77 protein-coding genes and 3 pseudogenes are annotated in these 83,249 nt (G+C 42.9%); 46 read left to right on the top strand and 34 right to left on the bottom strand.

The window, feature by feature from the left end; genetic code table 11:
* Positions 1–330, top strand: a pseudogene (locus ACROAE_RS06255) (ISAs1 family transposase); the annotation flags it as partial.
* A gap of 130 nt (positions 331–460) precedes the next feature.
* Positions 461–694 carry a hypothetical protein gene (locus ACROAE_RS06250; RefSeq protein ID WP_432400129.1) on the top strand — a complete coding sequence of 78 codons (234 nt, stop codon included), beginning with the start codon at positions 461–463 and terminating at the stop codon, positions 692–694.
* A gap of 416 nt (positions 695–1,110) precedes the next feature.
* On the opposite strand, the pseudogene ACROAE_RS06245 reads toward ACROAE_RS06250, so the two are convergent.
* Positions 1,111–1,503 (bottom strand): annotated as a pseudogene (locus tag ACROAE_RS06245) (transposase); the annotation flags it as partial.
* Between the two features lie 107 nt (positions 1,504–1,610).
* On the opposite strand from ACROAE_RS06245, the gene ACROAE_RS06240 reads away from it, so the two are divergent.
* Positions 1,611–1,877, top strand: coding sequence for a hypothetical protein (locus ACROAE_RS06240; protein WP_432400128.1), 267 nt, complete (start codon positions 1,611–1,613; stop codon positions 1,875–1,877).
* 180 nt (positions 1,878–2,057) lie between these two features.
* On the opposite strand, the gene deoC is transcribed toward ACROAE_RS06240, so the two are convergent.
* Together deoC and ACROAE_RS06230 are read right to left on the bottom strand one after the other, a co-directional pair.
* Positions 2,058–2,816 carry a deoxyribose-phosphate aldolase gene (gene deoC / locus ACROAE_RS06235; protein WP_432400127.1) on the bottom strand — a complete coding sequence of 253 codons (759 nt, stop codon included), beginning with the start codon at positions 2,814–2,816 and terminating at the stop codon, positions 2,058–2,060.
* Positions 2,817–3,003: 187 nt separating this feature from the next.
* Entirely contained in the window at positions 3,004–4,431 is a 1,428-nt protein-coding gene (locus ACROAE_RS06230; RefSeq protein WP_432400126.1) for a PLP-dependent aminotransferase family protein, read from the bottom strand.
* A 146-nt stretch (positions 4,432–4,577) separates the two neighbouring features.
* Here ACROAE_RS06230 and ACROAE_RS06225 point away from each other — a divergent pair, with 146 nt between their 5' ends.
* From ACROAE_RS06225 to ACROAE_RS06210, 4 genes are all read left to right on the top strand, one after another.
* Positions 4,578–5,951, top strand: coding sequence for a cytochrome ubiquinol oxidase subunit I (locus ACROAE_RS06225; protein WP_432400125.1), 1,374 nt, complete (start codon positions 4,578–4,580; stop codon positions 5,949–5,951).
* A 28-nt stretch (positions 5,952–5,979) separates the two neighbouring features.
* Positions 5,980–6,987 carry a cytochrome d ubiquinol oxidase subunit II gene (cydB, locus tag ACROAE_RS06220; protein ID WP_350431833.1) on the top strand — a complete coding sequence of 336 codons (1,008 nt, stop codon included), beginning with the start codon at positions 5,980–5,982 and terminating at the stop codon, positions 6,985–6,987.
* Positions 6,988–7,008: 21 nt separating this feature from the next.
* Positions 7,009–7,137 (top strand): DUF2474 domain-containing protein, encoded by a 129-nt coding sequence (locus ACROAE_RS06215; RefSeq protein WP_350431831.1) that lies wholly within the window; start codon positions 7,009–7,011, stop codon positions 7,135–7,137.
* A gap of 537 nt (positions 7,138–7,674) precedes the next feature.
* Positions 7,675–8,025 (top strand): DUF1971 domain-containing protein, encoded by a 351-nt coding sequence (locus ACROAE_RS06210; protein ID WP_350431830.1) that lies wholly within the window; start codon positions 7,675–7,677, stop codon positions 8,023–8,025.
* A 144-nt stretch (positions 8,026–8,169) separates the two neighbouring features.
* Here ACROAE_RS06210 and ACROAE_RS06205 read toward each other — a convergent pair whose 3' ends face one another.
* Positions 8,170–8,604 carry a dCMP deaminase family protein gene (locus tag ACROAE_RS06205; protein ID WP_432400124.1) on the bottom strand — a complete coding sequence of 145 codons (435 nt, stop codon included), beginning with the start codon at positions 8,602–8,604 and terminating at the stop codon, positions 8,170–8,172.
* Positions 8,605–9,019: 415 nt separating this feature from the next.
* On the opposite strand from ACROAE_RS06205, the gene ACROAE_RS06200 reads away from it, so the two are divergent.
* From ACROAE_RS06200 to ACROAE_RS06180, 5 genes are all read left to right on the top strand, one after another.
* A complete protein-coding gene (locus ACROAE_RS06200; RefSeq protein ID WP_432400123.1) occupies positions 9,020–9,586 on the top strand; it encodes a sugar O-acetyltransferase in 567 nt (188 codons plus the stop codon).
* Positions 9,587–11,062: 1,476 nt separating this feature from the next.
* A complete protein-coding gene (locus ACROAE_RS06195; protein WP_432400122.1) occupies positions 11,063–11,809 on the top strand; it encodes a hypothetical protein in 747 nt (248 codons plus the stop codon).
* Positions 11,810–11,934: 125 nt separating this feature from the next.
* Positions 11,935–12,345 carry a hypothetical protein gene (locus ACROAE_RS06190; protein ID WP_432400121.1) on the top strand — a complete coding sequence of 137 codons (411 nt, stop codon included), beginning with the start codon at positions 11,935–11,937 and terminating at the stop codon, positions 12,343–12,345.
* Positions 12,346–12,494: 149 nt separating this feature from the next.
* A complete protein-coding gene (locus ACROAE_RS06185) occupies positions 12,495–12,929 on the top strand; it encodes a hypothetical protein (RefSeq protein ID WP_432400120.1) in 435 nt (144 codons plus the stop codon).
* A gap of 368 nt (positions 12,930–13,297) precedes the next feature.
* A complete protein-coding gene (locus ACROAE_RS06180) occupies positions 13,298–13,543 on the top strand; it encodes a hypothetical protein (protein WP_432400119.1) in 246 nt (81 codons plus the stop codon).
* Between the two features lie 59 nt (positions 13,544–13,602).
* Here ACROAE_RS06180 and ACROAE_RS06175 read toward each other — a convergent pair.
* The 4 genes and pseudogenes from ACROAE_RS06175 to ACROAE_RS06160 all read right to left on the bottom strand — a co-directional run.
* Positions 13,603–13,719: pseudogene (locus ACROAE_RS06175) on the bottom strand (ISAs1 family transposase); the annotation flags it as partial.
* 301 nt (positions 13,720–14,020) lie between these two features.
* Entirely contained in the window at positions 14,021–15,955 is a 1,935-nt protein-coding gene (locus ACROAE_RS06170; RefSeq protein ID WP_432400118.1) for a B12-binding domain-containing radical SAM protein, read from the bottom strand.
* 242 nt (positions 15,956–16,197) lie between these two features.
* Positions 16,198–16,875 (bottom strand): monofunctional biosynthetic peptidoglycan transglycosylase, encoded by a 678-nt coding sequence (gene mtgA / locus ACROAE_RS06165; protein ID WP_432400117.1) that lies wholly within the window; start codon positions 16,873–16,875, stop codon positions 16,198–16,200.
* Between the two features lie 130 nt (positions 16,876–17,005).
* Complete coding sequence (locus ACROAE_RS06160) at positions 17,006–17,638, bottom strand: DsbA family protein (protein ID WP_432400140.1); 633 nt, start codon at positions 17,636–17,638, stop codon at positions 17,006–17,008.
* Between the two features lie 164 nt (positions 17,639–17,802).
* Here ACROAE_RS06160 and ACROAE_RS06155 point away from each other — a divergent pair, with 164 nt between their 5' ends.
* The 4 genes from ACROAE_RS06155 to ACROAE_RS06140 all read left to right on the top strand — a co-directional run bounded on the left by ACROAE_RS06155 (position 17,803) and on the right by ACROAE_RS06140 (position 22,991).
* On the top strand, positions 17,803–19,080 hold the full coding sequence (locus ACROAE_RS06155) for a glycerophosphodiester phosphodiesterase family protein (RefSeq protein ID WP_432400116.1): 1,278 nt from the start codon (positions 17,803–17,805) through the stop codon (positions 19,078–19,080).
* A 388-nt stretch (positions 19,081–19,468) separates the two neighbouring features.
* Positions 19,469–20,422 carry a TAXI family TRAP transporter solute-binding subunit gene (locus ACROAE_RS06150; protein WP_432400115.1) on the top strand — a complete coding sequence of 318 codons (954 nt, stop codon included), beginning with the start codon at positions 19,469–19,471 and terminating at the stop codon, positions 20,420–20,422.
* Positions 20,423–20,532: 110 nt separating this feature from the next.
* Positions 20,533–22,590: a TRAP transporter permease gene (locus ACROAE_RS06145; RefSeq protein WP_432400114.1), complete on the top strand. Its 2,058-nt coding sequence runs from the start codon at positions 20,533–20,535 to the stop codon at positions 22,588–22,590.
* Positions 22,590–22,991: a DUF1850 domain-containing protein gene (locus ACROAE_RS06140; protein WP_432400113.1), complete on the top strand. Its 402-nt coding sequence runs from the start codon at positions 22,590–22,592 to the stop codon at positions 22,989–22,991. Before ACROAE_RS06145 ends, ACROAE_RS06140 begins: the two co-directional genes overlap by 1 nt.
* A 120-nt stretch (positions 22,992–23,111) precedes the next feature.
* Here ACROAE_RS06140 and ACROAE_RS06135 read toward each other — a convergent pair whose 3' ends face one another.
* Positions 23,112–24,035: a manganese-dependent inorganic pyrophosphatase gene (locus ACROAE_RS06135; RefSeq protein ID WP_432400112.1), complete on the bottom strand. Its 924-nt coding sequence runs from the start codon at positions 24,033–24,035 to the stop codon at positions 23,112–23,114.
* Between the two features lie 407 nt (positions 24,036–24,442).
* The gene (locus tag ACROAE_RS06130) at positions 24,443–24,904 is read right to left on the bottom strand and encodes a YhcH/YjgK/YiaL family protein (protein WP_432400111.1); all 462 of its coding nucleotides are present in this window, start codon (positions 24,902–24,904) and stop codon (positions 24,443–24,445) included.
* 99 nt (positions 24,905–25,003) lie between these two features.
* On the opposite strand from ACROAE_RS06130, the gene ACROAE_RS06125 reads away from it, so the two are divergent.
* From ACROAE_RS06125 to ACROAE_RS06115, 3 genes are all read left to right on the top strand, one after another.
* A complete protein-coding gene (locus tag ACROAE_RS06125) occupies positions 25,004–26,062 on the top strand; it encodes an alpha/beta hydrolase (RefSeq protein WP_432400110.1) in 1,059 nt (352 codons plus the stop codon).
* A 255-nt stretch (positions 26,063–26,317) separates the two neighbouring features.
* A complete protein-coding gene (locus tag ACROAE_RS06120) occupies positions 26,318–26,896 on the top strand; it encodes an LON peptidase substrate-binding domain-containing protein (protein ID WP_432400109.1) in 579 nt (192 codons plus the stop codon).
* Positions 26,897–26,970: 74 nt separating this feature from the next.
* Complete coding sequence (locus ACROAE_RS06115) at positions 26,971–27,972, top strand: pseudouridine synthase (RefSeq protein WP_432400108.1); 1,002 nt, start codon at positions 26,971–26,973, stop codon at positions 27,970–27,972.
* A 63-nt stretch (positions 27,973–28,035) separates the two neighbouring features.
* On the opposite strand, the gene ACROAE_RS06110 is transcribed toward ACROAE_RS06115, so the two are convergent.
* The 5 genes from ACROAE_RS06110 to metJ all read right to left on the bottom strand — a co-directional run bounded on the left by ACROAE_RS06110 (position 28,036) and on the right by metJ (position 33,059).
* The gene (locus ACROAE_RS06110; protein ID WP_432400107.1) at positions 28,036–29,430 is read right to left on the bottom strand and encodes a tetrathionate reductase family octaheme c-type cytochrome; all 1,395 of its coding nucleotides are present in this window, start codon (positions 29,428–29,430) and stop codon (positions 28,036–28,038) included.
* Positions 29,431–29,485: 55 nt separating this feature from the next.
* The gene (locus ACROAE_RS06105; protein WP_432400106.1) at positions 29,486–31,198 is read right to left on the bottom strand and encodes a DUF3373 domain-containing protein; all 1,713 of its coding nucleotides are present in this window, start codon (positions 31,196–31,198) and stop codon (positions 29,486–29,488) included.
* 151 nt (positions 31,199–31,349) lie between these two features.
* Positions 31,350–31,679 carry a c-type cytochrome gene (locus ACROAE_RS06100; RefSeq protein ID WP_160056919.1) on the bottom strand — a complete coding sequence of 110 codons (330 nt, stop codon included), beginning with the start codon at positions 31,677–31,679 and terminating at the stop codon, positions 31,350–31,352.
* Positions 31,680–31,934: 255 nt separating this feature from the next.
* Positions 31,935–32,675: a sulfite exporter TauE/SafE family protein gene (locus tag ACROAE_RS06095; protein WP_432400105.1), complete on the bottom strand. Its 741-nt coding sequence runs from the start codon at positions 32,673–32,675 to the stop codon at positions 31,935–31,937.
* A gap of 69 nt (positions 32,676–32,744) precedes the next feature.
* Positions 32,745–33,059: a met regulon transcriptional regulator MetJ gene (gene metJ, locus ACROAE_RS06090; protein WP_160056923.1), complete on the bottom strand. Its 315-nt coding sequence runs from the start codon at positions 33,057–33,059 to the stop codon at positions 32,745–32,747.
* Positions 33,060–33,269: 210 nt separating this feature from the next.
* Between metJ and metB the strand changes: the two genes are divergently transcribed.
* The 9 genes from metB (at position 33,270) to ACROAE_RS06045 (ending at position 42,618) form a co-directional block, all read left to right on the top strand.
* On the top strand, positions 33,270–34,433 hold the full coding sequence (metB, locus tag ACROAE_RS06085; RefSeq protein ID WP_432400104.1) for a cystathionine gamma-synthase: 1,164 nt from the start codon (positions 33,270–33,272) through the stop codon (positions 34,431–34,433).
* A 114-nt stretch (positions 34,434–34,547) separates the two neighbouring features.
* A complete protein-coding gene (locus ACROAE_RS06080; RefSeq protein ID WP_432400103.1) occupies positions 34,548–36,941 on the top strand; it encodes a bifunctional aspartate kinase/homoserine dehydrogenase II in 2,394 nt (797 codons plus the stop codon).
* Positions 36,942–37,041: 100 nt separating this feature from the next.
* A complete protein-coding gene (locus ACROAE_RS06075) occupies positions 37,042–37,632 on the top strand; it encodes a 3'-5' exonuclease (protein WP_432400102.1) in 591 nt (196 codons plus the stop codon).
* A gap of 216 nt (positions 37,633–37,848) precedes the next feature.
* Positions 37,849–38,334 (top strand): VOC family protein, encoded by a 486-nt coding sequence (locus ACROAE_RS06070; RefSeq protein WP_432400101.1) that lies wholly within the window; start codon positions 37,849–37,851, stop codon positions 38,332–38,334.
* Positions 38,335–38,672: 338 nt separating this feature from the next.
* On the top strand, positions 38,673–39,557 hold the full coding sequence (gene metF / locus ACROAE_RS06065) for a methylenetetrahydrofolate reductase (RefSeq protein ID WP_432400100.1): 885 nt from the start codon (positions 38,673–38,675) through the stop codon (positions 39,555–39,557).
* 77 nt (positions 39,558–39,634) lie between these two features.
* On the top strand, positions 39,635–39,886 hold the full coding sequence (locus ACROAE_RS06060) for a cysteine-rich CWC family protein (protein ID WP_432400099.1): 252 nt from the start codon (positions 39,635–39,637) through the stop codon (positions 39,884–39,886).
* Positions 39,887–39,990: 104 nt separating this feature from the next.
* Positions 39,991–40,527: an SRPBCC family protein gene (locus ACROAE_RS06055; RefSeq protein WP_432400098.1), complete on the top strand. Its 537-nt coding sequence runs from the start codon at positions 39,991–39,993 to the stop codon at positions 40,525–40,527.
* A 191-nt stretch (positions 40,528–40,718) separates the two neighbouring features.
* Positions 40,719–42,083 carry an alanine/glycine:cation symporter family protein gene (locus tag ACROAE_RS06050; protein WP_432400097.1) on the top strand — a complete coding sequence of 455 codons (1,365 nt, stop codon included), beginning with the start codon at positions 40,719–40,721 and terminating at the stop codon, positions 42,081–42,083.
* 136 nt (positions 42,084–42,219) lie between these two features.
* A complete protein-coding gene (locus ACROAE_RS06045) occupies positions 42,220–42,618 on the top strand; it encodes a hypothetical protein (protein ID WP_432400096.1) in 399 nt (132 codons plus the stop codon).
* A gap of 40 nt (positions 42,619–42,658) precedes the next feature.
* Here ACROAE_RS06045 and ACROAE_RS06040 read toward each other — a convergent pair whose 3' ends face one another.
* The 4 genes from ACROAE_RS06040 to ACROAE_RS06025 all read right to left on the bottom strand — a co-directional run bounded on the left by ACROAE_RS06040 (position 42,659) and on the right by ACROAE_RS06025 (position 47,226).
* The gene (locus ACROAE_RS06040; protein ID WP_432400095.1) at positions 42,659–43,777 is read right to left on the bottom strand and encodes an ABC transporter permease; all 1,119 of its coding nucleotides are present in this window, start codon (positions 43,775–43,777) and stop codon (positions 42,659–42,661) included.
* A 4-nt stretch (positions 43,778–43,781) separates the two neighbouring features.
* Positions 43,782–44,759, bottom strand: coding sequence for an ABC transporter ATP-binding protein (locus tag ACROAE_RS06035; RefSeq protein ID WP_432400094.1), 978 nt, complete (start codon positions 44,757–44,759; stop codon positions 43,782–43,784).
* The gene (locus tag ACROAE_RS06030) at positions 44,756–45,715 is read right to left on the bottom strand and encodes an HlyD family secretion protein (RefSeq protein ID WP_432400093.1); all 960 of its coding nucleotides are present in this window, start codon (positions 45,713–45,715) and stop codon (positions 44,756–44,758) included. Before ACROAE_RS06030 ends, ACROAE_RS06035 begins: the two co-directional genes overlap by 4 nt.
* A gap of 158 nt (positions 45,716–45,873) precedes the next feature.
* The gene (locus ACROAE_RS06025; protein ID WP_432400092.1) at positions 45,874–47,226 is read right to left on the bottom strand and encodes a flavohemoglobin expression-modulating QEGLA motif protein; all 1,353 of its coding nucleotides are present in this window, start codon (positions 47,224–47,226) and stop codon (positions 45,874–45,876) included.
* Positions 47,227–47,680: 454 nt separating this feature from the next.
* Between ACROAE_RS06025 and ACROAE_RS06020 the strand changes: the two genes are divergently transcribed.
* Positions 47,681–48,658: a PDC sensor domain-containing protein gene (locus tag ACROAE_RS06020; RefSeq protein ID WP_432400091.1), complete on the top strand. Its 978-nt coding sequence runs from the start codon at positions 47,681–47,683 to the stop codon at positions 48,656–48,658.
* Positions 48,659–48,709: 51 nt separating this feature from the next.
* Here ACROAE_RS06020 and ACROAE_RS06015 read toward each other — a convergent pair whose 3' ends face one another.
* The 5 genes from ACROAE_RS06015 to ACROAE_RS05995 form a co-directional block, all read right to left on the bottom strand.
* Positions 48,710–48,886 carry a PA3496 family putative envelope integrity protein gene (locus tag ACROAE_RS06015; RefSeq protein WP_170293502.1) on the bottom strand — a complete coding sequence of 59 codons (177 nt, stop codon included), beginning with the start codon at positions 48,884–48,886 and terminating at the stop codon, positions 48,710–48,712.
* A 312-nt stretch (positions 48,887–49,198) separates the two neighbouring features.
* The gene (locus ACROAE_RS06010) at positions 49,199–49,885 is read right to left on the bottom strand and encodes a TorF family putative porin (protein ID WP_432400090.1); all 687 of its coding nucleotides are present in this window, start codon (positions 49,883–49,885) and stop codon (positions 49,199–49,201) included.
* A 324-nt stretch (positions 49,886–50,209) separates the two neighbouring features.
* Complete coding sequence (locus tag ACROAE_RS06005) at positions 50,210–50,482, bottom strand: HU family DNA-binding protein (protein WP_011638950.1); 273 nt, start codon at positions 50,480–50,482, stop codon at positions 50,210–50,212.
* Between the two features lie 156 nt (positions 50,483–50,638).
* Positions 50,639–51,436, bottom strand: coding sequence for a response regulator (locus ACROAE_RS06000; protein WP_432400089.1), 798 nt, complete (start codon positions 51,434–51,436; stop codon positions 50,639–50,641).
* A gap of 116 nt (positions 51,437–51,552) precedes the next feature.
* Positions 51,553–51,966, bottom strand: coding sequence for a hypothetical protein (locus ACROAE_RS05995; RefSeq protein ID WP_432400088.1), 414 nt, complete (start codon positions 51,964–51,966; stop codon positions 51,553–51,555).
* A 66-nt stretch (positions 51,967–52,032) separates the two neighbouring features.
* Between ACROAE_RS05995 and ACROAE_RS05990 the strand changes: the two genes are divergently transcribed.
* Together ACROAE_RS05990 and ACROAE_RS05985 are read left to right on the top strand one after the other, a co-directional pair.
* On the top strand, positions 52,033–52,542 hold the full coding sequence (locus ACROAE_RS05990) for a DUF4240 domain-containing protein (RefSeq protein WP_432400087.1): 510 nt from the start codon (positions 52,033–52,035) through the stop codon (positions 52,540–52,542).
* Positions 52,543–52,702: 160 nt separating this feature from the next.
* Positions 52,703–53,227, top strand: coding sequence for a DUF3016 domain-containing protein (locus ACROAE_RS05985; RefSeq protein WP_432400086.1), 525 nt, complete (start codon positions 52,703–52,705; stop codon positions 53,225–53,227).
* A 128-nt stretch (positions 53,228–53,355) separates the two neighbouring features.
* On the opposite strand, the gene ACROAE_RS05980 is transcribed toward ACROAE_RS05985, so the two are convergent.
* Positions 53,356–53,664, bottom strand: coding sequence for a prephenate dehydrogenase (locus tag ACROAE_RS05980; RefSeq protein ID WP_188956114.1), 309 nt, complete (start codon positions 53,662–53,664; stop codon positions 53,356–53,358).
* A 52-nt stretch (positions 53,665–53,716) separates the two neighbouring features.
* Between ACROAE_RS05980 and ACROAE_RS05975 the strand changes: the two genes are divergently transcribed.
* The gene (locus tag ACROAE_RS05975) at positions 53,717–54,625 is read left to right on the top strand and encodes a TraB/GumN family protein (protein WP_432400085.1); all 909 of its coding nucleotides are present in this window, start codon (positions 53,717–53,719) and stop codon (positions 54,623–54,625) included.
* 28 nt (positions 54,626–54,653) lie between these two features.
* Here the strand turns inward: ACROAE_RS05975 and ACROAE_RS05970 are convergent, their stop codons facing one another.
* A complete protein-coding gene (locus ACROAE_RS05970) occupies positions 54,654–55,427 on the bottom strand; it encodes a methyltransferase domain-containing protein (protein ID WP_432400084.1) in 774 nt (257 codons plus the stop codon).
* A 286-nt stretch (positions 55,428–55,713) separates the two neighbouring features.
* Here ACROAE_RS05970 and ACROAE_RS05965 point away from each other — a divergent pair, with 286 nt between their 5' ends.
* Positions 55,714–56,547, top strand: coding sequence for a MaoC/PaaZ C-terminal domain-containing protein (locus ACROAE_RS05965; protein ID WP_432400139.1), 834 nt, complete (start codon positions 55,714–55,716; stop codon positions 56,545–56,547).
* Positions 56,548–56,619: 72 nt separating this feature from the next.
* Here ACROAE_RS05965 and ACROAE_RS05960 read toward each other — a convergent pair whose 3' ends face one another.
* The gene (locus ACROAE_RS05960) at positions 56,620–58,269 is read right to left on the bottom strand and encodes a mechanosensitive ion channel family protein (protein WP_432400083.1); all 1,650 of its coding nucleotides are present in this window, start codon (positions 58,267–58,269) and stop codon (positions 56,620–56,622) included.
* Positions 58,270–58,398: 129 nt separating this feature from the next.
* Here ACROAE_RS05960 and ACROAE_RS05955 point away from each other — a divergent pair, with 129 nt between their 5' ends.
* On the top strand, positions 58,399–58,722 hold the full coding sequence (locus ACROAE_RS05955) for a hypothetical protein (protein WP_432400082.1): 324 nt from the start codon (positions 58,399–58,401) through the stop codon (positions 58,720–58,722).
* Between the two features lie 16 nt (positions 58,723–58,738).
* Here ACROAE_RS05955 and ACROAE_RS05950 read toward each other — a convergent pair whose 3' ends face one another.
* Positions 58,739–58,864 carry a hypothetical protein gene (locus ACROAE_RS05950; protein WP_432400081.1) on the bottom strand — a complete coding sequence of 42 codons (126 nt, stop codon included), beginning with the start codon at positions 58,862–58,864 and terminating at the stop codon, positions 58,739–58,741.
* 213 nt (positions 58,865–59,077) lie between these two features.
* On the opposite strand from ACROAE_RS05950, the gene ACROAE_RS05945 reads away from it, so the two are divergent.
* The 6 genes from ACROAE_RS05945 (at position 59,078) to rraB (ending at position 63,944) form a co-directional block, all read left to right on the top strand.
* A complete protein-coding gene (locus ACROAE_RS05945; RefSeq protein ID WP_432400080.1) occupies positions 59,078–59,368 on the top strand; it encodes an ABC-type zinc uptake system zinc chaperone in 291 nt (96 codons plus the stop codon).
* 264 nt (positions 59,369–59,632) lie between these two features.
* Positions 59,633–60,832: a hypothetical protein gene (locus tag ACROAE_RS05940; protein ID WP_432400079.1), complete on the top strand. Its 1,200-nt coding sequence runs from the start codon at positions 59,633–59,635 to the stop codon at positions 60,830–60,832.
* A complete protein-coding gene (locus ACROAE_RS05935; protein ID WP_432400078.1) occupies positions 60,816–61,721 on the top strand; it encodes a metal ABC transporter solute-binding protein, Zn/Mn family in 906 nt (301 codons plus the stop codon). Before ACROAE_RS05940 ends, ACROAE_RS05935 begins: the two co-directional genes overlap by 17 nt.
* A gap of 4 nt (positions 61,722–61,725) precedes the next feature.
* Complete coding sequence (locus ACROAE_RS05930) at positions 61,726–62,493, top strand: metal ABC transporter permease (RefSeq protein WP_432400077.1); 768 nt, start codon at positions 61,726–61,728, stop codon at positions 62,491–62,493.
* Between the two features lie 197 nt (positions 62,494–62,690).
* Positions 62,691–63,425 carry a 1-acylglycerol-3-phosphate O-acyltransferase gene (locus ACROAE_RS05925; protein ID WP_432400076.1) on the top strand — a complete coding sequence of 245 codons (735 nt, stop codon included), beginning with the start codon at positions 62,691–62,693 and terminating at the stop codon, positions 63,423–63,425.
* 81 nt (positions 63,426–63,506) lie between these two features.
* Positions 63,507–63,944 (top strand): ribonuclease E inhibitor RraB, encoded by a 438-nt coding sequence (rraB, locus tag ACROAE_RS05920; RefSeq protein ID WP_432400075.1) that lies wholly within the window; start codon positions 63,507–63,509, stop codon positions 63,942–63,944.
* Positions 63,945–64,077: 133 nt separating this feature from the next.
* Here the strand turns inward: rraB and ACROAE_RS05915 are convergent, their stop codons facing one another.
* Together ACROAE_RS05915 and ACROAE_RS05910 are read right to left on the bottom strand one after the other, a co-directional pair.
* Complete coding sequence (locus tag ACROAE_RS05915; protein WP_432400074.1) at positions 64,078–65,034, bottom strand: diguanylate cyclase; 957 nt, start codon at positions 65,032–65,034, stop codon at positions 64,078–64,080.
* 17 nt (positions 65,035–65,051) lie between these two features.
* The gene (locus ACROAE_RS05910; RefSeq protein ID WP_432400073.1) at positions 65,052–66,047 is read right to left on the bottom strand and encodes a response regulator; all 996 of its coding nucleotides are present in this window, start codon (positions 66,045–66,047) and stop codon (positions 65,052–65,054) included.
* 392 nt (positions 66,048–66,439) lie between these two features.
* Here ACROAE_RS05910 and ACROAE_RS05905 point away from each other — a divergent pair, with 392 nt between their 5' ends.
* Positions 66,440–67,246, top strand: a complete 807-nt coding sequence (locus ACROAE_RS05905; RefSeq protein ID WP_432400072.1) for a crotonase/enoyl-CoA hydratase family protein — start codon at positions 66,440–66,442, stop codon at positions 67,244–67,246.
* 36 nt (positions 67,247–67,282) lie between these two features.
* Here ACROAE_RS05905 and ACROAE_RS05900 read toward each other — a convergent pair whose 3' ends face one another.
* Positions 67,283–68,155 carry a DUF3530 family protein gene (locus tag ACROAE_RS05900; protein ID WP_432400071.1) on the bottom strand — a complete coding sequence of 291 codons (873 nt, stop codon included), beginning with the start codon at positions 68,153–68,155 and terminating at the stop codon, positions 67,283–67,285.
* A gap of 96 nt (positions 68,156–68,251) precedes the next feature.
* Positions 68,252–71,158, bottom strand: a complete 2,907-nt coding sequence (gene rapA / locus ACROAE_RS05895; protein WP_432400070.1) for an RNA polymerase-associated protein RapA — start codon at positions 71,156–71,158, stop codon at positions 68,252–68,254.
* Between the two features lie 349 nt (positions 71,159–71,507).
* Between rapA and ACROAE_RS05890 the strand changes: the two genes are divergently transcribed.
* The 3 genes from ACROAE_RS05890 (at position 71,508) to ACROAE_RS05880 (ending at position 79,308) form a co-directional block, all read left to right on the top strand.
* Positions 71,508–72,902: a PhoH family protein gene (locus ACROAE_RS05890; RefSeq protein ID WP_432400069.1), complete on the top strand. Its 1,395-nt coding sequence runs from the start codon at positions 71,508–71,510 to the stop codon at positions 72,900–72,902.
* 244 nt (positions 72,903–73,146) lie between these two features.
* A complete protein-coding gene (locus ACROAE_RS05885; RefSeq protein ID WP_432400138.1) occupies positions 73,147–76,851 on the top strand; it encodes a response regulator in 3,705 nt (1,234 codons plus the stop codon).
* Between the two features lie 69 nt (positions 76,852–76,920).
* On the top strand, positions 76,921–79,308 hold the full coding sequence (locus ACROAE_RS05880; protein ID WP_432400068.1) for a zinc-dependent metalloprotease: 2,388 nt from the start codon (positions 76,921–76,923) through the stop codon (positions 79,306–79,308).
* 63 nt (positions 79,309–79,371) lie between these two features.
* Here the strand turns inward: ACROAE_RS05880 and ACROAE_RS05875 are convergent, their stop codons facing one another.
* Positions 79,372–81,186, bottom strand: coding sequence for a protein kinase domain-containing protein (locus ACROAE_RS05875; RefSeq protein WP_432400137.1), 1,815 nt, complete (start codon positions 81,184–81,186; stop codon positions 79,372–79,374).
* Positions 81,187–81,358: 172 nt separating this feature from the next.
* Here ACROAE_RS05875 and ACROAE_RS05870 point away from each other — a divergent pair, with 172 nt between their 5' ends.
* Both ACROAE_RS05870 and ACROAE_RS05865 read left to right on the top strand, forming a co-directional pair.
* The gene (locus tag ACROAE_RS05870; RefSeq protein WP_432400067.1) at positions 81,359–81,706 is read left to right on the top strand and encodes a hypothetical protein; all 348 of its coding nucleotides are present in this window, start codon (positions 81,359–81,361) and stop codon (positions 81,704–81,706) included.
* 80 nt (positions 81,707–81,786) lie between these two features.
* The gene (locus ACROAE_RS05865; protein ID WP_432400066.1) at positions 81,787–82,446 is read left to right on the top strand and encodes a thiopurine S-methyltransferase; all 660 of its coding nucleotides are present in this window, start codon (positions 81,787–81,789) and stop codon (positions 82,444–82,446) included.
* A gap of 70 nt (positions 82,447–82,516) precedes the next feature.
* Here the strand turns inward: ACROAE_RS05865 and ACROAE_RS05860 are convergent, their stop codons facing one another.
* Positions 82,517–82,774 carry a hypothetical protein gene (locus ACROAE_RS05860; protein WP_432400065.1) on the bottom strand — a complete coding sequence of 86 codons (258 nt, stop codon included), beginning with the start codon at positions 82,772–82,774 and terminating at the stop codon, positions 82,517–82,519.
* Positions 82,775–83,249 lie beyond the last annotated feature (475 nt).

Here is an 83,249-nt window from a genome sequence, read left to right as displayed (position 1 = left end):
TCGTTATGGTTGAAAGTTGTCGCCTTGAGAAAGGAAAGCCAATCGAGCTTGAGTATCGTTATTACATCAGTTCTAAAGGGTTAAGTGCCGAACAAGCAGCGATAGCCGTTCGAGAACATTGGGGCATGGGTGCTTGATGTCAGTATGAGTGAGGATGCATGTCAAATATACAACGCTCACGGGGCGGAAAATCTGTCATGTCTGCGTCATATGAGTTTGAATATGTTACGAGCAGAGCCGACGAAGATAAGCATTGTTGGAAAACAAAAGCGATGCATGATGAATCCATCGATGCTTGAAGCAGTATTAAAGGCTGGATTTAGTAGTTAGGTTAAAAATTAAACACTCATGCGGTGACCCTGGCTCCTAACCAAAATATGCCAATAGATAAATATAAAGGTCTATTGGAAGAAATGGCTTTAAAAGCATCTAGAGTATTTAAAAAAGAAGGTAAAGTAGTATGAGTCAATTTCAATTAAATCTAGCCGAATCAGAATTAAAAATAATTCTTGAATCACTAGTTGAAATGGAACTGAAAATGGCGCAAGTATGTGAGACGTCACAAGATGAAGATGAAATCGCTGATGTTGGTAATGATCTTATTGAGGTAAGACTGTTATTAAACTCTGTGCGAGAAAAGTCTATATTGCAATACGGTAATAACATAATGAATTTCTCTCGTGAAGCATTTTAAAGTTAATCGAAAATTAACATGGCCATATATGGACGCTCCCGGTGAGTCAAGATAATACTCTGCTTACCCAAAGCTTTTTGGCCTTAGTTTTCTGTACAACATTCTCACTCTTATCGTTGCTTTTAATGCGCTCATTTACCGCTAGAAGCGGTTGTACTGCCATATATACGGGCTTAACAGCCAAGCTGCGCCCCTAATGAAATCCGTACCACTGCGCCGGTCAATTGAAACACCCATGCGGATTAGGTTTTTCCTATCCTTGGCCTATTCGGGCTAGCACTGGTTGGACTGAGCCATTTCTTCATCGTTCACAACAACCCTGGTGAGTATTTAATGTGCTATCTTGCGGCTCTTATCACCCAGTCGGACTCGGAGTCCTTGGCCAGACCGAGCTCTGCAAGATAGCGACAACAGTGTTAACAAGTACCATGGTTTGCTCCTTGATTAGCAGCATATTGCGGAGCATAAGGCACTTGTTTTTGTAATAAAACCCATATCAGCCTGGCGAGTCTATGAGCCGTGGCAACCACCGTACTGCAGATGCTTTTTCGGCTTCTTAACTGTGTTATCCAGAGGTTTAAATCATCTTGTTTTTTACTTGCATGGCTGACGACGGTTCTGGCTCCATGAATAAGCTGTTTGCGTAAATATCCGTTACCTCGCTTGGTGATACTGCCATTGACACTTCGATGGCCAGAGGCAAATTGCTTTGGGGTTAACCCTAGCCACACACCCAGTTCTTTAGCAGTATTAAACGCCTGACCTCTGCCAATTGATGCGACGAACGCTGACGCGATAATGGGCCCGACCAAATAATGGGTGGCTAGGTTTTAGAAATGGGTGGCTAGAGTAATTAGATAAATAATAAAGACTTAACTAGGCTTTAGTTACCTTTATCTCTAAAAGGTAACCTAAGATGGCCAAATCTAGACAAACTATCGTTAGCCGAGACGATACGCCTTCTCCTGCAAATAGAAGTAGTCACTGTTGTACACGAGTAGTGCGTAAGGCATTTTTGTGTGGTATTGATCATTCAACCTGTGAGAACTTTGAGCATCGGCGTGAGTGGGTTGACTCACGTATTCTTGAGCTTACCACCATCTTTGCTATTGATATTTATGCTTACGCACTCTTTATAATGAACAGTAAAATGATGGCGGCATTGTTTTATTATTTTAACTGAATATTGTGAGCATTTAGACCGAAAACGACGACAAGGCGCTGCAAACTGCCAGCGCTGGCTGTGCGTTTAAGTATTGTTCAAAAGCTAGGTGGCATAGTTTACTGCAGCGTAGATTTATCGGTAACATCTTGTCGAATAGGAACGCTCATAAGTGCTCAATTTAATATTTAGCGTCAACGTCTATTTTGCTTCACCTAGCGTATTAAGTAGATTAGATAACAAGCTAGAAGCACCAAAACGATAGTGTTTAGCGTTATCGGCCCAACCTTCCCCAATAATATTATCAGCCATATCTAAATATAGTTTGGCTTCTTCTGCAGTCTGAACGCCGCCAGAGGCCTTAAAACCAACGTGACTTTCAACGCCCATCTGTTTGATGACTGATAACATAATTTCAGCCGCTTCTAGCGTTGCATTGACGGGCACTTTCCCCGTAGACGTTTTGATCATATCAGCACCCGCTTTAATGGATATTTCGGAGGCTCTTTTGATTAGTTCAGGCGTTTTTAGCTCACCAGACTCGATAATCACTTTGAAGAAAATGTCATTACCGCAAGCGGCTTTACATTGCTCAATAAGCTCAAAACAAACATCCTCATTACCCAATATTAACGCGCGATATGGAAACACAACATCGACATCATCTGCGCCATAGGCAATGGCCGCTTTTGTTTCAGCAACGGCTATTTCAACATCATCATTTCCATGAGGAAAATTAGTCACTGTGACCACTCGAATGTTGGGGGTACCTTGTGATCGCAATTGCTTTTTGGCAATAGGAATGAAACGCGGATAGATGCATATGCCGGCGGTATTACCTGCAAAGGTTTTAGCTAGCTTACACAACTCGATAATTTTATCATCGGTATCGTTATCGCTTAAGGTTGTTAGATCCATCAAATGAAGTGCACGTAGTGCAGCTATTTTTACATTACTCATTGGTTTTTCCGATACGTAGTAAAAATCTATTCCCAAGGACCTAATGTCCTTGGAAACAAATAAAGGAACGGCATTATAAAAGTGGAGGACTTTCGAAAATAGATACAGAAATGAAGGCTATATCTATATCAGATCTTGAGGATTAGAGTGTTCGGGTTAGAACTTGGGTTCGCTATTTCGAAGTTGCTCATTTTTTTGATGCATTCACCACCATACATTCACTGATTATTTGTCCTAATGTTATTATAGCTTGTACTGTTTTATCATTCAGTGGAAAGGACGCGTTCAATCTCATACAATGGTTGTAGTGTTCGGTTACGCTAAACATTTTTCCCGGCGCAATGCTGATGTTTTGCTTTATAGCAGCATGAAAAACATCCACAGAATCAATTCCAAGCGGAAGTTCTACCCAAATAAAATAACCTCCTTGCTGACTCGTTATATTCACTCCTGAAGGTAAGTACTTAGTAAGCAAACACTCCATCTGTCTCTTACGTTCATGCAGTTTTTTTCTCAACTGCTTTAAATGGGTTTCGTAATTACACTTACTTAAATAGTCCGTTAGCGCTAATTGAATGGGTGCGCTTGTTGCTAGCGTGCTCATTAATTGCAACTTTTGCATCTCCAACGCACGCTTCCCTGCTGCTACCCAACCAATTCTAAACCCCGAAACCAAAGATTTTGAAAAAGAAGAACAAAGCATTACGTTTCCAGTTTGATCAAACTGTTTGACTGGCATAACTGGAGAGCCTTCTTGATAAAGCTCTCCATAGACATCATCTTCAATCAAGGCCACGTTATAACGATTAAGCAGATCATTTAACGACTGCTTTTTCTCTAATGTTAGTGTAAAACCCAGTGGGTTCTGATGATTGCTCATCAACCAGCACGCCTTTACATCATGGGATTGAAGTGCCTTTTCCAAAGCATCGAGATCAATTCCTGCTATAGTATCGGTTCTTACCGACAAGGCTTTTAATCCCAGCCGCTCTAATGATTGAAGTGCACCATAAAACGTGGGAGATTCAACCACCACCCAATCACCCGGTTTGGTGCACACTTGCAAGCTGAGATTTAACGCTTCGAGTGCGCCGGCGGTAATCACAATCTCCTCAGGCGATATGTTAACTCCTTTTGTCGCATACCGTTTAGCAAGGATCGTTCTTAACTCTTCATTACCAGGCGGTAAATTATCGAATGTACTAGAAATTGGTAGATTTCGGGCGGCAGACATTAGCGAACGATTAACTTGTTGGCGTGGATACAAACTAGGATCTGGATACGCGAAACCAAAATTAACCATATACGGGTTACGACCTGCTTGCAGCACTTCAAACACAAAGTCGTTAATATCAACTTTTTCAGTTAACGACACCGCAATATGTCGATGAGGTTCGGTTTCTTTTAATTCAGGTGTCACACGATAGCCTGAACGCGCTTGAGAAACCACATAACCTTGAGACTCCAAGACTTGATAAGCATGTAAAACTGTCATCAAACTTAGACCACTATGTTCAGACTGTTTTCTAAGCGACGGTAATTTATCGCCCGCACGCCAGACTCCAGATTTTATCTGACGTTTGAGTTGATAAACCAGATCTTCATACTTTGCCAATTCGAATTCACCATAACAATTAATACCTTCTAAATCATAACACCGATAAAAACCATCTGTTATATATTTAGACTTAATTTCTGTGCCTACTTATACCCTTGGCCATCCATTAATATGCCATCTTCTAAAATGAATAAGGCTAGTTTATGTTTGAGCTCGATGCTTTGTTATTAGCACGGATACAGTTTGCTTTTACAATATCTTTCCACATTATTTTTCCAGCAATAACCATTGGGCTGGCTAGCTACCTTGCTGTATTAGAAGGGTTAAGCCTCAAAACACGTAATCCTGACTACAAAGTCCTCTACCTTTTTTGGTCAAAGATTTTTGCTGTAAACTTTGGTATGGGTGTTGTTTCAGGCCTTGTTATGGCCTATCAATTTGGAACCAATTGGAGTGGTTTTTCATCTTTTGCCGGTAGTATTACTGGGCCGCTACTCACTTATGAAGTGCTGACTGCTTTTTTCTTAGAAGCTGGTTTTCTTGGGGTTATGCTCTTTGGCTGGCAACGAGTAGGCGATAAGCTACACTTTTTTGCTACCTGTATGGTCGCTCTGGGAACCATACTCTCTACTTTTTGGATCCTCGCCTCTAACAGTTGGATGCAAACCCCAACCGGTTACGAGATTATCAATGGTCAAGTTGTCCCAACCGATTGGTTTGCAGTCATTTTTAACCCTTCATTTCCATACAGATTAGTTCATATGGGTGTTGCAGCATTTCTCAGCACTGCTTTATTTGTCGGTGCTTGCGCAGCCTGGCATCTGCTCAAGGGCAACAAAACTGGCCCAGTTAAGAAAATGTTTTCGATGGCAATGTGGATGTTAGTTCTAGTCGCACCGATCCAAGCCTATATAGGGGACATACATGGCCTTAATACGCTAGAACATCAACCTGCAAAAATTGCAGCGATAGAAGGACATTGGGATAACTCTGACGGCGGCCCAAGTCCATTGATTCTGTTTGGATTCCCGAATATGGAAAAAGAGCGTACAGACTTTGCGCTTGAAATACCCGTACTTGGCAGCTTAATACTCAAGCACAGTTTGGTAGAACCCATTCCAGCATTGAAAGACTTTCCAAAAGACGAAAGACCTAACTCACTAGTTATATTTTGGTCTTTTAGAATTATGGTATTACTTGGAATGCTTATGATTTTACAGGGTTTCTGCAGTATTGTTCTACGTAAAAAACAGCGACTTTATAATACAGGTTGGTATCTAAAGTTCTCTCTTTTAATGGGGCCCGCTGGGTTAATTGCTATACTCGCGGGTTGGTTTACTACCGAAGTAGGCCGTCAGCCTTGGGTTGTATACGGATTGATGAAAACTAAAGATGCAGTATCGGCCCATAGTGACTTACAAATGAGTATCAGCCTTCTATGTTTCTTCATTGTTTACAGCCTCGTCTTTGGGTTTGGTTACTTCTACATGATGCGCCAAATGAAACAGGGGCCTCAGCTAGATGATGATCACAACACTGGTTCCCATGAAATTTCGACAATTTCTGGTCGACTTTAAATTTACGGCATGACTTGAGGTAATCTTTATGGAATTAGATCTTTCGGTTGTTTGGTTTGGTATCATCATCTTTGCTACCTTGATGTACATTTTCATGGATGGTTTTGATTTAGGCATAGGAATTATGATGCCTTTTGTTAAAAGCAGTTCACAAAAAGATGTCATGGTTAATAGTGTTGCCCCGGTTTGGGATGGTAATGAAACGTGGATAGTACTTGGTGGCGCTGCGCTATTTGGCGCCTTCCCTCTGGCTTACTCGATAATTCTTGAAGCGTTAACCATTCCAATTACACTGATGTTAGTGGCACTAATTTTTCGGGGTGTTGCCTTTGAGTTTCGCTTTAAAGCACTACCTAGTCACCTTAAATTCTGGGATCGTGCATTTATGGTAGGCTCAATTATTACCACCTATTGTCAAGGTGTTGTCGTTGGTGCTGTGGTTCAGGGATTTACTGTTGAAGGTCGTATATTTACAGGTGGCCAGTTAGATTGGCTCGCTCCATTCCCACTATTTTGTGGCTTTGGTCTGTTGGCTGCATATGCATTACTTGGTAGCACTTGGTTGCTAACGAAAACTGAAGGTGATCTGCAACAGACCATATTTACTTTAGTGCCTAAAATTCTCAGCTTACTTATTGTTGCTATAATTGTCGTGAGTGTATGGACACCACTGACTAGCGTATCCATTGCCGAACGTTGGTTTACGCTACCCAATTTATTCCTATTAGCTCCGGTGCCCTTACTGACGGCTGTTTTGTGCTGGAAAACATTTGATTCAGTCAAAAAGCAAAAAGAAACATCCCCGTTTTTAATGGCATTAATGATTGTTTTTCTTGGTTTTGCAGGTCTTGGGATTAGCCTATGGCCTAACATCATTCCTCCTAACATCTCAATATGGCAAGCTGCAGCCCCCAAAGAAAGCCTCAGTTTCATGCTTTATGGTGCGTTGATCATTATTCCAATGATCCTTGCATATACATTTTGGAGTTATTACGTCTTCGCCGGAAAAGTAAAAGAAGGCGAGGCTTACCACTAATTAATCATTAGGGAGGTTAAAATGAAACTTAATAGCACACTCCAGAAATGGTTATGGCTTATAAGTATCTGGGTTATAAGTGTACTTTCGTTAGGCATAGTATCTATGGGATTTAAATTATTGATGACTGCGGCTGGATTTAAATCTTAAGTAATCCATAACAAAATCAGAATAATAGAAACTTTATTAGAAGTAAACTAAGCGTCTAGCGAAGCACACCTTGAATTAATATAGCTAGAATTAACATGGCCACCCATTCCAATTTGTTCAAGTGCTGGGTGGCTACTTTATTCACCCAGTACTTCAAACTCATCACGCGCCAGGTGGGCGCGTCCGTCAGCCTCTAAAACCAAAGTTCACTGTACACAACACCAAAGGCTTTATTCATCGTCCATTTTGACGTTAGAACATAACGATTATCACCTTCTGCTTTCCACAATTAGCATGGCCACCCATTCCAATTTTTTAGACATATCGATAGAAATCGATGCGTTGAATGCATTGCGCCGAAATCTCGCTAAAGCAATGAAAACGAGTTATGTTACTTGTTCAAAAGCGGGATGGCATAGTTTAGTCACTTTACTTATGATGTTATTTTGGTGGCTTCTTTAGTTTTTAAATCGGTTATTGAGGCTAGCCAAATGGTCACCTGTAATAAAAAAATCTATCATTAATTGAGGTAACAATATGAACAAAGAAAATAATGTTATTCCCGCTGATTTTGTAAACTACAAAACCACCTTTTTAATGAACAAGGATAATATCCCGAAGCTATTTCTTTTCGAGCATAATACCAAAGCCGGAGTTTATGGGAGAATCTGCGTGACCGTTGGGGAGTTAAGATTTTTTGGTTTTAAAGAACGTCGCGGTGCGATAGAGCAAGAGCTTATAGTCAAAGCCGGAAGTGTTGCCATTTCACCACCAGAATACTGGCATAAAGTTGAGTTGATGACTGAAGATACTGAATTTAAAGTAGAGTTCTTTGCACAACAAGATTCTCAGATCGTTAAAGAAAACTTATCAGAGCGAAATGAATAAAAACAATTAATATCAGACAATTAACATGGTCATCTATTTCAATTTGTTCAAAAGCTGGATGACATACTTCATCGGAAAGGTGAAGCATGGTGATTTGCGAGGCGACTGTCCGCCCCATTGCCGGAACGACGCTGAAAAATAGGGTTAATCTACTTGCATCCAATCGACTTCAACGCCAGCTTGTTCAAACATCTCTTCGCTGATTTTAATCTTGTCTCCCCAGCGTGACAGGAAATCGTCGTTGGGCTTTGGGCTATGTACGGCGCGCAATCCAGTTTGGATAATCTTGGCGGCGCAGTTAGGGCAGGGGAAGTGGGTCACCCAAATTTCACAGCTACTGAGATCGCGTTTGGCATGCAATATGGCGTTTTCTTCAGCATGAAGTGTCTTTAGTAGTTTCATTTCGCGGTTATCGGTTTCTGCACTATCAGATATTCCGTGAGGATAACCATTAAAGCCTAACGATACGATGCGATTGTTTTCAGTGATCACTGCACCAACTCGGGTGGAGGGATCTTTACTCCAAGATGCTACAAGTTCGGCCATCTGTAAAAAACGTGTCGCCCATTTTGTCATCATCTTATTGCCGTTCCTATGCGTTATTTATCATATTAACTATCACTGCGTCTGGGCGCTATTTTCTATGCAGAACAATCAGAAATCAACCTAGTATATTATAATCTTGATCCTACTTACCTTTTCTTATATTTAGTAGGGTTATAGTGCGCCTTAAAGGTTGGTTAAACCCAAAGCTCATCGGCTGATCAAAGCATTACTTACTGTTTCTCTTTAGGGCTCAGTTTGTTGATAACGCACATTAATGTATGCGTTTTAATCGTGCAGAAAGCTATTTCCATATATTTAACAAGGATTGAAAAGTTGAACTACGGCTACAAAAATGGATGGTATGATTAATTTTTGTTGCTCTGTAATAATATGGCTATATAGACTTAGTTTGTAGCCTTTTTTTAGCTTAGTTTGAATAGAGTGGAATATGACAGAAAAAGAGAAAATGCTCTCAGGAGAGTATTATGATCCCGGTGATGCGGAGTTGGTTGCGTTACGCCTAAAAGCCCGTTTATTGACCGAAACGTTAAATCAAACCAGTGTGAGTGATGCTGATAAACGAGTGAACATTGTTAAATCATTGTTTGGCTCGACAGGGAGTAACATTCATATTGAGTCGTCATTTAACTGTGATTATGGTGTAAATATTCATGTTGGTGAAAATTTTTATGCCAATTTTGGCTGCGTTATTTTAGACGTTGCAGAAGTTAGAATTGGTGATAATTGTTTAATCGCGCCTCAAGTAGGAATTTATACTGCTACGCATCCACTCGACCCTATTAAAAGAAACAGCGGTGTAGAGTACGGCAAACCAGTAACCATAGGCCATAATTGTTGGATTGGTGGCCACGCTACGATCAATCCCGGTGTGACGTTAGGCAATAATGTTGTTGTCGCGTCAGGCGCTGTGGTAACCAAGAGTTTTGGCGACAATGTTGTCATCGGCGGTAATCCCGCGAGAGTGCTTAAAGAAATAGAGTGCTCAGACTGTTGATAATTAAGGTCAATTAATAGATTTGAATTGTGGTTAACGCAATCGTAATCAAAGTGAAGAATGGTTTTGTTAAATTCATCACTAAAATGGATGGCTTAGTTTTATTCTCATACAAGAGCAAAGGCAGTAAGTTATCAACTTATTCAGGTTCGTGTCATCGTCTTCCCGGCAATGCTTATGAGCCGGGATCCAGGTGTTAGTTTCTTGTAGTTTTGTACTTATGGCCTGCGGCCACTAACGTCGTGGCGCTTCACCCACATCAGACCAAGAGGGAGTTAACGGCTATTCCCTCTTTACTCTTTATAAAAGAATTGGCCCAGCCGCCCCGCAACATTTTCGCTATTACAAAACAACAACTGCGAAAAGGTCACCATTTGGTTCGATCCAGCTTTGAACCTCGTTTGTAATCGACTTCGGCCCATCGTGCAATAAAGAGTGAAAATGCTACCGCTTCCGATGGTACATCCTGTACCGCGAAAGCTAAGCTCACATCTGATAGGCAGGATGCCTGAATGCCTTGTAGCACATGGTCAATGATGTTCCCTACAATCATTGTGACATTTCCCATATCCATATGGGTCAGATGTGCGTGAAAGGTCAAGTGAGCTTCACGCATTCACTTATAAAGAGTCTTCAACGTCCTCAAGTTCAGAGTTGAATTTGAACATTTTAAAATCAAGAAAACTAAATCGTTTTTGCCCCAAAGTGAGTTTAAAATATGGCCATCGGCCATTAACGTCGTGGCGCTTCGCCCACACCAGACCAAGAGGGAATTAACGGCTATTCCCTCTTGGGACTCCCAGCCGCCACATCAAAATCATCTGAAAAGCGATAATTTCGCGACGTGGTTAGATCCAGCTTTTAACTTCGTCTGTAGCATTCTTCGGCCTTATTCAAAAATGCTAACGCTTCAGATGGGGCGTCCCTTCCCCTCCAAAGCTAGCTGGCCGTCCATGGCCAGCTCACGTCATTTTCTTCAACGGCCTCAAGTTCAGAGTTGAATTTGTCCTTTTAAAGACAATATAACTAACTCATTTCTGCCCCAAAGTTACTTAGAACCAAAGCTCTATTTAACAATGCTTATCTTCGTTTTCCATACAACATTTAATTGATATTACTCTTTTACAGATGTCATTTTTACTGCCTAGATTGCATAATTTAATGAACTGGTTTTATATACAGATATAATGAGATCTGGCTTAATTTAAATCAAACAACTCATTAAGTAAGCCTAAAGTCGTAACGTAGGCTTAATTAGAAAACTATAATTAGTTGATAATATTGAAAATAAATTTCATCCTTTATTTTTTTAACGACATTAACGCGCAAGCTCGTTTTATTTAAGGATGTTGAGAGTATTTTATCGCTTTACATCAAAGACATAGAGAATGTAGGATGATATTAATCAATAACTTAAGAGGCCGACTTTAAATTTATTTGGCCGTTCAATAAGCTGTTAAATGCCCAAGGAGTATTATGAATCTCGAGGATAAAGTTAAGCAGTTTTTTACCGAATTCGGATTAACTGCAAGAAAAATTCCTGAATCACACGAAAAAAGCCCTGACTTTGAAATCAAGGATGATTTGTCAATTCTTGTAGAAGTAAAAGAAAAATTAGATGACGAAGAATTGAAGAAGAAAATTGACAGTAGTTTGTCACAATCTGGTTTATATGAAGGGAGTGAAACGTTTGAGGGGCAAAGGCGTTATAAGTCTATATTCAAACATGCAGTTAAACAGCTTCAAATACAAAAAGAAAAAACAAATAGTGACCTTTGCTTTATTTTTATTGTTATGTCTGGGCATAGCCAAAAGAGTCAAAGAGAACAAACATTTGCATCGTTATATGGTGCTCGCTCTATCGTACCAAATGGTGGCATTGCTAAACATTGTTTATATATGACATTTAGTGATTTTTTTAAGTACAAAGACACGCTTGATGGTGTGTTTATTATTTATAATGGCATAATTAATCTATTAATAAATGATAAGTCTCCAAATTATGCAACGGCAATCAACTCTGCATTTGTAAACAAATTTCAGAAGTTTTTGTTTGACCCTACAAAGCAAGAGCGAGAAGGCTACGTCTATTATTGTGACTCTGAAATACCAAGAGCAAATGAAAATGAGTTACAAGATTACGTGTTCAATAAATATGAAATACCTGAACGCTCATTTGTTCATTACTTTGAGAACCATATTGTGCATTCAGTTGTTGAATAGGGCATTTAACAAGGCATTTAAACGGAACTAAAACAGTGGGTTACGTTCCGCTTCGCTCCACAGTATAACCCACAATATTAGTCCGCTTAATGCGGCGTTAGGCAACTATGGGAGTTCACTCAAATATGAAGCGTAATTGCAAAAATTGTCACTTTCTATCCAAAGAATATGTCGAAGATAATACTGGAAGACGATTAAATTTTGCTGTTTCGGAAGGTGAAAGAAAGCAGATTGAGATCCAAAAAAATAACCCTATTAAAGAATATTATTCTACAGAGTGTCATATGGGTGTTTGGCGTGAAGGGGCAACGAAAAAAGATAACTTTTTTGAACTCGTAGTAAAGCAGAAACGCGATAATTGTTTTTTCTTCCCTTATCAGGCGGATATGCTATTTCAAGCTGCTGAAGTATTACAGAAAAGAGAACAAGATAATAAAGAGCTCAAACAATCAAATATGTATACACGTATTGGACTTTGGGTTGCTACAGGAGCATTACTTTTAAATGCATTAATAAACTGGCTCAGAATTGCCTAGTAATCGCTTTAAAATTAAACAAAAACAGTTGGTTAGGTTCCGCTTCGCTCCACATTATAACCAACAGTTTTTGTCCGCTTAAGCGGGCGTTAGAGCTCTGTTGCAATATACAATTGAGATTTTCACATTAATAATTAGAGTATAAACATATGATAGTTGAGAGTGAGTTTAATAAGGAATTATTATCAAAAAAAGCATGGGTTGCATATGTTTTTCCTGTCATAACATTAGGTTTTGTTGGTGAACTTATTGCTATAAATATCAGCTTATGGCTTATTCCCATCCCTATAATATTACTATTGTTGAATGTATTAAGTTTGAGAAGTATAGAGCTATATTTGGATAATGAAGGAATTTGGATAAGTTCAGGTATTTTTCCTTGGACCAAGGGGAGAAATGGCATTAGGTGGGAAGATACTGAGCAGGGGTATTATCATCAAGGCTTTTTTAGTTGGATGACGAGCTCATATAAAGTACTCGTTATGAATAGGTTTACTAGTGAAAAAGTTTTTGAAATATCACACATGAAAGGTGGCAAAGATGCTATGAGTACAATCAACAGAACGCTTGAGAGAACTAGATAAAATAAGCATAACAAACTTGGTAACAACCCAATGGCAATGCACTTAAAATGTAAAGCTCTAACAAGTGTATTAAATCGGAATAAAAAACAGTTAGTTAAGCTCTACTTCGCTACACATTATAACCAACTATTTTAGTCCGTTTATGCGGGCGTTGAGGCTGTAGAATTTCTCTAAAGTAGAAAATAGCAGGTGATTTTTGTGTTCATACAGCCCGTCAAACTCACTTTCTAATGGAATATTCCCTCAGATTTCACGTAGCAACGCAATTTGAGGCTTAATTTTTTAATAAATTTAGAGACTGTTTTTCTAAAATAGAAATTCTACAGTCTCGTTAGGTACCTACAAGGATAACAAGATGGAAGCATTCAATGACAGAAGTTAAGGATTACATCCCTCCTTTAGTAGCTCTCCTTATTCGTGCTGAAGAATTAAAAGAGAGTGAATTAACACAAGCTGAGGTTCTAAAAATAAAAGATTCTTCTTCATATGTAATGGTGCCAGAAGATGTTGCGATAGCAACTGCTGACAATAGAGGTTATTCCGATATTAATTCAGAAAATGTGTGGGAAGAGTGGCAAAAAATTAGAGTAGATATATTTGCAAACGATACCTAAGAAGGGTTTTCAAGTCGGACAGATTACAGTTGGCTTTTTCAGGGCCACCGCATGAGTGTTTAATTTTTAATCACACCGCTAAATCCAGCTTTTAATACTGCTTCAAGCATCGATGGATTCATCATGCATCGCTTTTGTTTTCCAACAATGCTTATCTTCGTCGGCTCAAATTTAATCGTGCCACCCGTCCGCCCCACGGACGGGGCGGTTGAGCTACAAGGACTTTTATTTCAAAAGAAGTGCTGTGTGTCGGTGAGTGAATGTCATGGTTTGCCAATATTACTAAATGTGACTGTTTCAGCTTTTTGACTAAGCGAAGCGCCATGACTTTTTTGGACTCAGGCCATTAAAAAAATACACCTAGATCCCCGATAAAAGCACTCGAGGATAACGGCGTAGAGCTGGATTCCGGCTTAAAAGCATTGCCGGAATAATGACATCAGGGAATGACTGTTGAGTTAACCCAAACCTTTCTATTTACTCTTCTTGGCTCAAAATAAAATTGCTAATGGCTTTTGAAATCATGTCTTTCTTCATCGTGGTGCGTGACACACGTTGGTCAAACCAAAAGCTCATGGGTTGGTCGAAGCCGATACCGTGCATGTAGTTGTAAAGTGCTTTACGTAAGCCTTCGCCGAGCATGTCGTGATCGGTGCCGGTTGGGTCGGTAAAGTCGACATCGTTTTCAGCAAAAAATACCTCAGGGCGTGGATCAAGGGTGATGCCAAACTGTTCTGGGTTCATGCCGATTGGGCTGTGGGCTGTGGCAACAAAACGGTGCCAGTAAGCCGACTGGAAACAACCTTGTTGCATCAACTGGCGGACCATTTCTAATGCATCAATGGTTTCTTGTTCAGTTTGAGTCGGGAAGCCATACATCAAATAAGCGTGTACCAAAATGCCAGCGTCACTAAACGCTTTGGTGACCTGGGCGACGCGCTCAACACTGACGCCTTTTTTCATCAGTTTTAATAATCTGTCTGATGCCACTTCAAGGCCGCCGCTGACTGCGATACAACCTGAGTCTGCCAATAGCTGACAACGTGCTGGGCTAAAGGTGCGCTCAAAACGAATATTGCCCCACCAGCTGATCACTACGTTACGTTCAATCAGGCGTTTGGCGAATGCGAATAAGGTTTTTGGCGGTAACGCTTCATCGACAAAGTGAAAACCAGTTTGCCCGGTTTCGGCGACAAGCGCTTCGATGCGGTCGACCAGAACATCTGCGCCTGCGGTATCGTAGCGGTCGATATAATCTAAGCTGACATCGCAAAAGCTGCATTTGCGCCAGTAGCACCCGTGGGCGATGGTTAATTTATTCCAGCGGCCATCACTCCAGATGCGGTGCATTGGATTAAGCATTTCGCATAACGACAGGTATTCGGTTAATGGCAGGCCATCGTAAATTGGTGCGCCGACCTCAGATTGGGGAATGTCGTGCAGCTCAGTATTTTGATTAAGATGAACGTAAGGTTCACCGTTTTCATCTTCTGCGAGAAAGTAAGTGCGTACTAACTCTTCAATGCTGCGCTTGCCTTCAAAATACTCTAGCAAGGTAATGAGCGGACGTTCACCGTCATCGAGACAGATATAGTCGACAAACTCAAATACCCGTGGGTCTTTTAATGCCCGCAGCTCGGTATTCACAAAGCCGCCGCCCATAACGATAGGTAAATCAGGGTTAATGGCTTTACAGGTTTGCGCAATGCGTAAGGCGCCAAGCATGTTACCGGGGAACGGCACGGTTAATGCGACCACGCTAGGCTGGGTTTCTTCTAAATATTGCTCAACGAGCTGCTCTAAAATATCTGAGCTGAAGCTTGGTTCGCCCATTAAGGTGTCGTATAGATTATCAAAGCTTGGGTTGGCCGCTGCTAAGCGTTCACCATAACGACTGACTTCAAAGTAAGGGTCAACGCCTTGGGTGATGACGTTCGACAGATCGTTAATGAATAAGGTGGCGAGAAATTTGGCTTTATCTTGCACGCCAAGGTTACCAAAGGCCGCTTGCAGTACATCGCCCGACACGGCTTCCATTTGCGCGATGGCTTCAAATGCTGGGCCTTCGGGTAAAAAACGACGGGTGTTAATTCGCATGGCTAGGCTGGGGTCTTTGCCTTGTAAAAAGCGAATAGCAGGCTCAACGGTGAGATGATAACGATCAAACTCAGCTAAAAAATCAAACACCGCATCGGGTAATTCATCATCTTCAAAGTGCTCGAAGTTCTCTTCTACATGTTGACGGATCACCTCCAGCGCCGGCGCGGTCATCATTTCAAGAAACAACTCTATTGCAGGATCTCGCTGTACCGCTTCATAGCCTCGTGAACGTAAAAAACCGGTTAAATATGCCGTTGCTGGATACGGCGTATTAAGTTGGGTCATTGGAGGAGTCATCAGAAGAACGGTCATAGCCTGCCTTTATCGTAAAGCCAATAGGAATAAGGCTGCATTCTACCAGTAAAAATGGCTCAAATCCTTTTAATTAAGGCTTTCATCTTGAACGTTCAGCAGTGCTAGAGAGTCGGCAGATGAGTGCCTTTTGCGCAAGATATTGCGCAGTTAATGGCGAAGAGCTGAATAATGAGCAATATATTGCTCATTTTATATTTTTTAAGAGGAGGTTCTTTAAGAGCAGGTTGCTTAAGTTCAGGCTATTTAAGAATAGGGCTTAAATAAGCACTGCCCAGTTGTTTCATTTGCCGTTCAACCCATACGACACGTTGGTTAAGGTAAGGCGTTAAATGGTTTGGATTACGATTACGCGGGCTTGGCAATAATACCGCCAGTTTTGCTGCTTCTTTGCTGCTAAGATATTTGGCGGGTTTATTAAAATAATGCTGGCTAGCGGCTTCTACGCCATAAATACCTTTGCCAAATTCGGCCACGTTTACGTAGACTTCTAAAATGCGTTTTTTGCCCCAAATGACCTCAAGCCCTACGGCTAACATGGCTTCTAATCCTTTACGAACAAAGCTTTGTCCTGGCCATAATAAAAGGTTTTTGGCGGTTTGTTGAGTAATGGTGCTGGCACCACGCAGGCCCTGACCGTCATCGTATTGCTGAAGGGCTTTAGTTATAGCGCTAAAATCGACGCCAAAGTGTTCGGGGAAAAGCTGATCTTCTGATGCCACCATGGCGAGCGGTATGTGGGTTGGTAGCTCATTAATGCTGACCCAATGTTGCGACACCGGATAGTCGCTTTGCAGCATAAATGACGTTGTCGGTGGCGGGACAAATCTGAGTAATAGCAACAATAGCGTCAGTAATGCTAAAAAACGCCATGTTACGTACCAGGTCCATCCGAAAAAACCGCGCTTACGATTTGCCATTCATTGCCTCATGTTAGATATCATGTCGTGTTCAACGCGCAAGAGTATAGGATATTGCTAATTAAAGCGAAACGCCCGCACAAGCTTAGGCCTAGAACCTAGAATCTAGAACCTAATACCCTAGCATCACTTAAATCTTAGCCAACACAGCTTGAATGTCAGCCAAACTGGTTTGCCATTGCTGATAATCAAGCGTGATAGGGTAAGCATGATTATTGGCTACGAGCACTAACGACGGAAATCCTTGAATTGGCAGTTTACGGGCAAAATGAATCTCTTTTTGCAGTTGCAGTTCAGTCTGTTCACTTAATAATTGCTGTTTAAATTGCTCAGTATTAATGCCTAATGTTGCGGCCAATGCGCATAACACCTCAGTATCAGATGGATTGCTGGCATGTAAATAATAAGCATGCTGAATGGCATTCACCATGGCTTGCTCCTGGCCATATTGGCGCGCGACCAAAGTAGCTCGACAAGCAGGGTAGGTAGAACGCCGTGGCTGACATACACGCCAAAAATCGTGATTAAACAGAGTGCCTAATTGCTGGTTAATTCTTTGCCATGTCTGCTCAAGCATCTGCTGCATCGCTTCTGGCATTGGCTCCGCTGAGTCAGGCGCTAAGCCGCCGACAAGGTAGGTGACATCAAGTTGCTCAGCAAACTCACGTTGCAGTTGTTGTTGCAGCATGTCCCAGGTAGGGCGGTAACCCCAGCACCAGCTACACATAGGGTCGTGAACATAATAAAGTGTTGCTTTAGCCATGGTGACCTCAAGAAGTGTCATATAACTTCATTATTTCTTTCATATTTAACCAATAGACTATGCCATCTACACAATCTATGCCATGCAAATAAGTGGTTAGATTTAAATGGTGCAACACACCGTCAGTAACGTTAGATTAATGATTACAGTTAAGGAGCAATGGAATGACAAGGAACAACAAGACGGCATTAGGCGCGTTGGCAATATTGAGCAGTTTAATCTGTTTATCAGCGTGTAATAGCAACGACAGCGATAGTGCAGCTGCAACGGGTGTTGATAAAAGTGTCAGCGCGCAAGTGGGGCCGAGACCACTTTTTTTAGTGGATCAAATGCAAGACAGTGAACTGAAAACCCAATTAGCGCAATGCGAGTCTGGCCCATTTTATCGTACCGACTTTTCTATTGGTCACCGTGGTGCCTCAATGCAATTTCCTGAGCACACTAAAGAAGCCTATCAAGCTGCTATTGATTCTGGTGCGGGTATTGTTGAGTGTGACGTTACCTTTACCAACGACAAAGCCTTGGTATGCCGTCATTCACAATGTGATTTAGCCACAACCACCAATATTTTAGCGATACCGGCATTAGCCAATAAGTGCTCTGTGCCATTTACACCTGCCGACGCTGCAAACGGTGTTAGCGCAACCGCGACCTGTTGTACTAGCGATATCAGCCTTGCAGAATTTAAAACCTTAAAAGGCAAGATGGACGGCTTTAATCCTAAAGCGACCACGGTAGCCGAGTTTATGGATGGCACGCCAAGCTGGCGCACAGACCTCTATGCAGGTACCGGCACGTTAATGACTCATGCTGAAAGTATCGAATTATTTAAATCGGCTGGCGTAAAAATGACCCCAGAGCTTAAGTCTGCCAGTGTAAGCATGCCGTTTGATGGCTTTAGCCAACAAGATTATGCGCAAAAAATGCTTGATGAGTATGGCGCCGCTGGAGTGGATGCTTCGCAGGTGTTCCCGCAATCATTCAATTTAGATGATGTGAAATACTGGATAGCCAACGCCCCAGAGTTTGCCGAACAAGCGGTATACCTTGATGGTCGTGATAGTGAAGCTGGATTTGATCCACAAAACAGTGCGACCTGGTCACCGAGTATGGACACTCTAGCTGCAGACGGGGTGAAGATTATTGCGCCGCCATTGTGGATGTTAGTCACCTTAGATGACAATAACGCCATTGTGCCGTCTGAATACGCCAATGCTGCTAATGCCGCAGGATTGAAAATGATTGCCTGGTCACTAGAGCGCTCAGGTTTACTCAGCCAGGGCGGTGGAGGTTGGTATTATCAAAGTATTGCAGATGCGATAGATAATGAAGGTGACACTTACGAGTTGGTTGATGTGTTAGCCAAAGATGTGGGGGTGATCGGTATCTTTTCTGATTGGCCTGCCACTGTGACTTATTATGCTAATTGCATGGGCATGTAACGAACTGGCCTGCGAATAACCAAGTTGTGATGGCGTTAATACAAAGTCACTGGGCACCAAGAGCGCTCATACCAAGACCTCTCACATCAATACCGCTCACACCAATACAAATGTCAAAGGTGCCCACATTGTTGGCACCTTTTTTATTAAGCGAACTATACTCGAGATGACGGCGTTATTGTTCCCATAAATGGACGATAAAACACGCTATTAGCACCTTCAATTTGATTGAGACTTTTTCATCGACAACCGAAGTGACTGAAATCGAAAACAAATAATATTTAGATTAGCGGTATTAGCCTTTAGTCTATATAGATCACACTGAATGTCGGTGTTAGGGTATCAGCACAATAAGACAGATAACCATATAAGAAATAAGGATATTGTAATGAAATTAACTAAACGCTTTTGCATGATAAGCGCCGCGGCTGCGTTATCAATCAGTACCGCAGTGATGGCCGCTCCTACTTTTATCAATATTCTCACCGGCGGTACCAGTGGTGTTTACTACCCTATCGGTGTTGCGCTTTCTCAGCTTTACAGTAACGGTATTGAAGGTTCTAAAACTTCAGTACAAGCCACTAAAGCCTCAGTCGAAAACCTTAACTTATTACAAGCTGGCCGTGGTGAATTAGCGCTTGCACTAGGTGACTCTGTGTCTGCTGCATGGGAAGGCGATACTGAAGCGGGTTTTAAAGCGCCATTGAAAAACCTGCGTATCATTGCATCTACGTACCCTAACTTTATTCAAATCGTTGCCAATAAAGATGCTGGCATCAAGACGTTGGCTGACTTAAAAGGTAAACGTATTTCTGTTGGTGCACCTAAATCGGGGACTGAACTTAATGCCCGCGCTATTTTTGCTGCTGCTGGCTTAAGCTATGACGACATGGGTAAAGTGGAGTATTTACCTTATGCCGAGTCTGTCGAGCTGATTAAAAACCGTCAACTTGATGCCACGTTACAATCATCTGGTTTAGGTATGGCGGCTATTCGCGACCTAGCCGCAACAATGGACATTAACTTTGTGGCGATTCCTGAAGATGTGGTTGCTAAAATCAATAACCCTGCTTACCAGGTTGGGGTGATTACTGCTAATACCTATGAAGGCCAAACTGAGGATGTCAGTACGGTTGCGATTCAAAACTTACTGGTAACTCACAGCAAAGTGTCTGATGAAGTGGCGTACCAAATGACTAAGCTGATGTTCGACAACCTAGAACGTTTAGGCACTGCACACTCAGCAGCGAAAGATATCAGTTTAGACAAAGCGACTAAAAACTTACCGATTCCATTGCACCCAGGTGCAGAGCGCTACTACAAAGAAGTGAATGCGCTGTAATTCAATGTTTTTTACTCTTGAAGCGCTTGTTTGGATAATACATACCAAACAAGCGCTTAGTTGTTTTTAGGCATATCGATTTTTAGCTGTAGTCAGTACAGAGGCATACCATGAGTGATCCATCCATTAACCAGAACACAATGTCAGAGCAAGGCTTAAGTGCCGACACTCGTGACTGGCCAAAAGCCTTATTTGTGGTGGCATTGGTTTTTTCTATTTTCCAAATCACTACCGCCGCGTTTCATCCGGTTTCAACCCAGGTTTTACGCGCTGTACACGTGGGCTTTTTATTATTAGTGGTGTTTATCAGTTACCCAGGATGGGGTAAAAGCAAACCCTGGCAACCTCTAGCCTGGGTACTTGGCTTAGCAGGCATGGCGACAGCAGCTTATCAGTGGGTGTTTGAGGCTGACTTAATTCAGCGCTCAGGCGACCTTACTCAAGGCGATATGATTATCGGTACCGTACTTGTGGTGCTGGTGTTTGAGGCGGCAAGACGAGTGATGGGAATTGCCTTGCCGATCATTTGTGGCTTGTTTCTCGCTTATGGATTATTCGGTGAATTTTTGCCTGGCGAGTTAATGCATCGTGGTTATGGCATTGACCAGATCATTAACCAATTAGCCTTTGGTACTGAAGGGCTATACGGTACGCCAACGTATGTGTCGGCCACTTATATCTTCTTATTTATTCTGTTTGGTGCGTTTTTAGAGCAAGCCGGAATGATCCGCTTATTTACCGACTTTGCGATGGGATTATTTGGCCATAAGGTTGGCGGCCCGGCAAAAGTGTCGGTGGTGTCATCGGCATTAATGGGTACCATTACCGGTTCTGGGGTGGCCAACGTGGTGACTACTGGGCAATTTACTATTCCATTAATGAAACGTTTTGGCTATAAGTCTGCATTTGCCGGAGGGGTAGAAGCCACGTCGAGTATGGGCAGTCAGATTATGCCGCCGATTATGGGCGCAGTGGCGTTTATTATGGCCGAAACCATTAACGTGCCGTTTATTGAAATTGCTAAAGCGGCAATGATCCCTGCGGTATTGTATTTCTGCTCAGTGTTTTGGATGGTGCATTTAGAAGCTAAGCGTGCCAACTTATCGGGCTTACCGAAAGACCAATGTCCTGATCCCTGGGCGGCTATTAAGTTGCGCTGGTACTTACTTATCCCGCTATTTATCCTAATTGGTTTACTGTTTTCTGGCCGTACGCCGCTGTTTTCTGGCATGGTCGGTTTAGCGTTAACTGCGATTGTTATTTTAGGTTCGGCGATTATTTTAAATGTGTCGTCAAAGATAATGCGTTTTGCTTTTTGGATTGCATTAGGCGTGTTATGTGCCGGCTTTTTCCAATTAGGCATAGGTGTCGTATTTGGGGTTATTGCTTTGCTGGTGGTCATTAGCTGGTTTGTAAAAGGCGGCAAAGAAACCCTAATGCTGTGTTTGCATGCTTTAGTTGAAGGTGCACGTCATGCGGTGCCTGTAGGTATCGCCTGTGCGCTGGTTGGGGTGATCATTGGTATTGTGTCGTTAACCGGTATTGCTTCTACCTTTGCGGGTTACATTTTGGCTGTGGGCCAAGACAATCTATTTTTGTCTTTGGTATTAACCATGGTGACGTGTTTAGTATTAGGCATGGGTATTCCAACAATCCCTAACTACATTATTACTAGCTCCATTGCCGCGCCGGCATTATTAGACCTAGGTGTACCGTTAATTGTGTCGCACATGTTTGTGTTTTATTTTGGCATTATGGCCGATTTAACACCGCCAGTGGCATTGGCCTGTTTTGCCGCAGCACCCATCGCCAAAGAGAAAGGCTTAAAAATCAGTTTATGGGCTATTCGTATTGCCATTGCCGGATTTATTATTCCGTTTATGGCGGTGTACGACCCAGCGTTAATGCTTCAAGGTGGCGGAGTGCTTGCCACAATATTTGTAGTGTTAAAGGCTACGGTTGCCATTGGTATTTGGGGTGTTATTTTTACCGGCTACTTATTACAAAAACTGTATATGTGGGAGCGTATTTTAGGCTTTATTGCGGGTGGCAGCTTAATTTTAGCCACGCCATTAAGTGATGAAATTGGTTTTGGCTTGGCACTGGCGTTTATTTTGCAACACGCATGGCGCGCTCGTAAGTTAAAACGTTTGGCTCAGGAAGGCTAATGCTAGGGTTGTGTTTAGGTTTAGCGGGCAGCATTTGGGCACAGGTGCCTGCTGAGCAGATGACCTTGTCGTGGACTCATACTATTGAGAAAGTGCGTTGGGCAGAAGATTATCGTCTTTTGCCTGACGGCTTTATCCTTGAGCAAGCTAGAGTCAAAGGCAGCGGCGCCGGAATGGAAATCCCTGCAGATGCGGTGTTAATTGATGGCAGCTGGCAATATAAGCCAACGTTGCCCGTGCTGCCTATGCTAAAGCTGGGGCGCACGCCTGAGGCTGGAGATTATCAGTTGTGTGTCTCGTCTGGCAATACCGAACAACAATGTCACCCCATGAGTTACTGGGTGGGCAAGCCAACTACTGCGCAGCCGTCGATAGAACTGTGGGGCTGCGATATTAAGTAATTTGAGTTGTTATTGAGTTCTCATTAAGCCTGTTTGAGTATAAAAAAAGCTGAATCAATGGATTCAGCTTTTTTGTTTTTCATCACGGATTAGATTAACACGCAGTTAATTTTGCACGTATTAGCTTGTAAACGCGTCTTGCAGTGATGGAACCACTTGTTTCTTACGGCTTAATACACCATCTAACCATACACGACCATTAACAGTTGGCTTACCATAGGCGCGCTCTGTTAAATCAGCAGAATCAGAAACGACTAACATTTCTGAGCCTTCTTTCATGATATCGGTAAGCAGTAGTAATACGCTGTGACGGTTGCCTTCGACTTTTAGTTTAGCGATGTCCGCTTCTAGGTCAGCTTTAATGTCGTCAAAAACCGATAAGTCGATCACTTCTAATTGGCCGATACCGACTAGGTTTCCGTTCATGTTGAAGTCTTTGAAATCACGCATTACAAGGTCGCGCGCTGGCGTGCCTTCAACGGCTGATTTGACTTTAAACATGTCCATGCCGACTTCTTTAAAGTCTTCAATGCCGGCGATTTCAGCTAAGGCTTCAACGCAACGAATATCAGCAGTGGTGCAAGTTGGTGATTTAAAAATAACGGTGTCACTTAAAATCGCGCACATCATGATGCCAGCGATGTTAGCTGGGATTTTTACCTGGTAAAAATCGTACATCATTTTAATGACGGTGTTACTACAACCTACTGGACGGATCCAACATTCTAACGGAGTAGAAGTGGTTAAATCGCCTAGTTTATGGTGATCAACAATCCCAACGATAGTCGCTTGGGCAATATCGTCTGGTGCTTGAGTGATTTCAGAGTGGTCGACAATATACACATCTTCGCCAGCGTAGCTGGTTTTGTATTCTGGCGCTTCAAAACCAAATTTTTCTAAAATAAAGGCGGTTTCTGGTGATAATTCACCTAAACGTGCCGCGATAGCTGGCTCGCCGATTTGGTTTTTTAAATATGCTAATGCGATAGCACCACAAATTGAATCTGAATCAGGGATCTTGTGACCCACTACATACATTGCCATTGAAAGACTCTCCTATAAAGTTGTGCTGATTTTAACAAGGATTAATCGTCATCGCATTAAAAAATGCAGCCGCTGAATTTCTACCATAAAAAAAGCCCCAAGCGGAGAGTCTCGGGGCCTTTTTTATACTACTCAGGGTATGTGTACTTGTGGCGTGCTGTTTTGCTTTTTAGTATTGCTCATCTGTATGTTAAGTCTGCTTTGACTCTGAATATATAGGCGCTTAATGTGCAAAACGTAGCCCTAATCGTTTCATTAGAACTTATGTCACTAAGAACTTATGTCACTAAAATCTTATGTCATTAAAAACTCATATCACTCAAATCAGTCTAGCAGAACTTGCGCCAATAAGGAGTCAGACCAGCTGCTGAGTTTTTAATCATAATGATGAGCCGTCAACGCGAATGTTACACCCGCACTTTTATCACGACTTTTCGCACCTGTTGCGGTAAGGCGCTGGTGCCTGGCATATGGATGTCACCTGGGAAAAACAAGGCAAACATCCCTGCTTTTAACGGAATAAAGGCAGCATCTTGTTTATTTGATTCATAGTCGTAATTAGCATAATCGTGGTCGGCAAAATACGCTTTAGACGGCGTTTGGTCTGCTAACGGTAAATAGCCAAACTCTTCCTCGCCGCTAACCACGTATTGCACATCAATGTACTTTTCGTGTGCTTCAAAGGGCTGCGTTTCTTTTGGTTTGGTTTGGTAGTCATTTACAATGACAAAAATATCTTTGCCATCTAATGGGTAATTACCGATTTCAAGTTGGCTAAAGTCAGTGTCAGCAAGGTGCGCTAGTGCCGTGGCTAAACGAGGGCTAAGCTGAGTATAAAGGTGACGGTTTGCTAGGGTATCGACAATCATAAAAATTCCGTAAGATGTAAACGATAGAAACATGATAACTTGTTAAAGCATACAGTTTTACTGAAAAATCAGCATTAGAAAAATAAGAAGGATTGTACATTGCCTGCATTACGTTTACTTGCTGGACCTACCGCTTACGCACAAATAGAAGCGAATGGCTTAGAACAATCATTATTTACTCAGTTGTTTGCTGCATCAGGCGGGCCGAAGTGGCTTGCCATCGCTGGATTAGATAAATATTTATTCAGTGAATTTTTTCAAGGGCGAGAAGATCCGCTCTATACCATGGGGGCTTCGTCTGGCGCATGGCGTTTAGCCTGTATGGCGCAGCAAAATCCATTGGCAGCTTATGAACGCTTTGAGCATTTTTATATTAACCAACGTTATGACGTGGCTAAGCCGACGCGTGAGCAAGTGAGCGCGCAAGTGCTTAAGATTGTTGACGGTATTTTGGGCGAGCAACAGGGCGCTGATATTTTAGCAAACCCATTAATTCGACATCATATGGTGGCGTGTCGTGCACGTCATTTAAACCGCATCCATGCAAAATTTGGCTTAATGGTCGGTTTGTCGATGGCAGCGGTAAGCAATATTGTTAATCGTAAAAGTTTAGGCTGGCACTTTGAGCGGGTGATTTTAAGTCATAAAGACGCGGCATCTCCGTTTAGACGCTTAAAAGACTTACCCACCAAGCAAGTGGAACTGACTCAAGAGAATATTCGTCATGGCTTATTGGCGACAGGATCGATCCCTTTGTTGCTTGATCCCGTGAAAGATCTGCAAGGATCGCCTAAAGGTCATTATTACGATGGGGGCATTACCGATTATCATTTTGATATGCCATTGCCTGCAGCGACAGGTTTGAGTTTGTATCCTCACTTTTACCCTTACATGAGTCCGGGTTGGTTTGATAAGTCGTTACTGTGGCGCAAAGCCAAAGCTAATTATCACAATGGACTGATTTTAGCGCCGAGTAAGCAATTTATTGCCAGCTTACCCTTTGGTAAAATTCCAGATCGCGAAGATTTTAAACACCTCGATAGCGACAGTCGCATCGCTTATTGGCAACAAAGCGTGCAGCAAAGCCAGGTGCTTGCTGACGAATTTGCTGAGATAGTGGCAAAGGGTAACATTATGGATAGGATTGAACGTCTGTAACCTTGAGTGAAAATGGGACTTTTTTGTTTGAATTTGTTTGAATTTGTTTGAATTTGTTTGAATTTGTTGTTTGTGTGAAATATAGCCTAATTAAACTAGGTCTAATTAACTAGTCGAGTGCGCGCAATTGCAGGTCAATGTCGTCAGTTAGCATTATTTACGGTGCTTATGTTGTTGAAATATTGACCACTGCTACACTTATTCTATTGATTTGATTTTGGTTCAGTAACTTCACCTTTGGTGTGGGAGGCTGCTATGCAAACACAAGAAATGGCGTTATTAATTCAAGATGGCGTGTTATTGCCCGGTGGACGACTCGAGATCCGTGTTGTGTCACCGTGCGATCTCAGCATGATTGCCCGAGTGTTAAAGGGCCATTATCAACTTGCCTTTGCAGCGCTAAAAGCCAATAGCGAACTCCCTTGTTACATCACCGCCACTCGTTGCAATATCATCGATTTTAATCAATTAGCAGACAACAGTTTAAGCATTGTGATTGAAGGATCGCAGCGAGTAAAAATCTTATCCGCAGCGCAGCAGCGCGATGGCAGCTGGATTGCCCGTGCCTTACCTTGTCAAAACTGGAGCCAGGAGCCGATAGCAGGTGAGTTTGAAATTATCAGTGCGGCGCTGGAGCAATTTTATCAAGTGAACCCTGATTTACTTGAGCTGTATTCGCAAGTGCATTTAGAAGATGCCACCTGGGTTAGCCAGCGTTGGCTTGAAGTGTTACCTATGTATAGTCGCGATAAGTTAGTATTAGTTGAGCAGCCAAACTGCCATAAAACCATGGATTTTGTATTACAGTTGCTTAAATCTCATGTCGATGTGTAAGCGGTGCATCAGGGGCGATACACTGATAACATAGGGTGATTACCCTTTGCCAATGTTTGTACATAGCCCATTTTATGCCAAATTCAGACTCAAACGATTCACTCTCAAACGATTTAGCCCCACATTCAACCTCAGCCATCGCGGCGCAACCTTCGTATATTGTGCTACCTCGTGAAAGCGAATTGGCGGGTAAATCATATGCCACTGTTTTTGAGTTTTTGGTTGATCATTTTAAACAAATTGATGCCAGCGTATGGCAACAGCGCATTAATGAAGGCAAGGTGCATTGGCAACATGGTGAGTTAATTGATGCGACGAGTGAGTATCAAGCGACGGCACGAGTGTATTACTATCGTGAGGTAAAGGCTGAAACCAAAGTGCCATTTTATGAACAAATACTTCATCAAGACAGCGATATCATTATTGTTTATAAACCGCATTTTTTACCGGTAACCCCTGGCGGTAATTTCGTTAACGAATGCCTGGTGCATCGATTACGTATTGCCACACAAATCGATACCGTAGCGCCTGCCCATCGGCTTGATAAAGATACTGCTGGGGTGATGTTAATGACACTAAACCCGCTAACGCGTCATGCCTACCACCAGCTTTTTTTAGACGACAAGATCACTAAAGACTATCAAGCTATCGCAAAGGTTACTCCAGATTTATTAGCGCAATTAGCCGACAAAACCTGTGAGTTACCGCTGCATTGGACGGTTAAAAATCGTATTGTTGCGGCCAATCCTAGCTTTACTATGCAGGTGGCTGAGGGCGAGGCTAACAGCCATTCTGAAATAAGCCTGGTGGCAGTTAAAGACGGTTTGGGTTTGTTTGAGCTCAGCCCTATTACCGGTAAAACTCATCAATTAAGAGTGCATATGTTGAGCTTGGGTATGCCGATACTCAATGATCGCTTTTACCCGGTGTTACAGCCTAAAGGGCCAGATAATTATGATAAACCATTGCAGTTATTGGCCAAACGCTTACGGTTTAGCGATCCGCTAAGTGGTATTGAACACGATGTTGAGTGTCAGGGATTAGATTTGTTAGCGATGATGTTGTCGATTAAATAAAACCGCCATCGATAAGTCGATGGCGGTTTGTTTTTTAGCATTGATGCATGCTCTTTTACTCAGCTATTTAGCCGTAGCGTGTTTAACCCCTTTGCGGTTTTTCATGGGGTCGCCATTGTAACCTAGGGCTTTCCAATCTAGGCGCTCGCCTTTGTTATGGCAGTCATTACACTGTAATGCTTTGTCTTTTGGGGTCACCATATGGTTGATACGCCACCACATTTCGGTTTCAACAAAACCGTGTTTACCACTGTATTTAAGACCTTTTTCTACCATGGTTGGGTTCGCTTCCATACCTAGTTTAGCGGCGAGATCCCAGTCAAATTTATCCCAATATCCACCTTCACCGTAAGTTTTTGGTGTGAGTAAAATATTCAGTTCTGTGTCGTAAATTTGCTTACCTGTATGCACTTTAAAAGGGTAAATCTTGGCTTTAGGGTCGTTAATATTACCTAATGGATAAGCGAGTTTTACCGTTTTAGTCGGGTCAATTTTATCGCCAGCCATGTAGGCGTCGGCGTTGCCATTAAACCAGGCGTATTGTGGTGGCACATCTTTTTGCCAAATAAAGCTGCCTTTCTTTTTGTTAAAGGTATGCTTGCCATTTTCATCAGTGGTGTCTTTAAGATCTTGCCCTGCTGCAGACCAGTCCCAACGCATTTTTGTTGGTTCTACTTTGGCAAAAGTGGGAATATGACAGGTTTGGCATGCCACGGTTGCGGTATGGGTGTTGAGCTTTTTGTTTTGATGCGGCGCGTCGTCATGACAATTGACACAACCAATTTTGGTTTCTCCTCCAGGTGAAACGCCCATGGCATTACCACTGATTTGATGTTTTTCAGTCACGTGGCATTCTTGGCATTGAAAGTCATTACCGTCGGTGTCCATGTGTACATCGGTTTCGCGATCTGGATAAGACATTGACGAGTCTAAGTCGCCATGCTTAACCGCATCACCACCGCCGCCGTAAAAATGGCAACTGCCGCAGTTATCGCGTACGGGCGCACCCACATTTTGTGCCACTCTGGCTAAGTCTACTTTACCAAATACTTCACCGGCACCCGCTGGGTCTTTCATGTAAGTCCCTGTGGTGTCGTGACACACTAAGCAGTCCACTTTGGTCATGTCTTTAAAGTCGAATGTTGAATCTTTCCAACCATAACCGGCATGGCAACTTGTGCAGCGTGGCTCGTTACCCGAAATCGACACACAAAAGTTGTTAATACTGTTCTTTTTACCACGCTTGACGGTACGTCCTGGTAACTCTTGCTCTAGCTCCCATGTCCAGTGAGAAGATTTCATAAAGTCTTCGGCATGTTCTTTATGGCAGGTTAAGCATTGTGTGGTGACTTCGGGGCCATTGGCAAAGGGCCCTTGCAGTGCATCTTTATGATTAAAGGCAGCCTGAGCACTACTGCTTAACATCAGTAATACTGCCAGTGCTGTGAATGTTTTCATGATATGTGTCCTTACCCCTGAGTTTGTGCTCAGGGGGACCATTGAGAAGTTCAAGTTAGAAGTTGATGGTCAGTGATGCATTGATGTCGTAGGCGGTGTCGACTACGGGCAACATTGAGTAAGCATTGCCAGCAATCACATCGTCTACTTTTTGTGGTGCACCCACTGGAGAACCACTGCCTGTGTATTCATAGTCGTAGTACAAACCGGCTAACTTGATAAACATTTTAGGATTAATATCAAAGATATAATAAGCTTCGGCAACATGACCGCGGGTGGCTAATTTACTGCCCATAGGGTCATCTTGTGCTTGGGTGAATGGGCTCCAGTATTTAGAACCATAGTTATATTCAAGGCCAAATTTGCCGTATGGTGCAGGAATTTGCATCCCGACATATACGCCATAACCGTCTTTAGTGTCAGAGTCGACGGTTGAGGTAGGCACCATAATGATTTCTGTGCCTGTGCTGTTTAATGCCGCTTCAAATACAGCATCACTTAACATGCCACCAAATAAACCTGCATTACCTGTCGGTTCAGCACGAGTCCAACCAAGTGAGGCAAACATTTTCATGTCTTCGTCTGATTCATAGGCATAGCCTAGGCCACCTAGGTACATGTCACCAATCACACTGCTAGGCTGCACTCGGGTAACAAAGTTAAAGTTTTCAAACTTTTGCATATCTTGATACATGGTAGGCGCAAAAATACTGGCTAATTGTGTTGGGAATGCCATGGTGCCGGTGAAGCCGTCGTTTACATCTTTAGCGCCGAATAAGGTGAACTGTAAAAAGTGGTTGCCGTCGTTGATGACGTCGATATTAAATCCACCTAGATGGGTATCTTTGGTGATGATATCGCCAAATAATTCACCGTTACCGTATTGTGATTCAAAGCCCTGGCCGTAGCAAAAACGGACCGTTTGGCCTTCAATGCCGGTAATATCGGTTAAGTCATACCCTAACGTTGCACCGTCGAAGTTAAAGTTAACGAGGTGGCCAGAGGGTGTACCACCGCGAAGCTCATTTTCACGATAGTGACTTGGAGGCCCGTAAGTTGAAGGACGACGACCAATAGACAGGTATGCGCCGCTGCCATTAATGTCTTTCCAGTTAAAGTAGGCGCGCTCGACTTTTAATTCATCGCCGCTGGTGCTACCGCTGCTAGTGCCGTCCATGGTGAAGGAATTCCATGAATCAAATACTTTAACGCCTGTTGAGTCGCCCCAACTTTTGTACATCGTAAGACGTCCAGCAAAACTGACGTTATCCCACACTTTGGCATTAAGGTTTAGGCGAAGGCGGGTGGTGTAAAAAATATCATTATCGATATCTTGTTGGGTCTTTTGCCCCAATACCATCGGCATTACGCCTTGCAGCATACCGCTTTGGAATGCGGCGGCTAAATCAGGATTGGCCATCATCATTTGGCCTAAAGGTGAGCTGGCACTGCTTGGATCGCCAAATTCCCCGGCCATTGCTTTAGCGGCAAAGTCAGAAAAGTTGACGTTCATGGCGGGGTTCCAAGTGACATTTTGATAGTGCAATGAATGCACTTTAGTCCTGAAGTCACCGGTAATTTCGATTCTGTCTAATGCGCTATGACGTTCTGTTTTGTCAACGCGTGAGTTTAAGTAATCTAAATCTTCAGATATTTCGGCCAACTGCTTTTCTAGTTCGGCAATTTTTTGTACATCGGTGTCAGTTGCTACGGCTGCACCACTCATAAAGAGCGCGTTAGCAACCAGTATTGAGATAAGTGTTCTCATGATGTTTCTCCCCGTATTTGCCTAATATTGAATCAATTAAGCAAATTTTGGTTGTCAGATTCCCTGAGGCTAAGCCTCATTATTTTTTAATTCGATTCGGTTACTGGCTGATGTTGGCGTTTACTCAGAAACGTTGATCAGCTGGGCTGACTTAGCCGCAGGTTGCTGGCTGGTCTGAGTCGGCAGCATGGTCATACAAAAACTGTTGAATATCTTTTAGTTCTTGTTCAGACAATGCCTCAAAAACGGCAGGTTTTGCTTTGTGTTTGTCGCGCGAGAAGAAGCGATCCCATTGGCTCATGGTTTTGCTCATCGGGGTGAGCTCTTGACCTTCGCTATTGGCACTGTGGCAGGCTTTACATTCTTTTTTGTACAGGTGTTTACCTTTTTTAGGGTTGCCGCCATCGGCTGCCATGACCTGGCTACCGAGAGATAATGCAATAGCGACTGCGATACCAACTTTCATATAAGTGTTCATCATGTTTATCCTCTATGGGCTTTTATAGGTTGTGCCTTAGCAATATTGCTGTATTGCTTTGCTGTAAATAATGTTACCTAAAAAGAGGTATTGTTAATTTGAAGTAGATCATATTCATGAGAAAAATCTAATTGAAAAAAAGTTAATTGAAAAAAATCTAATGAACTTGTGTGACGCAGATCTATTGCTAATTTGGCTGGATGCTTGATAGGCGGGTAAGGGTATATTTTGAGATGTAAAAAGAGATCGCTTTTAGGGTTAGCTGGCTAATGCCATCACTGATTTAACCACTAAAACCGTGGCGCTGATGCTGCAGAGCACGAGAGTGGCAAGACGGGTTTTGTTTTTATCGACGTGGTTGATTAACAAACCAGAGACAAGATAGCCGCTAATGACTGACGGTAGCAGCATCAGTGACAACCACAAATGCTTTATTTCTACTAAACCGACCACGGCTAAAATGGCTAACGCAATCAGCGAACTGAACACAAAAAAGGCTGACAATGCCGCTCTAAATTGGCTGGCATCTTGTCCGGCGAGTAAAATCGCCATCGGTGGGCCACCAATCGCGGCGATGTTGCCAAAAATACCGGAGAATACTCCAGCAATAAATAAGCTTACACGGTTGATGGGGGCGGTAATCTTGTAAACACTCAGAATCACAGCAATGTATACGATAGCCGCAATAATTAAGCCGAGTATGGCTTGCGGGGCAAACAGTAATAATCCTGCGCCCACAAATCCACCGGGGATCCGCCCGAGTAAGGCGTACTGCAAGCCATTAAATTGCAGGTGTCCGCGCTCTCGGTATAAGGTCATTGCCGAAATGGCAAATCCCATGACAATTATGGGGACAGGGACAAGTTGGGGATTCACAATATACAGCAGAGGGCTTGCGACAACGGCTAACCCAAAGCCAATTAAGCTTTGGGTTAGCGCGCCAAAAAAAACGATAACTGATGCCAGTATCAATGTAGATGGATCGATAAATGACATCATAAGTTCTCTATAAAAATATCACGACTTCTTATTAGGGTCGCTTCAAAGTCTGTTGATTAAGTCTGTGGGTTATTCCATTTCTTCCCACTCAATACCCATCTCATCCATTAACTTTTTCGCTTCACTTGGAATGCTATCCGGTTCATCTTTGGATAAATCACCGTCATGAGGTAATGGTTGGCCTGTGTATGCATGCAAAAATGCCTCGCATAACAGTTCACTGTTGGTCGCATGACGCAGATTGTTTATCTGGCGACGGGTACGCTCATCTGTCAGTACTTTTAATACTTTTAAAGGGATAGAAACTGTAATCTTTTTTACTTGTTCATTCTTTTTGCCGTGTTCGGCATATGGGCTGATATATTCGCCATTCCACTCAGTCATTAACTTACCCTTAACGATAAATACGGGGCAGATTTTAACCCCTTACAATCTCTAGTCAAATTATTGCTACTATTTAGTGACGATTGCAAATAGATTTCTTTATGTTTAGACGTCTAAACGTCTAATTTAGGTTGACGTACGCTAACCTCTTAGGTAAATTTGGACGTCTAGACATCTATTTTGTGTGTTTGTGAATTTTTAGGAGTCTTTATGACTAAGTATCAAAGCGCCACATTGGCCGTTCGCCAGGGTATAGAATCAGACACACAACATGGAGCCGTAGTACCACCGATTTATTTATCGACAAATTATTCGTTCGACGGCCATAAAAATCCGCGCGAATTTGACTACAGCCGATCAGGCAATCCTACTCGTTGCATATTAGGTGACGCGCTGGCAAAACTTGAGCAAGGTGCAACCGGAGTGGTGACATGCACAGGTATGGCGGCCATTACATTGGTGACCAGCTTACTCGGCCCTGATGATTTATTAGTGGTTCCGCACGACTGTTATGGTGGCAGTTATCGCTTGTTTACCAATTTGGCTAAAAAAGGCCAATTTAAATTAGTGGTTGTCGACCAAACCGATGCTCAAGCATTGAGCCAAGCGATAGCGCAAAAACCTAAAATAGTGTGGTTAGAAACCCCGTCAAATCCATTACTGCGCGTTGTTGATATTGAAGCGATTAGCCGTGCTTGTCGTGATGTAGGGGCATTAGTTGCGGTAGATAACACCTTTTTATCACCCATTTTACAGCAACCGTTATTGTTGGGGGCTGACATCGTTATTCACTCAACCACTAAATACATTAATGGCCACAGCGATGTGGTTGGCGGTGCGGTTGTAGCCAAAGATCCTGAAGTAGGCGAACTGTTACATTGGTGGTCAAATACCCTTGGGTTAACCGGTTCTGCGTTTGACAGTTACTTAACCTTACGCGGTTTACGCACACTAGCAGTGCGTATTCGAGAGCATCAACGTAACGCACAAAAGATTGTAGAACTACTTAATGCCAGCGACGTAGTTGCTAAAGTGTACTATCCCGGTTTAAAAGACCATCCAGGTCACGAAATTGCGGCAAAACAACAACAAGGCTTTGGTGCTATGTTAAGTTTTGAATTGCAAGGTGGCGAGGCCGAAGTGGTGGCATTTTTAAATGCGCTGACATTGTTCAGTGTTGCTGAAAGTTTAGGCGGAGTGGAAAGTTTAGTCGCCGTTCCGGCCACGATGACCCACAGAGCAATGGATGCAGAAGCACGCCAAGAGGCTGGTATTAAAGACACTTTATTGAGACTATCTGTCGGCATTGAAGATGCTGAAGATTTGGTTGCTGATATTAAAGCCGGTTTAGCCGCAGTTGCAGCAATTAAATAGCCTGAACTTGGGTAAAATTAGCTTAATTTACGTTTATGTTAGCTGTAGTTTTCGTTAAATAAAGTAAAATAGCGGTCGCAATAAAAAAAGTCGTAGTTGTTTAAGGAGTGCGTAATGGCGCGAGGTCATTTACATAAGTTTGGTGGTTCTAGTTTAGCGGATGCTGATTGCTATCGTCGTGTTGCCCATATTTTACTGACTCATGGTAACAGTGATGATCTTGTGGTGGTGTCTGCTGCCGGTAAAACCACTAACTTCTTATATAAATTACTCAGTTTGCGCGACAGCGGTCAACTTTGGCAAGAAGAGCTGCAAGTGCTCATTAGTTACCAACAAACCTTAATTGAGCAACTATTGTCAAACGAGCAGGCGCGTGATTTACGTGAGCGCTTGTCTACCGACAGAGCGCAATTAGTCAGCTTGTTGTCTTTAGAGCAGCACAACGATTATCAGTTAAACCAGGTTGTGAGTTTTGGTGAACGCTGGTCTGCACGCTTAATGGCGGCATTACTGCGCGAAACCGGCGTGGCTGCAACGCATGTTGATGCCTGTTCTATTTTGGTTGCCGACGAAGGTTCAGTGCCTAATATTTTAGTGCAAGAGTCGCGTGACAAGGTGCAAGCTTTGTTGGCTTTGCATCCGCAAGAGCGTTTAGTGATTACCGGTTTTATTTGTGCTAACCGCCATGGTGATACCTTATTGCTGGGCCGTAATGGATCTGACTTTAGCGCCACGCTAATTGCTAGCCTGGCTGATATTGAACGTGTCACCATTTGGACTGATGTGGAAGGGGTATTTAACGCTGACCCTAACAAAATTAATGATGCCAAATTGCTTAAAAGCTTGTCTTTAGCAGAAGCTGATCGCCTTGCGCGTTTAGGCTCGCCTGTTTTGCACTCACGTACTTTGCAGCCATTATTTAACACCGATGTGAGTTTAGCCGTACGTTCAAGCTACGCATCTCACACCGACTTTACCTTAATCGCTCCACTGAGTTCATCGGCTAGCGCACCTGTGGTGACTAACCTCAATGAAGTGGTGTTATTTAGCTTTAAACTCAACACCGAGATTGCACCACTGCTGGCTATTTTAGATCAAGCAGGCCTGACGCCATTAGCATATTGGGAACTCGCCCAACATAAATTTGAGCTGGCATTTACCCTAGAAAGCCAAAAACAGGTTCAAGCACTGTTGGTCAAACATGGCGAGCAATGGGCGATTGATGAATTAGCCATACAAACTGACCTTGGATTGGTGGCGTTAGTCAGTGCAGATGCACATCATTTTAGACGCAGCTTTGCCCGTTTATTAAGCCGCGATGCCAAACCTGTTTATCAAGACTCGTTAAGCTTAGTGACCTTAGTGCCACAAGCGCAGGTGAGTTTATTAACCCAAAAGGTGCATCGTCGCTGCGCCGGTCCCAGAATGCGCATCGGCGTGTTGCTGCTAGGTGTCGGTAATATTGGCGAAGCATGGGTCGATTTATTTAAGCGTGCCAGCCAAACATTAGATCGCGAACTTGAAGCGTCGGTAGAGCTTATCGGCGTGGTTGGGTCGCAAAAGGCATTAATTTCAAATGACGGTATACGCCTTAATCATTGGCAGCAAGATTATCAAGCCCATGCCAAAGATTGGGATTACGACTCATTGTTTGAGCAATTAGCACAATTGTCTTGTGATGAAATTGTCGCGTTAGACATCAGTGCCAGTGCCACATTAACCTTGCAGTATCCTGAGCTATTTGCACGTGGCATTCACGTGGTGAGCGCAAATAAACTGGCGGGTTCTGGGCCATTACCTTTTTACCGTGAATTAAAGCAACAGCTCAGTAATCGTCGGTTATTTTGGCGTTATAACGCCAGTTGTGGGGCGGGTTTACCGATACAACACGCCTTAAACGATTTGCGTAATAGTGGCGATACCATTGAAGCGGTCGGCGGAATTTTTTCGGGTACCTTATGTTGGTTATTTGAAAACTACGATGGCAGCAAACCGTTTTCTGAATTAGTTCTAGAAGCGCGCGGTTTAGGGATTACCGAACCCGATCCGCGAGACGATTTGTCTGGCCGTGATATGCAGCGTAAATTGCTGATTTTAGCCCGTGAGATTGGTTTAGCCGTTGAGCTCGATGATATTACGTTGAATTCATTAGTGCCTAAGGCATTAGCAGAGTTGTCATTAGACGATTTTTTACCGCGTATTAGCGAGTTAGATGATGACTTGTTACAACAATATGTTGCAGCCGCTGAGCAAAATAAAGTGCTGCGTTACGTGGCCTCGTTAGACAAAGTCGAGGGTAAACTGCAGGCCGAGGTCGGTTTGCAGTGGGTAGACAATAATCATCCTTATGCCAACTTAACCCCAGGCGATAATGTGTTTGTTATTCGCAGTGCGTTTTATCAAGGTAACCCATTGATTATCCGCGGGCCAGGTGCTGGGCGAGAGGTCACCGCAGCCGCAGTGCAGTCAGATTTAGTGCATATTTGTAAAGACTTACTGCAAGAGTAATATTGATTAAAAAGACCATGTTGAATGGTCTTTTTTTTCGTCCTCTATTAGTTTTTCGTCCTCTATTAGATAGTGCTGCTTACGATTAAAAGGATATTAAATGCAAAGGCCAACAAAGGAGCAAATTCGAGATTTACCACTTTATGAGGGTATTGGTCTTGATAATATCATCGTTGTCACAAACACCGCTGACGCGATTAGTGCAATAGCAGAGTTAAAAACACACTCTTGCTTAGGCTTTGATACCGAGAGCAAACCTTGTTTTATAAAAGGTGAGGTAAGCGATGGACCTCATTTAATTCAAATCGCCACACAGTCCAAAGTATTTTTATTTCCTACTCAGTTTTATGAGCACTTCACTGACATTGCTAAAATACTGTCGGATCCTACGATAAAAAAGGTGGGGTTTGGGTTAAAGGAAGACAGAAAAATACTCTTGAGAAAATTTGGCATTACGTTAACCAATACAGAAGAGCTTTCTTCAAAAGTGATGCGCTTTGCACGCGTTAAACAACGTGTTGGCGCTAGAGTTGCGGTTGCGATGTTTTTTAATCAACGACTATCTAAGAGTGCACAACAATCCAATTGGTCAATATTCCCTCTGCATAACCATCAGAAAAAATATGCGGCAAATGATGCCCATACTGCATTACTCATCGAGCTCGAAATTGAAAGACAGAGCCAGCAGTAATCTTAGAAATATGGCACCTTTCACCACTCCATAGGTTTTATTATTCTTAATATTTTCTCTTTTTTGCCGAACGTAGCTACAGAATAAACTCAAAAAAACATAAATATTTATTATCAAATTAATAAAATTTGATAATTTTTATTAATGTCGTGTTCGCCGTAAGATTACTCCATCGAAACAAATGACGAATCGATTAATCGTTTTTAGGAGTAAGTTATGAAAATGAATCACGTAGGTTTAATGGTTGGCGACATGGATAAAGCGGTTGAGTTTTATACTAAAGCGCTAGGGTTACGAGTGGTAATGGGTAACACTAAAGTGCAAGAAGAGCGCAAAACGGCGATTGGCAGAATGTGTGTCGCTGTATTTGGTGAAGGCTTTAAAGGTTTTAACATTGCGCACTTAGTCACCACCGACGGTATTGGTGTAGAGCTATTTGAAATGGTTGATCGCCAAGAGCGCCATGATGTTGATTTTACGCGTCTTGGTATTTTCCACTTCTGTTTGCAAACCGATGACTTTGAAGGTGCAATTGCACGTACCGAACAATATGGCGGCAAGGTGCGTATGGACATTATGCGTTACCACCCTGAAGACGATGGCAAACCCGCTAAAATGGTATATTTAGAAGATCCGTTTGGTAACCTATTTGAATTCTACTCGCATACTTATGAAGAAACGTACGCTACTGATTACGAGTAAGTTATACCGTTGAACCTCACCCCCAAAGCGACCTTAAAGGTCGCTTTCTTGTTTTATACCAATCCGCATTAATAAATGACCACTCAGAATACAACCAGCGACTTCAATCGAGCCTTTAAAATAGATTCATTTGAATCGGTTTTATTTATGGGAGAAGTGTTATGCCACTAAATCGTGTGATGGATGTTTTTTTAGCTTGACTTAGCATGCAGTTAAACTAGTATATGGACATATAGACGTCCAAACGGCTAAATGGTTAGGTTGAAATAAACTGAATTTAGTCCAGTTAGCCGCTTGGTATAGACTCCGAAGTGTTACAGAAGTTGAAGGAATACATTATGGCTTTTCATCATGCACAACATGCCCAGTCGTTAAATCAGAGCTTGTCTGAGCTGAGTGATATTAATGTATCATTTGAGTTTTTCCCGCCTTCAACACCTGAGATGGAAGAGATCCTGTGGAATTCTATTCGTCGTTTAGAGCCATTAAACCCTAAGTTTGTCTCGGTAACTTATGGTGCTAACTCTGGGGTACGTGACCGTACACACAGTGTGATTGAGCGTATTCAAAAAGAAACTAATTTGTTAGCTGCGCCGCATTTAACCTTGGTTGATGCCAGTGATGAAGAGCTCGTTGAGTTAGCAAAACATTATTGGAACTCAGGCATTAGAGACATTGTTGCGCTGCGGGGTGACTTACCAGAAGGCAGTCCAAAACCAACTCGTTTTGCCAATGATTTAGTCAGCTTATTGCGCTCTGTTGCTGATTTTGATATTTCGGTTGCAGCCTATCCTGAGGTGCACCCAGATGCACGTAATGCTCAAGCTGACCTGATAAATTTAAAGAAAAAAATTGATGCCGGTGCTAACCGTGCCATTACCCAGTTTTTCTATGATGTTGAATCATATTTACGTTTTCGCGATCGCTGTGTTACTGCGGGTATTGATGTTGAGATTATCCCGGGGATCTTACCTGTGACTAATTTTAAGCAGACGAAACGTTTTGCCGATATGACCAATGTGGCGATTCCGCATTGGTTACACCGCCAGTTTGAAGGTTTAGATGATGACCCCGCAACACGTCAATTGGTTGGTGCAAATGTGGCCATTGATATGGTTAAAGTGTTAGCGCGTGAAGGCGTTAAAGATTTCCATTTTTATACCCTTAATCGTGCAGAATTAACCTATGCGATTTGCCACACTCTAGGTGTGCGGCCAAAGTAAGGTAATCTGGGATTGGGTATTGAAGCCTTCTGTAATATGATTACAGAAGGCTTTTTGGTTTTTAACGAGGAAATTCAGTGTCTGAGTTAGCGGGTCTATGCCCTATTTGTCATCAAAAAAATGCGTGTTCAATGGCGCTTGGGCAAGATATTTCAAGTTGTTGGTGTGTCGATTCTGCTTATAGTGCGGTTGAATTGATTCAGCAATATGTAACGACATATCCAGACAAGGCTATCCGTTCAGATCAATGTGTCTGTACTTCCTGTTTAGCCAAAATAGCACTCATCACAGCGACAGAAGCCTCTGCAGTACAATTATTTATTCCTTGATCCGCTCCTTTGTCATAACCTGATATAGTCATTTCAATTGTTAATTATTTGTTGTTTACAAGCGCTTGGTAGGTATACTAAAACCTCAATATTTGAGGATAATAATGTTAAAAAAAATTCTCCTAGGGCTTGCTGTCATCATCGCCATCCCTTTTATCGCCGCATTGTTTATTAAAACCGATTACTCCGTTACCCGCACCGTTACCATAGACAAGCCTGTTACTGAGGTTTTTGACTATATTAAACATCTAAAAAACCAAGATAATTTTAGTAAGTGGGCGCAAATGGACCCCGAAATGGTTAAAACCTTTCGAGGAACAGATGCGACAGTGGGTTTTGTATCTGCATGGGCGAGTGAAAACCCTGATGTTGGGGTTGGTGAGCAAGAGATTATTGCCATTGACGAAGGTAAGCGTATCGATTTTGAATTACGCTTTATCTCGCCGTTTGAAGCGACGTCACCTGCTTACATGACAACTGAAGCTATCAGCACTCAACAAACTAAAGTGGATTGGGACTTTAGCGGCCACATGGACTATCCAATGAACTTGATGTTTCTATTTGTCGATTTTGAAACCATGATTGGGGCCGATTTACAGCAAGGCTTAGATTCATTGAAAGTGATACTTGAAAAAGAGTAACGGACAAACCTGTTTTATCTTGAAGATGATTCATCACATCTTGTCTTAGGTTGCCTTGATTAACGTAATCGGGGTAACCTAAAAAATCCAATCATGACAATGGAGTTGGGCCGTTGTCATGATAATAATAATAACTAAACATCTAATAATAATAATTTCGACAATAGTCATTACTCATTATGAGGTTTTACATGGAAGCAATCACAAGTTTTGTCAGTACGGTCAACGGTATTGTATGGGGTATCCCCATGCTGGTTATGATTTTAGGCGTAGGCTTATTTCTGTCTATTGGGTTAAAACTCATGCCTATTTTAAAACTGGGTCGCGGGTTTAAATTATTATGGTCTGGTCGCCAAGTCACAGACGAAAGCGAAAAAGGCGATGTGAGTCCGTTTAATGCGTTAATGACTTCGTTATCGGCAACAATAGGCACGGGTAATATTGCGGGTGTTGCTACGGCAATCTTTATTGGTGGCCCAGGTGCCTTATTTTGGATGTGGTGTACTGCGCTTGTAGGTATGGCGACCAAGTTTTCTGAAGCGGTATTGGCGGTAAAATATCGTGAGACAGATGCCAACGGCAATCATGTTGGCGGCCCAATGTATTACATTAAAAACGGCTTAGGCAGCAAGTGGGCATGGCTCGGTACCGCCTTTGCTATTTTTGGTTCTATTGCCGGCTTTGGTATTGGTAATACAGTACAAGCTAACTCCGTTGCCGATGCCATGAGCAGTAACTTTGGCGTACCAAGTTGGGTGACTGGCGTGGTATTGATGGTATTGGTTGGTGCGGTATTAATGGGCGGTATTAAGCGTATTGCTGAAGTTGCTGGCAAGTTAGTACCATTAATGACGGTGTTTTATATTACTGCTGGTATTGCAGTATTGGTGGTGTACGCCGACCAAGTACCAGCGGCGTTTATGTTAATTATTGAAAGTGCCTTTAACCCTGTTGCTGCCCAAGGTGGTTTTGCAGGCGCAGCGGTATGGGCGGCTATCCGTTTCGGTGTGGCCCGTGGAGTATTTTCAAACGAAGCTGGTTTAGGGAGTGCACCTATCGCTCACGCGGCAGCGCAAACCAGTAATCCGGTAAAACAAGGTTTAGTGGCCATGTTAGGCACATTTATCGATACTTTAATTGTGTGTTCAATTACCGGTTTAGCCATTGTAGTTTCAGGTGCTTGGACCTCGGGTGAAAATGGTGCGGCATTAACCTCATTTGCTTTTTCGCATGCATTGCCTATGGGTAATTACATTGTGGCTATCGCATTAGCTGTTTTTGCCTTTACCACCATTTTAGGTTGGAGCTTTTATAGCGAAAAGTGTGTTCAATACCTTTTAGGTGATAAAGCCGTTAAGCCATTTCGTTTAATTTGGACGTTAGTGGTGCCATTAGGTGCGGTGAGTTCTTTAGAGTTTATTTGGTTATTGGCCGACACATTAAATGCCATGATGGCGATTCCAAACTTAATCGCGTTAGTGTTACTTAGCCCTGTGGTATTTAGTTTAACCCGTGAATACTTTCTCAAGCAGCGCGCACTTAAAGCGCAGCGCTAATGTTGCTGAATTATTGATGAGCTGTTGAACTTAATCTTATAATTCATAGTCTCTGTTAGACACGTTAATCAATTTTGGTTCTCAGTTAAGCATGTTCATTATTTTAGTGAGCATGCTTTTTTAAAAGGATTTTTACATGAAAAAAGCATTTTTGGCCACATTAGGTGCGACCGTGTTAGCGGTGTTATTTGCCGCTGGTTGCTCTAATTTGGGGTTTAGAACCAATGCGGGCGATATCGCGGTAGGTAACGTAAAAGCAGGTAATGTTGATACATATACCTCTGCGGAGATGTCGAGGTTTAAAGCGAGGTTTTTGGGCGAAGTCACAACATATTATTGCGAAAACTCATTAAACCCGGCGAAATTGGATAATTTACCCAGTTTGTCGTCTATGGCTAAGTCGCTTAAGGTACAAGTGTCGCAACGCGGAGGTAATGCGATTGTAATGAAGCAATGCGGTCGCCTTGTTGATCCATCTTGTAGTGCTTATTTAGAATGTAATGGCGAAGCTTATAGTATTGATAGAGGCTTTTAATTCATCGCAGGTCCAGCCTATTGCTGCTCAGCAATAGGCACTAATCTAAGCGTTTATTAAAGCGCTTTGCTGCTACCCACAATCCAATTAACGTAAATCCCACTAGCCATAAAATATCCTTGTAGAGCTCGCCTAGCGTTGCCCCTTTTAACACTATTGCCCGAATGACCCGCATAAAGTGGGTGCCAGGCAGGACTTCTGCAATCCATTTGGCTGTGGTTGGCATGGCTTCTAACGGGGTGATAAACCCCGACAGTAATATGGTTGGCAGTAAAATAAAAATCGTCATCTGCATGGCTTGAAGTTGAGTTTGGGCAATGGTTGAAATGATTAAACCTAAGGTTAAGCTAGCGGTAATAAACAGTAATGTAGCAAGCAATAAATGACTGATTGCACCATTGATCGGCACGGCAAAAATGAGGTTACCTAACCCTAAAATAATGGTCATTTGTATGAGGCCAATAACGATATACGGTAGAATTTTTCCTATCATCAACTCAAGCGGTTTAATTGGGGTGGTGATCAATAGTTCCAAATTGCCGCGCTCTCGTTCTCGCACAATGGCGGACGACGTAAATAACACCATGGTCATGGTAAGGATCACTGCGATGAGTCCCGGCACAATATTGACTGCCGATCGCTGCTCAGGATTATAAAAAAGACTCACTTCAAACCGAGATGAACTGCTCGTTTGCTCAGGCACAATGTCGTTGAGAGACAGGTTTTTGAGTTGTTTGATCGCGCCTGCGATCATGGTGTCTGACCCATCGACTATCCATTGGCCTATCGGTTCGTTATGCGCTAATTTTGCGGTTAAGGTTGGCGGTAAAATTAACGCGGCTTTAATGTCGCCTCGCCTGATGGCGGCTTGCGCTTGCTCTGCTGTGGTTAAAAATTGTTTTACCTCCACCACTTGAGTGACTTTAACCGCTTCAACTATCCATCGCCCAGCCGCGGAGTCACTTTGATCGACAATTGCCACGGGGATGGCACGCACATCGGTATTGATAGCATAGCCAAATAACAGTAATTGAATGAGCGGGATCATAATCACCATGGCAAAGGTAATGCGATCGCGGCTTAGTTGTTTGATTTCTTTGGCGGTAATGGCATAAATGCGCAAATAGCTATGACGAATGCTGCTTAATAAACTCGCCATGACCTTAGCCCTCTTGTTGCATAGGTTGGGCGGGTACGGGCTGGCCTGTATAGCTAACAAACACATCTTCTAGATTAGCCGTCACTAGGCGTATGTCTTGCGGATTCAACTGCCGATTGTGCTGCTGGCATTGATGTAATATCCAGGGGATAGGATCGCTGATGTTCTTACTCACCAATACCCGTAGGCGATGACCTAATTGCGCTGCTGAGGTAACGTGCTCAATGGTAATTAGCATCTGTTTTAATTGCCTTAAATCTGTGGTGGTGATTTCAACAACGTGGGCATTGATATTGTCCATTAATGATTTTGGTGTGTCATCGGCTCTAATGTGACCTTTTTCCATAATCGCGATTTTATGGCAGCGCTCGGCTTCATCCATATAGTGTGTGGTCACTAAAATACTGGTGCCTTGCTCTGATAAGTCGAATAACTGTTCCCAAAAGTCGCGCCTGTTTTGTGGGTCGACGGCTGAAGTGGGCTCATCTAAAAACAGTAATGAAGGCTGATTTAAACAGGCACAGGCTAATGCAAGCCGTTGCCGTTGTCCGCCGCTGAGTGTGCCTGCTAATTGGTGTTGATATTGATTGAGCTTATAAGTGCTTTGCAGTTGATCAATTCGTTTCTTACATTGGTCTGCATTAATGCCATAAATTCGCCCAATAAATTGCAGGTTCTCTTTGACGGTGAGATCGTCATAGAGCGAAAACTTTTGTGTCATATACCCAATATGATGGCGTAATGCTTCAGCTTGTTTAGGGATGCTTAACCCCATGACATTAATGTCGCCTTCGCTTGGTGTTAATAAGCCGGTTAGCATTCTAATGGTAGTTGATTTACCACAGCCATTGGGGCCTAAAAAGCCATATATGTGACCTTTAGGCACAGATAAATTTAAGCGTTCAACCGCAGCAAAGTCGCCAAAGCGTTTAGTGAGATTATGTGCTTGAATTACCCATTGTGGGTCTGTTAATGGCTTCATTTTTGCGCCGGTAAGATAACTTGAACAGGTATACCGGTAGGGAGTTCGCTAGCGGTGTCATCTAAACTCACTTCAGCTAAAAATGCCAGTCGTGAACGATCCGTTTGATTGAGTGCGTAATAGGGCGTGAATGCGGGTTCGGTGCTTATCCAGCGAAGCGTGCCGTTAAAGCCGTTATCGATCCCGTCGACCGTTACCGACAAGCTTTGGCCTATTTTTAGTTTAGCGGCGTAAGGTTCGGGGATATACACTCTGGCATAAGGCGCTGCATCGGCCTGTATTACCGCCACTACAGCACTTAGAGGAACACGTTCGCCGATGTTGTAAGGTAAGTTGTCTAATTTTCCGCTGCGAGTTGCGCGGATACTCAAATCGCTATACACCTGTTGCTCGTAGCTTAAATTAGCTGTGGCTGCATCGAGTGCCGCTTGAGCTTGAAAGATATCTTCTTGGCGAACACCTTTGATCAAAACCGTTAAGCGATCGTTTGCTGCATCGTATTCGGCTGTAGTTTGATCTCTAAGAGCTAAAGCCCGATCGAGTTCGGCCTCACTGACTAAGCGTTTAGCCAATAAACTGGCTGTGCGTTGATAGGATTTTTGCGCTTCAATTTTGGCGGCATTGGCACTTTTTAATGCTGAGTTTGCGCTGGCAATGTCTTCTGGTCGCTCGCCATTGGTGAGCTTTAATAAATAGGCTTTGGCTTTAACCACTTCGGCTTGCATCACGGCTAATCGTGCCGCTTGTTTGTGGGTATCAAATTGAACTAATAAATCTCCATGATTAATGTTCATGCCTTTTTTTATGGGTTGGGCAGTAATGATTTCAGCGGCTGTAGCGCGCAGTAATACGCGATCGCGCTCTAAGGTCCCTAAAGCTTGGTCGGGCGTGGCCGGCGTGCAACCACTGAGGATTATGACGCAGGATAAGAACGCTGAAAATAGCAGATGCTTCATAGCAAGTCTCATATAAGGATATGATTACACTATAGCATTGCATTTGATGAGTCAGCTAAGTGTGATTTACACCACACTTAGCCAATGAGTCTTAGAAAATGAGCTTAGACAATAGTGATTAAGCGGTAACCATTACTCTAAATAATTGCCCGAAATAATTACTCGAAGTTATTGTCAAATTCTGAGTCTTCAAACAAGTCGACAGCCAATGATGGAGCCACGTGCTTAAATTGGCGGGCAAAGTGTCGTTGCACCCCTTTAAGATCAATATTACCGATCCCAGAAGCAAAACCAAACCAGGCATAAAGGCCACTGATGTCTTCAAACATCGGCGGTAAATATTTGGGCTTGGCAATGATGCCTTCCTGGTAAGCTTGATACAGTACCGGAATATCTTCAATCGCGAGCTTACCTAAAAATAACATTGGGATCAGTTCTGGTAAGCCGGTGCTAATGGCACTGCGGATAAAGTTAATGTTTTCAACATAACCGCGCACATATGAAATATCTTTAGTAAAAAAGCTGCCGCCAGCGACCATGCCGCCACGAAACACACGTTGAGTGACTCGGTAACTGTCTTTTGAACTTAGATTAAGATTTCTAAAGTAGCGATACACTTCGATAAAGTCGGCGCCTTGTTCAGCCATGTCGACCGCAGAAACTCGGTCGCTAATACGACGAGCGCGCCCTGGGTTTGAGCTTAAGGTAAGCATTTCCATTAGCACTGCCAGGCCTTCTTGCGATGCCGTTACCCGTGGCGACCCGACACTGAGCCAGGTTGCATGTGGCTGAGCACGACCATTAAGCGTTGTGCCTACATGAACCCAGCCCTCATGGACTTCATACACATTGAGATCGGATTCGCTAAACATGGCGCTAGTATTCAGTTTTACTGTATCGCCACCCACCGCGGCGTCAGAGGCGATACCATCGCTTAATTTGACGTGAATTTCATCGTTATGAAAATACTTAACTAAGCGCTCACTCAGTACGTTAACGGCTTCTGGGGCGGTAATGATTTTAGGATGACGATTACTCATATGGCGCGCTGCTGGCAACGAGAAAATATGGCTCAAGCGGTCGCCGAGTTGACGCAGTGTATGGCGGTCGCCATGCAATTTATGGCTTGCACTGCCGTATAGCTCTTGGCTGAGTTTACCAAAGGTAGGGTTACCGCGATTATGCAGCATGTCGATCACGATTCGATATTGATCAATGTTAGCCAGGAGGATTTTGCCTAATTTATCGCGTTTTCCTAGGCCTCGTTCAATGGCACTTTTTAAACCTTGTAGATCGGTTTGAGTTTGAGCGGCATTGAATGACAACGGTATCGATTGATAAAAGTCATTGCTGACGTTGGGCAATACTTTAGTTTGTTTGGCTAAAAAGTCATCTTCAATTTGTTTAGGCCACTTAATCGAATCTAAAATTTTAATGGGTGCTTGGATACGAATTAATTCATCAGAAAAACGACGAATATCTTGCTGATAACGCAATAAAGAGTCAGACATTGTCTTTTCCTAATCTAGAAAACCTGAGCCATAAAGTTTTGTGGCATATTCCTGATGCTAATGAGCTTATACCCAAACAACCTGAAGACGCTCGATTTCAGCAAGAATTTACACGCGTGTAAAACTTGCCCTTTGGGAGTTTCACCGTGTTCCCACTACGTTGTTGCGCTAATTTATAAGGTGCCTACATTACCGCATTAACGCGCCTAGTATTGAAAACACGGTGAAGCTCTGAAACACGTATCTTCAAGTTGATTGGGTATATATTAGCAGAAGTCGATCACAAAACCGCAATGAAAAAATATAGCGGTATAAGCCCTATTTTGGTGCGTGTTGAGCGTTAATTAAGTAAATATTATATTAGTTTAGACTTTATCGTATTGAAAATAATGGATTTACTTGTTGGCATTAAAAGTGCTTTGTTTCATTGTCGTGTCGATGAAGAGGACAGCATATGGCTGCAATGAGTTATTTAAGCGTGATTGAGCGTTATCACGAATACGAAAATCTAGTACACGAACTGCTTGAATCCATTTTAGTGGGTGTGGGTGATGTGAATTTATTCGATAAGCCTGTTTCTGCAAAAGTGTTTGAAGATATGGCGGTGAGTTATCCGTTTGTTGAGCTGATTTATTTACTCGATGAACAAGGGATACAGGTTAGCCCCAATATCAGTGTTGTTAATCAGCAAGTGAAGCTACTCAATAACGGTAAACAGGCAGATAGAAGCCAGCGGCCTTATTTTACTCAACTTTCTCAAGCCAATACTGCACACATTACCCGGCCTTACTTGTCTAATGCCGGCGGTGGTTTGTGTTTATCTGCGTCACAAATTTTAACCTCATCAACGGGTGAGACAGGCATTGTGGTGATAGATGTCAATTTAACTCGGCTCATTGAGTTCATGATGGGGGACAGCGCAAGACGTAAAATGTCGCCGTTTTTTAAAAGTATTTACGCTGCTATTGTGTTGTGTCTTTTTGTGTTGGTGACCGTACTGATGTGGACGGTGACATTAGATATTTATGAGCTCTTTAGCCAGGCCTCGGCCCGGCATGATCCATTGCAGCCCTTTGGCATTATTATCTTTTTAACTTTGGCACTGGCTATTTTTGACTTGGGTAAAACCATATTGGAAGAGGAAGTGCTGATGCATAAAGATATTTTTAGGCACAGCTCGACGCGTAGAACCATTACCCGGTTTATTTCAACGATCTTAATAGCGATTTCGATTGAAGCCTTACTGACCATGTTTAAAGCTTCATTAGGTGAAAAACAATATATTGAGCCAGCCATTTTAATGATGCTTGCGGTGGTGGGATTGTTGGTCGGCCTAGGCATTTATGTTTACCTTGGCGCGAAAGCTGAATTGTTATTAACCCAAACTCAGGCAAACAGACACTGCGGCAGAGCAGAAAAAAATACCCCGTAACGGTATGGAGATAAATTAAAAAGGGATAAACACGATGTTTATCCCTTTTTGCTAGAAAAAGTCGTCATCACCAATGGCTTTGCGCAATTGCGCTTGCTCGAGGAAATCCTCTAACCTGCGTTTGATTTGACGCTTATGCTGTAATGACTCGGTTGACTTACTGCCTCTAGGCGTTGTCATCGCGTCAATTTCTGTGTCATCTGGCACTCGATCTGTAAGATTAGCCATAACGAAACCCTCAAGTTGAATGGTAAAAACGAAACGAATTCAATGAGCACTTTCTAACTAAAAAAACACCAATAGAAAAGTAAAAGTTTTTGTCTGATATGGACAGCTATTTTCACCTTTCATTTTGAGCTTAGCAGTAAATTTTTTTGTTGCTATAAAGCGGACTAAAATTTGTGACTAATATTGCCAATATAAAAAATGCCATTGCATATGGCAATGGCATTTTTTTGAATAAAAATAGCGTGATAGCTTAATTTTATTGCAGATGTCTTATAGCTTGTTACAGATTTTTTATAGTTTGTTACAGATGTTTTAAAGCGTAAAACCGTATGAGTAGCCTAAAACAATTTTAGCATCGCTGTCTGGTAGATCTGTATCAGACGCCATGAACGACACGGTACCAATGTCTGTTTCTGCGCTTAATGTCACGTTGTAGTCTGTGTATGTATCGCCAAATAGATCTTCGACGACATCACCTTGTGAGTAACCGTAGTGGAACGCTACGCTGAGCTTTTCAGTTAATGGGAAGCTCGCATTCGCTTGGATATAGCTCCAATCTTTTTCGTCTGATGCGCCAGATACATCTGAGTCAGCATTAACAACTTGAGAGTAGCCTACGTCTAACCATTTCCAACCGAGTACGATAGATATTTCACCAAAATCAATGCTCGCTTCTGCATCTGGGTAAGCGTAGTACAGGTAGCTTATATCGTAGGTCAGATCTTCAGTGAAGTTACCGCCGTAACCGCCATAGAAGTCTAACTCGTAGCTGGTTTCATCACCAAAATCGACGTTTGAAGCCCAAGTACCGGCATAAAAACCAGAGTCATGCGCGTAATCAAGCCCACCTTGAATTGCCGCTTCATTACTGGTTTGTGTAGTACCGCGCCATAAGTAGTTTGATGTCGCGCCAATATTGCCAGTGACTTCAGCAAGGGCACTGCCGCTCAATAGTAAACCTGTTGATAACGCAATTGCTTGATATAGTGATTTTTTCATCTTCATCCCTTAACGTTTTATTGTCACTGAGTCATTTATTTATACTTAAACGTACTCAATGTTGGTTTGTCTGATGATCAATTAGCGAATCGCATGCCACTTTTTTTATTTCATACTAATCAATGGTTTAATTGTCGGTGCTACATTTTGTAGCAATGCTGTTGCGGCTTAATGATGCAGCGCTGCACTTTTTTTGTGCAATTGCGGATTGTTGATAAAGGCTTTAGATTAAGCCATAAACTGAATTGATCTTTGGCATTTGTTAAATGTTACGCATAAAAAAACCTCCCAAGGGAGGTTTTCGTCAAAAGGTGTTAGCGAAAATTAATTCACGCTGTCTTTTAATGTCTTACCAGCTTTAAACTTAGGCACTGTCGCTGCTGCGATTTGAATTTCTTTGCCAGTTTGTGGGTTACGGCCAGTACGAGCTGCACGTTGAGTGGTTTCAAATGAACCAAAACCAACGATTGAAATCTTGTCACCATTTTTCATGGCTTCAGTTACCGCTTCTTCGAAAGATTTAAGTGCGCGGCCAGCTTCAGCTTTAGTTAGTTCTGCATTTTCTGCGATTTTTGCTATTAATTCACTTTTGTTCATATTGATATTCTCTGCTTTCCATAGAAGTGTTTTTTAAAACATCATTAACATGCCACAAGCCATGCAGGTTTAAAAGCACTTTATCCTATAAATTCAGTATCTGTAATGGTTTTGGAGCAAAATAAGCCTAAATCATTCGCCTAAAGGGTGATCAATTTACTCTTCTAGCAATTGGTAAAGAATTTTCTTTACCAATTGTGGCTCGAAAGGCTTATCACATAAGGCGTTAACCCCGGCACTGAATACATTACTTAGATGAGTGTCGTTTGCTTCAGATGACACCATTAAAATCGGAATATGCGACTGTTGGCTTTCGTTACGAATGTATTGAGTGAGCGCTAAACCATCTACCGAAGGCATGTTGTAGTCGGTGATGACTAAGTCATACATGTTTTCTTTCATCAAGCTTATCGCTTGCTCTCCATCTTCGGCTTCTGTAATGAGTTGCATACCTAAATTGCCGATAGTGCGTTTAATCACGTTACGTGCCATTCGACTGTCATCGACCACTAATACACGAATATTGTGGACATCAAAATGGCTTAAATCGAGTTCATCATTACTCAGTAAATCAACGGTTGAGTTGAGTGCAGTGGCGAGGTTTTCGGCGTTAAATGGCTTAGGTAAAATAGCGACTACGCCAGATTGTCTAAATATTTCTAATTGTTCACGGCGGCATTCACTGGAGACCAACATAAATTGAATGTCGTTTAACCCTGGAGTGTTTTTGATATATTGCAATAACTCAGTCGATTCACCATCAATAAAGTGCAATGCACTGGCTATCAAGTCGGGTTTATGACGTTGAATGATCTCTTTTGCTTGGGTAATTGTGGCGGCCGTTTGTATGCTACTAACGCCTTCTTGTTGTAAGCGGCTAATGATTATTTTGCGCTGCGTGTCAGACGATTCGACTAGCAGAATAGACAGTTCGCTCGGAGATAGACTTTTCATGATTAACGTTCCGCATTGTTGTATTTATTATTTTAGTTTTAGGGTGTTGCTGTGTAGCTAATTTTTTTAACAAATCATACTCAAACTTATGAGGAGATTATAGACGACAAGTTATGTTATGTCGTTTTGCTCTGCTTTTGAGCTAAATAAGTGCCAGTGACCGTTGATAATCCAACCCACCATTGAAATCCAATAAGTGCTGCGAGTAATAACCATAAGGGAATAAGCGGAATGTCGTTCCCTTGAAACATTAAATTAACGTCATTAGGGGTAATTTGATACGCGATGATCGCGGTTGTGCTGATAGCGGCTAGGCCAAGGGTTTGTAAGCCGACATAAAAAAATAGCACCACTTTCGTCCACTGTGCTCGGGTCAAAATGCCAAATAATAACGGTAAGACACCTAGGGTAAGCAAATCAAATGCATAAAAAGTGGTCATACGCCAAAGCGCGATTAACGCAAGAAGTGCATACAGTGCTACCAGCATTTTTACTCTTAAAGGCATGGCGGATTGTGCTATCTGATTCATATTGGTCATCTGGCTATAAAATTTGAGGTAGAATATCGCACAAACACGCTATGTGGGTATATTTTGATGACTGAAAACGATTTTTGGGCCCTGGTTACACGTGAGCACCCGAGCCAATCTTCTGATGAAACCGCGCAACAACTTCGTGATAAATTAACCGTTTTAGACGATGACTCGCTAAAAGCGTTTGATAAAATGTTTGGCCAACAATTACGTCGCAGCTATTTGTGGTCAGTCTGGGGCGCGGCTTACATTATTACTGGGTGTGATAGCGATTATGCCTTTGCCGAATTTAGATGCTTTTTATTGTCTTTAGGCCAGCAATGGTATGACAACATAGTAGAAAACCCCGATTGCTTAGGTGAATTAAACGACTGGCCGTTAGTGGATAATTACGCTTATCCATTTGTTGAAGATTATGATCTTATTGCCGGGCAGATTTACGAAGACCGTACCGGAGATGAATTACCTTTTGTGCCGTCTGGGCAAAATACGCCAGTGGGTAAAAAATTTAGCACTAAGCCAAAAATTATGCGTCAAACCTATCCATTATTAAGTGCACGTTTTCCATTTTAAGCGCGTGACTAGATTGTTCTTGTTAAGCGTTGGTTCAGCTTGATAGCGCTAAAGTGAATGCATTGAATATGTCACTATGAGTGGCGACTCATGTTACTGCTGCGCGGTTCAAGTTATCCGCGTTAAAGTGGAGAACGGTTAGGTATTTTGGAGGTTTATTATGAAGATTAAATATTTACTATTGGCTTCGGTATTTTCGGGGCAAGTTGCGATGGCTGAAGATGCGCCTGAACCTAATCCGCTAACCGAAGTCGGTGTGGTAAAAATTGAATGGCAAAATCCAAAAGATTTTCGGGATATTAAAACCTCTACGGAGCTGCAGTCTCGTTTTGAAAAGCGGTTATTTGAAACCTTAACCAAGAATATTAATAAACAAGCTGAAAAGTCGCTTAAATCGGGGCAAACCTTGCACATGCAAGTGACTAATCTGGATTTAGCGGGGGATATGCGCCCAACCTTTGGTGCGACACCAGGTGATTTACGTATCGTAAAAGATTTGTATCCGCCAAGAGCGACGTTTAGTTTTACGGTCAATGAGGGTGATAAGGTGATTATTAGTGGCGATGAAAAAATCACTGATATGAGCTTTATGTACAATTCTCGTCGTTTCAATGACAGACCGTTTCAGTATGAAACCACGCTTTTTACCGATTGGCTGCAAAAGAGTGTTGAGCCTAAGTTATAGTGCTTTTGGTGACTTCATTGGGTATATCGCTTTAAAAGCAAAAGCTCCATAGTTGGAGCTTTTATTTTTTATTCAGCCAGTGAAGTCACCATTAAAGCCAACATAACCACAGTTAATGAAACGTTAGGTTACTTAGCAAGCTTAAACACTTGCAGTGTTTGTAACAGTGTCGCAAGCTTTTTAACAAACGCCTCTAGGGTTTCTTGCGCCACATGCGTACTGTTTTGCATCTTATCGAACTCAATAACAAGCTCTTGTACATAAGGCAAAAAGCGATTACTGCTCTCGGTAAAACCTTGATCTTCAGTAAAAATCGCCACAAACTTACCATGACCGGCTTTACGCAACTCGTCTAGGCGGGCATCTGAATCAATGGCTTGTCTATAGGCTATTTGCAGGTTTTCTTTTATCTGTAGAAAAACATTGGTGTACGGCATAATTGCCTCATAGTGCATGAATAAAGAATATAACTAATTATAAGGAGCTGCTATGCAAGCAACAAGGAAAAGTCGGCTTAATTTGAATATCAATTTGATTCATCGACTTTTAGCACTCAATCTCAAGCGATGTGTTGTGTTGATATTGTGCTTAGGCGCACTCCCTGCCGCGGCATTAGGCTCGCCCGTTTTTTATAAAGTAGAGTATCAGCAACAGCAAGCCTACTTATTAGGTTCGATTCATATTGGCCAGACAGATTTTTATCCCTTAGCGCAACATATCGAATCGGCGTTTAAGCAGTCGGATGCATTGGTGGTTGAGGCTGATATCACTCAAGGTAATGCGGCAGCGTTGTTGCAGCAATACGGAGTATTATCGCCAGAGATTGCTGCCGATGTCGATGCCACACGTAAGGCATATTGCCAAACTCATCAAGCGATGTGCCAGGCGTTAGCGCCATATGCGCCCTGGCTGCAGTCAACGCAGATTAGCGTAAACCGCTTTGCAGGGTTAGGTTATAGTGCAGAGCAAGGTGTGGACACTTATTTTACCGCGAATAAAGAGGGCAAAGCGTTAATTGAGCTTGAAAGCATTCAGTTTCAATTTGAGCTTATTTCATCATTTTCGACAGAAACCCAATTACAAATGCTCGACGATGCCATTAACGCCAGCGACGCTGAAATGCTTGATTTGATCCATGCTTGGCGTCAAGGTGATGCTCAGGCATTAGCGCAGATTATGGAAGCGCAAGCGGGGGAGTCTGATGAGTTTTTAGATAAATTATTGTGGCAGCGTAATCATTCTATGACACACAAGATAATCCAGTTACTGCAAGACAAAAACCAAAAGCAGCTGTTTATTGTGGTAGGTGCGGGACATATTGTCGGCCAACAAGCCATTCCTGATTTGCTTAGACAACAAGGCGCAATCGTCACTCGCTGCACTTTGTTGCAATGTTGATACTGTGAGTAAATAACCATCACGAGTGTTATTTTGTCGATGATTGCGCTAAAAAATGCACGTAACGACCTAGAGATAAATAAGGTTCTCGTTGCGAGTAGGCCAATTCCATTTCGATAAGCTGTTTAGTGTCAAAGTCAGGCGGTAAATGTGTTTTTAAGTAATCGTTAATAACCCGTACCCCTGACTGAGTCACCATTGTGAGTTGCCATTGTGCAAACCACTGGCGCACATCTTCGATATATAGTGGGTGTGTAGGGGTTAAGCCGACCTTCTTTTTCACCACTAAATCGCGTTTTACATAGTCAAAATTACCCGACACCAGGCTGTGGAATCGTAACGCTTCTTTGTTATAAAACATCAATGAAAATAAACCATTAGGTTTAAGTAAACTCAGCAATCCGTTAAGGGTGGTGTTGGCATCGATAAGCCACTCAGCTACGGCATGGCACAATATGACATCAAATTGTCCATATTGTGCGGCCGTTAACGCTTGAATAGGACTGTGTACTAATTCAATCGATAAGGGTGTCTGGGATGCGGCAATTTGTTGTTTGGCCAGTGCGAGCATTTGTTCTGAAATATCACACAGCACCACATCGTGACCTAAAGCCGCTAATTTTTGACTCAAAAAACCAAATCCACCTCCCGCATCTAAAATGCGTAATCGTGGTTTACCCTGCGCGGCAAGCGCGGGGGCGAGGTCTCGCCACAATACGGTTGCGCGGATTTCACCTTTGGTGGTGCCGTAAATGTTTTTAGCAAATTTAAGGCTCAGTTTATCGAAGTTTTTATCTTGCACGGTATCATCACGTTTTGGGTCAGTGTCAGTGCGGCAATTGTCTCATTGTGAATGAAAAAAGGTAAAGACAAATCATTAATTGTGTACAGACAGTAAAGAAAAGTTTGCCGATAAATCAACAAGGACTGTCACTACAACTGATATTAAACGCATTTAACAATTAGCTATTTAGTAACCTCAATGCAGTAAGGTATAATGATCTATTAACCATTTTGCAGCTTAGTATTTTGGCTGCCTATATAGGGTGCATATTGTGAGTCACGACTTCGCTATCGAATTAAAGGCAATGCCTTCGCTTTTGTCTTTATATCGCAAAATTCTGTTTGGGCGTAAACCTGGATGGGATCAGCAACCGCTGCCGACGATTTATGTGCAAGCATCAAATGTGGTGATGTCACAAGATAAAATTCGCCAATATGCTGAAGTGTGTGGCTTTGAATTCGACGGTGTGACGCTACCGCCAACGTATTTATATGTGTGGGCATTTCGATTACATGCGACTATTTTTACCCATAAAGCGGTGACATTCCCGTTGCTAGGCATGATCCACCTTAAAAATAGCATCAGTGTATTTCGCCCCGTGCGAGCAGATGAAACCTTAACGGTGCAATGTGAACTCTCTGGCAGTCGTAATACCGATTCAGGACTTGAGTTTGACTTAGTCTCTAAGGTATTTGTCGCGGACGAATTAGTATGGCAAGCGTTGTCGACGTATTTATATCGTATCGACACACCCGGTCGTCGTGCTCGTCCTCCGAAGGCGTCGGAAATGGCCTGGGAAGATGTAAAGCAATGGCGTTTAACGGAAGATTTAGGTCGTCGTTACGCTAAAGCCTCTGGCGATTATAATCTGATTCACTTGCATCCTTTATTGTCTAAACGTTTCGGCTTTGAGCGTGTACTTGCTCATGGTATGTGGTCTAAAGCGCGTGTATTGTCGCAATTAATGACCTTTATTGGCGATAAACCTTTTCAGGTGGATGTTGAGTTTAAGCTACCTGTGTTTATGCCATCTGAAGTCACTTTTGGCTTTGAAACTATTGAAAACGGTAAACGTTTTGAAATGCGTGACGTTAAAGGGCGCAGACCACATTTGCAGGGCAATGTGACTTATTTATAAGCAATAAGTGTTAATGCCAATAGCAAAAAGCTCAAGTCTCTGACTTGAGCTTTTTTCGTGTATACCCGCTTATTATTTTTGATAAATATGCACATCGCGTTGCGGGAACGGAATGCTAATACCCTCAGCGTCAAAGCGCATTTTAACTTCGCGAGTAATATCCCAATACACTTCCCAGTAATCATCTGGTTTTACCCAGGGTCTGACAATAAAGTCGACCGATGATTCGCCTAATGTATGCAGTTTTACAATCGGTTCTGGTTGGGCATTCACTTTAGGGTGTTGCTCAACAATGCTTTTTAAAATCGTTTCCGCATGCTCAATATTGTCGCTGTAACTAATACCAAACGTCATGTCGACACGGCGTTGATGCTCAGCGGTAATATTGTTAATCGTGTCTCCCCAAATTTTATTGTTAGGGACAATCAGTCTTTGGTTATCCAACGTTTTGATAGTGGTCGACACTAAGCTCATGTGGCTTACTCGGCCGGTAACGCCGGCGGCATTAATCAAGTTACCTACATCAAATGGGCGATAAATTAAGATCATCATGCCCGAGGCAAAGTTTGACAGTGTGTCTTGTAATGCAAACCCGATAATCACACCGGCGATACCAAAGCCTGCCAGTAATGGCCCAAGTTCAAATCCCAGTTGTGATAAGGCGATTAATAAGCCCACCGCGTAGACGACTTTGCTCGACAGCGAGATAAAAAACTCTTGTAATAGCTGGCTAAATTGTAATTTAGAGGCGCGGACTGTCTTGGCGATAATTTGGGTTACGATTTTGGCGACTAAGCTGGTCACGAACAAAATGAATAAAAACACCAAAATTTTAAACGTGAGGTTAGGGCCGTTATTGATGGTTTGATCTTTAATCACTTTTGCCCAGCCCTGAAGTAAATTAGACGCCACGCTAAAGTTCAACACGTCCTGGGTAATATCGCCAGACACACTAAATAAGGTTTGTTTTAGTTGCGATACATTTTGCCCTAAGCTTTCAAGTATCGATGCTGAAATCGCTAAGCTTGAACTGTTTTGGCCTAAACGTTCTTTTAGAGAGAGCACATTGGCTTTTTGTTCGGCGCTAATGTCTGCACCCGCAGTAGCGGCTTCTGCCACGGCTTTTTGTAATTCGTCTTGGGTGTAATTCACTAAACTGTCAAATTGGTCAGCTCGCTGAAGCATAAAATCAGTAAACGTTTGCTTTTGCGTGGTGACATCAATGGCTAGCATTTCTGCCCATTGCAGCGTGTCTAATGTCGCTTTTAAGTAATGGTCGCGCTCCAATTCACGGTCAGACATGGCGGCAATCACGTTACTGTCATCGTCACTGCCTAATTGATTACTGAGTAACAATAAATCGGCATCTAAATAGTTAATCACTTGGCGTAAAAACACCAATTGATTTTGCACTAAGGGGATCAGGTATTGTGGATCTGTTGTGCCGGCCCTAATCAATTGGTCGATTTCGTCACGCAGTTGTGAGGACTTATTTTTAATACGGTATTCGGTAATGGTCCGCATCTCGCCTTTGGTTACTGGTAGTAGCTTCGTGTTATGGTCAATGGTTTGTTGCAACAAGGTCATTTTATTGAGCGTATTAGTGTCGATAGCGACACTGGTTGTTTCTGGTACTGCTGCAATGGGGTCTTGTGCTAACACAGATGGAGTCAGTAACAATGTGGTTATCAATAAAAGTAAAGCAGGTAAAATCCGTAACATCTAAGCGCGTCCTATGAGGCTAAGTTGCGATTATGATAGTAGAAAACCACAGATGGAGCTATGTTCAGCGATGTTATTAGCAGGGTTATTTGTTAAACTTGCGGCCATTATTGATTAACGGTACTCAACATGGCACTGCAATGCGCCCATTGCTACAAACACTTTTCTATTGCTAAAGTCACAGAAAGCCGCGGCAAAGGGTTATCGGTTGAGGTGCAATGTCCGCATTGTGCAGCATGGCTTGGGCACAATAAAGCGTTAGCTATGATCAAAATAGTCGGTTTTTATAGTGGGGTGATAGCAGCGTTAGTGGCTTATTTTGTTGAAGGCGTTACACATATCACCACGCCATTGATTATTTTAGCGGTAATTGTAGTGGGGTTATCACATATTATGGATCATTTAAACATGGTTGAAGCGCCAGAAGATGACGCTAGCATAAATAAAAAATAAGCTTGGCCAGATTGGTTTAGTCAACCACGATGACTTGGCTTTCTAATGACGACTCTACATAGTAAATTCCGCCGAGTACGACAATGCCTACGATGGCCATGACTAAAATGATGCCGATATTTTCGCGAATAAATTGTGTCATGATGTGGATCCTATTGAGGTGGTATTGTCTATTGCGTTAATGGTATGAGTCACAGCTTAAGCTTATCTTAAAAACACTCAACGTGATGGAAAAGTCGACTGTGACGCCATGGATTTAGCCCATGATCATGAATTGTCACAATCTATGTGTTGCTTTTCAGCACGGCTCTTTTACACTAATGCTCACATTTATTAACCTGATGGAGTTGTGCCGTTGAGTTCACGCATCCACATTAGACAAACTATCGCAATCTGGCTCAGTGCCATTTTGATTGTGCTGTCTATTGCTGCGTCTGCCCACTCAGTGCGCCATCTTGATGATGGGGTGCAAAATCACTGTACCTTATGTTTTCATCAACATCAGTTAAATAAAACGATTCACACCAGCGAACTTGTATTTAACGCAAGTAAGCAAACTTTTGAACGTCAACAATATACGCTACCATTTCTGCTTAGCGTATTTCATGCTTATTATCAAAGCCGCGCCCCGCCTGTATCTCGTTAATCCAACAACGTATTTTACCTAAACTCAGGATAGTAAACGACGCTAAAGCCGCCTTTTACTTTGCGAACTGTATTTTTCACCTGCAATAGACAAGCTATTGTGGTGTTAATTCAGTGTATTAGCAAAGCTAAATAGCCAGCTTAATCGCGTTTAATTAATAAGATTATCAATCTTTTACCCCTGATTTAGGCACATCAATTTTCTGTTGTCAGCCGGTGTATTTATACCTAGAAAGTCGGCTATTTGTTGTATTTTGGAGATATCATGTCTGCGTTAAACACTCGCATTTCTTTATTGGCACTGGCGTGTGCTGTTAGTTCTTATTCGGCAATGGCTGAAGACTCAAGCTTAACTAATCCTAGTATTAGTGCCGTATTAGACGGTTATTATCAAACGGGCGATCGCCCTTTAGCTGAGCGTGAAGAAGGCTTTGGACTAGGCGAAACGGAGTTGGCGTTAAGTGCCAATATTGATGACAACTTTTACGGTAAAGTCACAGCCGTAATTGAGTCAGCTGATGGCGAAACTGAATTGAATTTGGAAGAAGCATTTATTCAAACGTTAGCGCTACCAAGTGGTTTGTCTGTGCGTGCGGGTCGTTTTTTATCTGATATTGGTTACTTAAATAATCAACATCTACATACAGATGCATTTTCTGAGCGTCCTGCAGCGTATCGTGCTTTTTTAGGCGGCCATTATTTTGATGATGGTGTGCGCTTAAGCTACGTAGCGCCAACGGATCTGTACTGGACCATGGGTCTTGAAGCATTTGGCGGGGACAGTTTGCGCGCTACTGACGAACATGGCGAGCGTGATTTTGACGATGTCGGTGTGTTTACTGCGTTAACCAAAATTGGTGGCGATATTGGTGTTGAAAGTTCATGGCAGCTAGGGTTAAGTTATTTACGCAATGAAAATGGCTTAGCGTATGCTGAAGAGCACGAAGAAGATGAAGAAATAGCTGATGAGCATGAGCACAGCCACAGTGCTTCATACACTGGGGAAAACACTTATATTGCAGATTTTGTCTACAAGTGGGCACCCAATGGTAACTACAAGTACCAAAATCTTACTGTAAGCGGTGAATACTTCAGAGTGACAGATATTTTTGGTGAAGAGCCTGGTCACGTTGATGATGTCGGCGATGTAGATGACCATGAGTTAAGCGGTGATGATTATCATGAAGGTTGGTATTTAAGCAGCGTTTATCAGTTTTCTCCAAGCTGGTCTGCCGGTGTGCGTTATGGCTTAGTGGATACGTTTGAAATCCATGAAGATCATTTAGACCCGCAAAAGCTGAAAGAAACTGAAGTTAGCCTTGCATGGCACAGCAGCCATTTTTCAACTGTGCGCTTGCAGTATACCCATCAGCAAGGTACTAACTTTGATGGTTTCGAAGACGATAATATCGTTACTTTACAATATGTCATGTCATTAGGAGCTCACGGTGCGCATCAATTCTAAAATGCTTTTAGCAGTGACGTCATTGTCACTGCTGTTTACCGCGACAGCAAAAGCGGAACTTAATGTGTTTGCCTGTGAAGCAGAATACGGTGCTTTAGCTAAAACGTTAGCGCCGTCGGCAGACGTATATTCGGCAACGACAGCCATGCAAGATCCTCATCAAGTGCAAGCACGTCCAAGCTTAATTGCTAAAATGCGTCAAGCAGATTTAGTGGTATGTGCGGGTGCCGATTTAGAAATTGGCTGGCTACCTATGCTGCAGATGAAAGCGTCTAATCCTAAGGTTAAGTCTACTGATAAAGGCTTATTTTTTGCCGCTGAACAAGTCGACACTTTGGATAAATTGGCGAGTGTTGACCGTTCAATGGGTGACGTACACGCCAAAGGGAACCCACACTTACACCTAGACCCAGAGCGTATGCTTACCATTGCCAAAGCACTTAGCGCCAAGATGATTAAACTCGACCCACAAAACAGCAGCGAATATCAGCAGTCTTTAGCTGATTTTAGCCAACGTTGGGAGGCTAAAACTCCTCAGTGGCAAGCGCAAGCTAAAGGTTTGGCCGGTAAAAAGGTTATCGCTTATCACTCAAGTTTCCGTTATTTATTTAACTGGACTGGAATAGAACAAGTTGCCGACCTCGAACCAAAACCAGGTTTGGCCCCTACCAGTAGCCACTTAGCAAGTTTACTGACTCGAGCAGAAAAAGGCGATGTCATGGCCGTAATAGTGGCGTCTTATCAGGACGAACGTGGTGCAAAATGGTTAGGTGAACGTGCTAATTTACCCGTTGTGATGTTACCTATGTCTGTGGGTGGCAATGAGCAAAGCCAAGATTTATTCAGCCTATATGACAGCTTATTAGCCCTACTAAATGGGGTGAAATAACGCCATGTTTGATGTTGAGCTTCTGTCGATATTATTACCCGCGTTAGCGGCTGGTTTGTTGGTGTTATCAACTCATGTGTTGCTGGGCCAGCAAGTGCTAAAGCGCGGTATTATTTTTATCGACTTAGCCATTGCACAAGTCGCAGCGTTAGGGGCGATAGTGTCTCACATGGATCATGATGTCGAAGGTTTACCTTTTGTTCATATGTGGATGCCGGCATTGTTTGCACTTGCTGGCGCTGGCGTTATAGCCTGGATGGCTAAGCGGCTGACAGGTGAGCTTGAGGCAATGATTGGTTGCTTTTATGTGTTAAGCGCTGTTGCGGCGATGCTATTGCTGGCAAACGATCCTCATGGTGCAGAGTTGTTAAAACAGCTTATGTCTGGGCAAATTTTGTGGGTGAGTTGGTCGCAGTTGATGATACCTGCTGTGGTCTCTGTTGCGATTTTGGCATTAATTGCGATTAAGCCCAATATACTCGACGGGGCGGGTTTTTACTTTTTATTTGCGTTAGTGATTACCTTATCGGTAGAGCTTGTTGGGGTGTATTTAGTGTTCAGCACCCTTATTTTACCGGCATTGGCATTAAACAAATACTTAGGTAAATATAAACTCGGGTGGGCTTATGCAGTTGGTATCGTTGGTTATGTAGCAGGCTTATTATTGTCTGCTAGCTACGACTTGCCAAGCGGCGCAGCGATTGTCGCGACATTGGCGATCAGCGCGCTAGTGTTTAGACAGTTACTCAAACTTCGTCCTACAGCGGCTTAGTTTGCAGCGTTGGTATGACATCATTAAACATTGCGACATTCATTTAACCTAGGAATGTCGCATGGCTGTCACATAAATCGTATTATTCTGCCCTGTATAGCAGGGCAGAGTATTTCAGCGTACATATGTAAACAAAATAATTGAGTCCCTAGACCTGCATCGTTATACTGTCGACAATTATTTTGCAGGAGTATGCTGTGCTGCTAATCGCTCGTTTAATTATTCTCGCCGTGCTATTGTTTTTAGCCTTTGTTTTCGTAATGGTTTTTTGCCTTTTAAGGCCAATGCATCGCAATAACGTTCATGTCGTGGCTAAGATTTTCTCTTCTGTTGCGCCGGTGCTGGGCATAAAAGTCATTACCCGGGTTCATCCTGTCAGTGACATGCCACAACCGTGCATCTATTTAGCAAACCATCAAAACAACTTCGATTTGTTCACTCACACCTCTGCAGTGCCAAAAGGTACCGTAAGCCTAGGTAAAAAGAGTTTGGCGTGGATGCCATTGTTTGGGCAGATTTATTGGTTGTCTGGCAATATCCTGATTGACCGTAAAAACCGTCATAGCGCGTTTGATACGATGGCTAAAACCGTAGAGAAAATGAAAACTAAGTTGTTATCAGTGTGGATTTTCCCTGAGGGTACTCGTTCACGTGGTCGCGGTTTATTACCCTTTAAAGTGGGCGCATTTCACACGGCTATTGCAGCGCAAGTGCCTGTTGTACCAGTATTAGCTTCATGTCAGGACCATATTAAGCTAAATCGTTGGAATAACGGTATTGTGATTGTCGAAATGATGCCACCGATGCCGACTGAAGGATTAACTAAAAATGACGTTAAAGCCTTTAGTGCTAAAGTTCATGAGGCCATGTCAGCAAGACTGGTTGAGTTAAATAAAGAAGCGTTAGCATTAAATCAAACCGTTAAATACTAAACTGCGTTGATAAGTTCGCAACTTACTCGAGTTTGGGTATAATTGGCTAAAATTTATATGTGTTTATTAACGGAGTAATCCATGTCTGTCGAGCGTCAGTTAAAAGAGCAATTTGCTGAAAACCGCGAAATTGTTGATGCCTTACTTGCTGATGGTTCAGAGCCTGATGCGGAATATACAATTGAACATCATTTTTCGGCGACCAACTTTGACCGTTTAGAAAAAGCCGCTGTTGATGCATTTAAGCTTGGCTTTGAAGTTAACGATGCCGAAGAAATGGAATTAGACGATGGTTCTATCATTTTTTGTTTTGACGCAATTGCCCATCACAAGTTAGAAACGCCTTTGCTTGATAAGGCCTGTGAACAAATGATTCAACTTGCTGTTAAGCAAAAAGTGGATTACGACGGTTGGGGTACTTACTTTGTTGGCGATGAAGCAGATGCTGAAGATGACGACGAAGATGATGAATTTGAAGATGACGGTTTTGACGACGATGATACCGATTCGTTTCATTAATCCGCAACGGTAAACATTAAAAAAACGCTCATCATTGATGAGCGTTTTTTATTTTAGCCGATGTAGATTATTGTCGCGAGGGCCAGTGATATCATGTCGCTCTATCGATTAATCTACAGGTCGTTTCGGTTTGTTATTTAAACACCACGCTCTTATTACGGCCTTCTTGTTTAGCCATATATAATGCTTTGTCTGCACCAGATAACCAGTTAGAACTGTTATCAATTTGCGAGCTAAGATCGTTAATGCCTAAACTCACCGTGACTTTAATGAGGCGATTATCGAATGCGACTTCAGACTCTTCAATGCGCTGTCTTAGGCGCTCTGTAAAGTGTAATGCTTCGTCAGCCGTGGTTTTCGACAGCACAACAGCAAACTCTTCTCCGCCATATCTGCCAGCGCAATCGGTTTCACGTAGCGACTGTTTTAATAGATACGCAATGTGTTGAATCACTTTATCGCCCGCTGGGTGACCATATTTATCGTTAACCTGCTTAAAGTTATCGATATCGATCATCACTAAGGTTGAGGTATCGCCGTAGCGCGAATGACGCTCAAACTCTTTTTCCATGCAAAGCTGCCAATGACGACGATTATGCAGTTGGGTTAAACCATCGGTTTGGCTTAACTCTTCTAATTGCTCGTTAGCGGCCTTTAATTGTAATTTATTGACCGCAATGTCGGTAACATCATAAACAATAATACTGATATGAGTAATTTGCCCAGTAAGCGATGCAAGTGGTAGCAAAGTGATGTTTTGGAACATAAAATCAGCGCGACCAGTAACCGGACGATAATTTTTAAATTTGAATACATATGGGCGCTGTTCCCAACTAATAAAAGTGCGGTTTTTTAAGACAAACACCGACTCCATCTTTTGCTTAAGCCAATCTGCAGGCAACTCGGGAAACTTTTCAAATAAGTTATGGCCTTTAATTGAATTAGGCGATACGCCGCTGTGGTTTTCCATAAACCCGTTCCACAGCTGAATATTATAGTCGCGATCGAGCACCACTAGGCCTACTTCAATGGTTTGTACCATATCGATTAGCCAGTGTAGTTCGTTCATCGCACTTTGGTCATTTGACATAATAAAGTTATCCAGCGTTAGTCGAGTAGGTAGCCGAGCTTGTAGTTAAGCGTAGGGATTGAATCTTCTGTAAACAGCAGCAATAAGTCGCATTGGATATTGTAATCTTCAATGCGATAATTAATTTCCATAGCGAGAGTGCGCTGCCACTTTTCTGAATTGTCGTGTATGAGTTCGTTAACGCTGCAATGTCTACCAAGTACCACGGGATGTGCCTGGCTGAATTTCATGTCGAGCTGTTCTGAAATACCATTTAAAAAGGCCCCAATGAGCACATTACCTGTGTCCATCATGACTTCGATTTCAGTATTAATATCATCTGGGTTCTCTAACCCCATGAGTTTTGCCATGTCTTCAAAGCTAGAATCATGGAATAGCAACAATGCTTCACCCGCAATGCCAGCACCAATAAACCCTTGGCAAAGCCCTGATACTTTTGCACTCTGCTCAGTGGCTTTTAATGCCATGGTGAGCTCGCTAACTTCAAGCACGTTAACGTTTGGAATAGGCAGTAATACGAATACATCGAGTAATTTTGCTAATAAATCGGCAGCGCGGCCCATCGCAACGTTAGCGATTTCTTGACATGCATCGCGCAAGTCCACTTTCATTATTGGCGTGTCGTCGGCTTTAGAGCCTTGAGTCAGAGTCAGAATGCCATATTCTTGCAAGATGTTACTGATGGCATCGGCGCTCACAGGCTTTTGAATAAAGTCGAGTGCGCCCAATGCTTTAACCCGTTCATGGGCTTTAATTTGAATATCGCCAGACACCACAATGATCAGTGCGGGCAAATCTTGTTGTTGTACTGCCTGGAGCACTTCGTAACCGTCCATCACAGGCATGTTAAGGTCGAGAAATACAATTTCGCCTTTACCGGCACGGATAATATCGAGACCTTCTGCACCATTTGTGGCGTAGCTAATTTCAACGTCCCAATCTTTGGGCAGAGTTCGTGCCATTTGTTTTCTGGCTAATGCAGAATCATCACATATCAATATCGGTATAGTCATTGTGACAGGTGTTCCTTAATTCGCCTTTAGGAAAAAGCACTCTTAAATGCAGTCGCGAGTGGTGCGAGGCGTCATCGTTATTATTAGGGCTGTTTTACAGCACTTTGTTTTTGAACATTCATTATACTTAATTGTTAATAAAATGGGTAATTCAACATCATAAAAAACAACTTTGTAACATAAGTTGCGGTGTAACTCCCATTATTAACAGTTTCAAGCACGCTATTACCTGTTAGTTGTTAATCGAAAATAGGTCATCTTCATTATTTTACTATAAACATCATGGCAATATTTTGACCAGTGACGCTTATTTGTCATGTTATTACTATTCGACAGATAGTCCAGATATGTTAATCTGAAAACTGGACTGACCAGATGAGTGGAACCCATTTATGGAAAAGGATTTAATTAAGCTTAGTATCGAACACGGAATAGCGCATGTCTGTTTAAACCGTCCGAGTAAAATCAATGCGCTCAGTTTTGAGATGTTTAAGGCGATTGATAAGGTGATTAAGCAAATTGCTGCAGATAAAAGTGTTAACGCGGTGGTGTTGTCTGGTGCCGAAGGGAATTTTTGTTCCGGTTTAGATGTTAAAAGTGTGGCGAGTTCGCCGAGCAAAGCCATGAAGTTATTGTTTAAGTGGCTACCCGGTAATGCCAATTTAGCACAACGAGTGTCTCTGGGGTGGCAGCGGTTGCCTATGCCTGTTATTGCGGTTCTTGAAGGCTGTTGCTACGGTGGCGGCATGCAAATAGCACTGGGCGCCGATATTCGTATTGCCAGTCCTGATTGCAAATTATCGATTATGGAAGCGAAATGGGGCTTAGTACCTGATATGGCGGGGTTGGTGGCGTTACGTCAAATTATGCCTAAAGATAAAGCGTTAATGCTGACTTATACTGCTGATATTTTAACGGCGCCACAAGCGCTTGAACTTGGCATGATCACTCAAATTAGCGATACGCCTTATGACGCCGCGGTGGAGCTCGCTAATAAAATTATGCGTACTTCACCCGATGCGAATGCCGCCATTAAGCTAAGTATCAACCGAAATTGGACTGGGTCGATCCGCAGCTTATTAGCTCGAGAATCTCTGAGTCAAATTCGCTTGTTAATAGGAAAAAACCGAGTGATTGCGGCCATTAGGCAAACTAAAAATCCTGACAAGGCTTATCACGTGAGGCAATCTTGGTGGTAAGAATGGATACCGATAATACGATGTTGCAAAAGCCCATTAACGGCCGATGACGGTTCGTGAAAAACCTTCTATTTGATCGAGAGCCTCTTCCCAGCCGCTTTGATTGCTAAAATCCAAACTCATTTGATATTGGCGATAATAGCGAGCGGGTTTCACTTGGTTGTAATTCAGTCTTGTGGGCGCTTCGGTAATCGAAATAGGATGGGCATCGCTCGATTGAATGTCGAGGATCGGTAATGACATTGTCACTAACTGCTCAGCGATCGATTTACGCTGACTTTGCGGATCGATTAAATATTCAAACTCGCGGTAAGGGTTAACCACCACAAATACATCGGGTGTGGGGATTTTTTTGTCATAAAGTAAGTTGGTGACCATGCCCGCGCTGTCGTCAATAGCAACGAGAATACTGGCCCCCGGAAATAAGCTTACGGTTGAGCCGAGCTGATTTATTGCTTCGCTTAGCGCCGCTTGTTGAAAATTACGCAGTTCGAGCAATTGTTCTGAGGTGTACTTAGGGATGCTTTTATTGGTGCTGAGGGTGATTTGTTCGCTGCCGGCTTTGTTAATATCTTCAGGTTTGGTGGCATAGTTGGGGCGATAAAGCCCTTTTGCCGGGGTTAAGCTGATGCTGGCCCAGCCGCGAGGATTAATTTGAGTGCGTAAATAACTCGCCAACCCGTTAGCATCGGCATCGGTGTCTGATGGTCCTACAATCATCAGCGAACCAAATTGTTTTTTGCTTTGCCATGAGCGAACTAATACTTCTGACTGTTTCCCATCGACGGTAATAAATTTAATTTCATTGCTGTTTACGTGAGCGTACTTTTGCTGCGCACTTGCGGCAGGGACGAGTGCCCACAGCCCAACGGCAATCATTACTATGTGGCAAAAATGTCTTACTTGCACAAAAACCTCACCAGTAAACATAAAATCTAAAAACAATAATGCCCTGAAAACAGGGCATTATCAAAGTACTAAATATTTTCTCTATCGTAATAGGGATTAAACGTGACTCACTAACACCATGCGGATGGCATCAAGCTGTAACTGGCTGTTGTCCATGTAACCGGTTAGCTCGACCATTTGGTTGCGAATATACTCTAGCTCATCTTCGCGAATGTTCGGGTTAACGGCTTTTAGGGCTTCAAGTCGTTCAAGCTCACCAGTTAATTGTTGGGTCATCTTAGCGCGTGCATCGGTGACTAAGTCGCCCAGAGCTTGTTTTGCATGCTCTTCACCTTTAGCAAATAAAGGGTGCAATATTGGCTGCGATGCATTGACCAGTTTACTGGCGATATGTCGATTTACTGCACTTAGCTGTTTATCAAAGCTGGCATAATCGACTTTATCGGCTAGGTTTAAGCCGTTTTTATCGAGCAACACACGGATAGGTGTTGGCGGTAAATAACGGTATAACTGAGTTGATTTAGGGGCTGATGCGTCAGCCATGTAGATCAATTCTAAAAATAATGTGCCAGCAGGCAGCGCTTTATTTTTAAGGATTGCCACGCTAGTGGTGCCGGTTTCAGAGCTTGTGATTAAATCTAAGCCTGTTTGCACTAGCGGATGTTCTTGCGAGATAAACGCAATATCATCACGTGATAAGGCAGTAGTACGATCAAAGGTTACCGTTATGCCATCTTCATACAAGCCTGGGTAAGTGGGGAACATCATGTGCTCGCTAGGGCGCAAAATAATCGAGTTTTCACCACGGTCTTCTTGATCAACACCAATGATGTCCCAAAGGCGAATAACCGAACCAATCAACTGGGTGTCGTTGTCGCTGTCTGACAAACGTTGTACTAATTTATTGGCACGCTCACCACCATGAGAGTTAATTTCTAGCAGCTTATCGCGGCCTTGTTCCATGGCATGTTTGAGTTCTTTATAGCGGTGCTGCGTATGGTTAAGTAGCTGCACCATGGCATCTTCATCGTCGTGACTCAGTACGGCTATCAACTCATCAGCAAACTCACCAAATAACACATGGCCACTAGGACACGTTAACTCAAATGAATTAAGGCCTTCATGATACCAACGCATTAGACGTTCTTGCGCAGTGTCGCGTAAGTAAGGTAAATGTATTTGAATATCGTTTTGTTGGCCGATCCGGTCCAAACGACCAATACGCTGCTCAAGTAAGTCTGGATTGAGCGGTAAGTCGAACAAGACTAAGTGGCTCGCAAACTGGAAGTTACGTCCTTCAGAACCGATTTCAGAACAAATTAGTGCCTGTGCACCGCCTTCTTCTTGCGCAAAGTAAGCACCGGCTTTATCGCGCTCGATGATCGACATGCCCTCGTGGAATACTGTTGCTTGAATCCCTTCGCGAGTACGCAAGGCTTCTTCAAGGCTAAGGGCTGTTTCTGCCTGGCTGGCAATAATCAGCACTTTTTTGCTGCGATGCGATTTTAAAAATTCGATTAACCAATCTACGCGCGGATCAAACTTCCACCAACTGGCACTGTCATTTTCAAATGCTTGGTAGAGTTTTTCAGGGCTTAACGCTTGTATCGCTTTAGCTTGCGCCGTTTTTGCGCTGCCCATCATGGCATTAACACGCTCAGCGGTGACATATTGAGCCGGCATTTCTTGTGGGTAGGCATTAAAGAAACGCTTAGGGAAGCCTTTTACCGAGGCGCGGCTGTTACGGTACAGCACACGGCCAGTCCCGTGACGGTCGAGTAACTCTTGCAATAAGTCTTGGCGCGCCGCTTGTTGTAGCTCGCTATCAACCTCTTTTGATTGGATTAAGCGAATACTTGGCTCAATGTCTTTTTCGCTGAGCAGTTCCGTTAAACTGTTGATTGCACTGTCGGGCAACTTAGCGTCTTTACTTAATGCTTCAGCGGCATCAGCAACGTCTTTGTAGCTCGATTCTTCTGCTAAAAATGCGTCGTAATCGTAAAAACGATCGGGATCGAGTAAACGTAAACGTGCAAAGTGACTTTGATGACCTAATTGATCTGGGGTCGCGGTAAGCAGTAAAACACCCGGCACCACTTCACTTAATGCTTCTACGATTTGATAGGCGCGGCTTGGCGCGTCTTCAGACCATTCTAAGTGATGTGCTTCGTCGACAACCATTAAGTCCCAGTCAGCGTCTAAAGCTTGCTCTAGGCGTTTTTTCTTGCGCAATAAATCAAGTGAGCAAATGATTAACTGTTCGGTATAAAACGGGTTGTCATTGTCGGCATAGGCTTCAACGCAACGGTCTTCATCAAATACAGAGAAACGCAGGTTAAAGCGGCGTAGCATTTCGACTAACCATTGATGACGCAGTGTGTCTGGCACAATCACTAAAATACGTTCAGCGCGACCGGTTAATAACTGCTGATGAATAATCAGGCCTGCTTCAATGGTTTTACCTAAACCCACTTCATCGGCCAGTAATACACGCGGTGCATAGCGACGACCGACTTCGTGAGCAATCCACTGCTGATGCGCAATCAGTCCAACGCGCGGGCCTTGCTGGCCCAGTAAATCTGATGTGGCTAATTTATGGCGTAATAGCTGACATTGGTAACGCACACCAAAACGCTCTAAACGATCGATTTGCCCAGCAAATAAACGATCTTGTGGTTTATTAAAACGAATATTGTGGCTCAGCATTGTTTCACGAAGGCTGACGTTTTCTTGGGTTTCACTATGAATCCCGTGATAAATCACCAATTGGCTTTTTTCTTCAACCTCATTGATGGTGATACTCCAGCCTTCACCGCTTTCTACGGTGTCACCGGGGTTAAAAATAACCCGAGTTAAGGGAGCTTCACTGCGAGAAAACATCCGGTTTTCTCCAGTGGCAGGGAACAGCAGCGTAACCATGCGGCCTTCAATTTGAACGACGGTTCCTAATCCGAGCTCCGACTCGGTATCACTAATCCAGCGTTGACCTAAAGCAAAAGGCATCTTTAATTCTCTATTTGAAGCGGGGGAAACAAAAAGGGGGCGTATGTTAAACCAAACCCATGCAGATTGAAATTCTAGCATCGATTTATCTATCAGTTGGGTGTTTTTACAACAAATTGACATTTCAGTGTCACATTGACGTCATACTGTGGAACAAGGGATAACCATATTTTATTGAGTTATGATGATGCAGGTGCCATAGTCATTTAAGTATGTTGTAGAGTCATATTAAGTTTGCTAATGACTAAACATACAGCCTGTTTTCAATAATGAAATAAATTATCCTTTTATGTTAAGCGTTTAAGTCGATAGATTGAAATCAATTAATTGAGAGCACACTGGAGGCGCCATGGAACAACACGACAAGAAGTTGTTTGTACTGGATACCAACGTGTTACTGCATGAACCTTTAGCGATATATTCGTTTAAAGAGCATGACGTAATCATCCCGATGACTGTGTTAGAAGAGCTCGACAGTATTAAAGATAGAAAGCGCGATGTGAGTCGCGATGCACGGGTCGCCATACGTGCATTAGAAGATATTCTTGGCGGCCCCACGACACCTGAACAGATCCTAAAAGGTGTTGCATTACCCACCCGTGAAGAACACTCTGAAGTATCAGGCCATTTGTCGATATTTCCAGACCATCAAGTTGAGTTTATCATCGGCTCTTTGCCAGGTGACAATAACGATAACCGCATTATTAATACCGCACTGCATCTGCAAAAAATTCATTTTCCTCGTACCGTAGTCTTAGTCACAAAAGACATTAATATGCGTTTAAAAGCCAAAGGTGCAGGAATCGAACGAGTGGAAGACTACCGCACCGATCAGCTCATTGACGATATTCGCTTTTTAGCCAAAGGCTTTTATCAGTTTGCGGGTGATTTTTGGCAACATGTTGATAATGTCTCAACAGATCGTAAAGGACGACACACAGTGCATCAAGTGCCATCGGATCATTTAGGTAATGAACACTATTACCTAAATCAATATCTTATTGATGAGGATTCTGATTTTTGTGGCCGAGTGGCCAGTAAAACCGATAAGCATCTTGAGATCATTGATCGAGGTCGCGATCGTTTAATGCACCATGAAGCATGGGGGGTAAAACCTAAAAATATCTATCAAGGTATGGCGCTTGATGCCTTACTCGATCCCGATATCGAACTGATTATTTTGACCGGCCCAGCAGGCTGTGGCAAAACCTTATTGGCCATGGCCGCCGCGCTTGAGTTGGTGGTTGAACGTAAACTGTATGACAAGGTTATCGTGACACGTAATACCCCTGACATTGCCGAATCTATAGGCTTTTTACCCGGTACCGAAGAGGAGAAAATGGCACCATGGTTAGCAGCCATTACCGACACGCTTGAGGTGTTACATAAGAATGATGTTAATCCTACGGGCAGCGTGAATTACATTATGGAAAAAGCCAACATCCAATTTAAGTCGATTAACTTTATGCGCGGCCGCTCGATTCAGAATTCTGTGGTGATTTTAGATGAATGCCAAAACTTAACCGCATCACAAATTAAAACCATGATTACCCGTATGGGGGAGGGTACAAAGCTGATTTGTAGCGGCAATTTAGCGCAAATCGATTCTACTTATCTCACCGCTGTGACTTCAGGTCTTACCTATATCGTGGAGCGTTTTAAAGATTTTGAGGGCAGTGCCAATATTTACTTAAACGGCGTAGTACGTTCACGCTTGGCAGAATTTGCAGAGGAACATTTGTAACCGCTGCAAAAATGGTACAGCGTTAAGTCAATAAGGTTACCTTGGTAACCTTATTTATTTTTATCTGTATTTTATTCTATGATTACAGCACTATTTTTGAGGTTGGACGAGTCGTTAACCGGTCATTATTACATGTGCTTGAGCTTATCTTCCTGATATCATGACCATTCGTTTTTTTATTGCCTATTTTTTTGGTGTTATTCGTTCGACAGCGCGCTATTTCCCGCTGTATCAAGGGTCGTTAATGAAACCGACAGAGCCAGATTTACAACTAAAATCTCCAATTCAACGCAATTATAACCAAGCGGTGTTTTACACCTACATTGGGGTAATTGTAATGGCCTTATTGTCGGCCGGTATGATGTTTGAACGCCAAAAAGATCAGCAAATTCAACAACGAGAAGAACAAGTTGCACGGCATGTATTGCAAATCGATTTGTTACTCGAATCAAGCATTAGAGCCGTTAAAAGTTTGCGAGATGTGGCGGTTGATCATTTACGTCTCGGCGAATTCGTGCGTAAAGATCGCCTACCCAAATATGAAAAGTTTAATGAAGACGGCCAATACTTCACTTTAGAACCCATGTATGGCCAAAGTGATGTGCCTTTTACCAATATGGGCCGGATCACCGGAGCGGGATCGCTCAGCGATCGCACTGAGCCTTTTTATCAAGAACTTGAAATGCTGTTTGAGTTGTCGCTATCGTTTCCGGTCGCCAAAGAAGCCGCGCCAAAAGCCTCGTCAATTTATTATATTTCGAAACGCCGCATGATGTCGTTTTACCCTTGGGAAAATAACGAACTGCGTTTTAGAGATGAACTACTGAATAAAAAACAATTCCAATTATCGACACCGTCGATGAATCCACAGCGCAGTGTATTTTGGAGCGAAGCCTACATTGACTCAGCTCATCAAGGTTTAATCACCACCCTTGGGCTGCCGGTATATTTGCAAGATGAGTTTATTGGTTCAATTAACCTCGACATGACATTGTCGTCATTAGATAAACAAATTCGCACCTATTTTAAAATGCCGGGTACGGTGATTTTGCTAGATCAGCAAAATAATATTTTATCGCACAGTGATTTTGACTCCAACGAAATGAACAAGGTGTATCACATCAGCCAGCGCATTCCTGCGGCGCTGCACTCTTTGTCAGAATCGGAACTGTTTGATGCCCATGAAGGGATTATTCGCAATGGTTATTACATTCACTCTGTCGCCTTGCATAATGCCCCATGGCGCTTATTGTATTTACAAGATGAAGATGAATTGTTTAAAGACTCATGGGACAAGTTACAGCTGAGTTTTTTATTAGTCGTTTTAGCTTTATCACTGCTGGTCACTATTGTGCATTGGCAAACGCGGCGTGCCTTTGTAAGCCCAGCATCGCGGTTGTTAACTCACCTTGAAGCGTGTTCACAAGAGCCAATACGCCCACCTGAAAAAATCACTAATGGTTGGGAACCCTGGTTTGCGTTAGTGAGCCGTATTTTTGAAGAAAACCGCCAATATACTCACAATTTAGCTGAGCAAAATAAACGTTTAGATAACTTAGTCGCCAGACGAACTCAGCGCTTACGTGAAACCACAGAGCGACGAGAGCGTGAATACGCATTATTGCGATCGCTCATTGACTCGATCCCTGAAGCCATTGTGTTTAAAGACAAAGAAGGCAAATACCTAGGCTGTAACAAGTCTGCTGAACGCATGCTCGGCTACAGCGAAAATGAAATTATTGGCTTAACCTCGTCTGAAGTTGTGAGTCCAGAACAGGGCGAGCGTATCCGTGAAGAAGACAAAAAAGTCCTCAGCCAACAACATTCATTGCGCTATCAAGAACGGATTATAGTTGAGGGTAAAGCCGTATTGCTCGACACCTTTAAGTTGCCATTTTATAACCGCCGCGGTGATTTACTGGGGTTAATTTGTGTGTGGCGTGACATCACCAAAGAACATGATGCCGCAGAGCAACTGCGTATGTCAGAACAACGTTATCACCTTGCGATGGATGCGGTAGAGGATGGGCTATGGGATTGGTATATCGATTCTGAGCAGATTATTTGTAACCCTGCTTTTTATTCGATGCTGGGGTATCAGGCGCATGAATTTCCGCCATTACTCGCGTCAATCGATGCATTATTCCATCCAGACGATCGTGAACGTGTGCAGCAGTATCGCAGTGGATATGTCGAAAACCCTAATGGCACTTATGAAATCGAATTTAGAATGCTGGGCAAAAATGGCAAGTATTTCTGGGTGTTATCTCGTGGCCGTGCCGTTGAGTTTAGTGAAAACGGTCGCAGCAAACGTATGCTGGGTACCCATAAAGACATCACTCGTCAAAAGAGTAACGAAGTGGCCTTGCTAGAAGCTAAGCAAGATGCTGAGTTAGCCAACATGTATAAGAGTGAATTCTTAGCGAACATGAGCCATGAAATCCGTACGCCAATGAATGCCATTATTGGTATGGTGCAATTGGCGCAGCGAACCAACTTAACGGCGCAGCAGCAAGATTACCTCAATAAAGCCGGTTTCTCGGCGCAGTCGCTATTACGTATTATTAATGACATTCTAGACTTCTCGAAAATTGAAGCGGGTAAATTAGAACTTGAACGCGTTGCGTTTCCGTTAGATACCGTGCTCGACCACGTTATTGATATTAATGCCATTAAAGCCCAAGAAAAGGGTGTGGAACTGCTACTGTATGCACCCGTCACGGCAGGATTAATTTTAAATGGCGATCCGCTACGATTAGGCCAGGTGCTGGTTAACTTATTGTCTAATGCGGTTAAGTTTACCCAAACGGGTGAAGTCGAGCTCGGCTGTGAAGATGTGGGTGAGCGTGACGACCGGATCACCATGAAATTCTGGGTACGTGACACCGGTATCGGCATCGGTAAAGACCAACAAGCCATGCTATTTGATGCATTCTCCCAAGCAGACGGCTCAACTACCCGTAAATATGGCGGTACCGGTTTAGGGCTCTCTATCAGTAAGCACTTAGTGTCGATGATGGGCGGTACGATGCAGGTAGAGTCTGAAATGGACGTGGGCAGTACCTTTAGCTTTACCATCAGTTTTGAAATTGCAGAAGAGCAAGTGATTGAGCCATTAGTGGTGCCAGAACAACTCAATAACTTAAGCACCTTGGTTGTTGACGATAACCCAAGCGCATTACAAATGTATTCGACCTTAATGCAAGACTTCAGTTTTGGTGTCGACACGGCTGACAGTGGCCAAAAAGCGTTAGATATTTTGCGTCAAAAGCCGATTGATTTACTGTTGCTCGATTGGATGATGCCAGAAATGAATGGCTGTGATGTTATTAAGATCTTGGACGAAATGATCCGTGACGGGGTGATTGCAAAACGTCCGATTATTATTCTCATGACCGCCTACGCAGCAGAGCCTCTCGACGCTGAACTCGCCAAAGATAGCGTCTATGCCATTTTACAAAAACCGTTCAAAGCGTCTGACTTATTTGATGAAATTATTAATGCATTTGCAACAGAGCCCAAGTTAAATGCAATGCCAATCATTAAAGCCGATGAGCCGAGTAAAGATGCAGGGTTAGTCTTGTTAGTTGAAGATAACTTTATTAACCAGCAGGTGGCCTCTGAACTGCTTAAAAGCGCAGGGTATGAGGTGGTGATTGCAGATAATGGCCAAATTGCGTTAGACATTATTGATTCTAAGCCTTTTGATGCCGTGTTAATGGATATTCAAATGCCAGTGATGGATGGCCTAACCGCCTCTACTGAGCTGCGTAAGCGTTACACAAAAGAGCAAATGCCGATTATTGCCATGACCGCACATGCCATGTCTGGCGATCGCGAAAAAAGTTTAGCGGCGGGAATGAACGCGCACATTACCAAACCCATTGTATTAACGGAGTTATTTGAAACGTTATCGCATTGGATTACTTATAAAAATAATCATAAATAATGCGATTAAATACACAATCTTACTCGCATTATTTTCGTTGATAGGATATTCACGACAGGGAGATAATTTATGGTCCGCCGCAGTATTTCATTGGCACTTTTACTGGCAATCGCGCCAGCAACGGTTGTTTCAGGCGTTGCGATTGCCGCGAGCGATCCAGCACAAAAAATCATAAAACAAGCGCAAGCAGCCCAGGGGTTTATTAACCTGTTTTATGATGCCAAAGCGGGTCAATTATATCTTGAAGTCAATAAGCTCAACCAACCCTTCTTAATGTTAACCAGTTTGCCTCACGGCGTGGGCTCTAACGACATTGGTTTAGACCGTGGTCAACTAGGTCAAACCCGTATGGTGCAATTTGAGCAACATGGGCCTTATCTCGTATTAAAGCAGCTCAATACAGATTACCGCGCATCAAGCGACAATATTGCTGAGCAACAAGCCGTTACCCAGGCATTTGCTGAGTCTATTTTATGGCGCGGTAAAATTGTGGCGGGTAAACAGGCTATTGTTTCAGTAAATGATTTAGTGATTAATGACTTACATGGTGTAGCTGATGTGCTTGCTGCGACCAAACAAGGCCAATATAGTTTAGATGACAGCCGTTCGGTTATATTGCCACAAGGGATTAAATCGTTTGAACGCAATGCCGATGTTGACGTTAATTTAACCTTCAGTACCAGTAAAGCGGGTGAACAAGTTGCGAGCGTGACACCCGATGCTAAGTTTTTATCTGTACGGGTGCGTTACTCTTTTGTGCAACTGCCAGATGAAGGCTTTGAGCCGCGTCGTTATCATCCAATGAGCGGCTATTTATCTGATCAATATATCGATTATTCAACCGCAGTTGACCAACCTTTAGTGCAACGGCATTTATTAAAACACCGCCTGCAAAAAGTGATCCCCGGTGATGCTCCAAGCAAAGTGGTTAATCCTATTGTGTATTATTTAGACCCTGGCGTGCCAGAGCCTATCCGAGGTGCGTTATTAGCGGGCGCGCGCTGGTGGGAAGATGCGTTTACTGCGGCCGGTTTTATTGATGGATTTAACGTGGCGTTATTACCTGAGGGCGCGGATCCTCAAGATGTACGCTATAACATGATCCAATGGGTGCATCGCGCAACACGCGGTTGGTCATATGGTGCTGCAGTCACCGACCCTCGTACCGGCGAAATTATTAAAGGTAATGTCACGTTGGGCAGCCTTAGAGTGCGCCAGGATCATTTAATCGCAAGAGGCTTAACGGCTGGCTGGCCAGATCGCAGCGCCGCAAGTGAAGCGGCAATGGCATTGTCGCTAGCCCGTATTCGCCAACTGGCTGCTCATGAAATTGGCCACACGCTGGGCCTAGATCATAACTTTGCCGCATCGGCTAACGATAATTCGTCAGTGATGGATTATCCTCATCCCTATGCCAGCATCAAAGATCAGCAAATTGATATTAGCCAGCCATATCGCGAAGGTATTGGCGAATGGGACAAGTACACCATAGCTTATGGGTATGGTTCTTCATCGCAAGCGGAAGCATTATTAGCATCAAGTTTAGAGAAAGGTTTTCGATATATTGGTGAAGCTGATTCTCGCCGTTCGAGTGCCAGCAATGCTTATGCGAGTTTATGGGACCGTGGTAACGATGCCGTGGCAGAATTATTGCGTTTAGAAACGGTCCGCCTAAAAGCCATTAATGAATTTAATTCAGATGCGTTATTGGCAGGTGAGCCCAACGGTGAGCTCGCCGATGTATTTGTGCCAATGTATTTGCTCACCCGCTACCAAATTGAGGCCGCAGCTAAATGGATAGGTGGCGCTGATTACAGTTATCAGCAAGTTGGTGGCGGAGTGAGATGGAGTTATGTACCGCCTAAAATGCAATTAGCGGCATTAGAGGGCTTATTGGACAGTTTGCAAAGCAGTAGTTTGGCGATCCCTGCCAATGTGCTTCAGACATTGGTACCTAAAGCAGGTAATTACCGCAAAACCCGCGAAAGCTTTAGCTCTAACCTAGGCGTATTGAGCGATCCGGTTACAATGGCTGAAATGTTGAGTCGTCATATTACGGGCTTGATATTAACTCCAGAGCGCTTAAATAGAGTCAACCAAGCTTATATGGAAGACAGTTCACAGTTATCGATAGTCACTCTAGTCGACAAACTTGTTGGCAAAAGCTTATATCAAGATTTACCAAATGGCCGTGAATTAGCGATACAAATGCGTATTAACGCTGTGGTTGTTGATGCGTTGTTGGCAGCATATCGCGATCCAAAAACTGCGCCAGAAGTACAAGCTCAGCTAGCTGCGCGTTTTGACTATATCGTGAAACAATTAAAGCGTCGCAGTAATCGTGGCAGCGACTATCAATCGGCTCATTACGATTGGTTGTATAAGGGCATAGTGAACGGTTTAGAACATAGACTCATTAAGAAACCCGCAGCAATGCCGCCAGGTTCGCCTATTTAAGGTGATCTCAAATGAAAAAATGCGACCGAGAACAGTCGCATTTTTTTATGTTTGAAATGAATCTTATTGCTGTTGGTCGAACGCTTTAGGATTTTTAGGGTAAAAGCGATCGGCCTTACGATCGAGATGACTAAACTGGCGGGTATTTCGATAAGGCAGCTTCATAAACCCAGAAATACCATGTCCCTGAATTTTATTGACGTGGGAAATGATACGGTCAAGACACGCCCTAAATGCCGCTTGTTTACGTGGGTTGAGCAAGCGTAAATAGCTGTGGATTTTTAAATGGTTTGGTAGCGCTTCAAAAATAATACATCCGGTGTGATGTATTTGGTTTAACCAACCCAATTCGGTCATGATCTCGGCGGGTAATTCTAGGTTTTCTTCAGGATCTTTACCGTCTTCAAAGTACGAGTGCAGCCTGGATTTATCTTCTAATGTGGGTACATCACCAACTTCAAACGGCAGTTGTAACTCACCTGTGATGGTGTATTCATGTTCGGTACTTTTTCGCTCTAGGTGCAAAGTGTCTTTGGCATTAAAGAAACAGGCTTTAAATACCCCAATACGTTTAATGCCACGAGCCATAGTAACCATATTATTCACCGCTAAAGTTAGCGGTGCTTTGCAGTCTGGGTCGTAAATCGCCAAGTTTGAGTCAATAAAGACCCCAGACTCTTGCCAGTGGATCACCAACCCCCCCACAATAGGATATTGAGCTAAACGTCCCACTGCGGCTATAAACCCTTTTTCGGTATCGGCCATTCCAGCCATAAAGTTTCGGTAGTATTTTTCTAACTGCACATCATCCATTTTAGCGATAGGATCTTGAGTGTTGTGCTCTTTTAAAAATGATTTACGCGAGCTGTAACTCACGGTCTCAACTGTTTTTGAACGAGGCTGCGCCCATACAGGAATATCAGGCACTAACGGCGGCTCTGGCAATATGGGTAAATGCATTCGATGGCTATGACGTAGGCTTGTTAAAAAGTAGTCGCCCGCAAGATTACGCCGTGTAACATCATCGCTTAACATGGCGTCCAGCGTTTTAGCCAATTCAATGGGTAAGCCGATGCTGGTGGCAGGGATAACCTTAGTGCCAAAGCGGCTGATTTGTCCCGACGCTAAAGCATATAAGGTTGCGGCAGCGCCTTGCTCGTCAAACCTTGGGGTAGATAAAGCGCCACTAAGTTGTTCCTCGCCAATAAAATACACATCGCCCATACGGGCATTGGTGTGTTGTTGATCGCTAGACAATAACGACATCACGTTGTCATCAACGGCGCGATTATGCTCATCGCGTTGGGCAAACACGGCAGAGCCCCAATCGATTAACGACAGTTTGTCTGTTTCAATGTCGTATACCAAATTAGAGGGTTTAATGTCGCCGTGTACCAAAGGCTTACCCTTACGCAGGTAATACAAAATATTGGCCAGTTGTCTGGCGATACTCACTACCATCACTGGTGGGAGTGCGCCTAAGCGTTGGCAAATTTTATCGAGGTCTTCACCAATTGCCCGCTCCATGACTAAAATGCCTTGCTTGCCAACGCGTTCAAATTTTATCGCGCTGGGCACATTGGGGTGCTTAACCTGGCTAAGCATGTAAGCTTCTTCTTCAAGCCTGTCTTGCACACTTTGCGGTAGGTTAACGCGTGAAAACTTAAACACATGCGATTGACCAAATTCATTTATTCCGGCAAATACAAACCCATAAGCACCTTTACCAATAAATTCAATTTGCTGGTATCCCAATTTGCTGAGCTGTTGTTTACATAAACGTACCCATGCTTTGTGCTTGCGGGCATCATTGGCACTGAGTAAGTATATTGATTGCTCTTCATTGATATAAAAGTGCTGTAGCTGTGGAGTTTGCAAAGTCATCCCTCTTTAGTTATCTCTCCATTAAACCTTGATTCGCCTGTGTGCGGCAAGTGCTTCCTAGCTAAAAAATTACGATATGTAAACCTTGACCTACATCAAATCAAAATCAATCAACAGTAGGTAGTATGGAATGTAAGATCACTTAACGCTTTTAGCAGAGGTATTCATGCCTAACATTGATAAAGCACAACTAATTCAGTTATTTAATTTTCCTCGAACCCGTATTTTGCAATCGATGGAAGTGACTCATTGTCCTCATGCCGTCTTTTTTAATCACAGTGATGAGGAATGTATCACTTGCCATCAAGGGGAAGAGTGCCTGTGGATTAATCATAATGATGAAATGGTTGCACTCGAAATGAAATCTGTCGACGAACTCAAGCAGCAGCTACTTATTGCCGTTGATTTTGTTGATTCAAACTTGAGTCCACACCATATGTCGCGTCGTAAATGCCAGTGCGAAAATTGCCGTTGGTTAAGACAGGTTCAGTTAACGCTGGACGGTAAAGCCTAAGTTAATGTGTTTAGTTGCATCTGTTTTTTTTAGTCTTTAAAGTAGCCTGTAATATGGGTAAATAGACTAAAGAGACCATCATGGAACCACGCTTTTGGCATGAAAAATGGCAACTACAACAAATTGGTTTTCACCAGCAACAAGTTAATCCGTTTTTAGTGAAATACTGGTCGCGTTTAGGCTTAGCTGAACAAGCTGAGGTGTTTGTGCCTTTATGCGGTAAATCACTCGACATGTGTTACCTCGCAGAGCAACGGCACCGCGTGTTAGGTTGCGAATTAAATCCCATCGCAGTGGAGCATTTTTTTACTGACAACGAGTTAGCATATCAGGTTGAGCAAATCGGCGAGCATGGTGTGTTTAGCGCCGACGAAGTTCGTATTTATCAAGGTGATATTTTTACCTTACCGCATCAATTAACCACAGATATAGGTGGTTTTTACGATCGCGCGGCATTGATCGCGTGGCCAGAAGCCATGCGCCAACAATATGCCGATGCATTAGCTAAATTGATCCCCGCGAATGTGAGCGGTTTATTAATTACCCTCGATTACCCACAAGATACCCTTAAAGGACCTCCATTTGCAGTCAGCCCGGATTGGGTAGAGACTCATTTGGCGCCGCACTTTGATGTTGAATTATTAGAATGTGTTGATGTGTTGGCAGACAATCCTCGTTTTGTGAATAAGCAGGTGCCTTGGTTAAACGAAGCTGTTTATAAACTGACTCGCAAAGCGTAAAACGAGGATCGCAAGGTATAAAAAAACCTACGCCAAATTGGGGTAGGTTTTTTATTGCACATTGGCAAAATTAATGAATATCGCGCAGGGTAATCTTTGGGCGCAAATCAACTTCACCATCGGCATAAATCGCTGCTATATCATCATGCTGGCTTATTACTGCAACCGGTCCTGTCAGCATGTGGCGCACAAACAGTAAGCGGTAACCATAGCGGTGTAAATCATACAGTGCGAGTTTTTGGTCTGCTGTAGTTAAATCCCAATGCTCGTCGTGCTTTAACATATCCTTGTGTCGACGCTCATTTATTTGATATGCAACTTGAGTCATAATCCCTTCACCTAAGCCGTTTAAATATTGAAAAGTAAATGGTCAACTCAGTGTTTAATATTTCAAGCTAACATGAGATTGTGCAACATGTTGCTTGTCTATGAGCAGACTATTATTGAACACTGTTCTTTAATACGAACAATTATAGCAATAAAACTTTCGATTGATAGTTTTTTATCAGTATTTAGTATGAAAAATTGACTTTTTATGCTCAATTACTGATAACCCGTATTTCGTCTCCTTATTCAGAATAGCGGTCTCTCATACTCCAAGTGACCAATGAGTATCGCTGGGGAAAGTGTCGTGTTTCAAGGTTCACCATCATCATGATAATGAGTATCACCTATTTGATGTGAAGTTATATTACGTAAACCGCGATTTACACAGCGATAATATTTGCCGTTTTCTTGGTGAGTTTAGGCTCAATAAAAAATGCAAATCTCATCGATTAATTCACTTATTAAATTGCACACTG

The organism is Shewanella sp. MF05960 (assembly GCF_050849305.1).
In the GTDB taxonomy this organism is placed as follows: Bacteria; Pseudomonadota; Gammaproteobacteria; order Enterobacterales; family Shewanellaceae; genus Shewanella.
This window is presented reverse-complemented; position numbering and strand designations above follow the sequence as displayed.

Excerpts from the sequence above, each read along its gene's own strand:
- ACROAE_RS06010 (WP_432400090.1), bottom strand. The coding sequence starts at position 49,885 with ATGAAAAAATCACTATATCAAGCAATTGCGTTATCAACAGGTTTACTA.
- ACROAE_RS06185 (WP_432400120.1), top strand. The coding sequence starts at position 12,495 with ATGATAGTTGAGAGTGAGTTTAATAAGGAATTATTATCAAAAAAAGCA.
- ACROAE_RS06035 (WP_432400094.1), bottom strand. The coding sequence starts at position 44,759 with ATGAAGCCATTAACAGACCCACAATGGGTAATTCAAGCACATAATCTC.
- ACROAE_RS06020 (WP_432400091.1), top strand. The coding sequence starts at position 47,681 with ATGGCTGCAATGAGTTATTTAAGCGTGATTGAGCGTTATCACGAATAC.
- ACROAE_RS06250 (WP_432400129.1), top strand. The coding sequence starts at position 461 with ATGAGTCAATTTCAATTAAATCTAGCCGAATCAGAATTAAAAATAATT.
- ACROAE_RS06080 (WP_432400103.1), top strand. The coding sequence starts at position 34,548 with ATGGCGCGAGGTCATTTACATAAGTTTGGTGGTTCTAGTTTAGCGGAT.
- ACROAE_RS06110 (WP_432400107.1), bottom strand. The coding sequence starts at position 29,430 with ATGAAAACATTCACAGCACTGGCAGTATTACTGATGTTAAGCAGTAGT.
- ACROAE_RS05915 (WP_432400074.1), bottom strand. The coding sequence starts at position 65,034 with ATGTCAAATGACCAAAGTGCGATGAACGAACTACACTGGCTAATCGAT.
- ACROAE_RS05860 (WP_432400065.1), bottom strand. The coding sequence starts at position 82,774 with ATGACTCAAGTTGCATATCAAATAAATGAGCGTCGACACAAGGATATG.
- ACROAE_RS06120 (WP_432400109.1), top strand. The coding sequence starts at position 26,318 with ATGCAAACACAAGAAATGGCGTTATTAATTCAAGATGGCGTGTTATTG.
- ACROAE_RS05890 (WP_432400069.1), top strand. The coding sequence starts at position 71,508 with ATGGAACAACACGACAAGAAGTTGTTTGTACTGGATACCAACGTGTTA.
- ACROAE_RS05885 (WP_432400138.1), top strand. The coding sequence starts at position 73,147 with ATGAAACCGACAGAGCCAGATTTACAACTAAAATCTCCAATTCAACGC.
- cydB (WP_350431833.1), top strand. The coding sequence starts at position 5,980 with ATGGAATTAGATCTTTCGGTTGTTTGGTTTGGTATCATCATCTTTGCT.
- ACROAE_RS06115 (WP_432400108.1), top strand. The coding sequence starts at position 26,971 with ATGCCAAATTCAGACTCAAACGATTCACTCTCAAACGATTTAGCCCCA.
- ACROAE_RS06045 (WP_432400096.1), top strand. The coding sequence starts at position 42,220 with ATGAAAAAAGCATTTTTGGCCACATTAGGTGCGACCGTGTTAGCGGTG.
- ACROAE_RS06000 (WP_432400089.1), bottom strand. The coding sequence starts at position 51,436 with ATGAAAAGTCTATCTCCGAGCGAACTGTCTATTCTGCTAGTCGAATCG.
- ACROAE_RS05930 (WP_432400077.1), top strand. The coding sequence starts at position 61,726 with ATGTTTGATGTTGAGCTTCTGTCGATATTATTACCCGCGTTAGCGGCT.
- ACROAE_RS06190 (WP_432400121.1), top strand. The coding sequence starts at position 11,935 with ATGAAGCGTAATTGCAAAAATTGTCACTTTCTATCCAAAGAATATGTC.
- ACROAE_RS05980 (WP_188956114.1), bottom strand. The coding sequence starts at position 53,664 with ATGCCGTACACCAATGTTTTTCTACAGATAAAAGAAAACCTGCAAATA.
- ACROAE_RS06180 (WP_432400119.1), top strand. The coding sequence starts at position 13,298 with ATGACAGAAGTTAAGGATTACATCCCTCCTTTAGTAGCTCTCCTTATT.
- ACROAE_RS06025 (WP_432400092.1), bottom strand. The coding sequence starts at position 47,226 with ATGTCTGACTCTTTATTGCGTTATCAGCAAGATATTCGTCGTTTTTCT.
- ACROAE_RS06195 (WP_432400122.1), top strand. The coding sequence starts at position 11,063 with ATGAATCTCGAGGATAAAGTTAAGCAGTTTTTTACCGAATTCGGATTA.
- ACROAE_RS05880 (WP_432400068.1), top strand. The coding sequence starts at position 76,921 with ATGGTCCGCCGCAGTATTTCATTGGCACTTTTACTGGCAATCGCGCCA.
- mtgA (WP_432400117.1), bottom strand. The coding sequence starts at position 16,875 with ATGGCAAATCGTAAGCGCGGTTTTTTCGGATGGACCTGGTACGTAACA.
- ACROAE_RS05940 (WP_432400079.1), top strand. The coding sequence starts at position 59,633 with ATGTCTGCGTTAAACACTCGCATTTCTTTATTGGCACTGGCGTGTGCT.
- ACROAE_RS06205 (WP_432400124.1), bottom strand. The coding sequence starts at position 8,604 with ATGATGACAAAATGGGCGACACGTTTTTTACAGATGGCCGAACTTGTA.
- ACROAE_RS06135 (WP_432400112.1), bottom strand. The coding sequence starts at position 24,035 with ATGGCAATGTATGTAGTGGGTCACAAGATCCCTGATTCAGATTCAATT.
- ACROAE_RS06160 (WP_432400140.1), bottom strand. The coding sequence starts at position 17,638 with ATGGCTAAAGCAACACTTTATTATGTTCACGACCCTATGTGTAGCTGG.
- ACROAE_RS06200 (WP_432400123.1), top strand. The coding sequence starts at position 9,020 with ATGACAGAAAAAGAGAAAATGCTCTCAGGAGAGTATTATGATCCCGGT.
- ACROAE_RS05950 (WP_432400081.1), bottom strand. The coding sequence starts at position 58,864 with ATGACACAATTTATTCGCGAAAATATCGGCATCATTTTAGTCATGGCC.
- ACROAE_RS06145 (WP_432400114.1), top strand. The coding sequence starts at position 20,533 with ATGAGTGATCCATCCATTAACCAGAACACAATGTCAGAGCAAGGCTTA.
- ACROAE_RS06130 (WP_432400111.1), bottom strand. The coding sequence starts at position 24,904 with ATGATTGTCGATACCCTAGCAAACCGTCACCTTTATACTCAGCTTAGC.
- rraB (WP_432400075.1), top strand. The coding sequence starts at position 63,507 with ATGTCTGTCGAGCGTCAGTTAAAAGAGCAATTTGCTGAAAACCGCGAA.
- ACROAE_RS05985 (WP_432400086.1), top strand. The coding sequence starts at position 52,703 with ATGAAGATTAAATATTTACTATTGGCTTCGGTATTTTCGGGGCAAGTT.
- ACROAE_RS06105 (WP_432400106.1), bottom strand. The coding sequence starts at position 31,198 with ATGAGAACACTTATCTCAATACTGGTTGCTAACGCGCTCTTTATGAGT.
- ACROAE_RS05960 (WP_432400083.1), bottom strand. The coding sequence starts at position 58,269 with ATGTTACGGATTTTACCTGCTTTACTTTTATTGATAACCACATTGTTA.
- ACROAE_RS06005 (WP_011638950.1), bottom strand. The coding sequence starts at position 50,482 with ATGAACAAAAGTGAATTAATAGCAAAAATCGCAGAAAATGCAGAACTA.
- ACROAE_RS06015 (WP_170293502.1), bottom strand. The coding sequence starts at position 48,886 with ATGGCTAATCTTACAGATCGAGTGCCAGATGACACAGAAATTGACGCG.
- ACROAE_RS05865 (WP_432400066.1), top strand. The coding sequence starts at position 81,787 with ATGGAACCACGCTTTTGGCATGAAAAATGGCAACTACAACAAATTGGT.
- ACROAE_RS06215 (WP_350431831.1), top strand. The coding sequence starts at position 7,009 with ATGAAACTTAATAGCACACTCCAGAAATGGTTATGGCTTATAAGTATC.
- ACROAE_RS05870 (WP_432400067.1), top strand. The coding sequence starts at position 81,359 with ATGCCTAACATTGATAAAGCACAACTAATTCAGTTATTTAATTTTCCT.
- ACROAE_RS06240 (WP_432400128.1), top strand. The coding sequence starts at position 1,611 with ATGGCCAAATCTAGACAAACTATCGTTAGCCGAGACGATACGCCTTCT.
- ACROAE_RS05910 (WP_432400073.1), bottom strand. The coding sequence starts at position 66,047 with ATGACTATACCGATATTGATATGTGATGATTCTGCATTAGCCAGAAAA.
- ACROAE_RS05975 (WP_432400085.1), top strand. The coding sequence starts at position 53,717 with ATGCAAGCAACAAGGAAAAGTCGGCTTAATTTGAATATCAATTTGATT.
- ACROAE_RS06210 (WP_350431830.1), top strand. The coding sequence starts at position 7,675 with ATGAACAAAGAAAATAATGTTATTCCCGCTGATTTTGTAAACTACAAA.
- ACROAE_RS06225 (WP_432400125.1), top strand. The coding sequence starts at position 4,578 with ATGTTTGAGCTCGATGCTTTGTTATTAGCACGGATACAGTTTGCTTTT.
- ACROAE_RS06140 (WP_432400113.1), top strand. The coding sequence starts at position 22,590 with ATGCTAGGGTTGTGTTTAGGTTTAGCGGGCAGCATTTGGGCACAGGTG.
- ACROAE_RS05990 (WP_432400087.1), top strand. The coding sequence starts at position 52,033 with ATGACTGAAAACGATTTTTGGGCCCTGGTTACACGTGAGCACCCGAGC.
- ACROAE_RS06030 (WP_432400093.1), bottom strand. The coding sequence starts at position 45,715 with ATGAAGCATCTGCTATTTTCAGCGTTCTTATCCTGCGTCATAATCCTC.
- rapA (WP_432400070.1), bottom strand. The coding sequence starts at position 71,158 with ATGCCTTTTGCTTTAGGTCAACGCTGGATTAGTGATACCGAGTCGGAG.
- ACROAE_RS06050 (WP_432400097.1), top strand. The coding sequence starts at position 40,719 with ATGGAAGCAATCACAAGTTTTGTCAGTACGGTCAACGGTATTGTATGG.
- ACROAE_RS05965 (WP_432400139.1), top strand. The coding sequence starts at position 55,714 with ATGCCTTCGCTTTTGTCTTTATATCGCAAAATTCTGTTTGGGCGTAAA.
- ACROAE_RS06170 (WP_432400118.1), bottom strand. The coding sequence starts at position 15,955 with ATGACCGTTCTTCTGATGACTCCTCCAATGACCCAACTTAATACGCCG.
- ACROAE_RS06100 (WP_160056919.1), bottom strand. The coding sequence starts at position 31,679 with ATGATGAACACTTATATGAAAGTTGGTATCGCAGTCGCTATTGCATTA.
- ACROAE_RS06040 (WP_432400095.1), bottom strand. The coding sequence starts at position 43,777 with ATGGCGAGTTTATTAAGCAGCATTCGTCATAGCTATTTGCGCATTTAT.
- ACROAE_RS05995 (WP_432400088.1), bottom strand. The coding sequence starts at position 51,966 with ATGAATCAGATAGCACAATCCGCCATGCCTTTAAGAGTAAAAATGCTG.
- ACROAE_RS05955 (WP_432400082.1), top strand. The coding sequence starts at position 58,399 with ATGGCACTGCAATGCGCCCATTGCTACAAACACTTTTCTATTGCTAAA.
- deoC (WP_432400127.1), bottom strand. The coding sequence starts at position 2,816 with ATGAGTAATGTAAAAATAGCTGCACTACGTGCACTTCATTTGATGGAT.
- metB (WP_432400104.1), top strand. The coding sequence starts at position 33,270 with ATGACTAAGTATCAAAGCGCCACATTGGCCGTTCGCCAGGGTATAGAA.
- ACROAE_RS06095 (WP_432400105.1), bottom strand. The coding sequence starts at position 32,675 with ATGATGTCATTTATCGATCCATCTACATTGATACTGGCATCAGTTATC.
- metF (WP_432400100.1), top strand. The coding sequence starts at position 38,673 with ATGGCTTTTCATCATGCACAACATGCCCAGTCGTTAAATCAGAGCTTG.
- metJ (WP_160056923.1), bottom strand. The coding sequence starts at position 33,059 with ATGACTGAGTGGAATGGCGAATATATCAGCCCATATGCCGAACACGGC.
- ACROAE_RS05905 (WP_432400072.1), top strand. The coding sequence starts at position 66,440 with ATGGAAAAGGATTTAATTAAGCTTAGTATCGAACACGGAATAGCGCAT.
- ACROAE_RS06075 (WP_432400102.1), top strand. The coding sequence starts at position 37,042 with ATGCAAAGGCCAACAAAGGAGCAAATTCGAGATTTACCACTTTATGAG.
- ACROAE_RS06070 (WP_432400101.1), top strand. The coding sequence starts at position 37,849 with ATGAAAATGAATCACGTAGGTTTAATGGTTGGCGACATGGATAAAGCG.
- ACROAE_RS06055 (WP_432400098.1), top strand. The coding sequence starts at position 39,991 with ATGTTAAAAAAAATTCTCCTAGGGCTTGCTGTCATCATCGCCATCCCT.
- ACROAE_RS06155 (WP_432400116.1), top strand. The coding sequence starts at position 17,803 with ATGACAAGGAACAACAAGACGGCATTAGGCGCGTTGGCAATATTGAGC.
- ACROAE_RS06150 (WP_432400115.1), top strand. The coding sequence starts at position 19,469 with ATGAAATTAACTAAACGCTTTTGCATGATAAGCGCCGCGGCTGCGTTA.